Annotated in this window: 80 protein-coding genes and 1 pseudogene (1 of these 81 running past the window's edge); 32 read left to right on the top strand and 49 right to left on the bottom strand. The window is 71.7% G+C overall.

Annotation, left to right across the window (positions count from 1 at the left end; genetic code table 11):
- Positions 1 to 667 precede the first annotated feature (667 nt).
- A complete protein-coding gene (gene trpS / locus ACWD1Z_RS23985; RefSeq protein WP_451121628.1) occupies positions 668 to 1687 on the top strand; it encodes a tryptophan--tRNA ligase in 1020 nt (339 codons plus the stop codon).
- Positions 1688 to 1729: 42 nt separating this feature from the next.
- Here trpS and proC read toward each other — a convergent pair whose 3' ends face one another.
- From proC to ACWD1Z_RS23955, 6 genes are all read right to left on the bottom strand, one after another.
- Positions 1730 to 2542 (bottom strand): pyrroline-5-carboxylate reductase, encoded by an 813-nt coding sequence (gene proC, locus ACWD1Z_RS23980; protein WP_451121626.1) that lies wholly within the window; start codon positions 2540 to 2542, stop codon positions 1730 to 1732.
- A 109-nt stretch (positions 2543 to 2651) separates the two neighbouring features.
- Positions 2652 to 3449, bottom strand: a complete 798-nt coding sequence (locus tag ACWD1Z_RS23975; protein ID WP_451121624.1) for an ABC transporter permease — start codon at positions 3447 to 3449, stop codon at positions 2652 to 2654.
- Positions 3446 to 4267 carry an ABC transporter ATP-binding protein gene (locus tag ACWD1Z_RS23970; RefSeq protein WP_451121622.1) on the bottom strand — a complete coding sequence of 274 codons (822 nt, stop codon included), beginning with the start codon at positions 4265 to 4267 and terminating at the stop codon, positions 3446 to 3448. The genes ACWD1Z_RS23975 and ACWD1Z_RS23970 overlap by 4 nt, the downstream gene beginning before the upstream one ends.
- Positions 4268 to 4496: 229 nt before the next feature.
- Positions 4497 to 5264 (bottom strand): class I SAM-dependent methyltransferase, encoded by a 768-nt coding sequence (locus tag ACWD1Z_RS23965; protein WP_451121620.1) that lies wholly within the window; start codon positions 5262 to 5264, stop codon positions 4497 to 4499.
- 73 nt (positions 5265 to 5337) lie between these two features.
- Complete coding sequence (locus ACWD1Z_RS23960) at positions 5338 to 5832, bottom strand: EamA/RhaT family transporter (protein WP_451121618.1); 495 nt, start codon at positions 5830 to 5832, stop codon at positions 5338 to 5340.
- Positions 5833 to 5954: 122 nt separating this feature from the next.
- Positions 5955 to 6287, bottom strand: coding sequence for an SH3 domain-containing protein (locus ACWD1Z_RS23955; RefSeq protein ID WP_451121616.1), 333 nt, complete (start codon positions 6285 to 6287; stop codon positions 5955 to 5957).
- 179 nt (positions 6288 to 6466) lie between these two features.
- Here ACWD1Z_RS23955 and ACWD1Z_RS23950 point away from each other — a divergent pair, with 179 nt between their 5' ends.
- Positions 6467 to 8629 (top strand): serine/threonine-protein kinase, encoded by a 2163-nt coding sequence (locus ACWD1Z_RS23950; RefSeq protein ID WP_451121614.1) that lies wholly within the window; start codon positions 6467 to 6469, stop codon positions 8627 to 8629.
- Positions 8630 to 8675: 46 nt separating this feature from the next.
- On the opposite strand, the gene ilvD is transcribed toward ACWD1Z_RS23950, so the two are convergent.
- The 4 genes from ilvD to ACWD1Z_RS23930 all read right to left on the bottom strand — a co-directional run bounded on the left by ilvD (position 8676) and on the right by ACWD1Z_RS23930 (position 13411).
- Positions 8676 to 10529: a dihydroxy-acid dehydratase gene (gene ilvD / locus ACWD1Z_RS23945; RefSeq protein WP_451121612.1), complete on the bottom strand. Its 1854-nt coding sequence runs from the start codon at positions 10527 to 10529 to the stop codon at positions 8676 to 8678.
- A gap of 117 nt (positions 10530 to 10646) precedes the next feature.
- Positions 10647 to 11258 (bottom strand): TetR/AcrR family transcriptional regulator, encoded by a 612-nt coding sequence (locus ACWD1Z_RS23940; protein WP_451121610.1) that lies wholly within the window; start codon positions 11256 to 11258, stop codon positions 10647 to 10649.
- Positions 11255 to 12079 carry a sugar phosphate isomerase/epimerase family protein gene (locus ACWD1Z_RS23935; RefSeq protein ID WP_451121608.1) on the bottom strand — a complete coding sequence of 275 codons (825 nt, stop codon included), beginning with the start codon at positions 12077 to 12079 and terminating at the stop codon, positions 11255 to 11257. The genes ACWD1Z_RS23940 and ACWD1Z_RS23935 overlap by 4 nt, the downstream gene beginning before the upstream one ends.
- Before the next feature lie 399 nt (positions 12080 to 12478).
- On the bottom strand, positions 12479 to 13411 hold the full coding sequence (locus ACWD1Z_RS23930) for a Ppx/GppA phosphatase family protein (protein ID WP_451121606.1): 933 nt from the start codon (positions 13409 to 13411) through the stop codon (positions 12479 to 12481).
- Between the two features lie 84 nt (positions 13412 to 13495).
- On the opposite strand from ACWD1Z_RS23930, the gene ACWD1Z_RS23925 reads away from it, so the two are divergent.
- Complete coding sequence (locus ACWD1Z_RS23925; RefSeq protein ID WP_451121604.1) at positions 13496 to 14344, top strand: hypothetical protein; 849 nt, start codon at positions 13496 to 13498, stop codon at positions 14342 to 14344.
- Positions 14345 to 14355: 11 nt separating this feature from the next.
- On the opposite strand, the gene ACWD1Z_RS23920 is transcribed toward ACWD1Z_RS23925, so the two are convergent.
- Positions 14356 to 16113 (bottom strand): BACON domain-containing protein, encoded by a 1758-nt coding sequence (locus ACWD1Z_RS23920; protein ID WP_451121603.1) that lies wholly within the window; start codon positions 16111 to 16113, stop codon positions 14356 to 14358.
- A 240-nt stretch (positions 16114 to 16353) separates the two neighbouring features.
- On the opposite strand from ACWD1Z_RS23920, the gene radA reads away from it, so the two are divergent.
- Together radA and disA are read left to right on the top strand one after the other, a co-directional pair.
- Positions 16354 to 17763 (top strand): DNA repair protein RadA, encoded by a 1410-nt coding sequence (gene radA, locus ACWD1Z_RS23915; protein ID WP_451121601.1) that lies wholly within the window; start codon positions 16354 to 16356, stop codon positions 17761 to 17763.
- Positions 17764 to 17844: 81 nt separating this feature from the next.
- A complete protein-coding gene (gene disA / locus ACWD1Z_RS23910; RefSeq protein WP_451121600.1) occupies positions 17845 to 18969 on the top strand; it encodes a DNA integrity scanning diadenylate cyclase DisA in 1125 nt (374 codons plus the stop codon).
- Between the two features lie 46 nt (positions 18970 to 19015).
- Here the strand turns inward: disA and ACWD1Z_RS23905 are convergent, their stop codons facing one another.
- Positions 19016 to 19867, bottom strand: coding sequence for a hypothetical protein (locus ACWD1Z_RS23905; RefSeq protein WP_451121598.1), 852 nt, complete (start codon positions 19865 to 19867; stop codon positions 19016 to 19018).
- A 268-nt stretch (positions 19868 to 20135) separates the two neighbouring features.
- On the opposite strand from ACWD1Z_RS23905, the gene ACWD1Z_RS23900 reads away from it, so the two are divergent.
- The 5 genes from ACWD1Z_RS23900 (at position 20136) to cseC (ending at position 24622) form a co-directional block, all read left to right on the top strand.
- Positions 20136 to 21065: an A/G-specific adenine glycosylase gene (locus ACWD1Z_RS23900; RefSeq protein ID WP_451121597.1), complete on the top strand. Its 930-nt coding sequence runs from the start codon at positions 20136 to 20138 to the stop codon at positions 21063 to 21065.
- 203 nt (positions 21066 to 21268) lie between these two features.
- Entirely contained in the window at positions 21269 to 21808 is a 540-nt protein-coding gene (locus ACWD1Z_RS23895) for a SigE family RNA polymerase sigma factor (protein WP_400121735.1), read from the top strand.
- Positions 21796 to 22467 carry a hypothetical protein gene (locus ACWD1Z_RS23890; protein WP_451121595.1) on the top strand — a complete coding sequence of 224 codons (672 nt, stop codon included), beginning with the start codon at positions 21796 to 21798 and terminating at the stop codon, positions 22465 to 22467. The genes ACWD1Z_RS23895 and ACWD1Z_RS23890 overlap by 13 nt, the downstream gene beginning before the upstream one ends.
- A gap of 103 nt (positions 22468 to 22570) precedes the next feature.
- On the top strand, positions 22571 to 23275 hold the full coding sequence (cseB, locus tag ACWD1Z_RS23885) for a two-component system response regulator CseB (RefSeq protein ID WP_383314851.1): 705 nt from the start codon (positions 22571 to 22573) through the stop codon (positions 23273 to 23275).
- Between the two features lie 12 nt (positions 23276 to 23287).
- The gene (cseC, locus tag ACWD1Z_RS23880; protein ID WP_451121593.1) at positions 23288 to 24622 is read left to right on the top strand and encodes a two-component system sensor histidine kinase CseC; all 1335 of its coding nucleotides are present in this window, start codon (positions 23288 to 23290) and stop codon (positions 24620 to 24622) included.
- Between the two features lie 714 nt (positions 24623 to 25336).
- Here the strand turns inward: cseC and ACWD1Z_RS23875 are convergent.
- A complete protein-coding gene (locus tag ACWD1Z_RS23875) occupies positions 25337 to 26902 on the bottom strand; it encodes an MDR family MFS transporter (protein ID WP_451121591.1) in 1566 nt (521 codons plus the stop codon).
- Positions 26903 to 27036: 134 nt separating this feature from the next.
- Between ACWD1Z_RS23875 and ACWD1Z_RS23870 the strand changes: the two genes are divergently transcribed.
- Entirely contained in the window at positions 27037 to 27630 is a 594-nt protein-coding gene (locus ACWD1Z_RS23870; protein WP_451121589.1) for a TetR/AcrR family transcriptional regulator, read from the top strand.
- Here the strand turns inward: ACWD1Z_RS23870 and ACWD1Z_RS23865 are convergent.
- Positions 27627 to 28259 (bottom strand): M23 family metallopeptidase, encoded by a 633-nt coding sequence (locus ACWD1Z_RS23865; RefSeq protein WP_451121587.1) that lies wholly within the window; start codon positions 28257 to 28259, stop codon positions 27627 to 27629. The genes ACWD1Z_RS23870 and ACWD1Z_RS23865 overlap by 4 nt on opposite strands.
- A 373-nt stretch (positions 28260 to 28632) precedes the next feature.
- On the opposite strand from ACWD1Z_RS23865, the gene ACWD1Z_RS23860 reads away from it, so the two are divergent.
- Together ACWD1Z_RS23860 and ACWD1Z_RS23855 are read left to right on the top strand one after the other, a co-directional pair.
- Positions 28633 to 31749 carry an NACHT domain-containing protein gene (locus tag ACWD1Z_RS23860; RefSeq protein ID WP_451121585.1) on the top strand — a complete coding sequence of 1039 codons (3117 nt, stop codon included), beginning with the start codon at positions 28633 to 28635 and terminating at the stop codon, positions 31747 to 31749.
- A gap of 112 nt (positions 31750 to 31861) precedes the next feature.
- Positions 31862 to 32503, top strand: coding sequence for an HAD family acid phosphatase (locus tag ACWD1Z_RS23855; protein WP_451121583.1), 642 nt, complete (start codon positions 31862 to 31864; stop codon positions 32501 to 32503).
- A gap of 68 nt (positions 32504 to 32571) precedes the next feature.
- Here the strand turns inward: ACWD1Z_RS23855 and ACWD1Z_RS23850 are convergent, their stop codons facing one another.
- Positions 32572 to 35100, bottom strand: a complete 2529-nt coding sequence (locus tag ACWD1Z_RS23850; protein WP_250077158.1) for an ATP-dependent Clp protease ATP-binding subunit — start codon at positions 35098 to 35100, stop codon at positions 32572 to 32574.
- Positions 35101 to 35532: 432 nt separating this feature from the next.
- Between ACWD1Z_RS23850 and ACWD1Z_RS23845 the strand changes: the two genes are divergently transcribed.
- On the top strand, positions 35533 to 36141 hold the full coding sequence (locus ACWD1Z_RS23845) for an SCO3374 family protein (protein WP_451121581.1): 609 nt from the start codon (positions 35533 to 35535) through the stop codon (positions 36139 to 36141).
- Here the strand turns inward: ACWD1Z_RS23845 and ACWD1Z_RS23840 are convergent.
- The 10 genes from ACWD1Z_RS23840 to ACWD1Z_RS23795 form a co-directional block, all read right to left on the bottom strand.
- Positions 36120 to 36455 carry a histone-like nucleoid-structuring protein Lsr2 gene (locus tag ACWD1Z_RS23840; RefSeq protein ID WP_389416962.1) on the bottom strand — a complete coding sequence of 112 codons (336 nt, stop codon included), beginning with the start codon at positions 36453 to 36455 and terminating at the stop codon, positions 36120 to 36122. The two genes, ACWD1Z_RS23845 and ACWD1Z_RS23840, sit on opposite strands and share 22 nt — an antisense overlap.
- 217 nt (positions 36456 to 36672) lie before the next feature.
- Complete coding sequence (locus ACWD1Z_RS23835) at positions 36673 to 37221, bottom strand: amino-acid N-acetyltransferase (protein ID WP_328872985.1); 549 nt, start codon at positions 37219 to 37221, stop codon at positions 36673 to 36675.
- Positions 37222 to 37230: 9 nt separating this feature from the next.
- Entirely contained in the window at positions 37231 to 37659 is a 429-nt protein-coding gene (locus ACWD1Z_RS23830) for a BlaI/MecI/CopY family transcriptional regulator (RefSeq protein WP_451121578.1), read from the bottom strand.
- A 141-nt stretch (positions 37660 to 37800) separates the two neighbouring features.
- Positions 37801 to 37980, bottom strand: coding sequence for a hypothetical protein (locus ACWD1Z_RS23825; protein ID WP_451121576.1), 180 nt, complete (start codon positions 37978 to 37980; stop codon positions 37801 to 37803).
- 48 nt (positions 37981 to 38028) lie between these two features.
- The gene (locus ACWD1Z_RS23820) at positions 38029 to 38688 is read right to left on the bottom strand and encodes a hypothetical protein (protein ID WP_451121635.1); all 660 of its coding nucleotides are present in this window, start codon (positions 38686 to 38688) and stop codon (positions 38029 to 38031) included.
- A gap of 144 nt (positions 38689 to 38832) precedes the next feature.
- Complete coding sequence (locus ACWD1Z_RS23815) at positions 38833 to 39630, bottom strand: type III pantothenate kinase (RefSeq protein ID WP_451121574.1); 798 nt, start codon at positions 39628 to 39630, stop codon at positions 38833 to 38835.
- A 16-nt stretch (positions 39631 to 39646) separates the two neighbouring features.
- Entirely contained in the window at positions 39647 to 40624 is a 978-nt protein-coding gene (gene nadC / locus ACWD1Z_RS23810) for a carboxylating nicotinate-nucleotide diphosphorylase (protein WP_451121572.1), read from the bottom strand.
- A 5-nt stretch (positions 40625 to 40629) separates the two neighbouring features.
- Positions 40630 to 42342: an L-aspartate oxidase gene (locus ACWD1Z_RS23805; protein WP_451121570.1), complete on the bottom strand. Its 1713-nt coding sequence runs from the start codon at positions 42340 to 42342 to the stop codon at positions 40630 to 40632.
- Complete coding sequence (gene panC / locus ACWD1Z_RS23800) at positions 42339 to 43331, bottom strand: pantoate--beta-alanine ligase (protein WP_451121569.1); 993 nt, start codon at positions 43329 to 43331, stop codon at positions 42339 to 42341. Before panC ends, ACWD1Z_RS23805 begins: the two co-directional genes overlap by 4 nt.
- Complete coding sequence (locus ACWD1Z_RS23795; RefSeq protein WP_451121567.1) at positions 43328 to 44248, bottom strand: Rossmann-like and DUF2520 domain-containing protein; 921 nt, start codon at positions 44246 to 44248, stop codon at positions 43328 to 43330. The genes panC and ACWD1Z_RS23795 overlap by 4 nt, the downstream gene beginning before the upstream one ends.
- Before the next feature lie 186 nt (positions 44249 to 44434).
- Here ACWD1Z_RS23795 and ACWD1Z_RS23790 point away from each other — a divergent pair, with 186 nt between their 5' ends.
- On the top strand, positions 44435 to 45628 hold the full coding sequence (locus ACWD1Z_RS23790) for a threonine aldolase family protein (RefSeq protein ID WP_451121565.1): 1194 nt from the start codon (positions 44435 to 44437) through the stop codon (positions 45626 to 45628).
- On the opposite strand, the gene ACWD1Z_RS23785 is transcribed toward ACWD1Z_RS23790, so the two are convergent.
- Complete coding sequence (locus ACWD1Z_RS23785) at positions 45618 to 45821, bottom strand: hypothetical protein (RefSeq protein ID WP_451121563.1); 204 nt, start codon at positions 45819 to 45821, stop codon at positions 45618 to 45620. The two genes, ACWD1Z_RS23790 and ACWD1Z_RS23785, sit on opposite strands and share 11 nt — an antisense overlap.
- Positions 45822 to 45984: 163 nt before the next feature.
- Between ACWD1Z_RS23785 and ACWD1Z_RS23780 the strand changes: the two genes are divergently transcribed.
- Positions 45985 to 47091 carry a DUF5937 family protein gene (locus ACWD1Z_RS23780; protein WP_451121562.1) on the top strand — a complete coding sequence of 369 codons (1107 nt, stop codon included), beginning with the start codon at positions 45985 to 45987 and terminating at the stop codon, positions 47089 to 47091.
- A 10-nt stretch (positions 47092 to 47101) separates the two neighbouring features.
- Here the strand turns inward: ACWD1Z_RS23780 and ACWD1Z_RS23775 are convergent, their stop codons facing one another.
- A complete protein-coding gene (locus tag ACWD1Z_RS23775) occupies positions 47102 to 47773 on the bottom strand; it encodes a response regulator (RefSeq protein WP_451121560.1) in 672 nt (223 codons plus the stop codon).
- A 63-nt stretch (positions 47774 to 47836) separates the two neighbouring features.
- Positions 47837 to 49039, bottom strand: coding sequence for a sensor histidine kinase (locus ACWD1Z_RS23770; protein ID WP_451121558.1), 1203 nt, complete (start codon positions 49037 to 49039; stop codon positions 47837 to 47839).
- A gap of 118 nt (positions 49040 to 49157) precedes the next feature.
- Between ACWD1Z_RS23770 and ACWD1Z_RS23765 the strand changes: the two genes are divergently transcribed.
- Positions 49158 to 50258: an SAM-dependent methyltransferase gene (locus ACWD1Z_RS23765; protein ID WP_451121556.1), complete on the top strand. Its 1101-nt coding sequence runs from the start codon at positions 49158 to 49160 to the stop codon at positions 50256 to 50258.
- Here the strand turns inward: ACWD1Z_RS23765 and ACWD1Z_RS23760 are convergent.
- On the bottom strand, positions 50223 to 51371 hold the full coding sequence (locus tag ACWD1Z_RS23760) for an NADH-quinone oxidoreductase subunit D (protein ID WP_451121554.1): 1149 nt from the start codon (positions 51369 to 51371) through the stop codon (positions 50223 to 50225). The two genes, ACWD1Z_RS23765 and ACWD1Z_RS23760, sit on opposite strands and share 36 nt — an antisense overlap.
- Positions 51372 to 51402: 31 nt before the next feature.
- Between ACWD1Z_RS23760 and ACWD1Z_RS23755 the strand changes: the two genes are divergently transcribed.
- Both ACWD1Z_RS23755 and ACWD1Z_RS23750 read left to right on the top strand, forming a co-directional pair.
- Positions 51403 to 51930, top strand: a complete 528-nt coding sequence (locus ACWD1Z_RS23755; protein WP_451121552.1) for a PH domain-containing protein — start codon at positions 51403 to 51405, stop codon at positions 51928 to 51930.
- A complete protein-coding gene (locus ACWD1Z_RS23750) occupies positions 51927 to 53276 on the top strand; it encodes a PH domain-containing protein (protein WP_451121550.1) in 1350 nt (449 codons plus the stop codon). The genes ACWD1Z_RS23755 and ACWD1Z_RS23750 overlap by 4 nt, the downstream gene beginning before the upstream one ends.
- Positions 53277 to 53314: 38 nt before the next feature.
- Here the strand turns inward: ACWD1Z_RS23750 and ACWD1Z_RS23745 are convergent, their stop codons facing one another.
- Positions 53315 to 54961: a hypothetical protein gene (locus ACWD1Z_RS23745; RefSeq protein WP_451121548.1), complete on the bottom strand. Its 1647-nt coding sequence runs from the start codon at positions 54959 to 54961 to the stop codon at positions 53315 to 53317.
- 221 nt (positions 54962 to 55182) lie between these two features.
- On the opposite strand from ACWD1Z_RS23745, the pseudogene ACWD1Z_RS23740 reads away from it, so the two are divergent.
- The 6 genes and pseudogenes from ACWD1Z_RS23740 to ACWD1Z_RS23715 all read left to right on the top strand — a co-directional run.
- Positions 55183 to 56358: pseudogene (locus ACWD1Z_RS23740) on the top strand (phosphatidylglycerol lysyltransferase domain-containing protein); the annotation flags it as partial.
- Between the two features lie 137 nt (positions 56359 to 56495).
- Positions 56496 to 57422 carry a dihydropteroate synthase gene (folP, locus tag ACWD1Z_RS23735; protein ID WP_451121546.1) on the top strand — a complete coding sequence of 309 codons (927 nt, stop codon included), beginning with the start codon at positions 56496 to 56498 and terminating at the stop codon, positions 57420 to 57422.
- Positions 57419 to 57922 (top strand): nuclear transport factor 2 family protein, encoded by a 504-nt coding sequence (locus ACWD1Z_RS23730; RefSeq protein WP_451121544.1) that lies wholly within the window; start codon positions 57419 to 57421, stop codon positions 57920 to 57922. The genes folP and ACWD1Z_RS23730 overlap by 4 nt, the downstream gene beginning before the upstream one ends.
- 247 nt (positions 57923 to 58169) lie before the next feature.
- On the top strand, positions 58170 to 58529 hold the full coding sequence (gene folB / locus ACWD1Z_RS23725) for a dihydroneopterin aldolase (protein ID WP_389416941.1): 360 nt from the start codon (positions 58170 to 58172) through the stop codon (positions 58527 to 58529).
- The gene (folK, locus tag ACWD1Z_RS23720; RefSeq protein WP_451121542.1) at positions 58526 to 59137 is read left to right on the top strand and encodes a 2-amino-4-hydroxy-6-hydroxymethyldihydropteridine diphosphokinase; all 612 of its coding nucleotides are present in this window, start codon (positions 58526 to 58528) and stop codon (positions 59135 to 59137) included. Before folB ends, folK begins: the two co-directional genes overlap by 4 nt.
- A gap of 57 nt (positions 59138 to 59194) precedes the next feature.
- The gene (locus tag ACWD1Z_RS23715; protein ID WP_451121540.1) at positions 59195 to 59683 is read left to right on the top strand and encodes a DUF3180 domain-containing protein; all 489 of its coding nucleotides are present in this window, start codon (positions 59195 to 59197) and stop codon (positions 59681 to 59683) included.
- Positions 59684 to 59696: 13 nt separating this feature from the next.
- Here the strand turns inward: ACWD1Z_RS23715 and folE are convergent, their stop codons facing one another.
- From folE to dacB, 6 genes are all read right to left on the bottom strand, one after another.
- The gene (gene folE / locus ACWD1Z_RS23710; protein ID WP_451121538.1) at positions 59697 to 60302 is read right to left on the bottom strand and encodes a GTP cyclohydrolase I FolE; all 606 of its coding nucleotides are present in this window, start codon (positions 60300 to 60302) and stop codon (positions 59697 to 59699) included.
- Between the two features lie 139 nt (positions 60303 to 60441).
- Positions 60442 to 62475, bottom strand: coding sequence for an ATP-dependent zinc metalloprotease FtsH (gene ftsH, locus ACWD1Z_RS23705; RefSeq protein WP_451121536.1), 2034 nt, complete (start codon positions 62473 to 62475; stop codon positions 60442 to 60444).
- A 217-nt stretch (positions 62476 to 62692) separates the two neighbouring features.
- Complete coding sequence (gene hpt, locus ACWD1Z_RS23700) at positions 62693 to 63253, bottom strand: hypoxanthine phosphoribosyltransferase (protein ID WP_451121633.1); 561 nt, start codon at positions 63251 to 63253, stop codon at positions 62693 to 62695.
- A 51-nt stretch (positions 63254 to 63304) separates the two neighbouring features.
- Entirely contained in the window at positions 63305 to 64330 is a 1026-nt protein-coding gene (tilS, locus tag ACWD1Z_RS23695) for a tRNA lysidine(34) synthetase TilS (RefSeq protein WP_451121534.1), read from the bottom strand.
- Between the two features lie 193 nt (positions 64331 to 64523).
- Complete coding sequence (locus ACWD1Z_RS23690; protein ID WP_451121532.1) at positions 64524 to 65654, bottom strand: zinc-dependent metalloprotease; 1131 nt, start codon at positions 65652 to 65654, stop codon at positions 64524 to 64526.
- Positions 65655 to 65721: 67 nt separating this feature from the next.
- On the bottom strand, positions 65722 to 67299 hold the full coding sequence (dacB, locus tag ACWD1Z_RS23685) for a D-alanyl-D-alanine carboxypeptidase/D-alanyl-D-alanine endopeptidase (protein ID WP_451121530.1): 1578 nt from the start codon (positions 67297 to 67299) through the stop codon (positions 65722 to 65724).
- A 79-nt stretch (positions 67300 to 67378) separates the two neighbouring features.
- Between dacB and ACWD1Z_RS23680 the strand changes: the two genes are divergently transcribed.
- Together ACWD1Z_RS23680 and ACWD1Z_RS23675 are read left to right on the top strand one after the other, a co-directional pair.
- Positions 67379 to 67870, top strand: a complete 492-nt coding sequence (locus ACWD1Z_RS23680) for an inorganic diphosphatase (RefSeq protein ID WP_030599677.1) — start codon at positions 67379 to 67381, stop codon at positions 67868 to 67870.
- A gap of 106 nt (positions 67871 to 67976) precedes the next feature.
- Positions 67977 to 69644, top strand: coding sequence for a threonine/serine ThrE exporter family protein (locus tag ACWD1Z_RS23675; protein WP_451121528.1), 1668 nt, complete (start codon positions 67977 to 67979; stop codon positions 69642 to 69644).
- Positions 69645 to 69678: 34 nt separating this feature from the next.
- Here the strand turns inward: ACWD1Z_RS23675 and ACWD1Z_RS23670 are convergent, their stop codons facing one another.
- Entirely contained in the window at positions 69679 to 70569 is an 891-nt protein-coding gene (locus ACWD1Z_RS23670) for a DedA family protein (protein ID WP_451121526.1), read from the bottom strand.
- A 147-nt stretch (positions 70570 to 70716) separates the two neighbouring features.
- Here ACWD1Z_RS23670 and ACWD1Z_RS23665 point away from each other — a divergent pair, with 147 nt between their 5' ends.
- On the top strand, positions 70717 to 71082 hold the full coding sequence (locus tag ACWD1Z_RS23665) for a YbjQ family protein (RefSeq protein WP_389416931.1): 366 nt from the start codon (positions 70717 to 70719) through the stop codon (positions 71080 to 71082).
- 20 nt (positions 71083 to 71102) lie between these two features.
- On the opposite strand, the gene ACWD1Z_RS23660 is transcribed toward ACWD1Z_RS23665, so the two are convergent.
- Positions 71103 to 71864 (bottom strand): MerR family transcriptional regulator, encoded by a 762-nt coding sequence (locus ACWD1Z_RS23660; RefSeq protein ID WP_451121524.1) that lies wholly within the window; start codon positions 71862 to 71864, stop codon positions 71103 to 71105.
- A gap of 112 nt (positions 71865 to 71976) precedes the next feature.
- Between ACWD1Z_RS23660 and ACWD1Z_RS23655 the strand changes: the two genes are divergently transcribed.
- Both ACWD1Z_RS23655 and ACWD1Z_RS23650 read left to right on the top strand, forming a co-directional pair.
- On the top strand, positions 71977 to 73260 hold the full coding sequence (locus tag ACWD1Z_RS23655) for an ion channel protein (RefSeq protein ID WP_451121522.1): 1284 nt from the start codon (positions 71977 to 71979) through the stop codon (positions 73258 to 73260).
- A 25-nt stretch (positions 73261 to 73285) separates the two neighbouring features.
- Positions 73286 to 74680, top strand: coding sequence for a glutamate decarboxylase (locus ACWD1Z_RS23650; protein WP_451121520.1), 1395 nt, complete (start codon positions 73286 to 73288; stop codon positions 74678 to 74680).
- 37 nt (positions 74681 to 74717) lie between these two features.
- Here ACWD1Z_RS23650 and ACWD1Z_RS23645 read toward each other — a convergent pair whose 3' ends face one another.
- The 6 genes from ACWD1Z_RS23645 to ACWD1Z_RS23620 all read right to left on the bottom strand — a co-directional run bounded on the left by ACWD1Z_RS23645 (position 74718) and on the right by ACWD1Z_RS23620 (position 80219).
- Complete coding sequence (locus tag ACWD1Z_RS23645) at positions 74718 to 75473, bottom strand: ABC transporter permease (RefSeq protein WP_389416927.1); 756 nt, start codon at positions 75471 to 75473, stop codon at positions 74718 to 74720.
- The gene (locus ACWD1Z_RS23640) at positions 75470 to 76423 is read right to left on the bottom strand and encodes an ATP-binding cassette domain-containing protein (RefSeq protein WP_451121518.1); all 954 of its coding nucleotides are present in this window, start codon (positions 76421 to 76423) and stop codon (positions 75470 to 75472) included. The genes ACWD1Z_RS23645 and ACWD1Z_RS23640 overlap by 4 nt, the downstream gene beginning before the upstream one ends.
- Positions 76424 to 76497: 74 nt before the next feature.
- Positions 76498 to 77139 carry a PadR family transcriptional regulator gene (locus ACWD1Z_RS23635; protein WP_451121516.1) on the bottom strand — a complete coding sequence of 214 codons (642 nt, stop codon included), beginning with the start codon at positions 77137 to 77139 and terminating at the stop codon, positions 76498 to 76500.
- A gap of 18 nt (positions 77140 to 77157) precedes the next feature.
- Entirely contained in the window at positions 77158 to 77694 is a 537-nt protein-coding gene (locus ACWD1Z_RS23630) for a DinB family protein (RefSeq protein WP_451121514.1), read from the bottom strand.
- Positions 77695 to 77851: 157 nt separating this feature from the next.
- Entirely contained in the window at positions 77852 to 79312 is a 1461-nt protein-coding gene (locus ACWD1Z_RS23625) for an aldehyde dehydrogenase family protein (protein WP_451121512.1), read from the bottom strand.
- Positions 79313 to 79394: 82 nt separating this feature from the next.
- Positions 79395 to 80219: a helix-turn-helix domain-containing protein gene (locus tag ACWD1Z_RS23620; protein WP_389417014.1), complete on the bottom strand. Its 825-nt coding sequence runs from the start codon at positions 80217 to 80219 to the stop codon at positions 79395 to 79397.
- A gap of 353 nt (positions 80220 to 80572) precedes the next feature.
- Here ACWD1Z_RS23620 and ACWD1Z_RS23615 point away from each other — a divergent pair, with 353 nt between their 5' ends.
- Positions 80573 to 81067 (top strand): ATP-binding protein, encoded by a 495-nt coding sequence (locus ACWD1Z_RS23615; RefSeq protein WP_451121510.1) that lies wholly within the window; start codon positions 80573 to 80575, stop codon positions 81065 to 81067.
- Positions 81068 to 81176: 109 nt separating this feature from the next.
- On the opposite strand, the gene ACWD1Z_RS23610 is transcribed toward ACWD1Z_RS23615, so the two are convergent.
- The 5 genes from ACWD1Z_RS23610 to rpmG all read right to left on the bottom strand — a co-directional run bounded on the left by ACWD1Z_RS23610 (position 81177) and on the right by rpmG (position 83844).
- The gene (locus tag ACWD1Z_RS23610; RefSeq protein WP_389416921.1) at positions 81177 to 81446 is read right to left on the bottom strand and encodes a DUF397 domain-containing protein; all 270 of its coding nucleotides are present in this window, start codon (positions 81444 to 81446) and stop codon (positions 81177 to 81179) included.
- A gap of 616 nt (positions 81447 to 82062) precedes the next feature.
- Entirely contained in the window at positions 82063 to 82296 is a 234-nt protein-coding gene (gene rpsR, locus ACWD1Z_RS23605) for a 30S ribosomal protein S18 (RefSeq protein ID WP_389416920.1), read from the bottom strand.
- Between the two features lie 6 nt (positions 82297 to 82302).
- Positions 82303 to 83427: a CobW family GTP-binding protein gene (locus tag ACWD1Z_RS23600; RefSeq protein ID WP_451121508.1), complete on the bottom strand. Its 1125-nt coding sequence runs from the start codon at positions 83425 to 83427 to the stop codon at positions 82303 to 82305.
- On the bottom strand, positions 83427 to 83675 hold the full coding sequence (locus ACWD1Z_RS23595) for a type B 50S ribosomal protein L31 (protein ID WP_389416918.1): 249 nt from the start codon (positions 83673 to 83675) through the stop codon (positions 83427 to 83429). Before ACWD1Z_RS23595 ends, ACWD1Z_RS23600 begins: the two co-directional genes overlap by 1 nt.
- Before the next feature lie 4 nt (positions 83676 to 83679).
- On the bottom strand, positions 83680 to 83844 hold the full coding sequence (rpmG, locus tag ACWD1Z_RS23590; RefSeq protein WP_030361075.1) for a 50S ribosomal protein L33: 165 nt from the start codon (positions 83842 to 83844) through the stop codon (positions 83680 to 83682).
- Between the two features lie 62 nt (positions 83845 to 83906).
- On the opposite strand from rpmG, the gene rpmB reads away from it, so the two are divergent.
- On the top strand, positions 83907 to 84135 hold the 5' portion of the coding sequence (gene rpmB / locus ACWD1Z_RS23585; RefSeq protein WP_389416917.1) for a 50S ribosomal protein L28. 8 nt of this gene lie beyond the right edge of the window; the window shows 229 of its 237 coding nt (coding positions 1–229); it begins with the start codon at positions 83907 to 83909; its stop codon lies off the right edge, out of view.

Below are 84135 nucleotides of genomic sequence, written 5' to 3'. Positions count from 1 at the left end.
TGTTGAGTTCTCAAGGAACGGTCGCTTCCTTTGTACTCACCCTCTCGGGCTTTCCTCCGGGCTTCCCTTCGGTCTTGCGTTTCCGACTCTATCAGATCCTTTTCCGATCCGATTTCCTCGGTGCTTTCCAGGTTTCCGCTTTCGCGTTTCCCTTTCCGGCGGTTCCGACTCTATCAGATCCTTTCGGGCCTGATTCCCAGTCAGCGGGAGTTGTCTGCCCGGCCGTTGCGGGCCGTTCCGACGAGTGAGACTTTAGCGGATTCCCGGCTCCCGAAGCCAATCGGGGCCGCGTCCTTTCGAACGTGGATTCCTCATTTCGCAAATACACATGCCAATGACACGACGGCAGACAGATCGACTGTGTCGAGTGTTGGTTGGGACTTGCGAAATGGCTGTCCGGGGACCGACCGGAGTCGGCGCTCACGTCGGACAACTCGGAGAACAGTACGGACCGCGTCGAGGAGTGTCAACTCGACTCCGGACAGCCCTCTGGAGGCGTAGCCTGGCCTGCATGACAACACGTACGTGCACCCAGCTGTGGTGGGCCGCCTGACGGCGGCCGTAGTCACGTATGCACTCAACGGCCGCCGCTTCGGCGGCCGTTCTTGTATCTCCCTCCAGGGGGTCGGCCGGCCGGGGGCGGCGGTCTCGACCAGGAGGTGGAGAGATGACGCGGGTCTTCAGCGGGGTCAAGCCGACCGGGCATCTGACGCTGGGGAACTACCTGGGAGCCATGCGGCGGTGGGCGGACGTCGACCAGCACCGGGCCGACGCGCTGTTCTGCATCGTCGATCTGCATGCGCTCACCGTGGAGCACGATCCGGCGCGGGTGCGCAGGCTGACTCGGCAGGCGGCGACGCTGCTGCTCGCGTCCGGGCTGGATCCGGCGCTGTGCACCGTGTTCGTACAGAGTCATGTGGACGAGCACGCGCGGTTGTCCTATGTGCTGGAGTGCGTGGCCACGGACGGCGAGATGCGGCGGATGATCCAGTACAAGGAGAAGGCCGGGCGGGAGCGGGAGCGCGGGGGGAGCGTGCGGCTGTCGCTGCTCACCTATCCGGTGCTGATGGCGGCGGACATCCTGGCGTACGGCAGTGACGAGGTGCCGGTCGGGGACGACCAGGCGCAGCACGTGGAGCTGACGCGGGACCTGGCGGTGCGGTTCAACCAGCGGTACGGGAACACCTTCGTGGTGCCGCGGGCCACGCATCCCGCGGTGGCGGCTCGGGTGATGAACCTGCAGGAGCCGGCGTCGAAGATGGGCAAGAGCGATGACGTGGGGCCGGGCATCGTCTATCTGCTGGATGAGCCGGACGTGGTGCGGAAGAAGGTGATGCGGGCGGTCACCGACAGCTGGCGGGAGGTCGTGTACGACCGGGAGGGGCGGCCTGGCCTGGCGAATCTGCTGGAGATCCTGGCGGCCTGCACGGGTGGGAACCCCGAGGACCTGAGCGGTGTATATGAGTCGTATGGCGCTTTGAAGAAGGACACCGCGGAGGCCGTGGTGGAGGTTCTCAGGCCCGTGCAGGAGAGGCACAGGGAGCTGTGCGCTGATCCTGGCTATGTGGAGGGGGTGCTGCGGGATGGTGCGGAGAGGGCTCGGGCGATGGCGCGGCCGACCGTGGATGCCGCGTATCGGGCGATCGGGCTGCTGCCTGCGGCCGCGGATATCGGGGTGACCGCTTAGGGCGGCGTGCTGGGCCGCCCCTGGGACAGGGGCGGCCGGGCGTCAGCTGTTGTTGCCGGAGGCCAGTTCGCGGCTGCGGTCGCGGGCGGCTTCGAGGGCGGCGATGAGGGCGGCGCGTACGCCGTGGTTCTCCAGCTCGCGGATGGCGCTGATGGTGGTGCCGGCCGGCGAGGTGACGTTCTCGCGCAGCTTCACGGGGTGCTCGCCGCTGTCGCGGAGCATCGTCGCGGCGCCGATCGCGGACTGGACGATCAGGTCGTGGGCCTTGTCGCGGGGCAGTCCGAGCAGGATGCCGGCGTCGGTCATGGCTTCGACCAGATAGAAGAAGTACGCCGGACCCGAGCCGGAGAGGGCGGTGCAGGCGTCCTGCTGGGACTCGGGGACGCGGAGCGTCTTGCCGACGGCGCCGAAGATCTCCTCGGTGTGGGTGAGGTGGTCCTCGGTGGCGTGGCTGCCGGCGGAGATGACGGACATCGCCTCGTCGACGAGGGCGGGGGTGTTCGTCATGACACGGACGACGGGGGTGCCCGCGGTGAGGCGGTCCTCGAAGAAGGAGGTGGGGATGCCCGCGGCTCCGCTGATGACCAGGCGGTCGGCGGGGACGTGGGGGGCGAGTTCGTCGAGGAGGGTGCCCATGTCCTGCGGCTTGACCGTGAGGATCAGGGTGTCGGCGGTCTTGGCGGCTTCCGGGTTGCTGACCGGGGTGACGCCGTAGCGGCTGCGGAGTTCCTCGGCGCGCTCCTGGCGGCGGGCGGTGACCAGGAGGTCGGCCGGGCCCCAGCCTGCTCGGATCATTCCGCTGAGCAGGGCTTCGCCGATCTTGCCGGTGCCGAGGACTGCGACTTTCTGCGTCATGGCTGGGGTGCCCTCCGGGGTTGCGTCGTCCGGTGTTCATCCTCCCATCGGGGGCTTGAGTGCGGGTGGGGTGTCCGGTGGGCGGGACGTCTCCGGGCGGTGCGGCCGGCTATGCCGTGCGGCGTCGCAGGGTGGCGGCTCCGAGGGTGAGGACGAGGAGGGCGCAGCCCGCCACGACCAGGGTGTCGCGCACGAAGGCGCCCGTCATGTCGGTGTGCTTGAGGACTTCGTTCATGCCGTCGACGGCGTAGGACATGGGGAGGACGTTCGAGATGGCCTCCAGGACGGGGTGCATGTTGTCGCGGGGGGTGAACAGACCGCAGAGGAGGATCTGGGGGAAGATCACGGCCGGCATGAACTGGACGGCCTGGAACTCGGAGGCGGCGAAGGCCGAGACGAAGAGGCCGAGTGCGGTGCCCAGGAGGGCGTCGAGGAGCGCGACCAGCAGGAGCAGCCAGGGGCTGCCGGTGACGTCCAGACCGAGGCCCCACAGGGCGAGGGCCGTGGCGAGGACGGACTGGACGATCGCGACGGTGCCGAAGGCGAGGGCGTAGCCGGCGATCAGGTCGCCCTTGCCGAGGGGCATGGCGAGGAGGCGTTCCAGGGTGCCGGAGGTGCGTTCGCGCAGGGTGGCGATGGAGGTGACCAGGAACATCGTGATCAGCGGGAAGATCCCGAGGAGGGAGGCGCCGATGTTGTCGAAGGTGCGGGGGTCGCCGTCGAAGACGTAGCGCAGCAGGAAGAGCATCACGCAGGGGACGAGGATCATCAGCGCGATGCTGCGGGGGTCGTGGCGGAGCTGGCGCAGGACCCGGCCGGCGGTGGCGGTGGTGCGGGAGAGGTTGAGGGCGCTGGTCGGGGCCGGGGTGACGGTGGCGGTGCCGGATGTGGGGGTGGTGGTGCTCATCGGGTGGTCTCTTTCTCGCGGGCGGCGGCCGCGACGGCCTCGTCCACCAGGTGCAGGAATGCCGCTTCGACGGTCTCGGAGTCGGTGCGGGTGCGCAGGGCGTCGGGGGTGTCGTCGGCGAGGATCTGGCCCTCGCGCATGAGGAGGAGGCGGTGGCAGCGCTCGGCCTCGTCCATGACGTGGGAGGAGATGAGCAGGGTCGCGCCGCGCTGGTCGGCGATGGTGTGGAAGAGGCTCCACAGGTCGCGGCGCAGGACGGGGTCGAGTCCGACGGTGGGTTCGTCGAGGACCAGGAGTTCGGGGGTGCCGAGGAGGGCGACCGCGAGGGAGACGCGGCTGCGCTGGCCGCCGGAGAGGTTGCCGGCGAGGGAGTCGGCGTGGCTGGTGAGGTCGACGTCGTCGATGGCCCGGGTGACGTTCTCGTGGCGCTGGTCGGCGGCGGCGTGGCCGGGGGTGAGGACCGCCGCGAAGTAGTCGAGGTTCTGGCGGATCGTCAGGTCGTCGTAGACGGAGGGAGCTTGGGTGACGTAGCCGATGAGGGTGCGCAGGGTGGGGTGGCCCGCGGGGTGGCCGAGGACGTCGAGGGTGCCGGTGACCTTGGCCTGGGTGCCGACGATCGAGCGCATGAGGGTGGACTTGCCGCAGCCGGAGGGGCCGAGGAGGCCGGTGATCTGGCCGCGCGGGACGGTGAAGTCGATGCCGCGCAGGACGGTGCGGGGGCCGCGGGTGACGGTGAGGCCCTCGGCGCGGACGGCGGGTGAGGTGTCCATGTGCGGGGGTGCTCCTGTGGGTGGCGAGCCGGGATGGATATTCATCATGTGCGGATTAACTCTCCGGCCGAGGGGTGTCGTCAAGGGGTGGGGCTCGATGGCCTGCGTGCCTGTGGGGGTGATCGGAGGCGGGCGGTCCGGTTTGTGCGCCTTCATGGGTGCCGGAGCATGACTGCGCCGCGGCCCTGAAGGGGTGGGCCGCGGCGCGGGAAGTCGGGTGGAGGGGGTCAGGTATCGAGGGTGACCAGGGAATCAGGTGTTCAGGGGGACCAGGGACTCAGGTGTTCAGGGCGACCAGGAGGTCCACGTCGTAGCTCTCCTCGACGATGCCGTCGGGGAAGGTTTCCAGCAGGCGGGTCCGTTCCGCGGTGAGGAAGGTGGTGCTCGCCTGCTCGCCGTGGACCAGGAAGATCGAGTGGCTGCCGAGATTGGCCAGGTGGGTGTCGATCGGGATGCGGCGGCTCCAGCGGACCACGCGCCGGGCGAAGTCGACTTCGCCCCCGGCGTCGGCGGTGTGGGCACTGGTGCCGTTCTTCTCCTCGATGGGGTCGATGCCGAAGTGGCTCTCGATGCGACGGGCCTGGGCGGCTATCCAGGGGATGTCGAGGACGTAGGTGTTCCACCACAGGGCGAGCGCGCCGCCCGGGCGCAGGACGCGCAGGGCCTCCGGGATCGAGTGCGCCGGGTCGGTCCAGTGCCAGGCCTGGGCGTAGGTGAGCAGGTCGGCGGAGGAGTCGGCCAGGGGGAGGGCGTCGCCGGTGCCGCGGACCAGCGGGATCGCGGGGTGCGCCCGGCGGAACTGGGCCGCCATGCCCTCGCCGGGTTCCACGGCGAGCACCTCGGCGCCGCGCGCGTGCAGAAGGGCCGTGGCGATGCCCGTACCGGCCCCGACGTCCACCACGCGCGCCCCGGCGAGGCGGCGGCCGGCCAGGTCCTCGACGGCGTCGAGGAGGGCGGGCGGGTAGGAGGGGCGGTTGGCGGCGTACTGGGCCGCGGCGGCGTTGAAGGAGTGGGCGCGGGTGGAGTGCGAAGAGGCTGCCGTCATACGGGCCATGGTGGCGGGGTGAGGGGCGGCGGGGGTTGGGTTCTGGTCAGAGGGGTGCCCCGCCGGGCGGTCCTCAGGACTTGCGGCGATTCTTCGAGGGGTTGCCCGAGCGGCGCTTGGTGCGCTTCGCGTACTGCTCGCGGGCTGTCTCGTACTCCGCGCGGTGCAGCTTCTCGCCGGGGGCCTCGGTGAGGGAGCGGAAGAAGTAGGCGAGGAGGGCGCCGACGAAACCGATGGCCAGCAGACCGCGCAGGGACGCCTGGCGTTCGGGGTCGGGGCGCTTGCCGAAGCCCTCCCAGGTGTGGCGGAAGGCGAGGGCGCTGCAGATCGCGAACATCACGGTCATGAGCATGCTGACGAGGCCGCCGACGTCGGCGATCTGCAAGCCCTCGTAGGCGAAGCGGAGGACCAGGCAGGCGACGACCGCCGCGGCGAGGGAGCCGACGGCGACGCCGATACGGCGGACTCCGTAGCCGTCGCTGTGCTCGACCCAGGTCGTGCCGAAGAAGCGGATGGGTTCGGGGCGGGGGCCCGCGGCCGGGTCGGGGGTGCCGTTGTCGTCGCTCACGCGTCGATTATGGCTCCGGTCGGACACGGGCCCCGCGCGGGTCGGCCGCAGCGCGCGGTCAGGCGGCCGGCGCTGCCGTCCTCACTGGCCGATCACCCCGCGCGCCCTGCTCGGCAGTGGTGTCAGAGTGCGCAGCGCGGCCGGATGTAGCCGTCGCTGCCCGTGTTCACGTAGGTGTCCGAGACGAACTCGCTGTCGGCGATGTTGTCCCAGATGTTCGACGTGCCGTACGGACCGCTCACGGTCGTGCCCGGCGTCTGGCAGAAGATCGGCACCTTGGCACCCTCGGAGAGGACGCGGGTGACGGGATAGTTGGTGCCGGGCCCCCTGCGGACGTTCAGGCGGACGCCCGGCGCGACCGAGTAGTAGCGCAGCGATGTCGCCACCATGGTCGCGGCTTCCGTCTCGTCGGCGCTCTGCGCCCCGGGTATCTCTTCCGTACGCTCGACAGACATGACAGTCCTCCCCCGTTGCTCCCCATGCTTGTCATGGGCCCCGTTGATTCCCCCGAATCACGCCGGGAAACACTCATACGCAATTCGCACAGAGAGGCTAGCAAGCCGCCTCTGTCTCGTACGCCTCATCGACTAGGCTCCCTGCGTCGCGCGCGCGGACGAACAGCACGGGGGGTCCCATGGCGCCACAGCGGAACGCCGGAGCGGGCGCGGAAGCGGAACTTCCCGATTACGCCGGTCACTACCGTCTTGAGTCATGCCTCGGCTCCGGCGGCATGGGCGTCGTGCATCTGGCGCGCAGCACCTCGGGGATGAAGCTCGCGGTGAAGGTGATCCATGCCGAGTTCGCCCGGGACCGGGAGTTCAGGGGGCGGTTCCGGCAGGAGATAGCCGCGGCCCGACGGGTGAGCGGTGCCTTCACGGCGTCGGTCGTCGACGCGGATCCGGAGGCCGACCGGCCCTGGATGGCCACGCTGTTCATCCCGGGGCCGACGCTCTCCGATCATGTGAAGCGGAACGGCCCGATGGCTCCGGAGCAGTTGCGGCGGCTGATGGCCGGGCTCGCGGAGGCGCTGCGGGACATCCATCGGGTCGGGGTCGTGCACCGGGATCTGAAGCCGAGCAACGTGCTCCTCGCCGAGGACGGTCCGAAGGTCATCGACTTCGGTATCTCCCGGCCGAAGGACAGCGAACTGCGGACCGAGACCGGGAAGTTGATCGGCACGCCGCCGTTCATGGCGCCCGAGCAGTTCCGGCGACCGCGGGAGGTCGGACCGGCCGCGGACATCTTCGCGCTGGGGTCGGTCATGGTGCACGCGGCGACGGGACAGGGGCCGTTCGACTCGGACAGCCCGTACGTGGTCGCCTACCAGGTCGTCCACGACGAACCCGACTTGACCGGCGTACCGGAGAATCTCGGCCCGCTGATCCAGCGGTGTCTCGCCAAGGAACCCGACGACCGTCCCACGCCCGACGAGCTGATGCGGGAACTGCGGTCGGTGGCCGCGTCGTACGACACCCAGGCGTTCATCCCCACCCAGCGCACCGGCGAGGACGCCCGGCGCTCCGGCGAGGACGCCCAGAGCTCCGGCGAAGGCCCCCTGCGCACCGGCGAGGAGTCCGGGCCGCCCCGTCCCCGCCCTGCCGACGAGCCGGAGGCACCCCGCTCCGGCAGGTTCCGGGGTCGGCGAACGGTCTGGGCGGCCGCCGCCCTGGCGCTCGTCCTGGGCGGGGTGTTCACGACCGTGCGGCTGCTGGGCGACGGCGACCCGGCACCGGCGGGAAGCGCCACCCGGAACACCCCGGCCGTCTTCAGCCCGTGGGAAGCGGAGTCGGTGGCCGCGACGGCGTCCACGCCCCAGTGCTCGTACGGCGCGGGCAAGGTGCTCTGCGCGCAGTCCGGCGTGGTGTTCGCCCTCGACGCCTCGGACGGCCGGCGGCTGTGGCGGCACACCGTCCCCGGCACCTGGGCCGGTCCGCCCGTCGTCGCCGGCGGCCTCGTACAGCCCGGACTCGACCTGGGCCGCAGCCTCCAGGCCCTCGACCCGGCCACGGGCAAGCCCCGGTGGCAGCGGGACGTGCCCCCGTACAGCGGCCTGGCCCCGGCGGGCGACAGTCTCCTGTTCACCGGCACCGACGGCACGGTCACCGGGGTGGACGCCGCGTCGGGCGAGCAGCGGTGGAGCCACCGGGTGCCCGGGCACCGGACGCCCTACTTCGTCTCCTATCCCGGGGACCCGCTGGCCTACGCCGTGAGCCGGTCCGAGAACGGCGAGACCACGCAGGTCACCGCGGTGGACCCGGAAACCGGTGCGGTGCGGTGGGCGGAGCGGCTGGACGGCGCGCTGAACCCGGTCGGCACGGCCGACGGTTCCGTCTTCCTCACCTCGGTCGGCAACGTCTACGAGGACGCCAGGGAAGTGGTCCGCTACACGCCCGGCACCGGGGCCTCCCGGCGCGTGCCGCTGCCCGTAGCGATCCAGCAGGCGCACGGCACCGTGCGCGGGAACGTCGTCTACCTCCTGGGCAACGGCGGATCGCTGGTGGCCGTCGACATGGCCGCGGGCGAGCAGCGGTGGAGCCTGGAGACCGGGGTGAGCCGGGGCTCGACCCCGGTGGCCGACGACCGGCACGTGTACTTCACGGCCCCCGACGGCCGGCTGGTCGCCGTGGACGCCGACGGTGCCGGGCTCGCCGGGCAGACGTCCCCTCGGCTCGGCAGGAGCGCGGACCAGGTCGCGGCCGGGCTGCCCGAGCCGCTGGTCGTCGGCGACCGCGTCTACTCCGCCGCACCCGACGGCACCGTCTTCGCCGTGGACGCCCGGCGCCCCGCCGACTGGTGACGAAAGGGCCGGCCGAAAGCCCGGCCGGCCCCGCACGAGCGGTCCGTCAGCCCAGCTTGGTCACGTCCCGCACCGCGCCCTTGTCCGCGCTCGTCGCCATCGCGGCGTACGCGCGAAGCGCCGCCGAGACCTTGCGCTCGCGGTTCCCCGGCGCGTACACCCCGTTCAACGCCTGCTCGCGGCGCGCGAGTTCCGCGTCGTCGACGAGCAACTCGATCGTGCGGTTCGGGATGTCGATGCGGATGCGGTCGCCGTCCTCCACGAGCGCGATGGTGCCGCCGGCCGCCGCCTCCGGGGAGGCGTGGCCGATGGACAGGCCCGAGGTGCCGCCGGAGAAGCGGCCGTCGGTGACCAGGGCGCAGGCCTTTCCGAGGCCGCGGCCCTTGAGGTACGAGGTCGGGTAGAGCATCTCCTGCATGCCGGGCCCGCCCTTGGGACCCTCGTAGCGGATGACGACGACGTCACCCTCCTTGACCTGCTGGGTCAGGATCTTCTGGACGGCCTCCTCCTGCGACTCGCAGACGACCGCCGGCCCCTCGAAGGTCCAGATCGACTCGTCGACGCCGGCCGTCTTCACCACGCAGCCGTCGACCGCGAGGTTGCCGCGCAGCACCGCCAGGCCGCCGTCCTTGGAGTACGCGTGTTCGGCGCTGCGGATGCAGCCGCCCTCGGCGTCCTCGTCCAGCGCCTCCCAGCGCTCGGACTGGGAGAAGGCCTCGGCGGAGCGGACACAGCCGGGGGCCGCGTGCCACAGTTCCACCGCCTCCGCCGACGGGGAGCCGCCGCGGACGTCCCAGGTCTTCATCCAGTCCGCGAGGGACGGGCTGTGCACCGCGTGCACGTCCTCGTTCAGCAGGCCCGCGCGGTGCAGCTCGCCGAGCAGGGCGGGGATGCCGCCGGCGCGGTGCACGTCCTCCATGTAGTACGTGCGGTCCTTGGCGATGTTCGGGGCGACCTTCGCCAGGCACGGGACGCGGCGGCTGACCGCGTCGATCTGCTCCAGGCCGAAGGGGACGCCCGCCTCCTGCGCGGCGGCGAGCAGGTGCAGGATCGTGTTGGTGGAGCCGCCCATCGCGATGTCCAGGGCCATGGCGTTCTCGAAGGCCTGGAAGGTGGCGACGTTGCGCGGCAGGACCGTCTCGTCGTCCTGCTCGTAGTAGCGGCGGGTGATGTCCATGACCGTGCGGGCGGCGTCGACGTAGAGCCGCTTGCGCGCGGTGTGGGTGGCGAGGACCGAGCCGTTGCCGGGCAGGGAGAGGCCGATGGCCTCCGTCAGGCAGTTCATCGAGTTGGCGGTGAACATGCCGGAGCAGGAGCCGCAGGTCGGACAGGCGTTCTCCTCGATCCGGAGGATGTCCTCGTCCGAGATCTTGTCGTTCACCGCGTCGGAGATCGCGTCGACCAGGTCGAGCGTACGGACCGTGCCGTCGACCAGCGTGGCGCGGCCGGACTCCATCGGGCCGCCGGAGACGAAGACCGTCGGGATGTTCAGGCGCAGGGCCGCGTTGAGCATGCCCGGGGTGATCTTGTCGCAGTTGGAGATGCAGACCAGGGCGTCGGCGCAGTGGGCCTCGACCATGTACTCGACCGAGTCCGCGATGAGGTCGCGGGACGGCAGGCTGTAGAGCATGCCGCCGTGGCCCATCGCGATGCCGTCGTCCACCGCGATGGTGTTGAACTCGCGCGGGATGCCGCCCGCCTCACGGATCGCCTCGCTGACGATCCGGCCGACCGGCTGGAGGTGGGTGTGGCCCGGCACGAACTCGGTGAAGCTGTTGGCGACCGCGATGATCGGCTTACGGCCGATGTCCGCACCGGGTACACCGGAGGCACGCATAAGGGCGCGGGCGCCCGCCATGTTGCGTCCGTGGGTGACTGTGCGGGACCTCAGCTCGGGCATCGTCGCTCGCTCCTTCAGACAGATAGGGCTGTTATTGAGCGTACGCCGGTCATCCACGGTCCGGACACGGTGTCCGGAATGCGGGATGTACGTCTCGGTCGGCGGCCGGGGTGGGCCTCAGGGGCTCGTCAGATGGCCCTGCACGACCGGGGCCAGCCGCGCGATGAGCCGCTCCGGGTCCGCGGAGGCGATCGGCTCGATCTTGATGACGTACCGCATCATGGCGATGCCGACGAGCTGGGCCGCGGCCAGGTCGGCGCGCAGTTCGGCGTCCGGCAGGTCGAGCTGTTCGGCGATGCGGCGCAGCAGCTGGGCCGCGACCAGCTTGCGGAAGACGGCGGCCGCGCTGTCGTTGTTGACGGCCGAGCGGACGATCGCGAGCAGCGGAGCCCTGGTCACGGGGTTCTCCCAGAGACCGAAGATCATCCGGGTCAGCCGCTCGCCGGCACTGTCGAGGGGGCCGTCGAGGACGGTGTCGCGGGCCTGGAACGCGGGGGCGAAGGCGACCTCGACGGCCGCCTCGAAGATCTGTTCCTTGGTGCCGAAGTAGTGGTGCACCAGCGCGGAGTCCACACCGGCCGCCTTGGCGATGCCGCGCACGGACGTCTTCTCGTACCCCCGCTCGGAGAACTCCTCGCGGGCCACGGCCAGGATCCGGGCGCGGGTGTCGGCGGCTTCACTGCGGGTACGGCGGCCCCGGCCCCTGCGCGGTGCTGCGGTGTCGGTCACGGCCGGGGCACCCTCACCGCCGAGGCCAGATGGAGCCGGGTGAAGGCCAGCGCCTCGGCGAGGTCGGCCTCCCGCTCGGCGCCGGACATCGCCCGGCGGGTGTTGACCTCGATGACGACATGGCCGTCGAAGCCGGTCCGGGCGAGACGTTCCAGCACCTCGGCACAGGGCTGGTCGCCGCGGCCGGGGACGAGGTGCTCGTCCTTCGCCGAACCCCGGCCGTCCGCGAGGTGGACATGGCCGAGCCGGTCGCCCATGCGGTCGATCATGTGGATCGCGTCGGTGCGGGCGGTCGAGGTGTGGCTGAGATCGATCGTGAAGTGACGGTAGTCGTCCTTGGTGACGTCCCAGTCGGGGGCGTACGCGAGCATTTCGCGGTCCCGGTAGCGCCAGGGGTACATGTTCTCCACGGCGAACCGCACGTCCGTCTCGTTCGCCATGCGCCAGATTCCGGTCACGAAGTCGCGCGCGTACTGGCGCTGCCAGCGGAACGGCGGGTGCACGACGACCGTGCTCGCGCCCAGTTTCTCGGCCGCCGCCCGGGCGCGCTGGAGCTTGGTCCAGGGGTCCGTGGACCACACCCGCTGAGTGATGAGCAGACAGGGGGCGTGCACGGCGAGGACCGGGATGTGGTGGTAGTCGCTGAGCCGGCGCAGTGCCTCGATGTCCTGGCTGACCGGGTCGGTCCACACCATGACCTCGACCCCGTCGTACCCGAGGCGCGCCGCGATCTCGAAGGCCGTCGCCGTCGACTCCGGATAGACCGAGGCCGTGGACAGCGCGACCTTCGCATCCGGGATGCGCACCACTGGTTCTGCCACGAGGGACAGGGTACGGGGACTCGCTCGGCACCGGGGAGCCGATGGCTGCGGGCGGGCGGTGGAGGAGCGGCAATCGGCCAGGTGGGGTGGGGTGGGCCAGTCGGGGGTCGGGTGGGTGACGGTGGTGAGGGGTGGCGCACTTCACTGCGCGTGCGCCAGGCGCGGGGGTCTCTGCTCGGGGGTTGAGGCGCGCGGGTCACTGCGGTGCGTTGCGGCGCGTGCGTTGCGGCGCGGGGGTCTCCGCGCATGCGTTGCGGCGCGGCGGTCTCCGCGCATGCGCGAGGGACGCGGATCTCTGCGCGTGCGCGAGGCGCGCGGATCTCTGCGGTGCGCGTGCGCGCGCCTCGCGGGGCGGATTCCCGCGCCGGGAGCGCACGCCGTAGGAGCGCGGGCGCTGTGTCACACGGCCGGAAGGTGGTCCATCCTGCGCAGGATCACGCCCTCCCGCAGGGCCCAGGGGCAGATCTCCAGCGTCTCCACGCCGAACAGGTCCATCGCCCCCTCGGCGACCAGGGCGCCCGCGAGGATCTGGCCCGCGCGGCCCTCGGAGACGCCGGGGAGTTCGGCGCGCTGCGCCGTCGTCATGCCGGCGAGCCGGGGGACCCAGGCCTCCAGGGACTCGCGCTTCAGGTCGCGCTGGGCGTACGGGCCCTCGGCGGAGCGGGCGGCGCCGGCGATGCGGGCGAGCTGCTTGAAGGTCTTGGAGGTGGCGACGACATGGTCGGGCCGTCCGAAGCGGCTGAACTCCCCGACCGTCCGCGCTATCTCGGTGCGCACATGCCGGCGCAGGGCGCGGATGTCCGCCGGGTCGGGCGGATCGCCGGGCAGCCACGCCGCGGTGAGCCGGCCCGCGCCGAGCGGCAGCGACACCGCGGTGTCCGGTTCCTCGTCGATGCCGTAGGCGATCTCCAGGGAGCCGCCGCCGATGTCCAGGACCAGCAGTTTCCCGGCCGACCAGCCGAACCAGCGGCGGACGGCGAGGAAGGTGAGCCGGGCCTCCTCGGCGCCGCTGAGGACCTGGAGCTCCACCCCGGTCTCGGCCTTCACGCGCGCGAGGACGTCATCGGCGTTGGTGGCCTCGCGCACCGCTGAGGTGGCGAACGGCAGCACGTTCTCCACGCCCTTGTCCTCTGCGGCCTGCAGCGCTTCCTTGACGACCGATATGAGTTTGTCGATCCCGTCGGACCCGATGGCCCCGCTCTCGTCGAGCAGCTGGGCCAGGCGCAGCTCCGCCTTGTGCGAGTGCGCGGGCAGCGGGCGCGCACCCGGGTGCGCGTCCACCACCAGCAGATGCACCGTGTTCGATCCCACGTCGAGGACACCGAGTCTCATGTACGGAACGCTACTGCCCGCCGGACCGTGCACCGCCCCCCGGTACGGTCCCGGCCCGGGTCCCGGGCGACTTACTCTGGACGCGTGCCAAAGACGAAAAAGGCGAAGGACCAGAAGACGGCCAAATCATCCGGCGGTTCTTCGCAGGTGATGCTGTCGAAGAAGGCGAAGAAGGCCCTGGCCGCGGATGAGAAGGGGCTCGACTTCGCACGCGCGTGGGTGGAGTTCCCCGATCCGGGAGACGACGAGCAGATCTTCCGGTGCGATCTGACCTGGCTGACCTCTCGCTGGAACTGCATCTTCGGCAGCGGCTGCCAGGGCATCCAGCCGGGCCGCGCGGCCGATGGGTGCTGCACCCTGGGCGCCCACTTCTCCGACGAGGACGACGAGAAGCGGGTGGCGGAGCACGTGGCGAGGCTCACGCCGGAGATCTGGCAGCACCATGACGTGGGCACACAGACGGGGTGGATCTCGGAGGACGACGAGGGCTCCCGGCAGACCCGCCCCTACGAGGGCTCGTGCATCTTCCAGAACCGGCCGGGCTTCGCCGGCGGCGCGGGCTGCTCGCTGCACATCCTGGCCCTCGCGGAGGGCCGCGAGCCGCTGGAGACCAAGCCGGACGTCTGCTGGCAGCTTCCGGTCCGGCGGACCTACGACTGGATCGACCGGCCCGACGACACCCGGGTGCTCCAGGTGTCGATCGGCGAGTACGACCGCCGCGGCTGGGGCCCCGGCGGCCATGATCTGCACTGGTGGTGCACCTCGGCGACCTCGGCACACGGCGCCGGTGACCCGGTGTACGTCTCCTACCGGGCGGAGCTGACCGAGCTGATGGGCAAGGCCGGCTACGACCGCCTGGTCGAGCTGTGCGAGGAGCGGCTGGCCTCGCAGCTGCCGTTGCTGGCACCGCATCCGGCGGATCCGGTGGTCTGACGGCCCGCGGACTACGACGTGGACGGGCTCGGGTCGCCGCTGCTTTCCGGCGGCGCGGAGCCGGACGGATCGGCCGGGTCGGACGGCGGCGGATCCGGGTCGGCCGACGAGGGCGGCGGGTCGCTCGGGGTGGGATCCGTGGGCGACGGGTCGGTCGGGGTCGGCTCGGGGTCGGTGGGCGTGGGGTCCGGGGACGTCGGGGGCGGGTCGCTCGGCGTGGGATCCGTCGGCCGCGGATCGGGGTCGGAGGGCCCGGGGTTAGAGGGTCCGGGGTCGGAGGGGCTGGGCGCGGTGCCGTAGCCCTCGATGCGGACGACGGCTCCGGCGGGTGAGACGGCGACCCGTGCGGTCCAGTACCCGGACGGCTCGCGCAGCGGGTCGACGTACACCTTGATCGTCAACGATTCGCCGGGGGCGAGGGTTCCCGACGAGCGGCTCAGGTAGAGCCAGTGGGCGCCGGTGGTGGCGGACCAGCGGACCGGGGCGTCGCCGGTCGCGGTCAGCGTGATGAGCGTGGTGTCGCCGCGGTGGCCCGCCGTGACCTCCAGGTGTCCCGCGCCCTTCTTCCCGGCTCCGGTGACGCTGATGACCTCCACCGTGACATCGGGCTTGCCGCCCTTGGTGAAGCCGCCGCCGGGGCGGGCGCCGGCGTTGCCCGCGTTCTCGTAACCACCGCCCGCCGCGGCGCTGTTCAGGGCGTCCGGGCCGTGCGCCTCGCTCGCGCCGGCGGCCCGGCCCTCGGTGGTCTCGCCGGTGGGCGTGCCCCGGTAGGCGGCCCACAGGGCCAGCACGGGGGCGGCGACGACGGTGGCGACGACGGTCGTGGTGACGGCACGCGCGCGGAGACGGTCCCGGCGGGCGGCCCGGTCCTTGGGGTCCATCGGGAAGCCGCGGCGGTCGAAGCGGGGAGCGGTGCCCCGCGCGCGCGGGACGCGCGCCATGGCGACGCACAGGGCCGCGCGGGGTGCCTCCAGGACGGGCAGTTCGGCGGGGGTGACGGTGGCGCCGGGCCAGCGGCCGGGGACCGCGCGCTCGGCGGTGCGGCGGCAGCGGGGGCAGTCGTCGACGTGGCGCACCAGCTCGCGGCGCAGGGCGGTGCTGAGGACGAGCTGGTGGTCGCCGGTGAGGCGGGCGACGCTCGGGCAGTCGCCGGTCTCCACCACGGCGAGGGCCGCGCGCGTGCGCTCGACTTCGCAGGCGGCGGAGGCGAGCAGTTCGCGGGCGGCGGCGGGGTCCATGCCGAGGACGGCGGCGACCTCGTGGGCGGCGAGATGGTGGCGTACCGCGAGTTCGAGCGCCTCACGCTGCTCGGGAGTGGTCCCGGCGGCCTCCGGCCAGGCCAGCAGGGCGAGTTGGCGCCTGCGCTCCTCCTGGACCTGCTCGGAGACGGGCGGGGTGACGGACTGCCGGGGAGTGCCGGAGCGGCCCGCCGCGTGACCGCCCTGACGTTTCTGCTTGGCCTCGGCCAGCTTGCGCAGACAGGACCAGCGGGCCAGGGCGTACAGCCAGGCGCGGCGGTCGGCGGCGGACTCGGGGACGCGCTGGCCCCGGCGCTCGGCCAGGGCGAGGACGTCGCCGAGGGCGGCGGTCGCGGTGTCGTGGTCGCACAGGACGGAGAGGCAGTAGGTGAACAGGCCGTCCAGGTACGGCTCGTAACGCGCGGGCGGGCGCTGCGCGAGGGTGCGCGCGGCGCCTCGGTCGCGCGCCTCGCGGTGCGCTCGGTGTGCGCCGGTGGTGCGGGTCGTGGTCTCCGGTCGGCTGCTCATCACCCGTGGACCGTAGGCGGGTCGGCAAGGCGGCTTCTTCCACCTTGAGCACATTTAATCCGTACGGGTGAAACGATCCCTCATAAGGGGACACCGGCCTCGGATTCCATGGCCGGTTCCCATGGGTCGTGGCCGGTTCATGAGGCCGGCCGGGGTGGTGCGGGGCGGGTCCCGCTCCCGGACGGCCGCTCGGCACCGGCGGCGCCGGGGGCATTGTCAGTGGGGGCCTATACCGTTCCGTCCATGGCCACCCGTACGAAGTCCGCCAAAGAGCGTCCGTCCTACCGCTGCACCGAGTGCGGGTGGCAGACGGCCAAGTGGCTCGGGCGGTGCCCGGAGTGCCAGGCCTGGGGCACCGTCGAGGAGTACGGCGCGCCCGCGGTCCGGACGACCGCGCCGGGGCGCGTCACCAGTTCCGCGCTGCCCATCGGGCAGGTCGACGGGCGGACGGCGACCGCCCGGTCCACCGGCGTGCCCGAGCTGGACCGGGTGCTCGGCGGCGGGCTGGTGCCGGGGGCCGTGGTGCTGCTCGCCGGCGAGCCCGGCGTCGGCAAGTCCACCCTGCTGCTGGACGTCGCGGCCAAGGCGGCCAGTGACGAACATCCCACGCTCTATGTCACCGGCGAGGAGTCGGCGAGCCAGGTGCGGCTGCGCGCCGACCGCATCAAGGCCCTGGCCGAGCATCTCTACCTCGCCGCCGAGACCGACCTGTCGGCGGTGCTCGGCCACCTGGACGCGGTCAAGCCGTCCCTGCTGATCCTCGACTCCGTGCAGACGGTGGCCTCCCCCGAGATCGACGGCGCCCCGGGCGGCATGGCCCAGGTGCGGGAGGTGGCTGGGGCGCTGATCCGGGCCTCCAAGGAGCGCGGGATGTCCACGCTCCTGGTGGGCCATGTCACCAAGGACGGTGCCATCGCCGGACCCCGGCTGCTGGAACACCTGGTGGACGTCGTGCTGCACTTCGAGGGCGACCGGCACGCGCGCCTGCGCCTGGTGCGCGGCGTCAAGAACCGGTACGGCGCGACCGACGAGGTCGGCTGCTTCGAACTGCACGACGAGGGCATCACCGGACTTACCGACCCAAGCGGACTTTTCCTGACCCGACGTGACGAACCGGTCCCCGGCACCTGTCTGACGGTCACCCTGGAGGGCCGCCGCCCGCTGGTCGCCGAAGTGCAGGCGCTCACCGTCGACTCGCAGATCCCCTCCCCGCGCCGCACCACCTCCGGTCTGGAGACCTCCCGGGTCTCGATGATGCTCGCCGTACTGGAACAGCGGGGCCGGATCAGCGCCCTGGGCAAGCGGGACATCTACTCCGCGACGGTCGGCGGAGTGAAGCTCTCCGAGCCCGCCGCGGACCTCGCCATCGCCCTCGCGCTGGCCAGCGCGGCCAGCGACACCCCGCTGCCGAAGAACCTGGTCGCGATCGGCGAAGTGGGCCTTGCGGGCGAGGTCAGACGGGTCACGGGCGTCCAGCGCCGGCTCTCCGAAGCACACCGCCTGGGCTTCACCCACGCCCTCGTGCCGGGCGATCCCGGGAAGGTCCCCGCGGGCATGAAGGTGCTGGAAGTCGCGGACATAGGGGACGCCCTGCGCGTGCTTCCGCGCTCCCGTCGGCGAGAGGCCCCACGGGACGACGAGGACCGCCGGTAGACTTTGCCCTGGTCTCGCCCGTCCGTACGAACCGAGTGTGCGAAACGGGAGCGCCCCAGAACTTGCGACCGGAGGAGTGCAGTGGCAGCCAACGACCGGGCAGCAGCTCCCGGAAAGTCCGGTGGGAGCTCCGGTGCCGATGGCCTGATGCGCGCCTCATTGAGCGCCGTGGCACCAGGCACGGCCCTGCGCGACGGCCTTGAGCGGATCCTCCGCGGCAACACCGGAGGGCTCATCGTGCTGGGCTCCGACAAGACCGTCGAAGCCATGTGCACCGGCGGATTCGTCCTGGACGTCGAGTTCACGGCCACCCGCCTGCGGGAGCTGTGCAAGCTCGACGGCGGCATCGTGCTCTCCTCCGACCTGTCCAAGATCCTGCGCGCGGGCGTGCAGCTGGTGCCGGATCCGACGATCCCCACCGAGGAGACGGGCACCCGGCACCGTACGGCGGACCGGGTCAGCAAGCAGGTCGGGTTCCCCGTGGTCTCCGTCTCGCAGTCCATGCGGCTGGTCGCGCTCTACGTCGACGGGCAGCGGCGGGTGCTGGAGGACTCGGCGGCGATCCTGTCCCGGGCGAACCAGGCGCTGGCGACCCTGGAGCGGTACAAACTGCGGCTCGACGAGGTCGCGGGCACGCTGTCGGCGCTGGAGATCGAGGACCTCGTGACGGTCCGGGATGTCTCGGCCGTCGCGCAGCGGCTGGAGATGGTGCGGCGGATCGCCACCGAAATCGCCGAGTACGTGGTGGAGCTGGGCACCGACGGGCGGCTGCTGGCGCTTCAGCTGGACGAGTTGATCGCGGGCGTCGAGCCCGAGCGGGAGCTGGTGGTCCGGGACTACGTGCCCGAGCCGACGGCGAAGCGGTCCCGCACGGTCGAGGAGGCGCTGTACGAGCTGGACGCGCTGAGCCATGCGGAGCTGCTGGAAATGCCCACGGTGGCCCGGGCCTTGGGGTACACCGGGTCGCCCGAGGCGCTGGACTCGGCGGTGTCGCCGCGCGGGTTCCGGCTGCTGGCGAAGGTGCCGCGGCTGCCCGGGGCGATCATCGACCGCCTGGTGGAGCACTTCGGGGGACTGCAGAAGCTGCTCGCCGCGAGCGTGGACGACCTCCAGACCGTGGACGGCGTCGGCGAGGCCCGGGCCCGGAGCGTGCGCGAGGGGCTGTCGCGGCTGGCGGAGTCCTCGATCCTGGAGCGCTACGTCTGAGTCCGGAGCGGCGTGCCGGTAGTTACCGGCACGCTGCGGGCAGGGCCTAGTCCTTCGCCAGCACGAACGACGTCTGCGCCTTCGCGAAGCCCGGGGCCTTCGCTTCCACCAGGTAGGTGCCGGCCGCCGCCGAACCCGCCGGGGGCGTGGCGCACTGAGCGGCGCTCGGCTTGCGGTCCCACTTGACGGCGTAGGTGACGCTGCTGTCGGCCGCGACCCGGAACACCAGGTGGCCGGCGGTCCTGGGGCAGTCCGCCGAGGACCAGTACTCCTCGTCCTCGCCCGCCTGAGTGATCGTCACCACCGCGTTCTTCGGGCCCAGATCGACCTTGCAGTCGCTCCCCGACGAGTTGGTCGCCGTGAGCCGAAGCGTCGGCGTCTCACCGGGCCCGTAGGTGTTCCGGACACTCCGTACCGTCAACTTCACCGCGCCCGCGGTGCAGTTGGGCAGGGAGGAGCCCGCCGGAATCGCGTCGCCCGCCCCCACGCCGGTACCGCGGCCCGTCGAGCCGCCCGCGCTGCCGTCGGAGGAGCCGGAACCCGACCCGTCACCGGACCCCGCCGAATCGCCGGAGCCAGATCCGGAACCGTCACCGGAACCGTCACCGGACCCCGAGTCCGATCCCGACCCGCCGCCGGTCTCCTCGTCGCCCGACTCGTCCCGCCCGCCCGGGGCTTGGCTGATCGCCGGCCCGGAGCCGGACGGTCCCGGCGTGATCGTCGAGGGTGCGGGATTCTTGCCGTTGCTTCCGTCGGCGCCGTTGTTGCCGCCTCCGCCCGAGGTGAGCACCCAGGCGATCAGCAGCGCCAACAGGGCGAGCACGGACAGCAGTACGGCCCTCCGACGCCAGTAGATGGAGGAGGGAAGCGGCCCGACCGGATTGCGCAGAGATCCCACGGCGCAAACTGTACGAGAGATCGGCGCGTTAGCCGGCGCCACCCGCCGCCCCGGGCCGCAACTTTTCCGGATCATCATCCCGGACCGTCACCCCAACCGCCGTCCCCGCCCCGGCCTTTGGTCGGATCGGGCACGCGACGGTCGCAGCGTGTGACGGTGCCGACCCGACGATCACCGTCCGTGATCGCGGTCCGCGGAACCCGCCGTACCCCCAAGGGGTGGCGGTCCCCCCGTGCCCCCGCCCTCGCATGGCAGGATCGGTAGGGCCATGACTGCGCCCACGAAGCCCGACGCCCTCCCGGCCGCCCCCTCCGACTCCCCCGGCGGCGAGCCGCTGCACACCCCCGTCATCGACTGGTTCGACGGCCACGCCCGCGATCTGCCCTGGCGGCGGCCCGAAGCCGGGCCGTGGGGGGTGATGGTCAGCGAGTTCATGCTCCAGCAGACACCCGTGAATCGGGTCCTGCCCGTCTACGAGCAGTGGCTCGCCCGCTGGCCCCGCCCCGCCGACCTGGCCGCCGAGGCCCCCGGCGAGGCCGTGCGCGCCTGGGGCCGGCTCGGCTATCCGCGCCGCGCACTGCGGCTGCACAGCGCCGCGGTCGCGATAACGGAACGGCACGGCGGCGACGTACCCACCGACCACGCACAGCTCCTGGCCCTGCCCGGGATCGGCGAGTACACGGCGGCGGCGGTCGCCTCCTTCGCGTACGGGCAGCGGCACCCGGTGCTCGACACCAACGTCCGTCGCGTCTTCGCGCGGGCGGTGACCGGCGTGCGGTACCCGCCGAACGCCACCACCGCCGCCGAGCGCAGGCTCGCCCGCGCGCTGCTGCCCGAGGACGAGCGGACCGCCGCGCGCTGGGCCGCCGCCTCCATGGAGCTGGGCGCGCTGGTGTGCACGGCGAAGAACGAGTCGTGCCACCGCTGCCCGATCGCCGCGCAGTGCGCCTGGCGGCTCGCGGGCAAGCCGGAGCACGAGGGCCCGCCGCGCCGCGGCCAGACCTACGCCGGTACCGACCGCCAGGTCCGCGGCAAGCTGCTCGCCGTGCTGCGCGAGGCGCACGCGCCCGTGCCGCAGGCGGTCCTGGACCGCGTATGGCACGAGCCGGTGCAGCGCGCCCGGGCGCTGGACGGTCTGGTGGCGGACGGTCTGGTGGAGCCGCTGCCCGGTGGTTCGTATCGGCTGCCGTTGACCTGACGCGCGCGACAAATCACCCCGTACCACACCAATACAGTGCGCTCCTTTACCCCTGGCCTACTTCCGTTACACAACCGACGGACAGCCGATTGCCAGCCGCAGGCTGCTTCGGACAGCGCCGTGACAACGCCTCCGTAGCTTCAGTGCCGTGCCCGACGGGGTGGCACGGCAGCGAAGTACACGGGGAATCGGAGGCGGTCAACATGGCGCAGGGCGAGGTGCTCGAATTCGAGGAGTACGTCCGCACCCGGCAGGACGCGTTGCTGCGCAGCGCGCGCCGGCTGGTCCCGGACCCCGTGGACGCCCAGGACCTCCTCCAGACGGCACTGGCCCGGACGTACGGCCGCTGGGAGACCATAGAGGACAAGCGGCTCGCCGACGCCTACCTGCGCCGGGTGATGATCAACACGCGGACCGAGTGGTGGCGGGCGCGCAAGCTGGAGGAGGTGCCGACCGAGCAGCTCCCGGACGCCTCGGTCGACGACTCCACCGAGCAGCACGCGGACCGCGCCCTGCTGATGGACGTCCTGAAGGTGCTCGCCCCCAAGCAGCGCAGTGTGGTCGTGCTGCGACACTGGGAGCAGATGTCCACGGAGGAGACGGCCGCCGCCCTCGGCATGTCGGCCGGAACGGTCAAGAGCACGCTGCACCGGGCGCTCGCCCGGCTCCGCGAGGAGCTGGAGAGCCGCGATCTGGACGCACGCGCGCTGGAGCGTGAGGAGCGGGAGCGTTGCGCGGCCTAGCCAGTGCGGCCACCAGGGCGACCGGGCCCCGGGGGACCTCCCAGGCGGTGATCACGGCGGTGACCGTGTTCGCCGCCCTCGCCCTTTTCACCTCCGCCTGCGGCACCGGCGGCACCGGCGCCCGCGACGAGGGCCCGGCGCAGGACGAGGCCGCGGCGGGCGCGGCCGTGGCCCCGCAGGGCTCCCCCTCGCCGTCGGCGGCCGGTCGCCCCGGGGCGACCGAGCTGGTCCGGCTGATCAAGGCGGACCCCAAGGTCTCGACCGAGGTCAAGCGCGGCCTCAAGCCCTGCGCCGCCGACGCCTACCCGCTCGACACGTCCTACGGCGACCTGACCGGCGGCACCGCCGACGATGTCGTCGTCAACGTCCTGACCTGCGGAGACGGTGTCGGCGTCGGCTCGTATGTGTATCGCGAGCAGAACGGCGCGTACGAGAATGTGTTCAAGGCGGAGGAACCGCCGGTGTACGCGCAGATCGACCGCGGTGATCTGGTGGTGAGCAAGCAGGTGTACGAGAAGGGCGACCCGGTGTCGAGTCCGTCCGGCGAGAACGTGATCACGTACCGCTGGCGCCAGGGCCGCTTCGCCCAGGAGTACTTCTGGCACAACGACTACGGCACGGTCGTCGGCGACGCGCCCTCGCCGGTGCCGGAGGCCTGAGCGCGGCCCGGATGAGCCGGTCGGGCGCCCGGATGAACCGATCGGGCGCTCGGACCGATCTCCCAGTAGGACACCCACCACCACGAGGACTGAGAGCACCGGGATGGCAGACCAGACCCACGTTCTGTTCGTCGAGGACGACGACGTCATCCGCGAGGCCACCCAGCTCGCCCTGGAGCGGGACGGCTTCGCGGTCACCGCCATGCCCGACGGCCTGTCGGGCCTGGAGGCATTCCGGGCGGACCGGCCCGACATCGCCCTGCTGGACGTGATGGTGCCCGGACTGGACGGCGTCAGCCTGTGCCGGCGGATCCGGGACGAGTCGACCGTGCCGGTGATCATGCTGTCGGCGCGTGCCGACTCCATCGACGTCGTGCTGGGTCTGGAGGCGGGCGCGGACGACTACGTCACCAAGCCGTTCGACGGTGCCGTGCTGGTCGCGCGCATCCGCGCGGTGCTGCGCCGGTTCGGGCACGCGAGCGGCGGCGACCGGGGCGAGGAGCCGGGGGCGGCGGCGGCCGGCGGGGTGCTGACCTTCGGTGAGCTGGAGATCGACACCGAGGGCATGGAGGTGCGCCGGGCGGGCCGGCCGGTCGCGCTCACGCCGACCGAGATGCGGCTGCTGCTGGAGTTCTCCTCCGCGCCGGGCACCGTGCTCTCCCGGGACAAGCTCCTGGAGCGGGTGTGGGACTACGGCTGGGGCGGGGACACCCGGGTCGTCGACGTCCATGTGCAGCGGCTGCGCACGAAGATCGGCCAGGACCGGATCGAGACGGTCCGCGGCTTCGGCTACAAGCTCAAGGCCTGAGCGGGGCGGGGAATGCGGGGGATCACCTGGCGCCGCGCGGATCTGCGCGCGGCCGATATCCGTACCGGGCTGAAGTGGAAGCTGAGTGCGGCCATCGCGCTGGTCGGCGCGCTGGTGGCGGTCGCGCTCAGCCTGGTCGTGCACAACGCGGCGCGGGTGTCCATGCTGGACAACGCGCGCGATCTCGCCGACGAGCGGATCCAGATCGCGCAGCGCAACTACGAGCTGTCCGGGCGCCCGAACTTCCCGAACGTCAAGGTCGACGACCGGCGGCTGCCCGAGCCGCTGCGGGAGAAGGTCGAGCAGGGGCGGCGGGCGACGTACGTCACCGACGCGGACGGCGGACCGGACATATGGGCGGCCGTACCGGTGCAGGACGGGCGGGTGCTGTCCCTGCACACCGGGTTCACCGACCGCAGCACCGACATCCTCAACGACCTCGACCAGGCCCTGGTGATCGGCTCCATCGCGGTCGTCCTCGGCGGCAGCGCGATCGGTGTGCTGATCGGCGGGCAGATGTCGCGCCGGCTGCGCAAGGCGGCGGCCGCGGCGGGGCAGGTCGCCCAGGGCGAGCCGGACGTGCGGGTGCGGGACGCGATCGGCGGCGTGGTCCGGGACGAGACGGACGATCTCGCGCGGGCGGTGGACGCGATGGCGGACGCGCTCCAGCAGCGGCTGGAGGCGGAGCGGCGGGTCACCGCGGACATCGCGCACGAGCTGCGCACCCCGGTGACCGGGCTGCTCACCGCGGCGGAGCTGCTGCCGCCGGGCCGGCCGACCGAGCTGGTCCTGGACCGGGCGAAGGCCATGCGCACGCTGGTGGAGGACGTCCTGGAAGTGGCCCGGCTCGACGGCGCCTCGGAACGGGCGGAGCTGCAGGACATCCTGCTGGGCGAGTTCATCACCCGGCGGGTCGCGGCGAAGGATCCGCATGCCGAGGTCCGCGTCGTGCACGAGTCGGAGGTCACCACCGACCCGCGGCGCCTGGAGCGCGTGCTGTTCAACCTCCTCGCCAACGCCTCCCGGCACGGCAGACCGCCGGTCGAGGTCACCGTCGAGGGGCGGGTCATCCGGGTCCGCGACCACGGCCCCGGGTTCCCGGAGGCGCTGCTCGCGGAGGGGCCGAGCCGGTTCCGCACCGGGAGCAGCGACCGGGCCGGCCGCGGACACGGGCTGGGCCTGACCATCGCGGCCGGCCAGGCCCGGGTCCTCGGCGCCCGCCTCACCTTCCGCAACATCCGCCCGGCCGGCGCCCCGGAGCACGTACCGGCGGAGGGGGCGGTGGCGGTGCTGTGGCTCCCGGAACACGCGCCGACGAACACGGGGAGCTACCCGATGCTGCCGTAACCCCGGGCAAGCCGAGCGATACGGCCACGGGAGCCGACCGGATACCGCCGAACGCGCCGGTCCTGCCCCACGGAGCGGAGCTGCCGGATGCCGCCACACAGACCTGCCCCGCGCCGCCGCAGAGGCCGACCCGATGCCGCCGAGCAAACCCGCCCGGTCCCACCGAGCGGAACTGCCGGATGCCACCACGCGGACCCGTCCCGCGCCGCCGCAGAAGCCCACCCGACACCGCCGAGCGGAACTGTCAGATGCCCGCCACGCAGACCCGCCCCGCGCCGCCGCAAAAACCGACCCGATGCCGCCGAGCAAACCCGCCCGGTCCCACCGAGCGGAACTGCCGGATGCCACCACGCAGGCCCCCGGCCCCGCCGCAGAAGCCCACCCGACACGGCCGAACGCACCTGGGCCAGTCCCGCCGTAGAACCCAGCCCGATGCCACCGCGTAGACCTGCCGATGCCACCGCGTAGACCTGCCGATACCATCGCGCAGACCTGCCCATGCCGTCGTAGAAGCCAGCCGCCGAGCAGGCCCGGCCCATACCGCCGCGCAAACCTGCAGCTACCGCCGCGCAGACCTGCCATGCCCCCGTAGAACCCAGCCCCGCAGGCCCGGCTCCTACCGCCGCGCAGTCCCGCCGATACCGCCCCGCACACCTGCCGACGCCCCCGCAGAACCCAGCCCCCGAGCACCCCCGCCCGCTGCCCGCACCGGCGTCAGACCGCCTCCGCCACCGGTGCCGTAGGCGTCGAGGCGTCCTCCTTCGGGCCCGCCCCCTTCAGTGGGACCTCCTTCACGAACACCGCGGCGATCAGTGAGACCACCGCCACCACGGCCCCGAGCAGGAACGCCGAGTGGGTGCCCGCGGACACCGCGTGCTGGTACGCCTCCCGCGCCGCCTCGGGCAGCTTCGCCAGGCTCGCCGCGTCCAGTTGCGCGGACTGCTCGGTCACCTGGGAGCCGAGGGAGCCGGCCCGCTCGGCCATGACGTCCCCGACCCGGTGATTGAACAGCGCGCCCATGATCGCGACGCCGAAGGAGGAGCCGAGGGTGCGGAAGAGGGTGGTGGAGGAGGACGCGACGCCCATGTCCTTCATCTCCACGCTGTTCTGCGCGACCAGCATGGTGATCTGCATCAGACAGCCCATGCCGAGACCGACCACGGCCATGAACACCCCGGAGACCAGCCGCGAGGTCCCGGTGTCCATCGTGGACAGCAGGTACAGCCCGACGACCATCAGCGCGCTGCCGACGACCGGGAAGACGTAGTAGCGCCCGGTGTTGGTGGTCACCCGGCCCGCGACCATCGAGGTCACCAGCATCGCGCCGAGCATCGGCAGGAGCAGCAGCCCGGAGTTGGTCGCGGACGCCCCCTGCACGGACTGCTGGTACAGCGGCAGGAAGAGCGTGGCGCCGAACATCACGAAGCCGGTGATGAAGCCGATGACGGACATCAGCGTGAAGTTGCGGCTGCGGAAGATGTGCAGCGGCAGCACCGGCTCCGCGGCCTTGGTCTGCCAGAACACGAACCCCACGAGCGCGGCGACGCCGATGCCGATCAGCTCCATGATCCGCGCGGACGTCCAGGCGTACTCGGTGCCGCCCCAGGTGGTGACCAGCACGATCGCGGTGATGCCGACGGTCAGCAGCGCGGCGCCCAGATAGTCGATCCGCGCCTGCGCCCGCTTCTTCGGCAGGTGCAGCACCGCGCTGATGGCGAGCAGGGCCACGATGCCGAGGGGAAGGTTGATGTAGAAGGCCCAGCGCCAGCCCCAGTGGTCGGTGATGGTGCCGCCGACCAGCGGTCCGCCGATCATCGCGAGCGCCATGACACCGGCCATCATGCCCTGGTACTTGCCGCGCTCGCGGGGCGGTATCAGGTCGCCGATGATCGCCATCACGCCGACCATGAGTCCGCCGGCGCCGAGGCCCTGGACGGCCCGGAAGCCGATGAGCTGGCCCATGTCCTGGGCCATGCCGCTGAGCATGGAGCCGATCAGGAAGAGCACGATCGAGCCCATGAAGACGCCCTTGCGCCCGTACATGTCACCGAGCTTGCCCCACAGCGGGGTGGAGGCGGCGGTGGCGAGGGTGTACGCGGTGACGACCCACGAGAGGTGTTCGAGCCCGCCCAGTTCACCCACGATCGTCGGCATCGCCGTACCGATGATCATGTTGTCGAGCATCGCCAGCATCATCGTGATCATGAGCGCGAGCAGGACCACCCGCACGCTCCTGGCCGGTTTCTCCGGTACCGCGTCCACGGCCTGTGTCTGCGCCATGACTCCCACTCCCCCAGCTCCCGCTACTTACTTGCCGACCGGCTAGTTGTCTACACTGCAGGAAAGTAGAGGCGTAACTAGCCGGGCGTCAAGTAAGTTTTTGGCAAGCGTCGAGGAGTACGAGGATGGGCGGCATGGGCGGCATGGATGGCACCAAGCAAGGGCGCCGCGGCAACACCCGTCAGCGCATCCAGGACGTGGCGCTCGAGCTCTTCGCCGAGCAGGGGTACGAGAAGACCTCGCTGCGGGAGATCGCCGAGCACCTCGACGTCACGAAGGCGGCGCTCTACTACCACTTCAAGACCAAGGAAGAGATCCTGGTCAGCATCTACGACGATCTGACCCGGCCGATCCTGGACCTGATCGAGTGGGGCAAGGGCCAGCCGCACACCCTGGAGACCAAGCAGGAGATCGTACGGCGCTACAACGACGCCCTGACCGACGCGGCGCCGCTGTACCGGTTCATGCAGGAGAACCAGGCGACGGTACGGGAACTGCGCGTCGGCGAGACCTTCAAGGAGCGCATGCAGGGCCTGCGGGAGATCATCATCGACCCCGACGCCCCGCTGGTCGAGCAGGTCCGCTACGTCAGCGCGATCTTCGCCCTGCACGCCGGGATGTTCTTCCTCCAGGACCTCGACGCCGATCCCGAGGACAAGCGCGAGGCCGTTCTGGAGGTGGCGATGGACCTGGTGATCCAGGCCCATCGCGGGAGCACGCGGCCTTAGAGCGACAGGCCCTTGGCGCGCAGGAAGGCCACCGGGTCGACGGCCGTGCCGTAGTTGGCGGTCGTACGGATCTCGAAGTGCAGGTGCGGGCCGCTGGAGTTGCCGGTGTTGCCGGACAGGGCGATGCGCTGGCCGGTCTTGACGATCTGGCCGGCCTTCACCTGGATCTTCGACAGGTGGGCGTACTGGGAGTACGTGCCGTTGCCGTGCTTGATGACGACGGCGTTGCCGTAGGCCGGGCCGTCACCGGCGCCGTTGGAACCGGCCTTGACCACGGTGCCGCCGTGGGCGGCGTAGACCTTGGTGCCGGTGGAGACGGCGAAGTCCTGGCCACTGTGGGTGGACTGCCACATGCCGCCGTTCTGGGCGTAGCTCGCCGACTTCGTGTACTTCTTCACCGGCTTGACCCAGGAGGCGGCCTTGGCTGCCTTGGCCGCCTTGGCGGTCTTGGCGGTCTTGGCCGCCTTCGCGGTCGCGGCGGTCTTCGCGGTCGTGGCGACGGCGGGCTCCGCGGCGGAGGCGACTCCGGCCCCCAGCACGACCGACGCCCCCAGGGCGGCGGCCACGGCGGCGACGCGAGTGCGGAGCGTGGACGTACGGGAAGAACGGACGGAGACGCGCTGGGACATCGAAAACCTCGTGGAGTGGGGGACATGAGAACCACCCGGCGCTCAGACGGCTGCCGGATGGGGCCAGTCCTTGGTACCCCCGAGCCCCATCCACCCCCAAACCCCCCATCTACGAGTCAAGCTAGTACTTCACCGGAAAACCGCCTCCTTCTTGACACAGCTCCCATCCGGGACGAATCAGTCCATGACTGGAAAACCGGCCCTGAGGTTCCGCGGCAAAAGTCCTTTTTGCCCGAACGGACCTTTCCACTACTCCACCTAGTAACGGACAAATCGCCTGTGCGGCATGTCACCGGGCCCCAAGATCCAGGGACGCCGGAATGTGACCGGCGCTACGCTGACCTGCGTTCATGTGACGACGGGGGAGGGCGGGTTGGACCCGGCAGTACTCGGCGCCAGGCTGGCGTCCGGCTTGATCGGTCCGCTGGTGCGCAAGCTGTTCGTCAAGGAGGGCCCGGGCGCGGCCCTGGTCGACCGGCCGGTCCGGCTCTCGGCGCTGGTGTCCTTCCGGGGCGAGCGGAGCACCCTGGACCGGCCCGCCCTGCACAAGCTCTCCGCCGAGCTGGTCCGCCAGGCCCTCAAGGGCGGTGAGCGGCCCATCGGCGCCGACGAGGAGCAGGCCGTCGCGCACGCCCTCACCGACACCCTGTACGCCCTGGGCGACCTGACCATGACGGACGTACAGGCGGTGGACCTCGGGCACGAGCACCTGGCCGCGACCCTGCGCCGCGCGAGCGGCCACCCGGACCGCGAACTCTCCTATGACGCAGGTCACTTCTACGTCCGCCTGCTCACCTCCGCCTGCCTGCACATCGTGCACTTCTTCACCCAGCGCTCCGCCTTCGTCGCCCGCACCCTCGTCGAGCAGTCCCGGCGCCAGCGCGAGCTCATCGCCAAGGTCGACGAGCTGATCGCCCGCACCCCTCCCACCGGCGGCACCGACACCGCCTTCGAGCGGCGCTATCTGTCCTACGTCCCCACCAGGCACGGCCGGCTCACGATCTACGGCATCGACCTGGCCCACTCCCCCGGCCGCTGGCCCCTGGACGCCGCCTACCTCAGCCTCCAGGCCCTCGGCCCCGCCGAGGACGACCGCGCCACCGGCCCCGGCGGGCTGCACATCGCCTCCGCCGCCGGCGCCCTCCCCGCCGAGCAGGCCCTCGCGGAACACGACCGGGTGCTGCTGCGCGGGGTGGCCGGCTCCGGCAAGACCACGCTCGTGCAGTGGCTCGCGGTGACCGCGGCCCGCGGGGAGCGCGGCGACCGGGTCCCGTTCGTCCTGCCGCTGCGCACCCTGGTCCGCCGGGGCCTCCCGGCGCCCGACGCCTTCCTGTCCGCCGTACAAGTCCCCTTCCACGGGAACCAGCCGGACGGCTGGGCCGACCGCGTCCTGACCGCCGGCCGGGGCCTGCTGCTGATCGACGGCATCGACGAGATACCCGAGCGCGAACGGGAACGCACCCGCCGCTGGCTGCGCGACCTCCTCGACGTCTACCCCGGCAACCAGTGGCTGGTCACCTCCCGCCCCTCCGCCGTGCACGAGGACTGGCTCGCCGCGGACGGCTTCACGGAGCTGGCGCTCACCCCGATGAGCCAGGACGACGTCGCCGCGTTCATCGACCGCTGGCACACGGCGGCCCGCATCGACGCGCCCGACCCGGAGCGCCTGGACGGCTACCGGCGCTCCCTGCTCGACGCCGTCCGCACCAAGCCGGACCTCGGCCGGCTCGCCACCAACCCGCTGATGTGCGGACTGATCTGCGCCCTGCACCGGGACCGGCGCGGGTATCTCCCGCACGGCCGCAAGGAGTTGTACGACGCCGCCCTGTCGATGCTGCTGGCGCGGCGGGACGAGGAGCGGGACATGTTCCCGCACGGGGAACCGGGCGGAGTGTTCCTCACGGAGCTGCCGCAGATCCAGCTCCTGCAGCGGCTCGCGTACTGGCTGATCCGCAACAACCAGTCCGAGCTGGACCGCGACCGCGCCGAGCGGATCATCGCCGACGTCCTGCCGTCCCTGCCGGTCGCCGGCGAGCAGGGCGACGCCGGGCAGATCCTGCGCCATCTGCTGGTCCGCAGCGGCCTGCTGCGCGAACCGGCCGCCGGGACCGTGGAGTTCGTCCACCGCACCTTCCAGGACTACCTGGGCGCCAAGGCCGCCGTGGAGGACGGCGACTTCGGACTGCTGGTGCGCGGCGCGGCGGACGAGCAGTGGGCGGACGTGCTCCGGATGGCGGTGGCGCATGCCCGCCCGCGCGAACGGGCGGATCTGCTAAGGGACTTGAGTACGGCGGCACGGCGGGCGGACGGAGCGGTGAGCGCGCGGATCCGGCTGCTGGCGCTGGCGTCCCTGGAGCACGCGACGGAGCTGGACCCGCGGGTGCGGGCCGAGGTCGAACGCAACGCGGCCTCGCTCATCCCGCCCCGCACCACGGAGGAAGCCCGCGCCCTGGCCTCCGTGGGACCGCTCGTCCTGGAGCTGCTGCCCGGCCCGGAGCGGCTGGACGAGGAGGAGGCGCGGGCGGTCGTCGTCACGGCGTCCCTCATCGGCACGGAGGCGGCACTGCAGGTGCTGGCCCGGTTCCGGAGCCATCCGGGGCTCGACGTACGCGCCCAGCTCTCCTGGAGCTGGTCCCGGTTCGCCACGCGCCGGTACGGCGAGGAGATCGTCGCGCATCTCCCGCAGGAGGAGCTGTTCTTCACCGCACGCTCGGCCGAACAGCTGCGCTTCCTGCGGGAGTTGGGCGGCAGGCGTTCCGTCCAGTTGGTCGGCGGTATCGCGGCGGACGAGATCGGCGCCGGGCTCGTCCCGGAGGCCACGACCGAGCTGGTCCTGCGCGCCAATGACGAACTGCGTGATCTGGGGTGCCTGGCGGGCCTGCACCGGCTGAGCTATCTGGACGTGAGCAGATGCTTCCACCTGGAGAGTCTGTCCGCGGTGGCCCGTCTTCCGCTGATCTGGCTCTCCCTGGACCTGCTGCCCCGGGGACTCGACCTGTCCGTCCTCGCCGGCTCGCCGACGCTGGACCAGCTCGACCTCGGTGTCCTGCTGGAGGGTGCCTCCCTCGACGAGGCGCTGCCGCGGGACCTGGGACTGCGCTACCTGCGCTTCACCAAGCACGCCCTGGAGCTGACCGGCCTGCGCGGCCTGCGTCACTTCCGCTCGCTGAAGCGGCTGAGCCTCGCCAAGCTGACCTCCGCGCTCTCCCCCGCCGACCACGAGGAGATCGCCCGGCTCCCGGAGTTGCGGCATCTGCACATCGACTGGCAGCACAACGGCGGCTGGCAGGGCCCGCCCCTGCCCGGGGTCACCCACCTCCGCCTCAACAACCTCCAGGGCACCGAGGACCTGTCGGCCGTCCCGGACCTGTTCCCCGACCTGCGCTCGGTCACCGTCGTCTACGCCCCGGACGTCACCGAGATCCCCCCGGCCGTCCTCGCGCCCCTCCCGGTGACCCCGTCCTTCGAACGGATCCGCCGCGTCGTATGACGCACGCCTCCAGCCGCCTACCGTCCAGTAACCCTACGGTTCCCCTCGCGCCACCCACTCGCACGAACATGCACACGACATGCTGGCCGTAAGCGAAGGGACCCCCACCCACATGACCACCCGACGCCCCTGGGCGCTCCGCACAGCTGCCACCGCCGCCTCCGCCGCCGCCGCCCTGGTGGCTTTCGCCGGACCCGCTCAGGCCGCGCCAAGCACCGGCACGCCGACCGTCGCCACCGCCACCGCCGCCGCCACCGCGGACGTCGACTACGACACCTGGCAGCAGGACTGCCGGCTGGTGATGAACCAGGCCCTGCCCCAGCTGAAGCAGCGGATCGCGAACCCCAGGCCGGGCGAGAAGCAGGCGATCGTGCTCGACATAGACAACACCGCCCTGGAGACCGACTTCGGCTTCAGCTACCCCCAGCCGGCCAACAAGCCGGTCCTGGAGGTCGCCAAGTACGCGCAGGAGCACGGCGTCGCCCTGTTCTTCGTGACCGCCCGCCCGGGGATCATCCAGTCGGTCACGGACTACAACCTCAAGTACCGCGGCTACAAGGTCGCCGGACTCTACGTCCGGGGCTTCCTCGACCTGTTCCGGAACGTCGGCGACTACAAGACGGCCCAGCGCGTCGACATCGAGAACAAGGGCTACACGATCATCGCGAACATCGGCAACAGCGCCACCGACCTCTCGGGCGGCCACGCCGAGAAGACGTACAAGCTGCCGGACTACGACGGCCAGCTGTCCTAGGCATGAAAAGGGGCTGCCCCGGGACGAAGTCCCGGGGCAGCCCCTTCGGTTCAGGCCCAGCGCAGCGGCTAGGCCTCCTTGCTCAGGTTGGGCCCGGCACCACCGGCCGCCTGCTCGATCGGCGGGACGTCGGGCAGCGCCGACTTCTCCTCACCGCGGAAGGTGAAGGTCTGGGTCTCGCCCTCGCCCTCGGTGTCCACGACCACGATGTGACCGGGGCGCAGCTCGCCGAAGAGGATCTTCTCCGACAGCGTGTCCTCGATCTCGCGCTGGATGGTGCGACGCAGCGGACGCGCACCCAGCACCGGGTCGTAACCCTTCCTGGAGAGCAGCTCCTTGGCGGACTGGGAGAGCTCGATGCCCATGTCCCGGTCCTTCAGGCGCTCGTCCACCTTGCCGATCATCAGGTCGACGATCGCGAGGATGTCGGCCTGGGTCAGCTGCGGGAAGACGACCACGTCGTCGACGCGGTTGAGGAACTCGGGCCGGAAGTGCTGCTTGAGCTCGTCCGAGACCTTGTTCTTCATGCGCTCGTAGTTGGTCTTCTTGTCGCCCGAGGCCGCGAAGCCCAGGTTGAAGCCCTTGGAGATGTCCCGGGTGCCGAGGTTGGTCGTCATGATGATGACCGTGTTCTTGAAGTCCACGACCCGGCCCTGGGAGTCGGTCAGCCGACCGTCCTCCAGGATCTGCAGCAGCGAGTTGAAGATGTCCGGGTGGGCCTTCTCGACCTCGTCGAAGAGGACCACGGAGAACGGCTTGCGGCGGACCTTCTCGGTCAGCTGGCCGCCCTCTTCGTAGCCCACGTAGCCGGGGGGCGAACCGAAGAGCCGGGAGACCGTGTGCTTCTCGCTGAACTCCGACATGTCGAGGGAGATCAGCGCGTCCTCGTCGCCGAAGAGGAACTCGGCGAGCGCCTTGGACAGCTCGGTCTTACCGACACCGGAGGGGCCGGCGAAGATGAACGAGCCACCGGGACGCTTGGGGTCCTTCAGACCCGCGCGGGTACGGCGGATCGCCTTCGACAGCGCCTTGACGGCGTCGACCTGGCCGATGACCCGCTTGTGGAGCTCGTCCTCCATGCGGAGCAGACGCGAGGACTCCTCCTCGGTCAGCTTGAAGACCGGGATGCCGGTGGCGGTCGCGAGGACCTCGGCGATCAGCTCGCCGTCGACCTCGGCGACGACGTCCATGTCGCCGGCCTTCCACTCCTTCTCCCGCTTGGCCTTCGCGGCGAGGAGCTGCTTCTCCTTGTCGCGCAGGGAGGCGGCCTTCTCGAAGTCCTGCGAGTCGATCGCGGACTCCTTGTCCCGGCGGACCCCGGCGATCTTCTCGTCGAACTCGCGCAGGTCCGGCGGCGCGGTCATCCGGCGGATGCGCATCCGGGAACCGGCCTCGTCGATCAGGTCGATCGCCTTGTCCGGCAGGAAGCGGTCCGAGATGTACCGGTCGGCCAGGGTGGCGGCCTGGACCAGCGCCTCGTCGGTGATGGAGACGCGGTGGTGCGCCTCGTACCGGTCACGCAGACCCTTGAGGATCTCGATCGTGTGCGGCAGCGACGGCTCGGCGACCTGGATGGGCTGGAAGCGGCGCTCCAGGGCCGCGTCCTTCTCCAGGTGCTTGCGGTACTCGTCGAGCGTGGTGGCACCGATGGTCTGGAGCTCACCGCGGGCCAGCATCGGCTTGAGGATGCTGGCGGCGTCGATCGCGCCCTCGGCGGCACCCGCACCCACCAGGGTGTGGAGCTCGTCGATGAACAGGATGATGTCGCCGCGGGTGCGGATCTCCTTGAGCACCTTCTTCAGGCGCTCCTCGAAGTCACCGCGGTAGCGGGAGCCGGCCACCAGGGCGCCGAGGTCCAGGGTGTAGAGGTGCTTGTCCTTGAGGGTCTCGGGCACCTCGCCCTTGACGATGGCCTGGGCGAGGCCCTCGACGACGGCGGTCTTGCCGACACCGGGCTCACCGATCAGGACCGGGTTGTTCTTGGTCCGGCGGGACAGCACCTGCATGACCCGCTCGATCTCCTTCTCGCGCCCGATGACCGGGTCGAGCTTGGATTCGCGGGCCGCCTGGGTGAGGTTGCGGCCGAACTGGTCGAGGACCAGGGAGGTCGAGGGCGTGCCCTCGGCCGGGCCGCCCGCCGTGGCGGCCTCCTTGCCCCCGGAGTAGCCGGAGAGCAGCTGGATGACCTGCTGCCGGACCCGGTTGAGATCTGCGCCCAGCTTGACGAGGACCTGGGCGGCGACGCCCTCGCCCTCGCGGATCAGGCCGAGCAGGATGTGCTCCGTGCCGATGTAGTTGTGGCCCAGCTGAAGGGCCTCGCGGAGCGACAGCTCCAGGACCTTCTTGGCACGGGGGGTGAAGGGGATGTGCCCGGACGGGGCCTGCTGGCCCTGGCCGATGATCTCCTCCACCTGCTGGCGGACCGCCTCGAGCGAAATCCCGAGGCTCTCAAGGGCCTTGGCGGCGACACCCTCACCCTCGTGGATCAGGCCCAGGAGGATGTGCTCGGTGCCGATGTAGTTGTGGTTGAGCATCCGGGCTTCTTCCTGAGCCAGGACGACAACCCGCCGCGCGCGGTCGGTGAACCTCTCGAACATCGTTAATCGCTCCTCAGAGCGGTCAGGCAGTGGGGGGAACTTCCCCTCCCTGTCCTTCCGCAGCTTAGTCCCGCAAGCGGGGACCGCTCATTCCAACTGCCGACACCGTCGATGGCCTCCTGACCCCGCTAACGCCGACATCTGCTCCAACCCGATGGTGCGAGACGATGTTCCCGCAGGCCAGGCAGTTACCCGCTTCGCCAGTACGCCGATGGCGAACGTGAGACGCCCGGTCGTGCGTGTCGCCCCCTCCCACTAGGGATGTCTTACCCGCAGGCACTGACAGTCCATGCCGCGCAGACCGGTTCCCTCCGCTACGGGCGAACAACCTCGCTCCTCCGCGCACCCCCGCACGCCCCCTCCACCGGCACTCTGTGCATCCGCGAGACCACCCAGCGTAACCCGGGCGCTCTTCGGACGGTTGCACTTGGCATGGTTGGCACCCTTCCCCCGGTCACCACGGTCCCGTCCCCTCGCCGGCCGCTCGATCCGAGCGATCAGGTCCGCCGGTGGTACGAGAACGAACTGGGGTGGCCGACCGTGCCCGGGAGCCCGCTGGGGCTGCGGCTGGGCGTGCGCTTCGACGTCCTGGACGTGCCGGCCGAGGCGGGCCGGGCGGCGCTGCGTCATCTGGCGCCGGGTTCTCCGGTGGCGGCGCGGGGCGACCGGATGCGGCTGCTGGTGGCCGCGGGCAGCGCGGAGGAGCTGCCCGGGGTGCTGGCCTGGCTGGAGTGGGGCGCGCTCGCCCTCGATCTCACGGTGACCGGCGAGGGCGGCGTCATGGAGGCGCCGGAGCCCGGCGGGGCGGGGGCGGCCGACGGGCGGCCGTCCCGGGGCCACGCCGGCACGCCGCAGGGGGCCGCTGTCTGGCTGCGGCCCCCCGAGCCGGGGCGCGAGGTCGAGACCTCGCTGCCGACGCTGTCGGCCTTGGGGGGCGGTGGGGGCGCCCCCGATCTCGTACGACTGCTGGACACGGTGGCCACGCACTGCCACCGGCTGCGGCTGCGGCGCTCGTGCGCTCAGCCGTTGGCCTTCTCGTAAGCCTCGCGAATGGACGCGGGAACACGGCCGCGGTCGTTGACGTCGTAGCCGTTCTCCTTCGCCCAGGCGCGGATCTGGGCGGTGTCCTGGCTGCCGCCGGACGCGGCACGCGCCTTTCCACGCCCACCCGAAGCACGGCCTCCGGTACGCCGACCACCCTTCACGTAAGGCTCGAGAAGGCCACGGAGCTTGTCCGCATTGGCGGTCGTGAGGTCGATCTCGTACGTCTTGCCGTCCAGCGCGAACGTCACGGTCTCGTCCGCCTCGCCACCGTCGAGGTCATCGACAAGAAGGACCTGAACCTTCTGTGCCACCGGATTTCCTTTCATCGATAACTTGAGGGCTGGGGCCTGCGGCGTCCGCCGTTTCGCCGTCCCCTTGTTATATGCAGTACTGCAGTACGTCGGAAAGCAAACCGCTTTTGCTGGAAAAACACAAACCCCTGGGAGAGACTCACAGCCCGCTCCCCGCCCGGAAACATGCGCGTTTCGGACATAGGGCACCGGGAGTCCGGTTCGGCTTACCCGGCGATCACAGATGCAGAAGCATCCGACTGTTGCCCAAGGTGTTCGGTTTCACTCGTTCGAGACCGAGGAACTCCGCGACGCCCTCGTCATAGGAACGCATCAGCTCCGCGTACACATCGGTGTCGACCGGCGTCTCACCGATCTCGACGAAGCCGTGCTTGCCGAAGAAGTCCACTTCGAAGGTCAGGCAGAAAACCCGGCGAACACCGAGCCAACGCGCGGTCTGGAGCAACTTCTCCAGCAACTGGTGACCGACGCCCGCGCCCTTCAGCCCGGGCTTCACCGCGAGAGTGCGGACTTCCGCGAGGTCTTCCCACATCACATGCAGGGCACCGCAGCCGACGACCTCCGCGTTGTCGTCACGTTCCGCGACCCAGAACTCCTGGATGTCCTCGTAAAGGGTCACCGTGGCTTTGTCGAGCAGGATGCCGCCGCGGACGTACGCGTCAAGCAGGCGGCGCACCGCCGGGACATCGCTGGTGCGGGCCCGGCGGACGGTGAGGGCTTTTGCGGTGACTTCGGGGCTCTCAGCCGGTGAGCTCTGTGCGGACATGAGCGGACGCTATCGCCCGTCGGCCTCCGGCGCCGAGCCGGGGTTCTCCGGGGACGTATCGGGGCGGGTATCGCCTTGCTCGGTTTGTTCCGGTCCTTGGGCGATGCGGACGGCGTCGCGGAGAGCAGTTCGCTGTTCGTCGCTCATCATCCCGAAGAAGGCGACGAGGGCGGCGGCGGGGTTGTCGCTCTGCGACCACGCCTCGTTCATGAGGGCGGCGGCGTAGGCGGCCCGCGTGGAGACCGCCTCATATCGATAGGCCCGGCCTTCCGCCTCGCGGCGCACCCAGCCCTTCTGATGGAGATTGTCCAAAACGGTCATCACCGTGGTGTAGGCGATGGACCGTTCCTGCTGAAGATCTTCAAGGACTTCCCGAACGGTCACCGGGCGGTTCCACTTCCACACCCGCGTCATGACCGCGTCTTCGAGTTCTCCCAATGGGCGAGGCACAGTTCAGCACAATAGTGGGAGATGCCGGGATTGGCCTGCCGGACGTGCGCTTTCAGCAGCAAACAGGCACAAAAAGGGCGTACGACTCGAAAAACGAAGGAGTCGTACGCCGGGAACGGTCCGCCTGGGTCAGCCGTCGCTCCGCACGGAGGCCTGCCGGGCCCCCTCGGCCCGGGCGAGCGCCGCGTCCACCACGGCGTCCTCCTTGGCCTTGTTGGCACCGCCCTGAGTCTTCACGATCACCCGGATCACCCCGCCGAAGAACACGGCCATGACGACGGGGGGCAGCAGCGCGGAGACGTAGTCCATGACTTCAGGGTAGCGAGGGGGGCGGGTGGTCCGGGGCCGGGGTGGGGCTCAGCCCGCGGCCAGTTGCTGCGGCGGCTGGGCGGGGGGCTCGGTGGGTTTGCGGCGGGGGAAGACCTCGCCCGGGGTGGGGACGGGGCGGCGGGGCTGCTGGGGCTCGGCGGGGCCGGGGGTGGCCGGCTTCTCGGCGGGCCGGGGCGCGGGCTTCTTCGCGGGCTGCTGGGCGGGGTCCTGCTCGGCGGCGGCGAGGGGCGCGGGCGCGAGGCCCCCGGGGAGGGCCAGAAGGCGGGTACGGCAGGCGGGGACGCTCGGGGCGGCCGTGGCCACCCGGCGGCCCGTCCCGCGCGCGAGACGGGCCCGTACGTCCTGTTCGGCGAGGACCTGGCAGCGGCTCAGCAGGGCGGCGGCGACGGGATTGCCGCGCAGGGCGCGCAGCGCGGCGAGATCGTCCGGCTCGGGCCGGTACCCGGCGCCGAGGGCCTCCCCCATGAGGGTGAGGTACCCGGCGGCGGTGCCGGGCAGGGCGGCGCGGTACCGGGCGAGGTCGGCCACCAGGAAGGCGCGCAGCCGTGCGCCCTCGCGCATCGCTTCGTCCAGCGACTGGGCGAGGGAGAGACAGTCCTGGACATCCTCGGCCGGGGCAGGGGCGGGGTTCAGGGCAAGAGCGAGCGCGCGGCGGAGCACACGCAGCTCCTCCACACCGAACGCCATGCCGCCACGGGATCCGTATGGCGTGGGCATGCGGCGACGATACGCGCTAATCAGACAAACCCGACATAGGGGGTGGGCGTGGCGCGGGGGAGTTACCCGGTTGGGCCGCCGCTGCGGGAACCCCCGCCGCACGCACGCGTGCCGTCACATCCGGGACACGTTCCGCTCGTAGACCAGCCGCAGCCCGATCAGGGTCAGCCAGGGCTCGTGCTCGTCGATCACCGACGACTCGCCCAGCACCATCGGCGCCAGACCACCCGTCGCGATCACCGTGACCTCGTCCGGATCCTCCGCCAGCTCCCGCGCCATCCGGCCCACCACGCCGTCCACCTGCCCGGCGAAGCCGTAGACGATCCCGGACTGCATGGCCTCGACCGTGTTCTTTCCGATCACGCTCCGGGGCCGGGCGACCTCGATCTTCCGCAGCTGCGCGCCCTTCACCCCGAGCGCCTCCACCGAGATCTCGATCCCCGGCGCGATGACCCCGCCGACGTACTCCCCGCGCGCGCTGACCGCGTCGAAGGTCGTCGCCGTACCGAAGTCCACGACGATCGCGGGACCGCCGTACAGCTCGACGGCGGCCACCGCGTTGATGATCCGGTCCGCGCCGACCTCCTTGGGGTTGTCCGTGAGGATCGGCACCCCGGTCTTCACCCCGGGCTCGACGAGCACGGCCGGCACGTCGCCGTAGTACCGCCGCGTCACCTCCCGCAGCTCGTGCAGCACGGACGGCACGGTCGCGCAGATGGCGATCCCGTCGATCCCGTCGCCCAGCTCCTCCCCGAGGAGCGGGTGCATGCCCATCAGGCCCTGGAGCAGCACCGCCAGCTCGTCGGCGGTGCGGCGCGCGTCCGTGGAGATGCGCCAGTGCTCGACGATGTCCTCGCCGTCGAACAGACCGAGGACGGTGTGGGTGTTTCCTACGTCGATCGTCAGCAGCATGGCCGCTTCCCGCTCCCTACTCCGCCGCTCGCAGGTCCAGCCCGATGTCCAGGATCGGCGCGGAGTGGGTCAGCGCCCCGACGGCCAGGTAGTCGACGCCCGTGTCCGCGTACGCCCTGGCGTTGTCCAGGGTCAGCCGGCCCGACGCCTCCAGCGCCGCGCGGCCGTGCACCAGCGCCACCGCCTCCTCGCACTCCCCCGGCGTGAAGTTGTCCAGCAGGATCAGGTCGGCGCCCGCGTCCACCGTCTCGCGCAGCTGGTGCAGGGTGTCCACCTCGACCTCGATGGGCAGCTGGGGGAAGGCCTCCCGCACCGCCTTGAATGCCTGCGCGACACCGCCCGCGGCGACCACGTGGTTGTCCTTGACCAGGGCCGCGTCGGACAGCGACATCCGGTGGTTGACGCCCCCGCCGCAGCGGACCGCGTACTTCTCCAGGGCGCGCAGTCCGGGCGTGGTCTTGCGGGTGTCCCGCACGCGTGCCTTGGTGCCCTCCAGGGCGTCCGCCCACGCGCGGGTGGCGGTCGCGATGCCGGAGAGGCGGCACAGGAGGTTCAGCGCGCTGCGCTCCGCGGTCAGCAGGTCGCGCGTGCGCGTGGTGACCGACAGCAGCTTCTGCCCGGCCTCGACCCGGTCACCGTCCTCCACGTGCCGCTCGACCTCGAACTCGTCGGTGCAGACCACGGAGATCACCGCCTCGGCGACCCGCAGGCCGGCCACGACACCGGCCTCGCGCGCAATGAAGTCGGCGGTGGCGACCGCGTCCTCGGGGATGGTCGCGACCGTCGTCACGTCCACGCCGTTGTCCAGGTCCTCCTGGATGGCGACGTTCGCGATGTCCTCGATCTCCAGCGGGTCCAGGCCCGCGTCGATCAGGAGCTGCGCGAGCGCGGGGTCGAGCCCGCACTCCAGATACGTCTCGTCGGTGTCCGCCCCGCAGGCGCAGCCGTCGCCGCAGCCGTCGTCCTGGGCGAGGGGAAGGTCGGGGGTGCTCACGTCTGTCACTGCTCCTGGGGCTGCCGGGTCGGGGGGAAGTCTGCGGTATCGGTGGGGTGCACGGCGAGTGTGCGGTCCGGATTCAGCCGTACGACGATGTGGCGGCGCCATGCCGTGTCGTCGCGCTCGGGCCGGTCCTCGCGCCAGTGGCAGCCGCGCGTCTCCTCGCGCAGCACGGCGGCGGCGACCAGGACCCGGGCCACGCACAGGAGGTTGGTGGCCTCCCAGGTGTCGACGCCGGGCTCCGCGGTCTTGCCGTTCTCGACGAGGGCCTCGCGCGCGTCGGAGTGCAGCCGCTGGAGCTGCTCGCCCGCCCGCGTGAGGGAGTCGGCGGAGCGCAGGACGCCCGCGCCCTCGGTCATGATCCGCTGGATGGCGAAACGGGCCTCGGCCGCGAGCAGCGGATGCGCGGGCACCTCCGGGGACGGCACCGGGTGCGGCACCCGCGCGTGCAGGCCGTTGCCGGCGTGGCCCGCCGCGATGTCGGCGGCGATGCGCTCGGCGTAGACCAGTCCCTCCAGGAGGGAGTTGGAGGCGAGCCGGTTCGCGCCGTGCACGCCGGTGCACGCGACCTCGCCGCACGCGTACAGGCCGGGCACGGTCGTACGGCCCCGGGAGTCGGTGCGCACGCCCCCGGAGGCGTAGTGGGCGGCCGGGGCGATCGGGATGGGTTCGTGGACGGGGTCGATGCCGTGGGCGCGGCAGGCGGCGAGGATCGTCGGGAAGCGGTGCTCCCACATCTCGGCGCCGAAGTGCCGGGCGTCGAGGAACATGTGCTCGGCGTCCTGCTCCTGCATCCGGCGCATGATGCCCTTGGCGACGATGTCCCGGGGCGCGAGCTCGGCCAGTTCGTGCTGGCCGACCATGAAGCGCACGCCGTCGGCGTCGACCAGGTGGGCCCCCTCGCCGCGCACGGCCTCGGAGACCAGCGGCTGCTGGCCCTCGGCGTCCGCGCCGAGGAACAGCACGGTGGGGTGGAACTGCACGAACTCCAGGTCGGAGACCTCCGCGCCCGCGCGCAGGGCGAGCGCCACGCCGTCGCCGGTGGACACCGACGGGTTGGTGGTCGCGGAGAAGACCTGGCCCATGCCGCCGGTCGCGAGGACGACCGCGGGGGCGTGCACGGCGCCCACGCCGTCGTGCTGGCCCTCGCCCATCACGTGCAGGGTCACGCCCGCGGTGCGGCCGTCGACGTCCGTGAGCAGGTCCAGGACGAGCGCGTTCTCGATGGTGCGCAGGCCCTTCGCGCGGACCGCCTCGACCAGCGCGCGGGAGATCTCCGCGCCGGTCGCGTCGCCGCCCGCGTGCGCGATCCGGCGCCGGTGGTGGCCGCCCTCGCGGGTGAGCTCCAGGCCGCCCTCCTCCGACTCGTCGAAGTGGGCGCCGGTCTCGATCAGGCGGTGCACGGCGTCCGGGCCCTCGGTGACCAGGAGGCGTACCGCGTCCTCGTCGCACAGCCCGGCGCCCGCCACCAGGGTGTCGGCCAGGTGCTGCTCGGGGGTGTCGCCCTCGCCGAGCGCCGCGGCGATGCCGCCCTGCGCCCAGCGGGTGGAGCCGTCGTCGAGGCGGGCCTTGGTGACGACGACCGTCGTCAGACCGGCGGACTCGCAGCGCAGGGCCGCGGTCAGCCCGGCGACGCCGGAGCCGACGACCACCACGTCCGCGTCGATGGACCACCCGGGCGCGGGCGCGTGCAGTCGTATGCCTGTGCTGGTCACGAGGCGGCTCCGAAGGTCAGGGGGAGGTTGTCGATCAGCCGGGTCGTCCCGACCCGGGCGGCGACCGCGAGAACGGCCTCGCCGGTGAAGTCGTCGTCGATCTCGGTGAAGTCGGTGGGGTCGACGAGGGCGAGGTAGTCCAGTACGAGCGGCGGGGTGAGCCGGGCGGCCTCGTCCAGGACCAGGCGGGCGGCGGCCCGGACGGCGGCCGGGCCGGCCGGGGCCGCCTTGGCGACGGCGTGCGTGTCGGCGGCGGCGCGGGACTCCCCGAGGGCGCTGAGCGCCTCGGCACGCGCGTGCGTGGCGGGCACTTCCCGGGCCCGCGCGCGCAGCGCCTCCTGCGCCGCGTGCCGGTCCTGGCCGGCGAACAGCGCCCGGGACAGGGCGAGCGCGGTGCGCCGGTCGGCGGGCGAGAGATAGCGGTTGCGGCTGGACAGGGCCAGGCCGTCGTCCTCGCGCACGGTGGGCACGCCGACGATCTCGATGCCGAAGTTCAGGTCGCGGACCATGCGGCGGATCAGGGCGAGCTGCTGGGCGTCCTTCTGGCCGAAGAGAGCGACGTCGGGGCGGGTGAGGTGGAGCAGTTTGGCGACGACGGTGAGCATGCCGTCGAAGTGGCCGGGGCGGGCGGCGCCCTCCAGCCGCTCGCCCATGGGGCCCGCGCTGACCCGCACCTGCGGTTCGCCGCCCGGGTAGACCTCGTCGACGGAGGGCGCGAACACGGCGTCCGCACCGGCCTCCTCGGCGATCTTGAGGTCGGCTTCCAGGGTGCGCGGGTAGCGGTCGAGGTCCTCGCCCGCGCCGAACTGGAGGGGGTTGACGAAGACGGTCACCACGACCTCGCCGTCCGGTCCGGCGAGTTCGCGCGCGGAGCGGACCAGGGTGGCGTGGCCCTCGTGCAGGGCGCCCATGGTCATCACGACCGCGCGCCTGGCCGTACGCGCGCGTGCGGACAGTTCGGCGGCGGTGCGCAGCAGGGTGATGGTCATCCCGCTTCTCCCTCGGTGCTGTCGGCGAGCACTCCCAGCAGGTCTTCCGCTAGCTCCGGCTTGAGCAGGCCGTGGGCGAGCGCGCGGTCGGCGGTCGCGCGGGCCATCGCCAGGTAGCCGGCGACGGCCTGCGGGGCGTGCCGGCGCAGCTCGGTGACGTGCGCGGCGACGGTGCCCGCGTCGCCGCGCGCTACGGGGCCGGTCAGGGCGGCGTCGCCGGAGCGCAGGGCGTTGTCGAGGGCGGCGCCGAGGAGCGGGCCGAGCATCCGGTCGGGGGCCTCGACACCGGCCGCGCGCAGCAGCTCCATGGACTGCGCGACCAGCGTCACCAGGTGGTTGGCGCCCAGGGCGAGGGCCGCGTGGTAGAGCGGCCGCATGTCCTCGGCGATCCACTCCGGCTCGCCGCCCATCTCGATGACGAGGGCCTCGGCGGCCAGCCGCAGTTCCTCGGGGGCGGTGACGCCGAAGGAGCAGCCGGCCAGCCGCTCGACGTCCACCGGGGTGCCGGTGAACGTCATCGCCGGGTGCAGGGCCAGCGGGAGCGCGCCCGCGCGCAGGGCGGGGTCGAGGACCTGGGCGCCGTACCGTCCGGAGGTGTGCACCAGCAGCTGGCCCGGCCGTACGGCCCCGGTCTCGGCGAGTCCGGCGACGAGGCCGGGCAGGGCGTCGTCGGGGACGGTCAGGAGCACCAGTTCCGCGCTCTTGAGCACCTCGGCGGGCGTCATGAGGGGTACGCCGGGGAGCAGGTGCTCGGCGCGGCGCCGGGAGGCGTCGGAGACCCCGGAGACGGCCACCGGCCGGTGCCCGGCGAGCTGGAGGGACGCGGCGAGCGCGGGGCCCACCCGGCCGGCGCCGACGACGCCGACGGTGAGCCGCGCTGGGCGGTCCTTCGGATCTGGCTGTTGGCTTGTACTCACGCGACGGCGGCCTTCCCGTTCCAGTCCGCTCCGGGTACCGGACGATTTCTCGTCATGTTAACGCGATCGGTTCGAGGGGCGGTCGGTTGTCCACAGGCTGTGGGTTTTTGTGAGCCGAGGGCGCCCGGAGAAACGCGTCCCGAAAAGCGAGTGCCCCTGTGCGGCGGGCCGCGACATCATCCGCGCATGAGTGAAGCGGCGGAGACGACGAACCACGGCGAACAGCTCCCGGAGACCGAACGGCGCAAGCGCATCAGAGAGCGGCGCATCAGCGCGTCCCGGAGCGCTGAGCGCGCACTGGGGCGCGCGGGTGCCCTGCGCACGCTCCGGGAACGGCTCACGCTGCTGGAGCAGGCGTCGGACGTGTACGACCTGGACCAGCCGGCCGACATGTACGGCGACGGTGTCGTCGAGGCCCTGGAGGACAAGGTCGCCGGGCTGCTCGGCAAGGAGGCCGCCGCGTTCTTCCCCACCGGCACCATGGCCCAGCAGGTGGCCCTGCGCTGCTGGGCCGGCCGCACCGGCAACCCGGTCGTGGCCCTGCACGCGCTGGCCCACCCCGAGGTGCACGAGCGGAACGCCGTCAGCCAGGTCAGCGGGTTGCGCCCGGTCAGGGTCACCAGCGAGCCGCGCCCGCCCACCGCCGACGAAGTGCGCGGCCTCGACGAGCCCTTCGGCACGCTGATGCTGGAACTGCCGCTCCGGGACGCCGGTTTCGTGCTGCCGTCCTGGCAGGAGCTCACCGAGGTGGTGGAGGTGGCGCGGGAGCGCGAGGCGGTGGTGCACTTCGACGGCGCGCGCCTGTGGGAGGCCACGGTCCACTTCGAGCGCCCCCTGGATGAGATCGCGGACCTCGCGGACAGCCTCTACGTCTCGTTCTACAAGTCCCTCGACGGCTACGGCGGTGCCGCGGTCGCCGGGCCCCGAACGCTCGTCGACGAGATGAAGGCCTGGCGGCACCGGTACGGCGGCACCGTCTTCCAGCAGTTCCCCACCGCACTGTCGGCGCTGGTCGGCCTGGAGCGGGAGCTGCCCCGGCTGCCCGGCTACGTGCGGCACGCGCGCGTGGTGGCCGGCGCCCTGCGCGAGGGGTTCGCGGCGGCGGGGCTGCCCTGGGCCCGCGTCCACCCCGAGGAGCCGCACACCAACGAGTTCCGGCTCTGGCTGCCGTACGACGCCGATGTCGTCGCCGAGGCGGCGGTCCGGCACGCCGAGGAGACGAGGACCCTGCTGTTCGCCCGCCCCTGGGACGCGCCGGGCCCGGGCCTCGCGGTCACGGAGATCGACGTCCGGGCCGCGGGCCTGACCTGGACGGCCCACGACGTACGCGTGGCCGTCGCGGAGTTCGTGGCGCGGCTGAGGGAGCAGGTCAGCGGCTAGGCCGCAGCCGCCGGCCCAGGGACCGCCAGGGCCCGCCCCCCACCGGGCGCCCGGCGAGAACGGCCCGGAAGCGGCGCTCCTCGCGCCAGGCCCGTACGACCTGCCGGTCCTGCGCGCCCGGGGCGGGCGGGGCGGGCTCGCCGTGCTGCCGGGCCCGGTAGGTGTCGAGGAGGTACTGCTGGGTGACGTTCATGGCGGTTCACCTCTTCCGGAAGGCGGGACGGATGCGGCGGGACGGCTCCGGCTGCCCCGGCCGGTCCTCCCAGCCTGCGCCGCGCGCGCGGCGACGTCGCGTCGATTGACGGCGGGCGTCAATCGACGGCGGCGTTGTCAGTGGCCGGGTGCACCATGAGGGCATGAGCGTGCGCATCGACATCGCGGGGCTGCGGCCGGAGAGGGTCGCCGTCGTTCCCTCGCCCCTGGCCGAGCTCGGCATGGCGCTGCACGCGCTGTCCGAGCCGGCCCACCACCCGGGCCTCCAGGGCTGGGCCACCAGCGTGACCGCGGCGCTCGACCCGCACCTGGCCGACCGGATGTGCGAGGCCGACTTCCTGTGGCGTACGACGTTCTCGGACCTGTTCCTGCCCTGCGCCGGCATCCCCGGCGGGCCCACCCTCCCGGGCGCCGACCTCGCCGACGACCTGGACCTGCTGGACAAGCTGACGGACGAGCAGTTCGTGGACGCCGCCCTGGAGTTCACCTGCGCGCTGCCGTACACCACCCCGGGCCCCTCCGCGCTCGCCGATCCCGACCTGCGCCGCCGGGCCCTGGAGCTGGCCGCCGCGCGCGGGCCGCAGCAACTGCGGTTCACCAGGCGGCTGCTGGAGGATCCGCCGCGGATCCGGGCCTGGCTGCGGCAGTTCCTGACCGACTGCGAGGAGGCGTTCTTCGCGGACGTCTGGCACCGCGTGCGCCACCAGCTCGCCGCCGACGCCCGGCACCGGACCGACCTATTGCGGCACAAGGGGCTCGCCGAGGCGCTGACCTCGGTGTCCGCGGCGGTGACGTTCGACGAGGCCGGCGGCCGGATCACCATCGACAAACTGCGCCAGGGCCACACCGTCATCCGCGACCGCAGCCTGCTGCTGGTGCCGACGAGCCTGGGCTGGCCGCATCTGATGGTGCTGCACCGGCACGGCTGGCAGCCGGTCCTGCACTACCCGGTCGGCTCCCCCGAGCTGACCGCCCCGCCCTCGGTCGACCAGCTGGTCCTGCGCATGACCGCGCTGTCCCACCCGGTGCGCATGCAGCTGTGCCGCAACCTCGCCCGCAGCACGTACACCACCAGCGAGCTCGTGCAGATCCACGGCATGACCGCGCCCGAGATATCCCGGCACCTGGGCGTGCTCAAGAAGGCGGGCCTGATCACCACCCGCCGGCGCGGGCGCTACGTCCTGCACCAGCTGGACGTCGCGGCGGTCGCCCGGCTGGGCGGGGACCTCCTGGAGGCGCTGCTGCGCTGACCGGCGCCGCTCAGCCCTGTCCGCCGGCCCGCACCAGTCCCGTCTCGTAGGCCAGGACCACCACCTGCACCCGGTCCCGCAGCCCTAGCTTGGTCAGGATGCGGCCCACGTGCGTCTTGACGGTCGCCTCCGACAGGACGAGCCGGGCCGCGATCTCCCCGTTGGACAGCCCCTGGGCGACCAGCACCATGACCTCGCGCTCCCGGTCGGTGAGCCGGTCCAGCTCCTTGAACTGCGGCTCCTGGCCGGTGCTGGGCAGCATCGGCGCGAAGCGGTCCAGCAGCCGGCGCGTGGTCGAGGGGGCCACCACCGCGTCGCCGCTGTGCACCGCCCGGATGGCGGCGAGCAGTTCCCCGGGCGGCACGTCCTTGAGCATGAACCCGGAGGCGCCCGCCTTCAGCCCGGAGAAGGCGTACTCGTCGAGGTCGAAGGTGGTCAGGATCAGCACCTTCGGCGGATCGGCGTCCGCGCAGACCCGGCGGGTGGTCTCCACACCGTCCAGCTTCGGCATGCGCACATCCATCAGCACCACGTCGACCGCGGTCTCCCGCAGCACCTGCAGGGCCTCGACGCCGTCGCCCGCCTCCGCGACGACCTCCATGTCCGGCTGGGCGGCGAGCACCATCCGGAACCCGGTGCGCAGCAGCACCTGGTCATCGACGAGCATTACGCGGATCGTCATCGAGTCCTCTTCCGTGTCCGTGAACGGGGTCGTTACAGGTGTCAACGCAGCACATGACCGGTCTCAGTGCGCCGGTTTGAGCGGCAGCAGGGCACTGATGCGGAATCCTCCGCCCGGGCGGGGGCCCGCGTCCAGGGTGCCCCCCACCATGCCGACCCGCTCTCGCATACCGATCAAACCGTGGCCCTGGCCGTCGGCGCCGCCCTCCTCGTACAGCTCGTGCGGGGCACCCTTGCCGTCGTCCTCGACGAGCAGACCGAGACCGTCGTCGAAGTAGACCAGCCGCACGCTCGCACCCGCGTCCGGGCCGCCGTGCTTGCGGGTGTTGGTGAGCGCCTCCTGCACGATGCGGTACGCGGTCAGCTCCACCCCGCTCGGCAGCGGGCGCGGGGTGCCCTCGACCTTGAAGTCGACGGGCAGTCCGGAGGTGCGGCACTGCTGGACGAGCTCGTCGATCTGCTCGACGTCGGGCTGCGGGACGTACTCCCCGCCCTCCTCGTGCTCGCCGGTGCGCAGCACGCCCAGCAGGCGGCGCATCTCGGCGAGGGCCTGCCGGCCGGTGGAGGAGATCGTCTCCAGGGCCTTCTTCGCCTGGTCGGGGGCGGCGTCGAGGACGTAGGCGGCGCCGTCGGCCTGCACCACCATCACCGAGACGTTGTGCGCGACCACATCGTGCAGCTCGCGCGCGATCCGGGCGCGCTCGGCGGCGACCGCGACCTTGGCCTGCGCCTCGCGCTCCTTCTCGAGCCGGGTCGCGCGCTCCTCGAGCTGCGCGAAGTACGCGCGCCGGGTGCGTATCGAGTCACCGAGCACCCAGGCGAGCGCGAACGGCACCGAGGTGAAGATCATGATCGCGACGGTGCCGAGGGCGCTCGACTCGTTCTCCGGCCAGCGCAACTGCGCCAGGGGGGCCGCGCACAGGCCGACGCCGAGCGCCAGCCTGGAGGCCCAGCGGGCACCGTTCGCGGCCACCGTGTAGGTGATCACCAGCATGGCGAAGTCCGCGGGCATGGTCTCGGCGTCCAGCACCAGCTGCGCCACACCGAGCGCGATGGCCAGGACCAGCATCTTCTCCGGCATGCGCCGGCGCAGCGCGATCACCAGGGACAGCAGCAGGGCGATCGGCACGGCGGCGACCGGGTAGTCGACGCGCTCCACTTCCTGCTGCACGACCCCGGACACCACGGTGATCCCGAACAAGAAGACGGCCCAGAAGCCGTCGACCCACGTCGGGTGTCTGCGGAGGAAGTCATAGAGGCGCTGCACGTAACCCAGCGTAGGGAAGCGAGATGTGTGCAGGGGTCAACCGGAGGACCGATCCGCGGGGAGCGCGCGTACTCCGCAAGGTGGAGGCCCCGCTCCCCTGTGCCCTTAGCCTGGGCGCGTGACGCGAGACGGTGGCGACGAATGGCTCGGGTGGCGGGCGGCGGCTCAGCGGGCGCTGTACGGGCCGCAGGGCTTCTACCGCAGGCCGGAGGGCCCGGCCGGGCACTTCCGTACGTCCGTGCACGCCTCGCCGCTGTTCGCCGGGGCGGTGGCCCGGCTGCTGTGCCGGGTCGACGAGGCACTGGGCCGGCCCTCCCGCCTCGACTTCGTGGACATGGCCGCGGGCCGCGGCGAACTGGTCACCGCGGTCCTCGCCGCCCTCCCCTCCGACGTGGCCGCCCGCGCGCGCGGGTACGCCGTCGAGATCGCCGGCCGCCCGCCCGGTCTCGATCACCGGATCGAGTGGCTGCCCAAGCCGCCACAGGGCGTCACGGGCCTGCTGTTCGCCAACGAGTGGCTGGACAACGTGCCCGTCGACATCGCCGAGGTCGACCCCGAGGGCGTACCGCGCACGGTCCTCGTACGGCGCGACGGGACCGAACGGCTCGGCGAGCCGGTCACCGGCGCGGACGCCGAGTGGCTCGCGCGGTGGTGGCCGCTGCCCCCGGAGGAGGGACTGCGGGCCGAGATCGGGCTGCCCCGGGACGAGGCGTGGGCGGAAGCGGTCGGGACCGTCGAGCGGGGGCTCGCGGTGGCCGTCGACTACGCGCACACGGCGGACGCGCGGCCCCTGTTCGGCACGCTGACCGGGTTCCGGGAGGGGCGCGGGACGGCGCCTGTGCCGGACGGGTCCTGCGATGTCACGGCGCATGTGGCCCTGGACGCGTGTGCGCGGGCCGGGGAACGCCCGGGTGAGAGGACGGATGCGCGCGCGGGCGTGAACGAGCACGCACCGGCGTACGAGCCCCCCGGCGCACGCCTCCTCACGCAGCGCGACGCCCTGCGCGCCCTCGGCCTCGAAGCCGCCCGCCCCCCGCTCGCGCTCGCGACGACCCGGCCGGCGGCCTACGTACGCGCCCTCGCGGCCGCCGGCGAGGCCGCCGAACTCACCGCACCCGGCGGCCTCGGCGACTTCGGCTGGCTGCTCCAGCCCGTGGGCATCGCGGACGCGGCCTTGGGCGGCCTACTTGTCGATGTCCCCGACCACGAAGAACAGTGACCCCAGGATCGCCACCATGTCCGCCACCAGCGTGCCCGGCAGCAGCTCCACCAGCGCCTGGATGTTGTTGAACGAGGCCGAGCGGAGCTTGAGCCGGTACGGCGTCTTCTCGCCCTTGCTGACCAGGTAGTAGCCGTTGATGCCGAGCGGGTTCTCGGTCCACGCGTACGTGTGCCCCTCGGGCGCCTTCAGGACCTTCGGCAGCCGCTGGTTGATCGGGCCGGGCGCCAGCTCCCCGAGCCGGTCGAGGCAGGCGTCGGCGAGATCGAGGGAGTTGTAGGTCTGCTCCAGCAGGCACTCGAACCGGGCGAGGCAGTCGCCCTCCTCGCGGGTGACCACCTTGAGCGTGTCCTGGAGCTCCCCGTAGGCGAGGTAGGGCTCGTCGCGGCGCAGATCGAAGTCCACGCCGGAGGCGCGCGCGATCGGCCCGCTCACGCCGTAGGCGTGCACGGCCTCCGGCGCCAGGACGCCCACGCCCCGCGTGCGCCCCCGGAAGATCTCGTTGCCGAGGACCAGGTCGTCGAAGCGGTCCATCCGGGAGCGCACACCGGCGACGGCGGCACGCGCGCGCGTGGCCCATCCGGCGGGCAGGTCCTCCTTCAGGCCCCCGACCCGGTTGAACATGTAGTGCATGCGCCCGCCGGAGACCTCCTCCATCACGTGCTGGAGCTCCTCGCGCTCCGTGAAGGCGTAGAAGATCGGCGTGATCCCGCCCAGCTCCAGCGGGTACGAACCGAGGAACATCAGGTGGTTGAGCACCCGGTTGAGCTCCGCGAGCAGGGTCCGGGTCCACACCGCCCGCTCGGGTACCTCCATGCCGAGCATGCGCTCGACGGCCAGGACGACGCCCAGTTCGTTGGAGAAGGCCGACAGCCAGTCGTGGCGGTTGGCGAGCATGATGATCTGGCGGTAGTCGCGCGCCTCGAAGAGCTTCTCCGCGCCGCGGTGCATGTAGCCGATCACCGGCTCGGCGCTGGTGATGCGCTCACCGTCCAGGACGAGCCGCAGGCGCAGCACGCCGTGCGTGGACGGGTGCTGGGGCCCGATGTTGAGCACCATGTCGGTGCTCTCCGCGGCTCCGCCGATACCGACCGTGGTCTGCGTCGTAGGCATGGACACAGTCTCTCCTACGTAGGCTGGCCATATGGAGACGGGGAGCCAGGAAAACGCGCCGCATACCGGGCAAACCGGGGCCGCTTCAGCGGAGCACGAGCCGGTGTGGACCGGACTGCCCCCGGGGCTGCTGCGGATGCGGCGGCTGTTGCTGGTGGTGTGGCTGGGACTGCTGACGGTCGGCCTCGCCGTACTGCTGGGCCTGCTCGCCGGTCCCGCCTGGGCCGCCTTCGCGCTGCTGCCCCTCGCCGTAGCGGTCTGGGGCTGGGTGATGCTCGGCCGCAACTGGCGCTCCTGGCGCTACGCCGAGCGCGCCGACGACCTGCTGATCAGCCGGGGCGTGCTGTGGCGCGAGGAGACCGTCGTGCCGTACGGGCGCATGCAGCTGGTGGAGGTCACCTCCGGGCCCGTCGAGCGGCACTTCGGTCTGGCCAGCGTGCAGCTGCACACCGCGGCCGCGGCCACCGACGCGACCATTCCCGGCCTCGACCCCGCCGAGGCGGAACGGCTGCGCGACCGGCTCACCGAGCTGGGCGAGGCCCGATCGGCGGGGCTGTGACGGCCCCGGGCGTCGACGGCGCCGTACGGCGGAAGCCGCCGGTGATCGAGCGGCGGCTGCATCCCGTGACGCCGCTCAGGCGGGCGTGGGCGCCGGTGGCCGTGGTCATCGGATGGGCGGTGCACGATCCCGACCAGACGCAGCGCCAGCTGACCCGGCTGACCACGACGACACTGCTGCTCGTGATAGCCGTCGCCGTGCCGGCGGCCGCCCTCTACGGCTTCCTCACCTGGTGGTTCACCCACTTCGCGGTGACCGAGAGCGAACTGCGCATCCGCACCGGGCTGATGTTCCGGCGCACCGCGCACATCCGGCTCGACCGCATCCAGGCCATCGACGTCAGCCAGCCGCTCCTCGCGCGCGTGGCGGGCGTCGCCAAGCTCAAACTCGATGTCGTCGGCGCCGACAAGAAGGACGAGCTCGCCTTCCTCGGCGCGCAGGAGGCGCGTGCGCTCCGCGCGGAGCTCCTCGCGCGCGCCGCCGGGTTCGCCCCCGAGACGGCGCACGAGGTCGGCGAAGCCCCGGCGCGCGAACTGCTGCGGACGCCCGCGCGTGAGCTCGCGCTCTCCCTGGTGCTGACGGGCGCCACCTGGGGCACCCTGGCCGCCGCCCTCGTCGTACCGCCGGTGCTCTGGCTCGCCACCCACAGCGTGTGGACGGTCCTCGCCACCGCCCTGCCGCTGCTCGGCGCGGCGGGCGCGAGCAGCGTGGGCCGGTTCGTCGCCGAGTACGACTGGACGGTGGCCGACTCCCCCGACGGCCTGCGCATCGACCGGGGCCTGCTGGACCGCGTCCACGAGACGGTGCCGCCGGGGCGTGTGCAGACCGTACGGGTGGTGCGGCCGCTGCTGTGGCGGCGCCGCGGGTGGGTGCGGGTGGAACTGGACGTGGCGGGGTCCTCGAACTCGGTCCTGGTCCCGGTCGCCCCGCGTGAGGTCGCCGAGGCCGTCATCGCGCGCGTGCTGCCCGGGGTGACCGTGCCGCCGGATTCGGCGCTGTCCCGGCCGCCGCGGCGCGCGCGGTGGTGCGTGCCGGTGTGGTGGCGGGGCTACGGCCTGGTCGTCACCGACTCCGTCTTCGCCGCGCACCAGGGGCTGCTGCGGCGCAGCCTGGCGCTGGTGCCACACGCGAAGGTGCAGAGCGTACGGCTGGCGCAGGGGCCCTGGAAGCGCGCGCTGGGCCTCGCCGACGTCCATGTGGACACCGGGGCCGACAAGACCGTCACGGCCCGCCTGCGGGGCACGGAAGAGGCGGCGGCGCTGCTCGGCGCCCAGGCGGAACGGTCGCGCACGGGGCGGCGGGACGCGCGTCCGGACCGCTGGATGACGGAAGGGGCCGACCGTTAGGCCGACCCCTCGCCCGAGCGCTCCCGCTGCCGGGACCGTCAGGACGCCGCGCTGCGCAGCCCCTGTACGTCGATCTGCTCCGTCTCGTCGTGCGCCGTCAGGTCGATGACCTGGCCGACGCCCCGGGACTCCTCGTCGGCCGGCTTGAACTGCGCCTCGGACTCGGCCTTGTGCAGGGCGAGCGCCTCCTGGCCGACGACGTCGGCGAGGTCCTCGTTCTGCACGTCCTCCAGGCCGGGGGTCGCCTCGCCCTTGTGCGTGCCGAAGAAGTCGAAGCCGCCCTCGACCCTCGGGCGCCGCACGGGCGCCGACGGGACGACGGCCACCGCGGTCGGCGCGACGAAGTGTCCGGCGGGCTGCTGGGCGGGCAGCGCCGGCTTGCCCGGGGTGGCGGCGGCCGCGCGCGTGTGCTCCTGCCCGTCGGCCGCCTCGGGCTTCCCCTGCGCCTCGTCCTCCTGCGGGAGCGAACCGGTCTGCACGGCCCGGTCGTTCGAGGGGCTGCCGCTCTGCGCGGGCACCTCGGCCTGCGCGTCACCGGAATCCTTCCCCGGGGCACCGGGGTACGGCTTCGCGGGGCCGTCGGACGGGGCCAGGGCTTCGGCCTTCGCGGGGCCGCCGGACGGGGCCGGGGCTTCGGCCTTCGCGGGGCCGCCGGACGGGGCCGGGGCTTCGGCCTTCGCGGGGCCGTCGGACGGGGCCGCCTGGGCCTCCGCCTTCACCGGACCGCCGGACGGGGCCGGGACCTCGGCCTTCCTGCGGCCGTCGGACGGGGCCGCCGGGACCTCCACCTTCACCGGACCGCCGGACGGGGCCGGGACCTCGGCCTTCCCGCGGCCGTCGGACGGGGCCGCCGGGACCTCGGTGTTCACCGGACCGCCGGCCGGGGCCGCCGGGACCTCCGCCTCCCCCGGACCGCCGAACGCGACCGGGACCTCGGCCTGCACCAACCCGTCGGACTCGACCGGCGCTTCGGCCTTCACCCGACCGTCGCCTTCCGGCGCACTGTCCGCCGCCGGGGACCCCTCGGCGTCCAGCTTCGCCAGCGCCGCCCGCGCCCGCAGGAACAGGCTCGACCCCTCCGGCGAGAAGACCGCCGGGGTGACCGTCTCGGCCGACTCGGTCTCGCTCCCGGCGACCGGGGCTGCCACGGCCCCCGCCTCCGGCCCGACGACCGGCTCGGCAACCGTCTCGGCGGCCACCCGCGCCGGCGGCAACGCGCGCGCGGGCGCCACCGCTTCTATCTCCAGCAGCCGGCGCCCCTCCAGGGCGCTCGCGCGCTCGGTCTCGGCGGTGGCGTACCGGCGCAGCAGCGCCGCGTGTTCGTTGCGCAGCCCCGCGAGTTCCGCGCGCTTGGCGCGCAGCCGCTGCTCCAGCTTGCCGCGCAGTTCGCGCGACTCCTCGAGGTCGGCCTCCAGTTCGGCGACCCGCTCCTCGAAGCGCCACTCGTCGCTCGCACGCGCGCGTGTCAGATCGGCGACCCGCTTGCCGGCCTGGGTGTCCCAGTGCCGCATGACGACCGCGCCGACGACCGCCGTCACCGCCGCGGCCGCGGCCAAGCCCCGGAGCACCCACGGCTCCGAGAAGACCCAGGGGCCGAGCGCGCAGACGGCTGAGACACCCGCGATGGCCGACGGGGGCAGCAGCCTGTGCAAGGGCGGGGAATGGCGGTGACGTCCACGTGGCATGGCCAGAAACTTACCGCGCGTAGGCGAACCATGGAGCCCCGCCCCGTAAAAACCCAGCCATCCCCGAGCGTTCACGGAACCGGCTTCGGGGAGGTGAGTGAACCTCCTCCCCCAAGACACCGTCCTAGAGGGCGCAATGTCGCCGGATGCCCGAATCGGCACCGGATCCGAGCTCACTCGCAGAACCACGGGACGCGATGCCTGTCAGGACAGTTGAGGAAGTGCCGGGCGGGGTTCCACGGCAACCCGGCCGCGTGCGGCGGCTGCTGCGCGGTCCGCGCCCCGACGCGGTGCCCGCTCTCGTCGGCCAAGCCTGCGTCCTCGTCGGCCTCCTGGACATCGCCGCGGGCATCCTCCCGCGCTTACGGCACAGCCGTACGCACCCCCTCGCCGACCTACTGCCCGGCGCGTCCGGACCGTTCGCGGCCGCCCTCTCGCTCAGCGCCGGAGTGCTGTTGCTGCTGCTCGCCCACGGTCTCCGGCGGGGCAAGCGCCGGGCCTGGCGGGCCGCGGTGGTCCTGCTCCCGGCAGGCGCCGTGGCCCAGTTCGCCTACCGCCCCTCCCCGCTCGGCGCCGTCGTCTCGCTCGTCCTGCTGACCGCCCTGCTGCGCCACCGCGACCGGTTCACGGCACTGCCCGACCCGCGCAGCCGCTGGCTGGCACTGGCCAACTTCGTCCTGATGGGCGCCGGTTCACTCGCCCTAGGACTCGTCGTCGTCAGCGCCCATCCGCGCAGCCTGACCGGCAACCCGAGCCTGGCCGAGCGCATCACCCATGTCCTGTACGGCCTGTGCGGCCTCGACGGCCCCGTCGAGTACCAGGGCAGCGCCGCGGGCACGGTCGCCGTCTCCCTGGGCGCCCTCGGCCTGCTCACCGCCGTCACCACGGTGTGTCTCGCCCTGCGCCCCGAACATCCCGGCGCCCGGCCCAGCCAGGAGGACGAGGCCCGTCTCAGGGCCCTGCTGGCCCGGCACGGCGGCCCGCTCACGGTCCACCGGGACCACGCCGTCGTCTTCTCCCCCAGCGGCAAGGCCGCGGTCACCTACCGCGTCGTCTCCGGCGTCATGCTCGCCGACGGCGACCCCATCGGCGACGTCTCGGCCTGGCCGGGCGCCATCGAACGCTTCATGGATGTCGCCCAGGCCCACTCCTGGACCCCCGCCGTCAGCGGCTGCTCCGCGGCCGGCGGCGAGGTGTGGGCCCGGGAGACCGGCCTGACCGCCCTCGGACCGGGCGGCGAGGCGGTGGTGAGGACGGCGGATTTCTCGCTCACCGGCCGCGCGATGCGCACCGCGCGCCGGATGGCCCAGCGCATCGAGCGAGCCGGTCGCCCCACCCCGGTACGACCCGCACGTGACGCCGGCGACCCCGGACCGGCCCCTGTCCGCCGCGCCGCCGCACACCACCGCGCCCGCGCGGCGTGACCCGGACGGGTCCGGGCGGAAGCCTCCTGCCCCGTCCCCGGGGCTTCCGCCCGGACCGCACTGCCCGGTCCCCCGACCACCCGGGCCTGCCCGGGGCCTACGCTGAACATATGAGCAAGCAGAGCGGACGCGGCCGCGTGGCAGGCCTTCCTGAATGGGACCGCTGCGCGGTCATGGGAGTCGTGAACGTGACCCCCGACTCCTTCTCCGACGGTGGCCGCTGGTTCGACACCACCGCGGCCGTCAAGCACGGCCTCGCCCTGGTCGACGAGGGCGCCGACCTGGTCGACGTCGGCGGCGAGTCCACCCGCCCCGGCGCCACCCGCGTCGACGAGGCGGAGGAACTCAAGCGCGTCATCCCGGTCGTCCGCGGCCTCGCCTCCGAGGGCGTGACGATCTCCGTCGACACCATGCGCGCGTCCGTCGCCGAACAGGCCCTCGCGGCCGGCGCCGCCCTCGTCAACGACGTCAGCGGCGGACTCGCCGACCCCGCCATGATCCCGGTCGTCGCCGACGCCGGCGCCCCCTTCGTCGTCATGCACTGGCGCGGCTTCCTGGAGGGCGGCAACGTCAGGGGCGTCTACGACGACGTGGTCGCCGAAGTCGTGGACGAACTGCACGCGCGCGTGGAGGCCGTGCTGGCCGGCGGCATCGCCCCCGACCGCATCGTCGTCGACCCCGGTCTCGGCTTCTCCAAGGACGGCGAGCACGACCTCGTCCTCCTCGCCCACCTCGACCGGCTGCTGGGCCTCGGCCACCCGCTGCTCGTCGCCGCCTCCCGCAAGCGCTTCCTCGGCCGGGTCCTGGCCGGGCCGGAGGGCGCGCCGCCGCCCGCCCGCGAGCGGGACGCGGCCACGGCCGCCGTCTCCGCGCTCGCGGCGCACGCGGGCGCATGGGCGGTGCGCGTGCACGAGGTCCGCGCGACGGCGGACGCCGTACGGGTCGCACGGGCCGTGGAAGGAGCGCGCGACCTCGCCCACGCGCCGGGCGCACAGAATCCCGTACGGGGCGCGCACTCCCCCGAAGGAGCCCGGTGAGCGCCCCGCACACCGACGTCGAGCAGGTGGAGGCCGCGAACACCGCCTACTACGAGGCGGTGGAGCGCGGCGACTTCGAGGAACTGTCCTCCCTCTGGCTCACCCCGGCCGACCTCGGCGTCGACGAGACCTACCACGACCCGGCCGACAGCGGTGTGATCTCCTGCGTGCACCCCGGCTGGCCGGTGCTCACCGGCCGCGGCGAGGTGCTCAGGTCGTACGCCCTGATCATGGCGAACACCGACTACATCCAGTTCTTCCTCACCGATGTGCATGTCTCGGTCACCGGCGACACCGCGCTCGTCACCTGCACCGAGAACATCCTCAGCGGCGGCCCCGCGCCCGAGGGCAGCGAGGAGCTCGGCCCGCTCGTCGGCCAGCTGGTGGTCGCCACCAACGTCTTCCGCCGTACCCCGCACGGCTGGAAGATCTGGTCCCACCACGCCTCTCCCGTGCTGGCCGAAACCGATGAGGAAGAAGGCGACGACACCCCCTCCTGAGTGGGTAGGCGCCCCACAGGGACCAACACGTGGTTGGAATCACCCGGCTCCGGGTAGGGGCGGCTACCAACCCGTGAGCCGCCGGGTTCCCCGGGGAAAACACCCGGTGAACCCTCCGGGCCCGGCGCGGGCGCGTGCCCCCGTGGAACGGCCCTGTCAGTGCCCGCAGGTAGATTCGTCCGAGGCCGGTGTGCCGTCCGCACACGGTTCGTACCGGCCGTCACCGACGATTGCAGGAGTGATTCGCGTGGATCGTGTCGCGCTGAGCGGCCTCAAGGCCCGCGGGCACCACGGTGTGTTCCCCAAGGAGCGCGAGGAGGGCCAGACCTTCATCGTGGACCTCGTGCTGGGCCTGGACACCCGGCCGGCCGCAGCCGACGACGACCTGGCGAAGACCGTGCACTACGGCATCGTGGCGGAGGAGGTCGTGGCCGTCGTCGAGGGCGAGCCCGTCAACCTCATCGAAACCCTCGCCGAGCGCATCGCCCAGGCCTGTCTGAAGCACGAAGGGGTCCAGGAGGTCGAGGTCCGCGTCCACAAACCGGACGCGCCGATCACGGTCCCCTTCGACGACGTGACCGTCACCATCATCCGGAGCCGAGTATGACCGCGTTCTTCACCGAGGGTTCCAGCGATCCGACCGTACAGCCGGTACCCGCGTCCGTCGTCGAGAAGGTGGACGCCGCCGACACCACCCTGCACAACCCGCAGCGAGCCGTGATCTCCCTGGGCTCGAACCTCGGCAACCGCCTGGAGACCCTCCAGGGCGCCATCGACGCGCTGGAGGACACCCCCGGCCTGCGCGTCAAGGCCGTCTCCCCCGTCTACGAGACCGAGCCGTGGGGCGTGCAGCCCGGCAGCCAGCCCTCGTACTTCAACGCGGTCGTGGTCCTGAAGACCACCCTTCCCCCGTCGTCGCTGCTGGAGCGCGCGCAGGCGGTCGAGGAAGCCTTCCACCGGGTGCGGGACGAGCGCTGGGGGCCGCGCACCCTCGACGTCGACATCGTCGCCTACGCCGACGTCGTCTCCGACGACCCGGCGCTCACCCTGCCCCACCCGCGGGCCCATGAGCGGGCCTTCGTCCTCGCCCCGTGGCACGACGTGGAACCCGAGGCCCAGCTGCCCGGACGCGGCGCGGTGGCCGATCTGCTCGGCACCGTCACCCAGGAAGGCGTCTCCGCTCGCGGGGATCTGGAACTCCGACTGCCCGAGTAGTCGTTAAGGTCGAGACGACCACAGTCCGTGGGAGCCCGGGGGAGCTGAAGGGACACCGTGAGAGAGCTGCGTATCAGGGTGCTGGCCGGCGTGTTCGTCGTGGCCGGCGTCCTGTCCTGGGCGGGCGCCCGCCTCTGGAACTCGATCGGGACCCTGCCGAGCGTCCCCCTGGCCGCCCCCGTCGTCCTCGCCCTGATCGCCGCGGTGCTGCTGGCCACGGCGCTCTCGATCCGCTCCCGCCTCCGGGCGCAGCGCGAGCGCCGCCCGGGCGCCAAGGGCGTCGACCCCCTGATGGCCGCCCGAGCGGTCGTCTTCGGCCAGGCCAGCGCCCTGGTCGCCGCCCTGGTCGCGGGCATGTACGGCGGCACGGGCGTCTTCCTGCTGGAGGTCCTCGACATCCCCGCCCGCCGCGACCAGGCCATCTACGCCGGCTTCTCGGTCGTCGCGGGCATCGCCGTCATAGCGGCGGCCATGTTCCTGGAGCGCGTCTGCAAGCTCCCGGAGGACGACGAGCACAACGGCACGGGAGCCGCACCGGCCGCGTGACCAGCCGGCCGGGTCAGCGCGCCATGATGAGGCTCATCGCCTCGTTGCGCGTGGCCGCGTCCCGCAGCTGTCCGCGCACCGCCGAGGTGAGGGTCTTCGCGCCGGGCTTGCGGATGCCGCGCATCGACATGCACATGTGCTCGCACTCCACGACGACGATCACGCCACGCGGCTCCAGGATCTCCATCAGGGAGTCCGCGATCTGCGTGGTGAGTCGTTCCTGCACCTGCGGACGGCGGGCGTAGACATCGACGAGCCGGGCCAGCTTGGACAGTCCGGTGATCTTCCCGGAGGTCGCCGGGATGTACCCGACGTGCGCCACTCCCCGGAACGGCACCAGATGGTGCTCACACGTGCTGTAGACCTCGATGTCCTTCACCAGCACCATCTCGTCGTGCCCGATGTCGAACGTCGTGGTCAGCACATCCTCCGGCTGCTGCCACAGGCCCGCGAATATCTCCTTGTAGGCCCTGGCCACCCGACCCGGCGTCTCCTTCAGACCCTCGCGGTCCGGATCCTCGCCGACCGCGATCAGCAGTTCCCGTACGGCGTTCTCGGCGCGTTTCTCGTCGAAAACGCCGATGCGGCCCTCGCCGTCCAGCGTCACGGGGTCGGTCATGTGGTGCCTCGTTCCTGTGCGGGTGGCGCGTGTGGGTCACGCGTCTGAACTGCGGACATACGACGATGCCGCGCCCCCCAGGCTAAAACCAGGGGGACGCGGCATCCATTCCGGGGCCGGTGAGGTCACCGGGCCCGGGTCAGCTCTCCGGGCGCTCCTCGGGAGCGGGCTCCGGGGTCGGCTCGGCGACCGTCGACTTGGCGGTGGTGATCGCCGGAGTCGAGCCGTTGGCGCCGTTCGTCAGGGCGAGCTCCTTGGGGGAGAGCACCGGCGGACGGGTGGACGGCGTACGGCGCGAGGAACCGGTCCACGCGGGCCGCGGCGGGCGCTTGACGATACCGGCGAAGATCTCGGCGATCTCCTCCTTGCCCAGCGTCTCCCGCTCCAGCAGCGCGAGAACGAGGTTGTCGAGGACGTCGCGGTTCTCGACCAGGATCTCCCAGGCCTCGTTGTGCGCGGTCTCGATGAGCTTCTTGACCTCTTCGTCGACCAGCGCGGCGACCTCTTCCGAGTAGTCGCGCTGGTGAGCCATCTCACGGCCGAGGAAGGGCTCGGTGTTGTCGCCACCGAACTTGATCGCGCCGAGGCGCTCGGTCATGCCGTACTGCGTGACCATCGCGCGGGCCGTGGCGGTGGCCTTCTCGATGTCGTTCGCGGCACCCGTGGTCGGGTCGTGGAAGACGAGCTCCTCGGCCGCGCGGCCGCCCAGCATGTACGCCAGCTGGTCCAGCATTTCGTTGCGCGTCGTGGAGTACTTGTCCTCGTCCGGCAGGACCATCGTGTAGCCGAGAGCACGGCCTCGCGACAGGATCGTGATCTTGTGGACCGGGTCGGAGTTCGGGGAGGCCGCCGCGACCAGGGCGTGGCCGCCCTCGTGGTACGCGGTGATCTTCTTTTCCTTGTCCGACATGATCCGGGTCCGCTTCTGCGGGCCCGCCACGACGCGGTCGATGGCCTCGTCGAGCATGTGGTTGTCGATCAGCTTCTTGTCCGAGCGGGCCGTCAGCAGGGCGGCCTCGTTCAGGACGTTGGACAGATCGGCACCGGTGAAGCCCGGAGTCCGGCGGGCGACGGCGGACAGGTCGACATCGGGGGCGACCGGCTTGCCCTTCTGGTGGACCTTGAGGATCTCCAGACGGCCCTGCATGTCGGGGCGGTCGACCGCGATCTGGCGGTCGAAGCGGCCGGGGCGCAGGAGGGCCGGGTCGAGGATGTCGGGACGGTTCGTGGCGGCGATCAGGATGACGCCGCCCTTCACGTCGAAGCCGTCCATCTCGACGAGCAGCTGGTTCAGGGTCTGCTCGCGCTCGTCGTGACCGCCGCCGAGGCCGGCGCCGCGGTGGCGGCCGACCGCGTCGATCTCGTCGACGAAGACGATCGCCGGGGCGTTCGCCTTGGCCTGCTCGAACAGGTCACGGACTCGGGAGGCACCGACACCGACGAACATCTCGACGAAGTCGGAACCGGAGATCGAGTAGAACGGCACGCCGGCCTCGCCCGCGACGGCACGCGCGAGCAGGGTCTTGCCGGTGCCGGGCGGGCCGTACAGCAGTACGCCCTTGGGAATCTTGGCGCCGACGGCCTGGAACTTGGCGGGCTCCTGGAGGAATTCCTTGATCTCGTGGAGTTCCTCGACCGCCTCGTCGGAACCGGCGACGTCGGCGAACGTCGTCTTCGGGGTGTCCTTGGTGATGAGCTTGGCCTTGGACTTCCCGAAGTTCATGACCCGGGAGCCGCCGCCCTGCATCTGATTCATCAGGAACAGGAAGACGACCACGATGAGAACGAAGGGCAGCAGCGAGAGCAGGATGCTCACGAAGGCGTTCTGCTTCGTCGGCGAGACCGTGTAGCCGTCCGGGATCTGCTTGTCCTGGAACTTGGTCTGCAGGGTGTTGGCCAGGGTCGCGCCCTGGTCGCCGATGTAGCTCGCCTGGATCTTCGAGCTGTCCTCGATCTTTTCGCCGTCCTTGAGCTGGACCTTGATGGTCTGCTCGTCGCCGGTGGTCAGCTTGGCTGATTCGACCTTGTTGTCATTGATCGCCTGGACGACCTGGCCGGTGTCCACCGTCTTGTAGCCACCGGACGAGCCGACGACCTGCATCAACACGACCACGGCAAGGACGGCCAGCACGATCCACATGACCGGCCCACGGAAGTATCGCTTCACGTCCATCCATACGGAGCGGAGCCGCCCCGTCCCTCCTGCCATAGTGAGTTTGATAAGACAGTTCTTCTGACGGTACCCCAGCATTGTGGACCGAAGCCGCACGGAGCCGCTCGGCCGGAGGCAATCCCGTCTCTGCATGCTCCAACGGCGCGGACCGCGCTGGGGTTCCCGATCGTCCTACCGGCGTCGCCCTTGTGGCTCAGCGCCCGGCCGAGCCCGGGGGTCAGCCGCCGTAGACGTGGGGCGCGAGCGTACCGACGAACGGGAGGTTGCGGTACTTCTCGGCGTAGTCGAGGCCGTAGCCGACGACGAACTCGTTGGGAATGTCGAAGCCCACCCATTCGACGTCGATGGCGACCTTGGCGGCGTCCGGCTTGCGCAGCAGGGTGCACACCTTGAGCGACTCGGGCTCGCGCGAGCCGAGGTTGGACAGCAGCCAGGACAGGGTCAGCCCGGAGTCGATGATGTCCTCGACGATCAGGACGTGCTTGCCCTTGATGTCGGTGTCGAGGTCCTTGAGGATCCGCACCACCCCGGAGGACTGGGTGCCCGCCCCGTAGGAGGACACGGCCATCCAGTCCATGGTGACGGGGGTGGACAGCGCCCGCGCGAGGTCCGCCATCACCATCACCGCGCCCTTGAGGACGCCGACGATGAGCAGGTCCTTGCCCGCGTACTCCGCGTCGATCTTCGCGGCGAGCTCGATGAGCTTCGCGTCGATCTCTTCCTTGGTGATGAGTACCTGCTGAAGGTCGGCACCCATGTCGTTCGCGTCCACCCGCATCACTTTCGGTCGTCCCACCGGCCGTCCGCCCCCCTGGCGGGGGGCGAGGATTCAGCCTTGCCGAATCACCAGTCTGCCACCCTGGCGCTGGGCCACGACTTTGCCGGGGAGATTGATGGCCCCCTGGCCGCGCCATCCGGTGATCAGGCGGTCGACTTCCTCGATGTGCCGGGCGAACAGCGAGCCGGCCGGAGCGCCCGCCTCGATGGCTGCGCGGCGCAGGATCCGGCGGCGCACGGCGGGCGGGAGGGCGTAGAGCTTGGCGCACTCCAGCAGCCCCGCGGCGTCCCGGACGGCGGTCTCGGCCTGGCCGGCCCAGGCGTCGAGGGCGTCGGCGTCGTCGCGGGACAGTTGCGCCGTACGGGCGAGCGCCTCCACGACGCCTTTGCCGAGGGCCTTCTCCAGGGCGGGCAGGCCCTCGTGGCGCAGGCGGGAGCGGGTGTAGGCGGGGTCGGCGTTGTGGGGGTCGTCCCAGACGGGCAGGGACTGGACCATGCAGGCCCGGCGGGCGGTCTGCCGGTCGATCTCCAGGAAGGGGCGCCGGTAACGGCCGCCGGCCCCCGAGACCGCGGCCATGCCGGACAGGGAGCGGATGCCGGAGCCGCGGGCGAGGCCGAGCAGGACGGTTTCGGCCTGGTCGTCGCGGGTGTGGCCGAGGAGGATCGCGGCGGCGCCGTGGCGCTGGGCGGCGGCGTCCAGGGCGGCGTAGCGGGCGTCGCGGGCGGCGGCCTCGGGTCCGCCCTCGCGGCCGACGGTGACGGTGGCGGACTCGACCGGGTCGAGGCCGAGTTGGCGCAGGCGGAGGACGACTTCCTCGGCGCGCAGGTCGGAGCCGGGCTGGAGGCCGTGGTCGACGGTGACGCCGCCGGCCCGGATGCCGAGCTTGGGTGCCTCGAAGGCGAGGGCGGAGGCGAGGGCCATGGAGTCGGCGCCGCCGGAACACGCCACGAGCACGAGCGGCGACGGCGGGCGCTCGTGCGGGGTGTGCTCGGGGGAGGTCTGTTGGTCGTTGAGGATGTCGTGGAGGACGCGGCGGACCGCCAGGCGTATCGCCGCGACCGCAGGATGGGGACCCATGTCCGGTTCCCTTCATGAAGTTTTCGGGGGGTGAGCCCGAGGTTCGGTCACTCAGAGTGTGTAGATGGTGACAGAACCGGGCGGTTCCCCGAGCATTGCACGCCTACCCATGGCTCACGGTCCCTCGGACGGGTGATTGAAGGGGCGTTCGCCTGCCGTCGGCCGGATTCGTTTCACGACCCCGAACGGAGGTTCACGACTCGGCCTTGCGATGCACCCGCGCGACCCAGTCCGCCGGTTTGGCGATCTCCGCCTTGGTCGGGAGGGTGTTCGGGGAGGTCCACACGCGGTTGAAGCCGTCCATGCCGACCTCGTCGACGACGGCCCGCACGAAGCGTTCCCCGTCGCGGTACTGGCGGAGCTTGGCGTCCAGGCCGAGCAGTTTGCGCAGGGCCATGTCCAGCCGGGAGGCGCCCTTGGCGCGGCGCTGCTGGAACTTCTCGCGGATCTCCGCGACGGACGGCACGACGGCCGGGCCGACGCCGTCCATGACGAAGTCGGCGTGTCCCTCCAGCAGGGACATCACGGCGGTGAGGCGGCCGAGGATCTCGCGCTGGGCCGGGGTCTGCACGATCTCGACGAAGGAGCGGCCGCCGTCGTCCTCCTCCGCCTCGGGGCGGCCCCCGGCGAGGGTCTGGGCGGCCTCGCGGACGCGCTCCAGGACGGTCATGGGGTCGACGTCGGTCTCCCCCAAGAACGACTGGATTTCGCCCTGGAGGTGGTCCCGCAGCCAGGGCACGGCGGTGAACTGGGTGCGGTGGGTCTCCTCGTGCAGGCACACCCACAGCCGGAAGTCGTGGGGCTGGACGTCGAGTTCGCGCTCGACGTGGACGATGTTCGGCGCGACGAGCAGCAGCCGCCCGCCGCCGTTCGCGCCCGCGGGGAGTTCGCGGGTGGCGGGGGCGAAGGTCTCGTACTGGCCGAGGACACGGGAGGCGAGGAACGACAGCAGCATGCCGAGCTCCACGCCGGTGACCTTGCCGCCGACGGCGCCGAGGACCGCGTTGCCGGGACCGGATCCGCGGCGCTCCTGCATCTTGTCGAACAGCGGCTTGAGCAGTTCCCGGAAGCCGGCGACATTGGCGCGCACCCAGCCGGGGCGGTCGACGACGAGGACGGGAGTGTCGTGGGTCTCCTCGGTGCCCAGCCGGGTGAAGCCCCGGACGTGTTCCTCCGAGGCCTTGGCGTGCCGGCGCAGCTCCGCGACGACGGCCCTGGCCTCTTCGCGGCTGATCTCGGGGCCCGGCCGCATGAGCCGGGTCGCGGTCGCCACCGCGAGATTCCAGTCGACCATCCCAGTTGCGGCACCACCGATGCTCGTCATGCGTCAACCGTACGTGAGCGCCGCCGTTGGGGGCAGGGCGTCGGCGGTCGGCCCGTGCGGCTGCGGTTCAGCCGCAGCCGCACGCCGCCAGTGCCGTGGCCGCCTCGTCCAGGGCCGACTGGGCCGCTGACGGGTCGGTGGTGTCGGTGGCCAGGAAGGCGAAGGCCAGCAGGTGCCCGTCCTGGTCGACGACCGTGCCGGCGAGGGCGTTCACGCCGGTCAGGGTGCCGGTCTTCGCTCGTACGACGCCGGCTGCGCCGTCCGTGTAGCGGCTGGTCAGGGTGCCGGTGAAGCCCGCCACGGGCAGGCCGGTGAGGATCGGGCGGAGTTCGGGGTGGGCCGGGTCGCCCGACTTCGCCAGCAGGGCGGTCAGGGTGTCGGCCGTGAGGCGGTCGTCGCGGTTCAGGCCGCTGCCGTCCTTGAAGTCGGCGCCTTTCACCGGCACTCCGAGCTTCTTGAGCTCGGCGCGGAGGGCGCGGCCCGCGCCGTCGAAGTCGGCGCGTTCGCCGGTGGCGAGGGCGGTCTGGCGGGCGAGGGCCTCGGCGATGTCGTTGTCGCTGTGGGTGAGCATGCGTTCGACCAGGGCCGCGAGCGGCGGCGAGGAGACCTCGGCGAGGGTCCGGGCGCGGCCGGTCGCCTTGGAGGGGCCCGGGGAGGTGGTCTTGATGCCGTGGTCCTTGAGGAGGCCGGCGAAGGTGCGGGACGCCTCGGCCGCCGGGTCCGCCGCGCGGGGCGCCGGGCCGCTGACGGAGTCGTCGGTGCGGGCCTCGTCGGCCATCAGGGCGCTGACCTGGGCGAGGTTCTCGTTGACCCCGATCGGGTGGTCCGCGTCGCCCGCGTAGAGCGTGGTGTCGTACGACAGGGTCACCTCGCGCATGCCGTCCTTCTTCAGGGCGGTGGCGGTGTCCTCGGCGAGGGCGCGCAGGCTCGCCCAGCCCTCGGCGTCCTTGCGGGCGGTGAGCGTGGGGTCGCCGCCGCCGACCAGGACGAGTTCGCCGGTGTCGGGTTCCAGGGCGGCGCGGGTGGTCAGGCGGTGGTCGGGGCCGAGGGCGGACAGGGCCGCGGCGGCGGTGGCGATCTTCGTGGTGGAGGCGGGGGTGAGCGCGGTGCCGGAGCCGGTGCCGTACAGGCGCTTGCCGGTCGTCACGTCCACCACGGCGGCGGAGCGGCGCTCGCCGAGCGCGGAGGTGTCCAGGAGCGGGTCCAGGACGCCGGCCAGGGCCTTGGCGCCGGGGGCGGACCTCACCCCGCCGGCCGAGCCGCCGAGGCCGCTGAGGACGGATGCGGCGCTGGGGGCGGCGTGGGGCGCCGTGGCCGTCGTAGCGGAATCACGACCGTGATCTGCGCCACCCGTGTGCTCCTGGGCGGCTGCCCTGTCCCGCTCGGCCGTACGCTGACCCGAGGAGTCCCAGGGACCGGCGGTGGTCACCGCACCCACGGCGAGCGCGAGGCCGACGGTGGCGGCGCCGGCGGTGTACTGCCAGGTCTTCACCCTGATGACCTGCGCCGAGGCGGCTCGGCCGAGCCGTGCCAGGCGCGGTCGGCCGGCGTTGACGGCCTGTGCGAGACGCGGTCGTACGGCGTTCGCGATCCGCGCCACCCGCGGTCCCGCGGCCCGCCAAGGCCTCAGCTCTGGCACGACCACCAGCCCCTTTCGCGATCACACACCTGCGTGAGGGACACTTAACCACCAGAACTATGTGTTGATCATGGAGGAGCCACCGGTGGAGTTCGACGTCACGATCGAGATTCCGAAGGGTTCGCGGAACAAGTACGAGGTGGACCACGAGACCGGTCGGATCCGCCTGGACCGTCGCCTCTTCACCTCGACCAGCTACCCGGCCGACTACGGCTTCGTCGAGAACACCCTCGGCGAGGACGGCGACCCGCTGGACGCGCTGGTCATCCTGGACGAGCCGACCTTCCCGGGCTGCCTCATCCAGTGCCGCGCGATCGGCATGTTCCGGATGACGGACGAGGCCGGCGGCGACGACAAGCTGCTGTGCGTGCCGGCGCACGACCCGCGCGTGGAGCACCTGCGCGACATCCACCACGTGTCGGAGTTCGACCGCCTGGAGATCCAGCACTTCTTCGAGGTCTACAAGGACCTGGAGCCCGGCAAGTCCGTCGAGGGCGCCGACTGGGTCGGCCGTACCGAGGCCGAGGCCGAGATCGAGCGGTCCTACAAGCGCTTCAAGGACCAGGGCGGCCACTGAGTCCCCAGGTCACCGACGGGCCGCACGCGACGCGTGCGGCCCTTTGGCATGGGTGTGCGCATACTGAAGCCTGGCCTGAATGCGTCGTACAGGGAGCGCTGCGCAAGTGACGGACGCGGAGGACCGCAAGCCGCAGTCGGACGAGGCGACCGGCACGTTCGACCCCGAGATCACATCCGAGTTCGCCATTCCCCGGGGGCTCGCCGTACCCAGGGCCGGCGGTGAGCCGGAGACCACGTCCGAGTTCGCCCTGCCGCGCGGGCTGGACACCCGCCCGGGTCCGGTGGCCGAGCCCGAGAAGTCGGCGTTCAGCACCCCGCGGACCTACCACACCAAGGACGCGCCCCCCGCGTTCACCCCGGCGTCCGGGGTGCCCGCGGTCAGTCTGACCAAGAACGTGCCCTGGCAGGACCGGATGCGCACGATGCTGCGCATGCCGGTGACCGAGCGGCCCGCGCCGGAGCGGATCCCGAAGACCGAGGACGAGGGTCCGGCCGTCCCGCGCGTGCTCGACCTGACCCTGCGGATCGGCGAGCTGCTGCTGGCGGGCGGGGAGGGCGCGGAGGACGTCGAGGCGGCGATGTTCGCGGTCTGCCGGTCCTACGGCCTGGACCGCTGCGAGCCGAACGTCACCTTCACGCTGCTGTCGATCTCCTACCAGCCGTCGCTGGTGGACGACCCGGTGACGGCCTCGCGGACCGTGCGGCGGCGCGGGACCGACTACACGCGGCTCGCGGCCGTGTTCCGGCTGGTGGACGACCTCAGCGACCCGGAGAGCCATGTCTCCCTGGAGGAGTCCTACCGGCGGCTCGCGGAGATCCGTCGCAACCGGCACCCGTATCCGACCTGGGTGCTGACCTCGGCGAGCGGACTGCTGGCCGGTGCCGCCTCGGTGCTGGTCGGTGGTGATCTGATCGTGTTCGTCGCCGCGGCGCTGGGCGCGATGCTCGGCGACCGGCTGGCGTGGCTGTGCGCGGGGCGCGGGCTGCCGGAGTTCTACCAGTTCATGGTGGCCGCGATGCCGCCCGCCGCGATAGGCATCGCCCTCAACCTCGCGCACGTGGACGCCAAGGCGTCCGCCGTGATCACCGGTGGGCTGTTCGCGCTCTTGCCCGGGCGGGCGCTGGTGGCGGGGGTGCAGGACGGTCTGACCGGGTTCTACATCACCGCGGCCGCGCGCCTGCTGGAGGTCATGTACTTCTTCGTCGGGATCGTCGCCGGGGTGCTGGTGATCCTGTACTTCGGCGTGAACCTGGGCGCCAAGCTGAACCCGGACGCGGCCCTGAACATCTCCGAGCGGCCGCTGTGGCAGATCGGCGCCTCGATGCTGCTGTCGCTGACCTTCGCGGTGCTGCTGCAGCAGGAGCGGTCCACCGTGCTGGCGGTGACCCTGAACGGCGGGGTCGCCTGGTCGGTGTACGGGGCGCTGCACTACACCGGCGGCCTGTCGCCGGTCGCCTCCACGGCCGTGGCGGCGGGCCTGGTGGGGCTGTTCGGGCAGCTGCTGTCGCGGTTCCGGTTCGCTTCGGCGCTGCCGTACACCACCGCGGCGATCGGGCCGCTGCTGCCGGGGTCGTCGACCTACTTCGGGCTGCTGTCCATCGCTCAGAACGAGGTGGACAAGGGGCTGGTGTCGCTGGCGACGGCGGCATCCCTGGCGATGGCCATCGCGATCGGCGTCAACCTGGGGTCGGAGATCTCGCGGTTGTTCCTGCGGCTTCCGGCCGGGGCCGGGGAGGGACGCAAGGCGGCGAAGCGGACCCGGGGCTTCTGAACTCCTCGCGGGTCCGCGTCCGTCACCGGGGTTTCTAGTAGCCCTGGTTGGGCGGGTACTGGTCGTTCGGCCGGCCGCCGTACTGCTGCTGGTTGCCGTAACCCTGCGGGTACTGCTGGGCGTAGGGCTGCTGTTGGCCGTAGGGCTGCTGCTGGGCGTAGGGCTGCTGCTGGCCGTAGTACTGCTGCTGCGGGGGCTGGTCGGCCGGGTCGATGCGGCGGAGCTGGGTCGTCGCGTCGTCCATCATCTGCGGGTGCTGCTGGTGGGGGGGCTGGACTGCTTGGGCCGGGGCCTGGGCCGCCGCCCGCTTCTTCTTGGTGCGCTCGCGCAGGTACTCGACGATGATCGGGACGACCGAGGCGAAGACGATCAGGATGAGGATCGCCTCGACATTGGCCTTGATGAAGTCGATCTGGCCGAGCCAGTACCCGGCCAGGGTGACTCCGGTGCCCCAGGCGATGCCGCCGATGATGTTGTACGTCAGGAAGGTGCGGTACTTCATGCGGCCGGCGCCGGCCACGATGGGCGCGAAGGTCCGCACGATCGGCACGAATCGGGCCAGGACGATCGCCTTCGGGCCGTACTTCTCCATGAACTCATGGGCCTTCTCCAGGTTCTCCTGTTTGAAGAGCTTGGAGTTGGGGCGGTTGAAGAGCCGCGGGCCGAAGAACTTGCCGATCATGTAGCCGACCTGGTCGCCGATGACGGCGGCCAGCACGATCAGGGTGCAGACCAGCCACAGGGGCTGGGTGATGTACGTCCCCTCGGCCACGAAGAGACCCGCCGTGAACAGCAGCGAGTCGCCGGGAAGGAACGCGAAGAGGCCGGATTCGGCGAAGACGATCAGAAGGATGCCGGGCAGCGCGAAGGCCTCGATGAGGTATTCCGGGCTGAGCCACTCGGGGCCGAGCGCAAGCGTGGTCACGGGTTGTGGCTCCTGCGGGGTGGGGCGGGCGGGGGCTGGTGCTCAAAAGTACCAACGCGGTACCCCTGTCAACGCACCGCCGGAGGCCCAGGTTCCAGGGGTGCGCACAGGATGCCCTTTGCGGCGGCCCGGGGAAAGCTGTCCACCATGGGAATCGATGAGTACGGCGGCGGACAGGGCCCTCAGCCCGATGTCCTGGTGGTGACCACGAACGACGTACCCGGACACCGGGTCCAGGAGGTCATCGGGGAGGTGTTCGGCTTGACGGTGCGCTCCCGGCATCTGGGCAGCCAGATCGGCGCGGGGCTGAAGTCGATGGTCGGCGGTGAGCTCAAGGGGCTCACCAAGACGCTCGTGCAGACCCGCAACCAGGCCATGGAACGGCTGGTGGAGCAGGCACGCGCGCGTGGCGCCAACGCCGTGCTCGCCTTCCGCTTCGATGTGACCGATGCCTCGGACGTCGGCACCGAGGTGTGCGCGTACGGCACGGCCGTGGTCCTGGTCCGGGAGTAGCGGCACTCCCGGACCGGGGATCACGCGGTGCGGGAGGCCGCGTTGGCGCGGATGGCGTCCCGCAGGTGGGCCGCCATGCCTGGGTGCATGGCGTCGTAGAACGCCGTGAAGCGTTCGTCGGCGACGTACATGTCACCCAGGCACTGGTGCATCTCGTACGGGCATTCGTAGAACCACCTGCCGAGGTACCGGCGGTGCTCCTCCGCCATCTCCATGGCCGCCTCGCCGGTCGGCGGCTCACCGGAGGTCATCAGGGACTTGTAGCGCTCGCCCCACTCGGCCCCCTCGTCCTGCATCCGCTTCCAGTCGTCCTTGGTGTAGGCCGCCGCGCGGCGCTGCGACTCGGCGTACGCCTCCGTGCCGCCCCAGCGTGCCTGCGCCTCCTCGGCGTACTGCTCGGGGTCGTGGTCGCCGAAGACCTCGAAGCGCTCTTCGGGGGTGAGGTTGATGCCCATCGTGCGTGCCTCCATGGCCTGTTCCACGGCCGTCGCCATCTTCTGCAGCTTCTCGATCCGGGCGGTCAGCAGGTCGTGCTGGCGGCGCAGGTGCGCGCGCGGGTCGGTTTCCGGATCGTCGAGCAGGGCGGCGACCTCGTCGAGCGGAAAGCCGAGCGCCCGGTAGAACAGGATCTGCTGCAACCGGTCGAGGTCGCCGTCGCTGTAGCGCCGGTGGCCCGCGTGGCTGCGCTCGCTGGGGACGAGCAGGCCGATGTCGTCGTAGTGGTGCAGTGTGCGCACCGTCACTCCGGCGAAGCCCGCGACCTGTCCCACGGAATAGCTCACGTCGTCCGCTCCCTTCTCGGTACGCACTCCACGGTGAATCCTCACGCCACGTGAGGTGCAAGCCCATGGAATACGACCGTATTGACCGCTTTGCCGGTTTATCGTGTCCCCCGTGCCCCAGGGAACCGCGCCGCAGGCGCCCGCCGCGCCGGCGACCCCGGCCCGCGCCCTGCTGCCGCTGGTCCTCCCCGCCCTGGTGGTGGGCGTGGCTGCCGCGCTGCTGTTCCTCGGGGTGAGCGAGGCCGCCGAGGCCCTCCAGCACGTGCTCTGGCAGGACCTGCCCGACGCGCTGGGGGTGGGCCGCTCCTCCGTGCCGTGGATGCTGACCGTGCTGACCGCGACCGGGGTGGCCGTCGGACTGGTGGTCTGGAAGGCGCCCGGACACGCCGGGCCCGACCCGGCCACCACCGGGCTCGACGCGCCCGCGCTGCCGCCCGTCGTCCTGCCGGGACTGCTGCTGGCGACCGCCCTGATGCTCGCGGGCGGGCCGAGCCTCGGCCCGGAGAACCCGATCATCGCCGTCAATGTCGGGCTGGCCCTCTGGCTCGGGCACCGGCTCCTGCCCCGGGTGCCGGGCGGACTGTGGGCGGCGCTGGCGGAGGCCGCGACGATCGGCGCGCTGTTCGGCACGCCGGTGGCCGCGGCGCTGGTGATCTCGGAGGCGCTGGCCGGGCGGCCGGCCAAGGGGGCACTGTGGGACAACGTCTTCGCGCCCCTCGTCGCGGCCGCCGCCGGGGCGATCACCACCGAACTGGTCGCCCGTCCCACCTTCGACCTGGGGCTTCCCGCCTTCGACCACCCCGGCTGGGGCGATCTGCTCGCGGCGCTGGTGGTCGCGTCCGCGGGCGCGCTGCTCGGCATGGCGGCCGTGTACGCCTTCCCGTACGTCCACGCCGCCTTCGGCCGGCTGCGGCACCCGATGCTGATGCTTCCGGTGGGTGGGCTCGTGCTGGGGCTGCTGGGGGCCCTGGGCGGCCATCTGACGCTCTTCAAGGGGCTGGAGGAGGTCGGGGAGCTCGCGGCCGACCCCGGCGGCTGGACGGCGGGCGAGTTCGCGGTGATGGCGGTGGTGAAGCTGGCCGCGCTGCTCGTCGCCGCCTGCTGCGGCTTCCGGGGCGGGCGGATCTTCCCGGCCGTGTTCGTCGGGGCGGCCCTCGGTCTGTGCGCCCACGCCCTGGTGCCGGCGGTGCATCCGGCGGTCGGTGTCTCGGCGGGCGTGCTCGGGGTGCTGCTCGCGGTGACCCGGCAGGGCTGGGTGAGCCTGTTCGTCGCCGCCGTCCTGGTGGCCTCCCCCGCGGTCCTGGCCCTGTTGTGCATCGCGTCGCTGCCCGCCTGGCTGCTGGTGACGGGGCGCCCGCAGATGCAGCTGCGCGAGGACGGCACCCCGCTCCGCTGAACTCCCCACCGCTTTGGAGAACTCGATGGCACTGCACCAGGGCCCCGGCCGTTCCGACGACCGGCCCCCGTCCGTCAACCCCTTCTACGGTCAGGCCAATCCGGTCGGCGGCATGACCGAGGCGCCGCCCCGGCACCGGCTCCCGGACCGCCCGCTGCCGCCGATGACGGCGTACCAGCTGGTCCACGACGAGTTGATGCTGGACGGCAACGCCCGGCTGAATCTGGCCACCTTCGTCACCACCTGGATGGAGCCGCAGGCCGGGGTGCTGATGGCGGAGTGCCGGGACAAGAACATGATCGACAAGGACGAGTACCCGCGCACCGCCGAGCTGGAGCGGCGCTGTGTGGCGATGCTCGCCGACCTGTGGAACGCGCCCGATCCGGCGGCCGCCGTGGGCTGTTCGACGACCGGTTCCAGCGAGGCGTGCATGCTGGCGGGGATGGCGTTCAAGCGGCGGTGGAGCAGACGGAACACCGGCGGTCGCCCCAATCTCGTCATGGGCGTCAACGTCCAGGTCTGCTGGGAGAAGTTCTGCACCTTCTGGGAGGTGGAGGCCCGACCGGTCCCCATGGAGGGCGGGCGGTTCCACCTCGATCCCCAGGCGGCGGCCGAGCTGTGCGACGAGAACACCATCGGGGTCGTGGGCATCCTCGGCTCCACCTTCGACGGCTCCTACGAGCCGATCGCCGAGCTGTGCGCCGCCCTGGACGCCCTCCAGGAGCGCACCGGGTACGACATCCCGGTGCACGTGGACGGCGCCTCGGGCGCGATGGTCGCGCCCTTCCTCGACGAGGACCTGGTGTGGGACTTCCGCCTCCCGCGCGTGGCCTCGATCAACACCTCCGGGCACAAGTACGGGCTGGTCTACCCGGGCGTCGGCTGGGCGCTGTGGCGGGACAAGGACGCCCTGCCCGACGAACTCGTCTTCCACGTGAACTACCTGGGCGGCGACATGCCGACCTTCGCGCTGAACTTCTCCCGCCCCGGCGCCCAGGTCGTCGCGCAGTACTACACCTTCCTGCGGCTGGGCCGCGAGGGTTACCGGGCCGTGCAGCAGGCCTCGCGGGACGTCGCGACCCGGCTGGCCGGACAGATCGAAGCCCTCGGCGACTTCGACCTGCTTACCCGGGGCGACCAGTTGCCCGTCTTCGCCTTCACCACGGCGCCGGAGGTGACGGCGTACGACGTCTTCGACGTGTCCCGCAGGCTGCGCGAGCGCGGCTGGCTGGTGCCCGCGTACACCTTCCCGCCGAACCGGGAGGACCTGTCGGTGCTGCGGGTGGTGTGCCGCAACGGCTTCTCGACCGACCTCGCGGCGCTCCTCCTGGACGACCTCCAGCGCCTGCTGCCCGAACTCAGGAGGCAGCCAGGGCCCTTGGGGCGGGACGCGGGACAGGCGACGGCCTTCCATCACTAGCCCGCACGGCGCCGCCCCACCCCGCGCGGACGGCGGCTCACTTGCTGAGCCGCCCGAACCGCCGCACCGCCAGCGGGAAGAACACCGCCAGGAGCACCAACGGCCAGACGACCGCCGCCGCCACCTGATCCGTGCCGGTGCCGCCGAACAGGTCGCGGACCGCCGTCGCCGTCGCGGACATCGGGTTCCACTCGACGACCGTGCCCAGCCAGTCGGGCATGGACTCCGGATGGGCGAGGGCGTTGGACAGGAAGCCGACCGGCCAGACCAGGATCTGCACCGCCTGCACCATCTCCGGCTTCCCGGCCACCAGCGCCAGGTGGATGCCGATCCAGAGCATGGCGAAGCGGAAGAGCAGCAGCAGTCCCACCGCGCCCAGGAAGGCCCCGGGGCCGCCGTCCACCCGCCAGCCCAGGGCGTACCCGACGCCCATGAGGACGAACAGGGACAGCGCCGACTGGAGCATGTCGGCCGCCGAACGGCCCACCAGCACCGCTCCGTTGGCCATCGGCAGGGAGCGGAAGCGGTCGATCACCCCCTTGTTCAGGTCCTGGGTGACCGCGATCATCGTGCCCTCCAGGCCGAAGGCCATGGTGAGCGCCAGCATGCCGGGGACGAGGTAGTCGATGTAGGAGCCCTGGACGCCCCGGCCGCCGCCGATGAGGTAGCCGAACATCAGCAGCAGCATCACCGGGAAGACCAGGTTCACCACGACCTGCACCGGCTGGCGTGCCCAGTGGGCCAGCTCGCGGCGGGTCATGGTCCAGGAGTCGGTCAGTGCGTAGGCGGTCATACGGCCTCCTTCACTCGGTGATCGCCGGTGAGGTGCAGGAACACCTCGTCCAGCGTCGGGCGGCGCAGGGCGATGTCCTCCGCCTCGATGCCGGCCTCCTCAAGGGCGCGTACGACTCCGGAGAGCGCCGCCATCCGGTCGGTGACCGGGGCGCTCAGCAGCCGGCGGTCGGCGTCGGCCCGGACCGCCGCCGGGTCGAGCGGCAGCAGGGCGAGGGCGGCGCCGAGCTGGCCGGCGTCGCGCAGGACGACGTCGATGCGGTCGCCGCCGAGGGCGGACCTCAGCTCGTCGGCGGTGCCGTCGGCGATGACCCGGCCCGCGTCGACGACCGAGATCCGGTCGGCGAGCTGGTCGGCCTCCTCCAGGTACTGGGTGGTGAGCAGGACCGTCGTCCCGCCGCCGACCAGGGAGCGGACCGCGGCCCACACCTCGGTGCGGCCGCGGGGGTCGAGGCCGGTCGTGGGTTCGTCCAGGAACAGCACCTCCGGGTCGGTGATCAGGGACGCGGCGAGGTCCAGCCGGCGCCTCATGCCGCCGCTGTACTGCCGTACCGCCTTACGTCCGGTGTCGGCGAGTCCGAAGCGCTCCAGGAGCTCGTCGGCACGCACGCGCGCGGGGCGGGCGCCCAGGTGGTAGAGGCGGCCGAACAGCTCCAGGTTCTGCCGGCCGCTGAGCTCCTCGTCGAGCGCCGCGTGCTGGCCGAGCAGGCCGATGCGGAAGCGGACCGCGCGGGCCTCGGTCAGCACGTCGTGGCCGGCCACCTCGATCCGGCCCGCGTCGGGCCGCAGGAGGGTCGACAGCACCCGGACCAGAGTGGTCTTGCCCGCGCCGTTCGGCCCCAGCACCCCGTGCACGGTGCCGCGCCCGACCCGGAGGTCCAGCCCGTCCAGTGCCTTCTTCTCGCCGTACTTCTTGTGCGCGCCTTCGACGGTGATCGCCGGATCGGCCACGGACCCTCCTCCGCTAGTCAAAGTTGACTACGAGCCCCGAGGGTAGTACCCGGACCCCCGGTCGTCAAACTTGATTAGCTCGCATCTCCTGCATGCGGCTCCCCGGTCGCGTACGGGTTCTCCTCGCCCTCGGCGAGGACGCCGACGAACGGCTCACCCTCCCCCGCGAAGGTGTACGCGCCGCCCTCGATCCGCTCGATCAGCCCCTGGGTCCACTCGGCCTCGGCGTCGGCCGTGTGCACCCAGAGGTTCATGATCTCGCCGATGTGGCCCAGCTGGCCGGGGCCGTCCTCGGGCACGTAGTGCTCGGTGACGGCCGACCGCCACTCCTCGCTGCGCCGGATCCGCTCCCTGAGCAGGGCCACCGTCTCCGCGCGCGGGAGATCCACCATGAAGCCGATGGCCGCCGACTTCACGTCCATCTTCTGGTCGTAGGAGACCAGCGCCTCACGGACCAGCCGCAGGTACTCCTCGGTGCCCCGGTCCGTGATCTCGTACTCGGTGCGGGGCGGACCCCCCGCGGTGGACGGCGCGATCTCGTGCGCGTGCAGCAGTCCCTGTTTCGCCATCTGCTTCAGGGCGTGATAGATCGAGCCGGGCTTGGCGTTGGACCACTCGTGCGCGCCCCAGTACTCCAGGTCGTTGCGCACCTGGTAGCCGTGGGCCCGCCCGTGCTGACGCACCGCGCCGAGCACCAGGAGACGGATCGCTGACATGCGCCCCAGGTTATGACCTCAGCTTTCGGCGAGGGCAACCAGATCGAAGGCCGTCTTGCCGTCCAGGGACTCCCGGATGATGTCGGCGTGGCCCGCGTGCCGGGCGGTCTCGCGGATCAGGTGCAGCACCAGCCAGCGCAGGGAGACCCGGCCCTCCGGGGGGAACCAGGGCATGTCGGGCAGCGCGAAGGTGTCGTCGAGGCTCGGTGCCGAGCGGATCAGGGCCTCCGTCCCGGCGGCGACCTTCTCCCAGTAGTCCAGCTGCGAGGCGAGCGTCTCCCCCTCGACCAGCACGAAGCACTCGTGCCAGTTCGACCGGTCCCGCTGCACGGCCGGCGGCTCGCCCTTGGCCAGGGAGACCCAGTACTGCTCGACCTCGGCCACATGCTTGACCAGGCCGGCCAGGGACAGCTCGCTGGCGCTGGGCCGCGAGGACGCCTGCTCGTCGGTGAGCGCGAGCACCGAGCGGCGGATGCCGCCGCGCTGCTCGGCCAGGAAGCCGAGCAGCGCTCCGCGCTCGTCGCCGGGTGCTTCCGCGGGAACGTGGGTGACCATGGCGGCCGCCTTCCGTCGATGGGGCTCCTTGCCTGACACCCACGAAACTACGGGCCATTGAGGTCAGCTCCGGTCCTCAATGGCCCGCCCCGGAGAAAAGATGTGAACCGGAGAAAAGATCCGAACCCGGGGAAAGATCCGAACCCGGGAAAAAGATCTAGAAGGGGAACCCGCTGCGCCCGTGCTGCACGGAGATCCACTTCAGCGTGGTGAACGCGTCCAGCATGGTCTCGCCGTTGAGGCGGCCGACGCCGGAGTGCTTCTCGCCGCCGAAAGGCACGATCGGCTCGTCGTGCACGGTGCCGTCGTTCACATGGAACATGCCGGTGTCGATCCGCTTGGCGAAGGACACGCCCCGCTCGATGTCCCCGGTGTGGACGGCGCCGCTCAGGCCGTACGGGGTGTCGTTGACGAGGCGTACGGCCTCCTCCTCGCCGTCGAACGGGACGAGGAAGACGACCGGTCCGAAGACCTCCTGCCGGAGCAGGGCGGAGTCGGCCGGCAGCCCGGTCAGCACGGACGGCTCGACCAGGTTGTCGGTGGTCGTGCCCCGCACCAGGGCGGTGGCGCCCTCGGCGACGGCCTGCTCGACGACGCCGGACAGGGCGTCCGCCTGCGAGGAGTTGATGACCGGGCCGATGACGGTCTCGGGGTCGCGCGGGTCGCCCGCCTTGAGCGTGCGCACCTTGGCGACGAACTTCTCGGTGAACTCGTCGGCGACCGTACGGTCGACCAGGACCCGGTTGGCGGCCATGCAGACCTGGCCCTGGTGGACGTAGCGGCTGAAGACCGCGGCGTCGACGGCGTAGTCGAGGTCGGCGTCGTCGAGGACCACCAGGGCGCTGTTGCCGCCGAGTTCGAGCACCGAGCGCTTGAAGTGCGAGGCGCAGACGGTGGCCACATGGCGGCCGACCTTGTCGGAGCCGGTGAAGGAGATGACCTTCGGGACCGGGTGCTCGATGAAGGCGTCGCCGATCTCCGCTATGTCGGTGACGACGACATTGAGCAGTCCGGCGGGCAGGCCCGCGTCCTCGAAGAGCTTCGCGACCAGGGTGCCGCCGACGATCGGGGTGTTCTGGTGCGGCTTGAGCACGACGGCGTTGCCGAGCGCGAGGGCGGGGGCGACGGACTTCAGCGACAGCAGGAAGGGGAAGTTGAACGGGCTGATCACCCCGACGACGCCGACCGGGACGCGGTAGACGCGGTTCTCCTTGCCGTCCACCGGCGAGGGGATGATCCGGCCCTCGGGGCGCAGCGCCAGGTGGACCGCCTCGCGCAGGAACTCCTTGGCGAGGTGGAGCTCGAAGGCCGCCTTCAGCCGGGTGCCGCCCAGCTCGGCGATGATCATCTCGCTGATCTCCGCCTCCCGGTCCTCGATCAGCCGCAGGGCCTTCTCGAAGACGGCGCGACGCGCGTACGCGTTGGTCGCGGCCCATTCCTTCTGGGCGCGGGCGGCGGCCCGGTAGGCCTGATCCACCTCGTCGACCGTGGCTATGGTGATCGAGGCGAGCTTCTCACCGTCGTACGGGTTGAAGTCGATGATGTCCCAGGAACCTGTGCCCGGGCGCCATTCACCGTCGATGTACTGCTGGGCCAGGTCGGTGAAGCAGGACGACATGTGATCCCTCGAATCCCTAGCGGACACCTGATCAGTTTCTGATCATCTCCACGGTCTGATCACACGTCATCGTACTTGTGTTTCAAGACAGTTGAAGGAGTCCTCGGAGAAGATCGCGGCTCTCGGCCGGCCCCGGGCTGTCCTGCTGGAGCTCCTTGAGCGCCTTCTCGTACTGGGCGACGTCCTCCTGCTTGTCCAGATACAGCGCACTGGTGAGCTGCTCCAGATAGACGACGTCCGACAGGTCGGACTCCGGGAAGCTGAGGATGGTGAAGGCGCCGGACTCGCCGGAGTGCCCGCCGAAGCTGAACGGCATGATCTGCAGCCGGACGTTGGGGCGCTCGGAGACCTCGATCAGATGCTGCAGCTGGCCGCGCATCACCTCGCGGTCGCCGTAGGGGCGGCGCAGGGCGGCCTCGTCGAGGACGATGTGCAGCTCGGGGGAGCTCTCGTCGACGAGGTGCTTCTGCCGCTCCAGCCGCAGCGCCACCCGCCGCTCGACGTCGGCCTCGCTCGCGCCCTTCATCCCGCGCCGGACGACCGCACGGGCGTAGGCCTCGGTCTGGAGCAGGCCGTGCACGAACTGCACCTCGTACACCCGGATCAGCGCGGCGGCGCCCTCCAGGCCGACATAGGTGGGGAACCAGCTGGGCAGCACGTCGGAGTAACTGTGCCACCAGCCCGCGACGTTGGCCTCCTTGGCGAGGGCGAGCAGCGAAGTGCGCTCGACCTCGTCGGTGATGCCGTACAGCGTCAACAGGTCTTCCACGTCCCTGGTCTTGAAGCTCACCCGGCCCAACTCCATCCGGCTGATCTTCGACTCGGACGCGCGGATCGAGTACCCCGCGGCCTCACGCGTGATCCCGCGCGCCTCACGCAGCCGCCTGAGTTGCGAGCCGAGCAGCATGCGCCGCACCACCGATCCGGGCTCTCCCGCGCTCACGTTCGCCAGCCTCCCCAACCTCTCCAGGGCCCGAAGTCTGCCACTAAAACACTCCGAGCTGTACTCGTCCGATTACAGAGAAGGAAAGAAGCCAAAGATTTCTCTCAGGAAGGAGGAAGCAGAAGGCAAGCCGGGAGTACCAAGATGGCGGAAAAAATGGCCAACAAGCGGTACGGGAGGGTCCAATTCGGTCACGTGCACGTGCATCTGCCCTTGCATCTGCTGTACGCATCCGAAACCATGGTCCCGCGCAACCGCTGCATCGCAACGACCGCGAATTCCCGGGAGTGCCTCGCATGGGGACGAATGGATCGACCATGCTCGAGCCGTTACGGCAGGGCCTTCCGCCGCTTGATCCCGCGGCCGTGTCCAACGCCGCCTCCTGCGCACTGCCCGCCCGTTACGAAGCCGTGCGCGAGGCCCGGCACTTCACCCGCAGAACCCTCGACCAGTGGGACACGGGCGAGCGCTTCGACGACGTCTGTCTGGTGGTGTCCGAACTCGTCACCAACGCGCTCCGGCACGCGCTGCCCGCGCACCACACGCGCGTGCCCGACCAGACGCCTCCGGTACGGCTGCATCTGATGCGGTGGACCGAGCGGCTGGTGTGCGCGGTGCGCGACCCCAGCCACGACAGCCCCGTCGCCCGCGACACGGACGACTTCTCGGCGGAGTCCGGCCGCGGCCTGTTCCTGGTGGACTCCTTCGCCGACAGCTGGGGCTGGCACCCGCTGGCCGGCACGCTCAACGGCAAGGTGGTCTGGGCGCTGTTCCGGCTGCCGCACACGCCGCAGCCGAGCCCCGCCGAGTGATGGGCCGCGGCGCTGTACGGCGCTGCGGTTCTACGCGCGTCGCAGGCGCATGACGTCCCGGTCACCGTGCCGATTGCCGGAAAAGTCCCCCGAGTTGCCCGGCCGGGTCTCAGCCCGCTATCAAGTGATCGAACTCGCCGTCCTTGATGCCCAGAAGCATCGCCTCGATCTCGGCGCGGGTGTAGACGAGCGCCGGACCGTCCGGGAACCGCGAGTTGCGCACGGCGACATCGCCGCCGGGCAATCGGGCGAACTCCACGCAGGATCCCTGCGAGTTGCTGTGCCTGCTCTTCTGCCAGGCCACACCGCCGATCTGGGCGGCGGCCATGCCGTTGTACACGCCGGACGCGTCTTCAACGTCGTACACGTCGTGGTCCACAGGTCGCTCCCCGGTGGTGCACTGGCTGGTGAGGCCATTGATGCAATGGTCAACTGACCCGGATCATAACCTTGTTCAAGTGCTGATGCATGGGAGGATGCACGGGCAGATGCACGTGCACGCGGGGTGTTCCTGCGGTTACAGCTGTGACGCGCGCGTCGGCGAAGCCGTTCCGGCGTCTGCCCCGGAGCTCGCAGAACATGCGACCGCCACCCCCCGTCCGAGCCGGATCGTCCGGATCGGATCCCTCGTGTACTAGGAACAGACGCACGCGGAGCCGTTGGTGTTCCACCATCCGACCGACGGTCCGGCGACCGGACCGACCGGATCGTCTCCCTCCCAGTGGACGCCCGCCGTCCGCCTCGTCGGCACCGGGCGACCACCTGGTGCCGGAGGGCTGTGCACCCGGCACCTGCCCGCGCGAGCGCCCGCACCCGATGACGGGGAGGTCGTCATCGGGTGCGGTGTCCGGATCGGGTCTTCGTCGGGTATACGACCGGGCAGTGGGACGAGTCAGCCGGACACGCGTGCCGGAAACACTCGTACGAATGGGGGCGGCCCCGTACGTCGGTGAGCGCAGTGTCCGCCTGGTGAGGGGTGCGGTGTCGGCCGTTGCCTAGCGGCTCGCGTACGGCAGCAGCGCCATCTCGCGGGCGTTCTTGACGGCCTTGGCCAGTTGTCGCTGCTGTTGCGCGGAGACCCGGGTCACGCGGCGGCTGCGGATCTTGCCGCGGTCGGAGACGAACTTCCGCAGCAGGTCGGTGTCCTTGTAGTCGACGTACTCGATCCCGGCCCGGTCGAGCGGGTTGGGGCGGTTCTTGGCGGGCATGCGGTCGCTCTTGCGGGGCATGGCGGGTCAGACCTCCAGGAGGGTGTCGAAGGCGGGCGGCAGCCGCTTCCAGGCGTCGCGCCCGGCGGCGTACTCGGCGTCGGTCAGCAGGCAGGACTCCAGCAGTTGGGCGAGGCCGTCCCGGTCCAGGCCGGGCGAGGTGAACACCAGGTGCTGGCCGCGGTCGCCGTGCTCGGGGTGCCAGTCCAGCGCGGCGGCGGCCCGGCGCACCGGCGGGACCATCTCCCAGGCCGCGTCGGGCAGCGAGGCGAGCCAGGGGCCGGCGCTCTCCACGCACAGGGCGCCCCCGGCCGCGTCCCAGTGCAGCAGCGTGTCCGGCTTGTCGGCGAGCCAGAACCTGCCCCTGCTGCGGGCGGCGGCACAGGTCAGGTCCTCCAGCGCCGCGTACAGCCGCTCCGGGTGGAAGGGCCGGCGCCGGTGCCACACCAGCGTGGCCACGCCGTGCGCGTCGGCCTCGGCGGGCAGCAGCGCGCAGGCGGGGTGCTGGGCGGCCGCGGCGGCCTCGACGTCGAACCCGGCGCGTGCGGCGCCCGCCAGGTCGCCGTGGCCGATCAGGACCCGGCGGGCGGTCGGGTGCAGCTGGGCGAGCAGTTCACGGTCCTCGTCGTCGGCCTCCGGGGAGTCGAGGAGGGCCAGCACGGGGGCGTACTCCAACTGGCGCGCGAAGGTGTCGGCGACCGTGCGCTGGTCGGTGGCGGCGGCTGCCAGGCCCCGCTCGGCCAGGTCGTCGCCGTTGCCGAGGTACGGCAGCAGCAGCGCCGGGTCGACGGCGGTCACCACGCCGGTGACGGTGAGGCCGCCGGAGGTGACGACCTCCGCCATCGCCTTGGGTTCGACGGAGTCCCACAGCTCGACGACCGCGAGCGAGGTGCCGCCCGCGGCTTCGAGGCGCTTCAGCTCCGGCACGAGGTCCTCGCGCAGGGCGCAGCAGGCGCAGTCGTTGACGAGGGGGGCCTCGCCGGTGTCCAGGACACCGGTGGCGTCGCGGACCGTCCGTACGACCGTGCCCGCCGGGGCCGTGGCCAGGTCGTGGTGGAGCACGACGCTGCCGGGGACCTCGGCGAGCAGCCGGTCGACGGCGGCCCTGCGGGCGTCGGCGTGCAGTCCGCCGACGAGCACGACGGGGAGCATCAGTCCTGCTTTCCGTACCGGCGCTCGAAGCGCTCCACCCGTCCCGCGGTGTCCAGCACGCGCGCGGTGCCGGTGTAGAAGGGGTGGCTGACGTCGGAGATCTCGACGTCCACGACGGGGTAGGTGTGGCCGTCCTCCCACTCGATGGTCTTCTCGCTCGTCATCGTCGAGCGGGTGAGGAAGGCGTAGTCGGCGGCGCGGTCGCGGAAGACGACGGGGCCGTAGGGCGGGTGGATTCCCTCGCGCATGACCTCAGCGCTCCTCTCGGAAGTCGACGTGGCGGCCGGCGACCGGGTCGTACTTGCGCAGGGTCAGGCGGTCCGGGTCGTTGCGGCGGTTCTTGCGGGTCACGTAGGTGTAGCCGGTGCCGGCGGTGGACCGGAGCTTGATGACCGGCCGGAGTTCGTTGCGAGCCATGCTGGTACCTTACTGAAAATGAATTCCATTTACACACCGCGTTCGAGAGAGGTGCGTCACCTGTGTCCGCCCACTGCATGCTGACCGGCGCCCGGCCCGGCTTCGGCAACCACATCTCCCACTCCCACCGGCGGACCTCCCGCCGCTTCGACCCCAACATCCAGTCCAAGCGGTACTGGCTGCCGAGCGAGGGGCGGCATGTGCGGCTGAGGCTGAGCGCGAAGGGGATCAAGACCGTCGACTCGATCGGGGTCGAGGCGGCGGTGGCACGCATCCGCGCGCGGGGGGTGC

It is taken from the genome of Streptomyces sp. NPDC002784 (assembly GCF_053592135.1).
The sequence above is the reverse complement of the archived record's forward strand: the minus strand, read 5'-3'. Positions and strand labels throughout refer to the sequence as shown.

What these genes read in the sequence shown, in the direction of transcription:
- ACWD1Z_RS23775 (WP_451121560.1), bottom strand. Translation starts at nt 47,773, where the DNA reads ATGACGATCCGCGTAATGCTCGTCGATGACCAGGTGCTGCTGCGCACC.
- ACWD1Z_RS23780 (WP_451121562.1), top strand. Translation starts at nt 45,985, where the DNA reads ATGAGCGTGCGCATCGACATCGCGGGGCTGCGGCCGGAGAGGGTCGCC.
- ACWD1Z_RS23875 (WP_451121591.1), bottom strand. Translation starts at nt 26,902, where the DNA reads ATGGCGCAGACACAGGCCGTGGACGCGGTACCGGAGAAACCGGCCAGG.
- ACWD1Z_RS23650 (WP_451121520.1), top strand. Translation starts at nt 73,286, where the DNA reads ATGGCACTGCACCAGGGCCCCGGCCGTTCCGACGACCGGCCCCCGTCC.
- folK (WP_451121542.1), top strand. Translation starts at nt 58,526, where the DNA reads ATGACCGCGTTCTTCACCGAGGGTTCCAGCGATCCGACCGTACAGCCG.
- ACWD1Z_RS23690 (WP_451121532.1), bottom strand. Translation starts at nt 65,654, where the DNA reads ATGACGAGCATCGGTGGTGCCGCAACTGGGATGGTCGACTGGAATCTC.
- ACWD1Z_RS23825 (WP_451121576.1), bottom strand. Translation starts at nt 37,980, where the DNA reads ATGGACTACGTCTCCGCGCTGCTGCCCCCCGTCGTCATGGCCGTGTTC.
- ACWD1Z_RS23755 (WP_451121552.1), top strand. Translation starts at nt 51,403, where the DNA reads ATGGAGACGGGGAGCCAGGAAAACGCGCCGCATACCGGGCAAACCGGG.
- tilS (WP_451121534.1), bottom strand. Translation starts at nt 64,330, where the DNA reads ATGGGTCCCCATCCTGCGGTCGCGGCGATACGCCTGGCGGTCCGCCGC.
- ACWD1Z_RS23790 (WP_451121565.1), top strand. Translation starts at nt 44,435, where the DNA reads ATGAGTGAAGCGGCGGAGACGACGAACCACGGCGAACAGCTCCCGGAG.
- ACWD1Z_RS23630 (WP_451121514.1), bottom strand. Translation starts at nt 77,694, where the DNA reads ATGGTCACCCACGTTCCCGCGGAAGCACCCGGCGACGAGCGCGGAGCG.
- ACWD1Z_RS23975 (WP_451121624.1), bottom strand. Translation starts at nt 3,449, where the DNA reads ATGAGCACCACCACCCCCACATCCGGCACCGCCACCGTCACCCCGGCC.
- ACWD1Z_RS23850 (WP_250077158.1), bottom strand. Translation starts at nt 35,100, where the DNA reads ATGTTCGAGAGGTTCACCGACCGCGCGCGGCGGGTTGTCGTCCTGGCT.
- ACWD1Z_RS23930 (WP_451121606.1), bottom strand. Translation starts at nt 13,411, where the DNA reads ATGAGACTCGGTGTCCTCGACGTGGGATCGAACACGGTGCATCTGCTG.
- ACWD1Z_RS23855 (WP_451121583.1), top strand. Translation starts at nt 31,862, where the DNA reads ATGACCACCCGACGCCCCTGGGCGCTCCGCACAGCTGCCACCGCCGCC.
- ACWD1Z_RS23900 (WP_451121597.1), top strand. Translation starts at nt 20,136, where the DNA reads ATGACTGCGCCCACGAAGCCCGACGCCCTCCCGGCCGCCCCCTCCGAC.
- ACWD1Z_RS23645 (WP_389416927.1), bottom strand. Translation starts at nt 75,473, where the DNA reads ATGACCGCCTACGCACTGACCGACTCCTGGACCATGACCCGCCGCGAG.
- rpsR (WP_389416920.1), bottom strand. Translation starts at nt 82,296, where the DNA reads ATGCCCCGCAAGAGCGACCGCATGCCCGCCAAGAACCGCCCCAACCCG.
- ACWD1Z_RS23815 (WP_451121574.1), bottom strand. Translation starts at nt 39,630, where the DNA reads ATGCTGCTGACGATCGACGTAGGAAACACCCACACCGTCCTCGGTCTG.
- ACWD1Z_RS23820 (WP_451121635.1), bottom strand. Translation starts at nt 38,688, where the DNA reads ATGGCGTTCGGTGTGGAGGAGCTGCGTGTGCTCCGCCGCGCGCTCGCT.
- ACWD1Z_RS23635 (WP_451121516.1), bottom strand. Translation starts at nt 77,139, where the DNA reads ATGTCAGCGATCCGTCTCCTGGTGCTCGGCGCGGTGCGTCAGCACGGG.
- ACWD1Z_RS23970 (WP_451121622.1), bottom strand. Translation starts at nt 4,267, where the DNA reads ATGATGAATATCCATCCCGGCTCGCCACCCACAGGAGCACCCCCGCAC.
- folP (WP_451121546.1), top strand. Translation starts at nt 56,496, where the DNA reads ATGAGCAAGCAGAGCGGACGCGGCCGCGTGGCAGGCCTTCCTGAATGG.
- ACWD1Z_RS23870 (WP_451121589.1), top strand. Translation starts at nt 27,037, where the DNA reads ATGGGCGGCATGGATGGCACCAAGCAAGGGCGCCGCGGCAACACCCGT.
- ACWD1Z_RS23950 (WP_451121614.1), top strand. Translation starts at nt 6,467, where the DNA reads ATGGCGCCACAGCGGAACGCCGGAGCGGGCGCGGAAGCGGAACTTCCC.
- ACWD1Z_RS23595 (WP_389416918.1), bottom strand. Translation starts at nt 83,675, where the DNA reads ATGCGCGAGGGAATCCACCCGCCCTACGGCCCCGTCGTCTTCCGCGAC.
- ACWD1Z_RS23600 (WP_451121508.1), bottom strand. Translation starts at nt 83,427, where the DNA reads ATGCTCCCCGTCGTGCTCGTCGGCGGACTGCACGCCGACGCCCGCAGG.
- ilvD (WP_451121612.1), bottom strand. Translation starts at nt 10,529, where the DNA reads ATGCCCGAGCTGAGGTCCCGCACAGTCACCCACGGACGCAACATGGCG.
- rpmG (WP_030361075.1), bottom strand. Translation starts at nt 83,844, where the DNA reads ATGGCTCGCAACGAACTCCGGCCGGTCATCAAGCTCCGGTCCACCGCC.
- ACWD1Z_RS23865 (WP_451121587.1), bottom strand. Translation starts at nt 28,259, where the DNA reads ATGTCCCAGCGCGTCTCCGTCCGTTCTTCCCGTACGTCCACGCTCCGC.
- hpt (WP_451121633.1), bottom strand. Translation starts at nt 63,253, where the DNA reads ATGCGGGTGGACGCGAACGACATGGGTGCCGACCTTCAGCAGGTACTC.
- trpS (WP_451121628.1), top strand. Translation starts at nt 668, where the DNA reads ATGACGCGGGTCTTCAGCGGGGTCAAGCCGACCGGGCATCTGACGCTG.
- ACWD1Z_RS23620 (WP_389417014.1), bottom strand. Translation starts at nt 80,219, where the DNA reads ATGCTGCTCGGCTCGCAACTCAGGCGGCTGCGTGAGGCGCGCGGGATC.
- folE (WP_451121538.1), bottom strand. Translation starts at nt 60,302, where the DNA reads ATGACCGACCCCGTGACGCTGGACGGCGAGGGCCGCATCGGCGTTTTC.
- ACWD1Z_RS23965 (WP_451121620.1), bottom strand. Translation starts at nt 5,264, where the DNA reads ATGACGGCAGCCTCTTCGCACTCCACCCGCGCCCACTCCTTCAACGCC.
- cseB (WP_383314851.1), top strand. Translation starts at nt 22,571, where the DNA reads ATGGCAGACCAGACCCACGTTCTGTTCGTCGAGGACGACGACGTCATC.
- ACWD1Z_RS23665 (WP_389416931.1), top strand. Translation starts at nt 70,717, where the DNA reads ATGGGAATCGATGAGTACGGCGGCGGACAGGGCCCTCAGCCCGATGTC.
- ACWD1Z_RS23895 (WP_400121735.1), top strand. Translation starts at nt 21,269, where the DNA reads ATGGCGCAGGGCGAGGTGCTCGAATTCGAGGAGTACGTCCGCACCCGG.
- ACWD1Z_RS23745 (WP_451121548.1), bottom strand. Translation starts at nt 54,961, where the DNA reads ATGCCACGTGGACGTCACCGCCATTCCCCGCCCTTGCACAGGCTGCTG.
- panC (WP_451121569.1), bottom strand. Translation starts at nt 43,331, where the DNA reads ATGACCATCACCCTGCTGCGCACCGCCGCCGAACTGTCCGCACGCGCG.
- ACWD1Z_RS23845 (WP_451121581.1), top strand. Translation starts at nt 35,533, where the DNA reads ATGGTTGGCACCCTTCCCCCGGTCACCACGGTCCCGTCCCCTCGCCGG.
- ACWD1Z_RS23785 (WP_451121563.1), bottom strand. Translation starts at nt 45,821, where the DNA reads ATGAACGTCACCCAGCAGTACCTCCTCGACACCTACCGGGCCCGGCAG.
- ACWD1Z_RS23625 (WP_451121512.1), bottom strand. Translation starts at nt 79,312, where the DNA reads ATGTCGTCCTGCTTCACCGACCTGGCCCAGCAGTACATCGACGGTGAA.
- cseC (WP_451121593.1), top strand. Translation starts at nt 23,288, where the DNA reads ATGCGGGGGATCACCTGGCGCCGCGCGGATCTGCGCGCGGCCGATATC.
- ACWD1Z_RS23615 (WP_451121510.1), top strand. Translation starts at nt 80,573, where the DNA reads ATGCTCGAGCCGTTACGGCAGGGCCTTCCGCCGCTTGATCCCGCGGCC.
- proC (WP_451121626.1), bottom strand. Translation starts at nt 2,542, where the DNA reads ATGACGCAGAAAGTCGCAGTCCTCGGCACCGGCAAGATCGGCGAAGCC.
- ACWD1Z_RS23835 (WP_328872985.1), bottom strand. Translation starts at nt 37,221, where the DNA reads ATGTCCGCACAGAGCTCACCGGCTGAGAGCCCCGAAGTCACCGCAAAA.
- radA (WP_451121601.1), top strand. Translation starts at nt 16,354, where the DNA reads ATGGCCACCCGTACGAAGTCCGCCAAAGAGCGTCCGTCCTACCGCTGC.
- ACWD1Z_RS23760 (WP_451121554.1), bottom strand. Translation starts at nt 51,371, where the DNA reads ATGCCTACGACGCAGACCACGGTCGGTATCGGCGGAGCCGCGGAGAGC.
- ACWD1Z_RS23955 (WP_451121616.1), bottom strand. Translation starts at nt 6,287, where the DNA reads ATGTCTGTCGAGCGTACGGAAGAGATACCCGGGGCGCAGAGCGCCGAC.
- ftsH (WP_451121536.1), bottom strand. Translation starts at nt 62,475, where the DNA reads ATGGACGTGAAGCGATACTTCCGTGGGCCGGTCATGTGGATCGTGCTG.